This is a genomic window from Pseudomonas sp. F3-2 (assembly GCF_038804275.1).
In the GTDB taxonomy this organism is placed as follows: domain Bacteria; phylum Pseudomonadota; class Gammaproteobacteria; order Pseudomonadales; family Pseudomonadaceae; genus Aquipseudomonas.
Genome location: NZ_CP152388.1, coordinates 5727235 through 5839875 on the forward strand (window position 1 = coordinate 5727235; position 112641 = coordinate 5839875).

Annotated in this window: 110 protein-coding genes and 1 other RNA gene (1 of these 111 only partly in view); 57 read left to right on the forward strand and 54 right to left on the reverse strand. The window is 59.7% G+C overall.

All coding sequences use genetic code 11. The annotated features are described in order from the left end of the window. Positions 1 to 30: 30 nt before the first annotated feature. The 3 genes from fdhD to AAGQ88_RS25530 all read left to right on the forward strand — a co-directional run bounded on the left by fdhD (position 31) and on the right by AAGQ88_RS25530 (position 4154). A complete protein-coding gene (gene fdhD / locus AAGQ88_RS25520; protein ID WP_342653957.1) occupies positions 31 to 870 on the forward strand; it encodes a formate dehydrogenase accessory sulfurtransferase FdhD in 840 nt (279 codons plus the stop codon). 2 nt (positions 871 to 872) lie between these two features. Beyond that, complete coding sequence (locus tag AAGQ88_RS25525; protein WP_342655887.1) at positions 873 to 3203, forward strand: FdhF/YdeP family oxidoreductase; 2331 nt, start codon at positions 873 to 875, stop codon at positions 3201 to 3203. Between the two features lie 477 nt (positions 3204 to 3680). Next, on the forward strand, positions 3681 to 4154 hold the full coding sequence (locus AAGQ88_RS25530; RefSeq protein WP_285425238.1) for a glycine zipper domain-containing protein: 474 nt from the start codon (positions 3681 to 3683) through the stop codon (positions 4152 to 4154). A gap of 57 nt (positions 4155 to 4211) precedes the next feature. Here AAGQ88_RS25530 and AAGQ88_RS25535 read toward each other — a convergent pair whose 3' ends face one another. Next, on the reverse strand, positions 4212 to 4640 hold the full coding sequence (locus AAGQ88_RS25535; protein WP_342653958.1) for a thioesterase family protein: 429 nt from the start codon (positions 4638 to 4640) through the stop codon (positions 4212 to 4214). 64 nt (positions 4641 to 4704) lie between these two features. Next, positions 4705 to 6639 carry a RecQ family ATP-dependent DNA helicase gene (locus tag AAGQ88_RS25540; protein WP_342653959.1) on the reverse strand — a complete coding sequence of 645 codons (1935 nt, stop codon included), beginning with the start codon at positions 6637 to 6639 and terminating at the stop codon, positions 4705 to 4707. Between the two features lie 244 nt (positions 6640 to 6883). On the opposite strand from AAGQ88_RS25540, the gene AAGQ88_RS25545 reads away from it, so the two are divergent. Beyond that, positions 6884 to 7693: a hypothetical protein gene (locus tag AAGQ88_RS25545; RefSeq protein ID WP_342653960.1), complete on the forward strand. Its 810-nt coding sequence runs from the start codon at positions 6884 to 6886 to the stop codon at positions 7691 to 7693. Positions 7694 to 7875: 182 nt separating this feature from the next. Further along, positions 7876 to 8592, forward strand: coding sequence for a hypothetical protein (locus AAGQ88_RS25550; RefSeq protein WP_342653961.1), 717 nt, complete (start codon positions 7876 to 7878; stop codon positions 8590 to 8592). Between the two features lie 202 nt (positions 8593 to 8794). Here the strand turns inward: AAGQ88_RS25550 and AAGQ88_RS25555 are convergent, their stop codons facing one another. Together AAGQ88_RS25555 and hslO are read right to left on the reverse strand one after the other, a co-directional pair. Next, a complete protein-coding gene (locus AAGQ88_RS25555; protein WP_342653962.1) occupies positions 8795 to 10336 on the reverse strand; it encodes a phosphoenolpyruvate carboxykinase in 1542 nt (513 codons plus the stop codon). A 192-nt stretch (positions 10337 to 10528) separates the two neighbouring features. Then, a complete protein-coding gene (gene hslO / locus AAGQ88_RS25560; protein WP_093465882.1) occupies positions 10529 to 11431 on the reverse strand; it encodes an Hsp33 family molecular chaperone HslO in 903 nt (300 codons plus the stop codon). A gap of 98 nt (positions 11432 to 11529) precedes the next feature. Between hslO and AAGQ88_RS25565 the strand changes: the two genes are divergently transcribed. Beyond that, complete coding sequence (locus AAGQ88_RS25565) at positions 11530 to 12339, forward strand: phosphatase PAP2 family protein (RefSeq protein WP_342653963.1); 810 nt, start codon at positions 11530 to 11532, stop codon at positions 12337 to 12339. 100 nt (positions 12340 to 12439) lie between these two features. On the opposite strand, the gene AAGQ88_RS25570 is transcribed toward AAGQ88_RS25565, so the two are convergent. Further along, positions 12440 to 12841 (reverse strand): S4 domain-containing protein, encoded by a 402-nt coding sequence (locus tag AAGQ88_RS25570; protein WP_093465886.1) that lies wholly within the window; start codon positions 12839 to 12841, stop codon positions 12440 to 12442. Between the two features lie 117 nt (positions 12842 to 12958). Here AAGQ88_RS25570 and AAGQ88_RS25575 point away from each other — a divergent pair, with 117 nt between their 5' ends. From AAGQ88_RS25575 to rimK, 3 genes are all read left to right on the forward strand, one after another. Beyond that, a complete protein-coding gene (locus AAGQ88_RS25575; protein WP_342653964.1) occupies positions 12959 to 13729 on the forward strand; it encodes an EAL domain-containing protein in 771 nt (256 codons plus the stop codon). 66 nt (positions 13730 to 13795) lie between these two features. Next, on the forward strand, positions 13796 to 14227 hold the full coding sequence (locus AAGQ88_RS25580; protein WP_342655888.1) for an ATP-dependent zinc protease: 432 nt from the start codon (positions 13796 to 13798) through the stop codon (positions 14225 to 14227). Next, a complete protein-coding gene (gene rimK / locus AAGQ88_RS25585; RefSeq protein WP_093465889.1) occupies positions 14224 to 15129 on the forward strand; it encodes a 30S ribosomal protein S6--L-glutamate ligase in 906 nt (301 codons plus the stop codon). Before AAGQ88_RS25580 ends, rimK begins: the two co-directional genes overlap by 4 nt. Positions 15130 to 15244: 115 nt before the next feature. Here rimK and AAGQ88_RS25590 read toward each other — a convergent pair whose 3' ends face one another. Then, a complete protein-coding gene (locus AAGQ88_RS25590) occupies positions 15245 to 16558 on the reverse strand; it encodes an ATP-binding protein (protein ID WP_285425232.1) in 1314 nt (437 codons plus the stop codon). Between the two features lie 166 nt (positions 16559 to 16724). Then, the gene (gene ompR / locus AAGQ88_RS25595) at positions 16725 to 17465 is read right to left on the reverse strand and encodes a two-component system response regulator OmpR (protein ID WP_093465893.1); all 741 of its coding nucleotides are present in this window, start codon (positions 17463 to 17465) and stop codon (positions 16725 to 16727) included. A 281-nt stretch (positions 17466 to 17746) separates the two neighbouring features. On the opposite strand from ompR, the gene AAGQ88_RS25600 reads away from it, so the two are divergent. From AAGQ88_RS25600 to gshA, 3 genes are all read left to right on the forward strand, one after another. Then, the gene (locus AAGQ88_RS25600; protein ID WP_342653965.1) at positions 17747 to 20071 is read left to right on the forward strand and encodes a Tex family protein; all 2325 of its coding nucleotides are present in this window, start codon (positions 17747 to 17749) and stop codon (positions 20069 to 20071) included. Beyond that, positions 20071 to 20454, forward strand: coding sequence for a PaaI family thioesterase (locus AAGQ88_RS25605; protein WP_093465897.1), 384 nt, complete (start codon positions 20071 to 20073; stop codon positions 20452 to 20454). Before AAGQ88_RS25600 ends, AAGQ88_RS25605 begins: the two co-directional genes overlap by 1 nt. Before the next feature lie 211 nt (positions 20455 to 20665). After that, positions 20666 to 22252, forward strand: coding sequence for a glutamate--cysteine ligase (gshA, locus tag AAGQ88_RS25610; protein WP_342653966.1), 1587 nt, complete (start codon positions 20666 to 20668; stop codon positions 22250 to 22252). A 100-nt stretch (positions 22253 to 22352) separates the two neighbouring features. Here gshA and argA read toward each other — a convergent pair whose 3' ends face one another. Then, positions 22353 to 23651: an amino-acid N-acetyltransferase gene (gene argA, locus AAGQ88_RS25615; protein WP_093465901.1), complete on the reverse strand. Its 1299-nt coding sequence runs from the start codon at positions 23649 to 23651 to the stop codon at positions 22353 to 22355. 142 nt (positions 23652 to 23793) lie between these two features. Continuing rightward, positions 23794 to 24942 (reverse strand): acetylornithine deacetylase, encoded by a 1149-nt coding sequence (gene argE / locus AAGQ88_RS25620; protein WP_342653967.1) that lies wholly within the window; start codon positions 24940 to 24942, stop codon positions 23794 to 23796. A 166-nt stretch (positions 24943 to 25108) separates the two neighbouring features. Between argE and AAGQ88_RS25625 the strand changes: the two genes are divergently transcribed. Next, a complete protein-coding gene (locus tag AAGQ88_RS25625; protein WP_342653968.1) occupies positions 25109 to 26476 on the forward strand; it encodes a CYTH domain-containing protein in 1368 nt (455 codons plus the stop codon). Positions 26477 to 26617: 141 nt separating this feature from the next. Here the strand turns inward: AAGQ88_RS25625 and AAGQ88_RS25630 are convergent, their stop codons facing one another. Then, complete coding sequence (locus AAGQ88_RS25630; protein ID WP_093465910.1) at positions 26618 to 27088, reverse strand: Lrp/AsnC family transcriptional regulator; 471 nt, start codon at positions 27086 to 27088, stop codon at positions 26618 to 26620. Positions 27089 to 27282: 194 nt separating this feature from the next. Between AAGQ88_RS25630 and AAGQ88_RS25635 the strand changes: the two genes are divergently transcribed. Together AAGQ88_RS25635 and AAGQ88_RS25640 are read left to right on the forward strand one after the other, a co-directional pair. Next, positions 27283 to 27597, forward strand: coding sequence for a hypothetical protein (locus tag AAGQ88_RS25635; RefSeq protein ID WP_342655889.1), 315 nt, complete (start codon positions 27283 to 27285; stop codon positions 27595 to 27597). Between the two features lie 109 nt (positions 27598 to 27706). Then, on the forward strand, positions 27707 to 29491 hold the full coding sequence (locus AAGQ88_RS25640; RefSeq protein ID WP_285426575.1) for a GspE/PulE family protein: 1785 nt from the start codon (positions 27707 to 27709) through the stop codon (positions 29489 to 29491). Positions 29492 to 29612: 121 nt separating this feature from the next. On the opposite strand, the gene AAGQ88_RS25645 is transcribed toward AAGQ88_RS25640, so the two are convergent. Continuing rightward, positions 29613 to 30659, reverse strand: a complete 1047-nt coding sequence (locus tag AAGQ88_RS25645; RefSeq protein ID WP_342653969.1) for an L-idonate 5-dehydrogenase — start codon at positions 30657 to 30659, stop codon at positions 29613 to 29615. A gap of 14 nt (positions 30660 to 30673) precedes the next feature. Continuing rightward, positions 30674 to 31444 (reverse strand): glucose 1-dehydrogenase, encoded by a 771-nt coding sequence (locus AAGQ88_RS25650; protein WP_342653970.1) that lies wholly within the window; start codon positions 31442 to 31444, stop codon positions 30674 to 30676. 161 nt (positions 31445 to 31605) lie between these two features. Between AAGQ88_RS25650 and AAGQ88_RS25655 the strand changes: the two genes are divergently transcribed. From AAGQ88_RS25655 to AAGQ88_RS25670, 4 genes are all read left to right on the forward strand, one after another. Continuing rightward, entirely contained in the window at positions 31606 to 32514 is a 909-nt protein-coding gene (locus AAGQ88_RS25655; protein ID WP_342653971.1) for a LysR substrate-binding domain-containing protein, read from the forward strand. A gap of 147 nt (positions 32515 to 32661) precedes the next feature. Next, the gene (locus tag AAGQ88_RS25660) at positions 32662 to 33600 is read left to right on the forward strand and encodes an SPFH domain-containing protein (protein ID WP_285426571.1); all 939 of its coding nucleotides are present in this window, start codon (positions 32662 to 32664) and stop codon (positions 33598 to 33600) included. Positions 33601 to 33602: 2 nt separating this feature from the next. Beyond that, the gene (locus AAGQ88_RS25665; RefSeq protein WP_342653972.1) at positions 33603 to 34049 is read left to right on the forward strand and encodes an NfeD family protein; all 447 of its coding nucleotides are present in this window, start codon (positions 33603 to 33605) and stop codon (positions 34047 to 34049) included. Positions 34050 to 34128: 79 nt separating this feature from the next. Next, positions 34129 to 34446: a DUF2388 domain-containing protein gene (locus tag AAGQ88_RS25670; RefSeq protein ID WP_074754503.1), complete on the forward strand. Its 318-nt coding sequence runs from the start codon at positions 34129 to 34131 to the stop codon at positions 34444 to 34446. A gap of 123 nt (positions 34447 to 34569) precedes the next feature. Here AAGQ88_RS25670 and gcvH read toward each other — a convergent pair whose 3' ends face one another. The 8 genes from gcvH to AAGQ88_RS25710 all read right to left on the reverse strand — a co-directional run bounded on the left by gcvH (position 34570) and on the right by AAGQ88_RS25710 (position 43626). Continuing rightward, positions 34570 to 34953 carry a glycine cleavage system protein GcvH gene (gene gcvH / locus AAGQ88_RS25675; RefSeq protein WP_285426569.1) on the reverse strand — a complete coding sequence of 128 codons (384 nt, stop codon included), beginning with the start codon at positions 34951 to 34953 and terminating at the stop codon, positions 34570 to 34572. A 65-nt stretch (positions 34954 to 35018) separates the two neighbouring features. Further along, the gene (gene gcvT, locus AAGQ88_RS25680) at positions 35019 to 36101 is read right to left on the reverse strand and encodes a glycine cleavage system aminomethyltransferase GcvT (RefSeq protein ID WP_285426568.1); all 1083 of its coding nucleotides are present in this window, start codon (positions 36099 to 36101) and stop codon (positions 35019 to 35021) included. A gap of 155 nt (positions 36102 to 36256) precedes the next feature. Then, positions 36257 to 37873, reverse strand: a complete 1617-nt coding sequence (locus AAGQ88_RS25685) for an iron ABC transporter permease (RefSeq protein ID WP_342653973.1) — start codon at positions 37871 to 37873, stop codon at positions 36257 to 36259. A gap of 141 nt (positions 37874 to 38014) precedes the next feature. After that, entirely contained in the window at positions 38015 to 39016 is a 1002-nt protein-coding gene (locus tag AAGQ88_RS25690) for an extracellular solute-binding protein (RefSeq protein WP_342653974.1), read from the reverse strand. A gap of 190 nt (positions 39017 to 39206) precedes the next feature. Next, positions 39207 to 40427, reverse strand: a complete 1221-nt coding sequence (locus AAGQ88_RS25695) for a 2-octaprenyl-3-methyl-6-methoxy-1,4-benzoquinol hydroxylase (protein ID WP_342653975.1) — start codon at positions 40425 to 40427, stop codon at positions 39207 to 39209. Positions 40428 to 40476: 49 nt separating this feature from the next. Next, a complete protein-coding gene (gene ubiH, locus AAGQ88_RS25700) occupies positions 40477 to 41664 on the reverse strand; it encodes a 2-octaprenyl-6-methoxyphenyl hydroxylase (RefSeq protein WP_342653976.1) in 1188 nt (395 codons plus the stop codon). After that, positions 41661 to 42995, reverse strand: a complete 1335-nt coding sequence (pepP, locus tag AAGQ88_RS25705) for a Xaa-Pro aminopeptidase (RefSeq protein WP_342653977.1) — start codon at positions 42993 to 42995, stop codon at positions 41661 to 41663. The genes ubiH and pepP overlap by 4 nt, the downstream gene beginning before the upstream one ends. 79 nt (positions 42996 to 43074) lie before the next feature. Then, positions 43075 to 43626, reverse strand: coding sequence for a YecA family protein (locus AAGQ88_RS25710; RefSeq protein ID WP_285426563.1), 552 nt, complete (start codon positions 43624 to 43626; stop codon positions 43075 to 43077). Between the two features lie 149 nt (positions 43627 to 43775). Between AAGQ88_RS25710 and AAGQ88_RS25715 the strand changes: the two genes are divergently transcribed. The 4 genes from AAGQ88_RS25715 (at position 43776) to AAGQ88_RS25730 (ending at position 45235) form a co-directional block, all read left to right on the forward strand. Beyond that, complete coding sequence (locus AAGQ88_RS25715) at positions 43776 to 43985, forward strand: TIGR02449 family protein (protein WP_062379587.1); 210 nt, start codon at positions 43776 to 43778, stop codon at positions 43983 to 43985. Further along, a complete protein-coding gene (locus AAGQ88_RS25720) occupies positions 43982 to 44299 on the forward strand; it encodes a cell division protein ZapA (protein WP_093465947.1) in 318 nt (105 codons plus the stop codon). Before AAGQ88_RS25715 ends, AAGQ88_RS25720 begins: the two co-directional genes overlap by 4 nt. A 31-nt stretch (positions 44300 to 44330) precedes the next feature. Further along, positions 44331 to 44509, forward strand: a non-coding RNA gene (gene ssrS / locus AAGQ88_RS25725) — 6S RNA. 99 nt (positions 44510 to 44608) lie between these two features. Continuing rightward, positions 44609 to 45235 carry a 5-formyltetrahydrofolate cyclo-ligase gene (locus tag AAGQ88_RS25730; protein WP_342653978.1) on the forward strand — a complete coding sequence of 209 codons (627 nt, stop codon included), beginning with the start codon at positions 44609 to 44611 and terminating at the stop codon, positions 45233 to 45235. 124 nt (positions 45236 to 45359) lie between these two features. Here AAGQ88_RS25730 and AAGQ88_RS25735 read toward each other — a convergent pair whose 3' ends face one another. Then, positions 45360 to 45509, reverse strand: coding sequence for a hypothetical protein (locus AAGQ88_RS25735; protein ID WP_093465951.1), 150 nt, complete (start codon positions 45507 to 45509; stop codon positions 45360 to 45362). Positions 45510 to 45703: 194 nt separating this feature from the next. On the opposite strand from AAGQ88_RS25735, the gene AAGQ88_RS25740 reads away from it, so the two are divergent. Then, entirely contained in the window at positions 45704 to 46153 is a 450-nt protein-coding gene (locus tag AAGQ88_RS25740; RefSeq protein ID WP_093465953.1) for an EVE domain-containing protein, read from the forward strand. Between the two features lie 84 nt (positions 46154 to 46237). Here AAGQ88_RS25740 and AAGQ88_RS25745 read toward each other — a convergent pair whose 3' ends face one another. Further along, positions 46238 to 46648, reverse strand: a complete 411-nt coding sequence (locus tag AAGQ88_RS25745; protein ID WP_093465955.1) for a flagellar basal body-associated protein FliL — start codon at positions 46646 to 46648, stop codon at positions 46238 to 46240. Between the two features lie 135 nt (positions 46649 to 46783). On the opposite strand from AAGQ88_RS25745, the gene AAGQ88_RS25750 reads away from it, so the two are divergent. The 4 genes from AAGQ88_RS25750 (at position 46784) to AAGQ88_RS25765 (ending at position 50691) form a co-directional block, all read left to right on the forward strand. Next, the gene (locus AAGQ88_RS25750) at positions 46784 to 47761 is read left to right on the forward strand and encodes an NADPH:quinone oxidoreductase family protein (RefSeq protein ID WP_342653979.1); all 978 of its coding nucleotides are present in this window, start codon (positions 46784 to 46786) and stop codon (positions 47759 to 47761) included. A 191-nt stretch (positions 47762 to 47952) separates the two neighbouring features. Next, positions 47953 to 49506, forward strand: coding sequence for an S-type pyocin domain-containing protein (locus AAGQ88_RS25755; protein WP_342653980.1), 1554 nt, complete (start codon positions 47953 to 47955; stop codon positions 49504 to 49506). After that, entirely contained in the window at positions 49493 to 49777 is a 285-nt protein-coding gene (locus AAGQ88_RS25760; protein ID WP_285426558.1) for a bacteriocin immunity protein, read from the forward strand. Before AAGQ88_RS25755 ends, AAGQ88_RS25760 begins: the two co-directional genes overlap by 14 nt. A 44-nt stretch (positions 49778 to 49821) precedes the next feature. After that, positions 49822 to 50691 (forward strand): hypothetical protein, encoded by an 870-nt coding sequence (locus AAGQ88_RS25765; protein WP_342653981.1) that lies wholly within the window; start codon positions 49822 to 49824, stop codon positions 50689 to 50691. 166 nt (positions 50692 to 50857) lie between these two features. Here AAGQ88_RS25765 and AAGQ88_RS25770 read toward each other — a convergent pair whose 3' ends face one another. Next, a complete protein-coding gene (locus AAGQ88_RS25770; RefSeq protein WP_342653982.1) occupies positions 50858 to 51514 on the reverse strand; it encodes an energy transducer TonB in 657 nt (218 codons plus the stop codon). Positions 51515 to 51842: 328 nt separating this feature from the next. Between AAGQ88_RS25770 and glpT the strand changes: the two genes are divergently transcribed. Next, positions 51843 to 53192, forward strand: a complete 1350-nt coding sequence (gene glpT, locus AAGQ88_RS25775) for a glycerol-3-phosphate transporter (protein ID WP_285426555.1) — start codon at positions 51843 to 51845, stop codon at positions 53190 to 53192. Between the two features lie 100 nt (positions 53193 to 53292). Here the strand turns inward: glpT and AAGQ88_RS25780 are convergent, their stop codons facing one another. From AAGQ88_RS25780 to AAGQ88_RS25810, 7 genes are all read right to left on the reverse strand, one after another. Then, positions 53293 to 53967 (reverse strand): gamma-glutamylcyclotransferase, encoded by a 675-nt coding sequence (locus AAGQ88_RS25780; protein ID WP_285426554.1) that lies wholly within the window; start codon positions 53965 to 53967, stop codon positions 53293 to 53295. 186 nt (positions 53968 to 54153) lie between these two features. Continuing rightward, complete coding sequence (locus AAGQ88_RS25785; RefSeq protein ID WP_342653983.1) at positions 54154 to 55122, reverse strand: CDP-6-deoxy-delta-3,4-glucoseen reductase; 969 nt, start codon at positions 55120 to 55122, stop codon at positions 54154 to 54156. Beyond that, positions 55122 to 56588: a 4-hydroxy-3-polyprenylbenzoate decarboxylase gene (gene ubiD / locus AAGQ88_RS25790; RefSeq protein WP_093465973.1), complete on the reverse strand. Its 1467-nt coding sequence runs from the start codon at positions 56586 to 56588 to the stop codon at positions 55122 to 55124. Before ubiD ends, AAGQ88_RS25785 begins: the two co-directional genes overlap by 1 nt. Before the next feature lie 73 nt (positions 56589 to 56661). Then, on the reverse strand, positions 56662 to 58623 hold the full coding sequence (locus tag AAGQ88_RS25795; RefSeq protein ID WP_342653984.1) for an acyltransferase family protein: 1962 nt from the start codon (positions 58621 to 58623) through the stop codon (positions 56662 to 56664). A gap of 91 nt (positions 58624 to 58714) precedes the next feature. Beyond that, the gene (gene rho / locus AAGQ88_RS25800) at positions 58715 to 59974 is read right to left on the reverse strand and encodes a transcription termination factor Rho (RefSeq protein ID WP_027979976.1); all 1260 of its coding nucleotides are present in this window, start codon (positions 59972 to 59974) and stop codon (positions 58715 to 58717) included. Positions 59975 to 60202: 228 nt separating this feature from the next. Continuing rightward, complete coding sequence (gene trxA, locus AAGQ88_RS25805) at positions 60203 to 60532, reverse strand: thioredoxin TrxA (RefSeq protein ID WP_166594126.1); 330 nt, start codon at positions 60530 to 60532, stop codon at positions 60203 to 60205. Positions 60533 to 60700: 168 nt separating this feature from the next. Continuing rightward, positions 60701 to 61405, reverse strand: coding sequence for a FadR/GntR family transcriptional regulator (locus AAGQ88_RS25810; RefSeq protein WP_285426578.1), 705 nt, complete (start codon positions 61403 to 61405; stop codon positions 60701 to 60703). 256 nt (positions 61406 to 61661) lie between these two features. Between AAGQ88_RS25810 and AAGQ88_RS25815 the strand changes: the two genes are divergently transcribed. The 5 genes from AAGQ88_RS25815 (at position 61662) to ppx (ending at position 66311) form a co-directional block, all read left to right on the forward strand. Next, a complete protein-coding gene (locus tag AAGQ88_RS25815) occupies positions 61662 to 62447 on the forward strand; it encodes a transporter substrate-binding domain-containing protein (protein WP_285426550.1) in 786 nt (261 codons plus the stop codon). 41 nt (positions 62448 to 62488) lie between these two features. Then, the gene (locus AAGQ88_RS25820) at positions 62489 to 63154 is read left to right on the forward strand and encodes an amino acid ABC transporter permease (protein WP_285426549.1); all 666 of its coding nucleotides are present in this window, start codon (positions 62489 to 62491) and stop codon (positions 63152 to 63154) included. Continuing rightward, positions 63151 to 63801: an amino acid ABC transporter permease gene (locus AAGQ88_RS25825; protein ID WP_342655890.1), complete on the forward strand. Its 651-nt coding sequence runs from the start codon at positions 63151 to 63153 to the stop codon at positions 63799 to 63801. Before AAGQ88_RS25820 ends, AAGQ88_RS25825 begins: the two co-directional genes overlap by 4 nt. Then, positions 63788 to 64522, forward strand: coding sequence for an amino acid ABC transporter ATP-binding protein (locus AAGQ88_RS25830; protein WP_342653985.1), 735 nt, complete (start codon positions 63788 to 63790; stop codon positions 64520 to 64522). Before AAGQ88_RS25825 ends, AAGQ88_RS25830 begins: the two co-directional genes overlap by 14 nt. A gap of 286 nt (positions 64523 to 64808) precedes the next feature. Further along, complete coding sequence (ppx, locus tag AAGQ88_RS25835; protein WP_285426547.1) at positions 64809 to 66311, forward strand: exopolyphosphatase; 1503 nt, start codon at positions 64809 to 64811, stop codon at positions 66309 to 66311. Here the strand turns inward: ppx and ppk1 are convergent. Beyond that, positions 66298 to 68520 (reverse strand): polyphosphate kinase 1, encoded by a 2223-nt coding sequence (gene ppk1, locus AAGQ88_RS25840; protein ID WP_285426546.1) that lies wholly within the window; start codon positions 68518 to 68520, stop codon positions 66298 to 66300. The two genes, ppx and ppk1, sit on opposite strands and share 14 nt — an antisense overlap. A gap of 651 nt (positions 68521 to 69171) precedes the next feature. On the opposite strand from ppk1, the gene AAGQ88_RS25845 reads away from it, so the two are divergent. Then, complete coding sequence (locus AAGQ88_RS25845) at positions 69172 to 69789, forward strand: DedA family protein (RefSeq protein WP_285426545.1); 618 nt, start codon at positions 69172 to 69174, stop codon at positions 69787 to 69789. On the opposite strand, the gene AAGQ88_RS25850 is transcribed toward AAGQ88_RS25845, so the two are convergent. Next, a complete protein-coding gene (locus AAGQ88_RS25850) occupies positions 69767 to 71005 on the reverse strand; it encodes a sterol desaturase family protein (protein WP_342653986.1) in 1239 nt (412 codons plus the stop codon). The genes AAGQ88_RS25845 and AAGQ88_RS25850 overlap by 23 nt on opposite strands. A 188-nt stretch (positions 71006 to 71193) precedes the next feature. Here AAGQ88_RS25850 and elbB point away from each other — a divergent pair, with 188 nt between their 5' ends. Continuing rightward, positions 71194 to 71874, forward strand: a complete 681-nt coding sequence (gene elbB / locus AAGQ88_RS25855; RefSeq protein WP_342653987.1) for an isoprenoid biosynthesis glyoxalase ElbB — start codon at positions 71194 to 71196, stop codon at positions 71872 to 71874. Positions 71875 to 71954: 80 nt separating this feature from the next. On the opposite strand, the gene AAGQ88_RS25860 is transcribed toward elbB, so the two are convergent. Continuing rightward, a complete protein-coding gene (locus tag AAGQ88_RS25860) occupies positions 71955 to 72407 on the reverse strand; it encodes a YaiI/YqxD family protein (protein ID WP_285426542.1) in 453 nt (150 codons plus the stop codon). Between the two features lie 463 nt (positions 72408 to 72870). Here AAGQ88_RS25860 and AAGQ88_RS25865 point away from each other — a divergent pair, with 463 nt between their 5' ends. The 4 genes from AAGQ88_RS25865 to AAGQ88_RS25880 are packed head-to-tail and all read left to right on the forward strand — an operon-like array spanning position 72871 to position 76035. Further along, positions 72871 to 74277, forward strand: a complete 1407-nt coding sequence (locus tag AAGQ88_RS25865) for a hypothetical protein (RefSeq protein WP_342653988.1) — start codon at positions 72871 to 72873, stop codon at positions 74275 to 74277. A gap of 13 nt (positions 74278 to 74290) precedes the next feature. Further along, positions 74291 to 74662, forward strand: a complete 372-nt coding sequence (locus tag AAGQ88_RS25870; RefSeq protein WP_285426540.1) for a YcfL family protein — start codon at positions 74291 to 74293, stop codon at positions 74660 to 74662. Positions 74663 to 74698: 36 nt separating this feature from the next. Next, the gene (gene lpoB / locus AAGQ88_RS25875; protein WP_342653989.1) at positions 74699 to 75289 is read left to right on the forward strand and encodes a penicillin-binding protein activator LpoB; all 591 of its coding nucleotides are present in this window, start codon (positions 74699 to 74701) and stop codon (positions 75287 to 75289) included. A gap of 2 nt (positions 75290 to 75291) precedes the next feature. Continuing rightward, complete coding sequence (locus AAGQ88_RS25880) at positions 75292 to 76035, forward strand: penicillin-binding protein activator LpoB (protein ID WP_342655891.1); 744 nt, start codon at positions 75292 to 75294, stop codon at positions 76033 to 76035. Positions 76036 to 76110: 75 nt separating this feature from the next. Here AAGQ88_RS25880 and AAGQ88_RS25885 read toward each other — a convergent pair whose 3' ends face one another. From AAGQ88_RS25885 to AAGQ88_RS25895, 3 genes are all read right to left on the reverse strand, one after another. Next, complete coding sequence (locus AAGQ88_RS25885) at positions 76111 to 76737, reverse strand: LysE family transporter (protein WP_285426537.1); 627 nt, start codon at positions 76735 to 76737, stop codon at positions 76111 to 76113. A gap of 105 nt (positions 76738 to 76842) precedes the next feature. Next, complete coding sequence (locus AAGQ88_RS25890; RefSeq protein WP_285426536.1) at positions 76843 to 77445, reverse strand: mechanosensitive ion channel family protein; 603 nt, start codon at positions 77443 to 77445, stop codon at positions 76843 to 76845. Further along, a complete protein-coding gene (locus tag AAGQ88_RS25895; protein ID WP_093466007.1) occupies positions 77445 to 79355 on the reverse strand; it encodes an ATP-binding cassette domain-containing protein in 1911 nt (636 codons plus the stop codon). The genes AAGQ88_RS25890 and AAGQ88_RS25895 overlap by 1 nt, the downstream gene beginning before the upstream one ends. A 46-nt stretch (positions 79356 to 79401) precedes the next feature. On the opposite strand from AAGQ88_RS25895, the gene AAGQ88_RS25900 reads away from it, so the two are divergent. After that, positions 79402 to 79869 carry a TIGR02444 family protein gene (locus AAGQ88_RS25900; protein WP_342653990.1) on the forward strand — a complete coding sequence of 156 codons (468 nt, stop codon included), beginning with the start codon at positions 79402 to 79404 and terminating at the stop codon, positions 79867 to 79869. On the opposite strand, the gene AAGQ88_RS25905 is transcribed toward AAGQ88_RS25900, so the two are convergent. Further along, entirely contained in the window at positions 79866 to 81005 is a 1140-nt protein-coding gene (locus tag AAGQ88_RS25905) for an AlgP family protein (RefSeq protein WP_342653991.1), read from the reverse strand. The two genes, AAGQ88_RS25900 and AAGQ88_RS25905, sit on opposite strands and share 4 nt — an antisense overlap. A gap of 180 nt (positions 81006 to 81185) precedes the next feature. On the opposite strand from AAGQ88_RS25905, the gene AAGQ88_RS25910 reads away from it, so the two are divergent. Then, entirely contained in the window at positions 81186 to 81863 is a 678-nt protein-coding gene (locus tag AAGQ88_RS25910; protein ID WP_285426533.1) for an FKBP-type peptidyl-prolyl cis-trans isomerase, read from the forward strand. A 94-nt stretch (positions 81864 to 81957) separates the two neighbouring features. On the opposite strand, the gene rsd is transcribed toward AAGQ88_RS25910, so the two are convergent. The 8 genes from rsd to AAGQ88_RS25950 all read right to left on the reverse strand — a co-directional run bounded on the left by rsd (position 81958) and on the right by AAGQ88_RS25950 (position 89609). Then, positions 81958 to 82416, reverse strand: a complete 459-nt coding sequence (gene rsd, locus AAGQ88_RS25915) for a sigma D regulator (protein ID WP_093466016.1) — start codon at positions 82414 to 82416, stop codon at positions 81958 to 81960. A 183-nt stretch (positions 82417 to 82599) separates the two neighbouring features. Further along, positions 82600 to 83127 carry a disulfide bond formation protein B gene (locus tag AAGQ88_RS25920; RefSeq protein WP_285426532.1) on the reverse strand — a complete coding sequence of 176 codons (528 nt, stop codon included), beginning with the start codon at positions 83125 to 83127 and terminating at the stop codon, positions 82600 to 82602. 251 nt (positions 83128 to 83378) lie between these two features. Continuing rightward, the gene (locus tag AAGQ88_RS25925) at positions 83379 to 84626 is read right to left on the reverse strand and encodes a heme biosynthesis protein HemY (protein ID WP_342653992.1); all 1248 of its coding nucleotides are present in this window, start codon (positions 84624 to 84626) and stop codon (positions 83379 to 83381) included. Beyond that, positions 84623 to 85765 (reverse strand): uroporphyrinogen-III C-methyltransferase, encoded by a 1143-nt coding sequence (locus tag AAGQ88_RS25930; RefSeq protein WP_342653993.1) that lies wholly within the window; start codon positions 85763 to 85765, stop codon positions 84623 to 84625. Before AAGQ88_RS25930 ends, AAGQ88_RS25925 begins: the two co-directional genes overlap by 4 nt. A gap of 51 nt (positions 85766 to 85816) precedes the next feature. Continuing rightward, positions 85817 to 86590 carry a uroporphyrinogen-III synthase gene (locus tag AAGQ88_RS25935; protein ID WP_342653994.1) on the reverse strand — a complete coding sequence of 258 codons (774 nt, stop codon included), beginning with the start codon at positions 86588 to 86590 and terminating at the stop codon, positions 85817 to 85819. Continuing rightward, a complete protein-coding gene (gene hemC / locus AAGQ88_RS25940) occupies positions 86587 to 87528 on the reverse strand; it encodes a hydroxymethylbilane synthase (protein ID WP_342653995.1) in 942 nt (313 codons plus the stop codon). The genes AAGQ88_RS25935 and hemC overlap by 4 nt, the downstream gene beginning before the upstream one ends. Before the next feature lie 255 nt (positions 87529 to 87783). Beyond that, positions 87784 to 88530 (reverse strand): LytTR family DNA-binding domain-containing protein, encoded by a 747-nt coding sequence (locus tag AAGQ88_RS25945; protein WP_093466028.1) that lies wholly within the window; start codon positions 88528 to 88530, stop codon positions 87784 to 87786. Continuing rightward, positions 88527 to 89609 carry a sensor histidine kinase gene (locus tag AAGQ88_RS25950; RefSeq protein WP_342653996.1) on the reverse strand — a complete coding sequence of 361 codons (1083 nt, stop codon included), beginning with the start codon at positions 89607 to 89609 and terminating at the stop codon, positions 88527 to 88529. Before AAGQ88_RS25950 ends, AAGQ88_RS25945 begins: the two co-directional genes overlap by 4 nt. A 143-nt stretch (positions 89610 to 89752) precedes the next feature. Here AAGQ88_RS25950 and argH point away from each other — a divergent pair, with 143 nt between their 5' ends. From argH to AAGQ88_RS25970, 4 genes are all read left to right on the forward strand, one after another. Continuing rightward, positions 89753 to 91147, forward strand: a complete 1395-nt coding sequence (argH, locus tag AAGQ88_RS25955) for an argininosuccinate lyase (RefSeq protein ID WP_285426526.1) — start codon at positions 89753 to 89755, stop codon at positions 91145 to 91147. A 60-nt stretch (positions 91148 to 91207) separates the two neighbouring features. Beyond that, complete coding sequence (locus tag AAGQ88_RS25960; protein WP_285426525.1) at positions 91208 to 91501, forward strand: hypothetical protein; 294 nt, start codon at positions 91208 to 91210, stop codon at positions 91499 to 91501. 539 nt (positions 91502 to 92040) lie between these two features. Then, positions 92041 to 92289, forward strand: coding sequence for a TIGR02647 family protein (locus AAGQ88_RS25965; protein WP_093466040.1), 249 nt, complete (start codon positions 92041 to 92043; stop codon positions 92287 to 92289). 203 nt (positions 92290 to 92492) lie between these two features. After that, positions 92493 to 95342, forward strand: coding sequence for a class I adenylate cyclase (locus AAGQ88_RS25970; RefSeq protein WP_342653997.1), 2850 nt, complete (start codon positions 92493 to 92495; stop codon positions 95340 to 95342). Positions 95343 to 95493: 151 nt separating this feature from the next. Here the strand turns inward: AAGQ88_RS25970 and AAGQ88_RS25975 are convergent, their stop codons facing one another. Next, complete coding sequence (locus tag AAGQ88_RS25975; protein ID WP_285426523.1) at positions 95494 to 95712, reverse strand: DUF1289 domain-containing protein; 219 nt, start codon at positions 95710 to 95712, stop codon at positions 95494 to 95496. Beyond that, a complete protein-coding gene (cyaY, locus tag AAGQ88_RS25980; protein WP_285426522.1) occupies positions 95712 to 96068 on the reverse strand; it encodes an iron donor protein CyaY in 357 nt (118 codons plus the stop codon). Before cyaY ends, AAGQ88_RS25975 begins: the two co-directional genes overlap by 1 nt. 239 nt (positions 96069 to 96307) lie before the next feature. Between cyaY and AAGQ88_RS25985 the strand changes: the two genes are divergently transcribed. From AAGQ88_RS25985 to AAGQ88_RS26010, 6 genes are read left to right on the forward strand one after another with little or no spacing between them, the layout of a single operon-like run. After that, positions 96308 to 96469, forward strand: a complete 162-nt coding sequence (locus tag AAGQ88_RS25985) for a lipoprotein (protein ID WP_037016591.1) — start codon at positions 96308 to 96310, stop codon at positions 96467 to 96469. Between the two features lie 9 nt (positions 96470 to 96478). Then, positions 96479 to 97726, forward strand: a complete 1248-nt coding sequence (lysA, locus tag AAGQ88_RS25990; protein WP_342653998.1) for a diaminopimelate decarboxylase — start codon at positions 96479 to 96481, stop codon at positions 97724 to 97726. Between the two features lie 4 nt (positions 97727 to 97730). Continuing rightward, positions 97731 to 98561, forward strand: a complete 831-nt coding sequence (dapF, locus tag AAGQ88_RS25995; protein WP_285426519.1) for a diaminopimelate epimerase — start codon at positions 97731 to 97733, stop codon at positions 98559 to 98561. Between the two features lie 13 nt (positions 98562 to 98574). Continuing rightward, complete coding sequence (locus AAGQ88_RS26000) at positions 98575 to 99312, forward strand: DUF484 family protein (protein ID WP_285426518.1); 738 nt, start codon at positions 98575 to 98577, stop codon at positions 99310 to 99312. A gap of 2 nt (positions 99313 to 99314) precedes the next feature. Next, positions 99315 to 100220 carry a tyrosine recombinase XerC gene (gene xerC / locus AAGQ88_RS26005; protein ID WP_285426517.1) on the forward strand — a complete coding sequence of 302 codons (906 nt, stop codon included), beginning with the start codon at positions 99315 to 99317 and terminating at the stop codon, positions 100218 to 100220. Continuing rightward, the gene (locus AAGQ88_RS26010; protein ID WP_342653999.1) at positions 100210 to 100905 is read left to right on the forward strand and encodes an HAD family hydrolase; all 696 of its coding nucleotides are present in this window, start codon (positions 100210 to 100212) and stop codon (positions 100903 to 100905) included. Before xerC ends, AAGQ88_RS26010 begins: the two co-directional genes overlap by 11 nt. 250 nt (positions 100906 to 101155) lie before the next feature. Here AAGQ88_RS26010 and sutA read toward each other — a convergent pair whose 3' ends face one another. The 4 genes from sutA to glnK form a co-directional block, all read right to left on the reverse strand. Next, a complete protein-coding gene (gene sutA / locus AAGQ88_RS26015) occupies positions 101156 to 101485 on the reverse strand; it encodes a transcriptional regulator SutA (protein WP_093466065.1) in 330 nt (109 codons plus the stop codon). Positions 101486 to 101578: 93 nt separating this feature from the next. After that, a complete protein-coding gene (locus tag AAGQ88_RS26020) occupies positions 101579 to 102010 on the reverse strand; it encodes a secondary thiamine-phosphate synthase enzyme YjbQ (RefSeq protein WP_093466068.1) in 432 nt (143 codons plus the stop codon). A 249-nt stretch (positions 102011 to 102259) separates the two neighbouring features. Then, on the reverse strand, positions 102260 to 103597 hold the full coding sequence (locus AAGQ88_RS26025) for an ammonium transporter (protein ID WP_093466071.1): 1338 nt from the start codon (positions 103595 to 103597) through the stop codon (positions 102260 to 102262). 33 nt (positions 103598 to 103630) lie between these two features. Then, on the reverse strand, positions 103631 to 103969 hold the full coding sequence (gene glnK / locus AAGQ88_RS26030; protein ID WP_002555808.1) for a P-II family nitrogen regulator: 339 nt from the start codon (positions 103967 to 103969) through the stop codon (positions 103631 to 103633). 419 nt (positions 103970 to 104388) lie between these two features. Here glnK and AAGQ88_RS26035 point away from each other — a divergent pair, with 419 nt between their 5' ends. Continuing rightward, positions 104389 to 104652, forward strand: a complete 264-nt coding sequence (locus AAGQ88_RS26035) for an accessory factor UbiK family protein (protein ID WP_093466074.1) — start codon at positions 104389 to 104391, stop codon at positions 104650 to 104652. 135 nt (positions 104653 to 104787) lie between these two features. Here the strand turns inward: AAGQ88_RS26035 and AAGQ88_RS26040 are convergent, their stop codons facing one another. After that, the gene (locus AAGQ88_RS26040; RefSeq protein WP_342654000.1) at positions 104788 to 105798 is read right to left on the reverse strand and encodes a heparin lyase I family protein; all 1011 of its coding nucleotides are present in this window, start codon (positions 105796 to 105798) and stop codon (positions 104788 to 104790) included. Positions 105799 to 106085: 287 nt separating this feature from the next. Here AAGQ88_RS26040 and AAGQ88_RS26045 point away from each other — a divergent pair, with 287 nt between their 5' ends. Genes AAGQ88_RS26045 through AAGQ88_RS26055 form a run of 3 tightly spaced genes read left to right on the forward strand, consistent with a single transcriptional unit; the run spans position 106086 to position 108212 of the window. Beyond that, positions 106086 to 107579, forward strand: coding sequence for a YifB family Mg chelatase-like AAA ATPase (locus tag AAGQ88_RS26045; RefSeq protein ID WP_342654001.1), 1494 nt, complete (start codon positions 106086 to 106088; stop codon positions 107577 to 107579). A gap of 59 nt (positions 107580 to 107638) precedes the next feature. Further along, entirely contained in the window at positions 107639 to 107938 is a 300-nt protein-coding gene (locus AAGQ88_RS26050; RefSeq protein WP_285422931.1) for a type II toxin-antitoxin system RelB/DinJ family antitoxin, read from the forward strand. Next, positions 107925 to 108212 (forward strand): type II toxin-antitoxin system RelE/ParE family toxin, encoded by a 288-nt coding sequence (locus AAGQ88_RS26055; RefSeq protein ID WP_342654002.1) that lies wholly within the window; start codon positions 107925 to 107927, stop codon positions 108210 to 108212. The genes AAGQ88_RS26050 and AAGQ88_RS26055 overlap by 14 nt, the downstream gene beginning before the upstream one ends. Positions 108213 to 108257: 45 nt before the next feature. Here the strand turns inward: AAGQ88_RS26055 and AAGQ88_RS26060 are convergent, their stop codons facing one another. Together AAGQ88_RS26060 and AAGQ88_RS26065 are read right to left on the reverse strand one after the other, a co-directional pair. Further along, positions 108258 to 110234: a methyl-accepting chemotaxis protein gene (locus tag AAGQ88_RS26060; protein WP_342654003.1), complete on the reverse strand. Its 1977-nt coding sequence runs from the start codon at positions 110232 to 110234 to the stop codon at positions 108258 to 108260. A 206-nt stretch (positions 110235 to 110440) separates the two neighbouring features. Continuing rightward, positions 110441 to 111361 (reverse strand): LysR substrate-binding domain-containing protein, encoded by a 921-nt coding sequence (locus AAGQ88_RS26065; RefSeq protein ID WP_093466190.1) that lies wholly within the window; start codon positions 111359 to 111361, stop codon positions 110441 to 110443. Between the two features lie 155 nt (positions 111362 to 111516). Here AAGQ88_RS26065 and AAGQ88_RS26070 point away from each other — a divergent pair, with 155 nt between their 5' ends. Continuing rightward, positions 111517 to 112641, forward strand: partial view of a NorM family multidrug efflux MATE transporter gene (locus tag AAGQ88_RS26070; RefSeq protein WP_342654004.1) — the 5' portion only. The gene runs 258 nt beyond the window's last position; the window shows 1125 of its 1383 coding nt (coding positions 1-1125); its start codon is at positions 111517 to 111519; the stop codon falls past the right edge of the window.

The window sequence follows — 112641 nt, forward strand, 5'->3', positions numbered from 1 at the left end:
AGGGCTTGAATAATCTGCCGGTAATTCCTGATGCAAGCCAAGCACACGGAGACCACGGCGCCCGCAAAACAACTGCCCGCGCCCGCCGCAAGCCAGTCTTACAGTTACTCCAATCTTGCCCACGACACCTGCGAGCCGAACGTGCTTGCCGAAGAGGTGGCGCTGGCTATTGCTTACAACGGCATCAGTCAGGCAGTGATGCTGGTGACGCCGACTGATCTGGAAGACTTCATCGTCGGCTTCAGCATTGGCAGCGGCATCATCGAATCCGCAGACGAAATCTACGACATCAAGCTCGGCGGCTGCGGCTCTGCGCAGACAGCAGAAGTCGAGATCGCCAGCCGCGCATTCTGGAACCTGAAAACCCAGCGTCGACAGCTCGCCGGCACCAGCGGCTGTGGGCTGTGTGGCGTGGAAGCGGTGGAACAGGCGCTTCCCGAACTCAACGTGCTGCCCGGCGCGCCTTTGCCTCCGGCCCAGTGGCTGGACGGGCTGCGCGAGCGCATGAGCGAATTTCAGCCACTGGGCGAGCATTGCGGCGCGGTCCATGCGGCCATGTTCATGAACGATCAGGGCCAGCTGTTGCTGGGCCGTGAAGACATCGGCCGCCACAACGCCCTCGATAAACTGATCGGCGCATTGATCCGCCAGAACATCCCGACCACTGGCGGCCTGGCCGTGGTCACCAGCCGTTGCAGCCTGGAACTCATTCAAAAAGTCTTGCGTGCCGGCATTCAGACCCTTGTCAGCCTGTCCTCGCCTACGGGCCTGGCGCTGCAATGGGCACGTCGTCACAACCTCAATCTGATCCATTTGCCTAAACACAGCGCGCCACGGGTTTACAGCCCTGCCTTGGAGAACAAAGCGTGAGCATGCACAAACAAGCCGACAAGACCCCAGTCCCGCGCTACAAGCCTTACAAAGGTCCGGCCGGTGGATGGGGCGCCCTGATCAGCGTGACCCAAGCCTGGCTGACCAGTGACAACGCGCTGAAAAACCTGCGCATGATGCTCAAGACCAACCAGAACGGCGGTTTCGACTGCCCGGGCTGTGCGTGGGGCGACTCGCCGGAAAGCGGCATGGTCAAGTTCTGCGAAAACGGCGCCAAGGCGGTTAACTGGGAGGCCACCAAGCGCCGCGTCGACCCATCCTTCTTCGCGCGTTACAGCGTCAGCTCCCTGCTTGAGCAGAGCGATTACTGGCTGGAGTATCAGGGCCGGCTGACCGAGCCGATGGTCTACGACGCCGAATCCGACCGCTATAAGCCGATTGCCTGGGACGACGCGTTTGCGTTGATCGCCAAGCACCTGAACAACCTGCCGAGCCCGAACATGGCCGAGTTCTATACCTCGGGTCGGGCCAGCAACGAAGCGGCGTATCTGTATCAGCTGTTCGTGCGCGCTTATGGCACCAACAACTTCCCCGATTGCTCGAACATGTGCCACGAAGCCAGTGGCGTGGCGCTGTCGCAAAGCGTGGGCGTCGGCAAAGGCACCGTGACATTCGACGATTTCGAACACGCCGATGCCATTTTCGTCCTCGGCCAGAACCCGGGCACCAACCACCCGCGCATGCTCGAGCCGCTGCGTGAGGCGGTCAAACGTGGTGCTCAGGTGGTCTGCGTAAACCCGCTCAAAGAGCGTGGCCTGGAGCGTTTCCAGCATCCGCAGCACCCGATCGAGATGCTCAGCAACGGCTCCGAACCGACCAACACCGCTTACTTCCGCCCGGCGCTGGGCGGCGACATGGCGCTGCTGCGCGGCATGGCCAAATTCGTGCTGCAATGGCAGCGCGAGGCACAGGCCAACAATCAGCCGGCGATCTTCGACCACGCGTTCCTCAACGAACACACCAACGGTATTTCGGATTATCTGGCCGCTATCGATGACACCACCTGGGAGTTCATCGTCGAGCAGTCGGGCTTGCCGCTGGACGACATCGAGCGTGCAGCGCGCATGTACGTCAAAGGCAAGAACGTGATCATGTGCTGGGCGATGGGCATTACCCAGCATCGTCATTCGGTACCGACGATTCAGGAAGTCGCCAACCTGATGCTGCTGCGCGGCAACATCGGCAAGCCGGGCGCTGGTCTGTGCCCGGTACGCGGCCACAGCAACGTGCAGGGCGACCGCACGATGGGCATCAACGAGCGTCCGCCAGCGTTTTTCCTGGACGCACTGGAAAAACGCTTCGAGTTCAAAGTCCCTCGTGAAAATGGCCACAACGTCGTTGAAGCCATCCACGCCATGCTCGAAGGCCGCTCCAAGGTGTTCATCGGTCTGGGCGGCAACTTCGCTCAAGCGACGCCGGACAGCCCGCGCACGTTCGAAGCGTTGCGTAACTGCGACCTGACCGTGCAGATCAGCACCAAGCTGAACCGCAGCCATCTGATGCATGGCAAAGAGGCGCTGATTCTGCCGTGCTACGGCCGCACCGACATCGACATTCAGGCCGAGGGTCCACAAGCGGTGACCGTCGAGGACTCGTTCAGCATGGTTCATGCCTCGAACGGTCAGCTCAAACCTCTGTCGCCGCACATGCGTTCGGAACCGGCGATTCTGGCGGGCATTGCTAACGCCACGCTGGGCAAACAGCCGGTTGACTGGCTCTGGCTGGTCGCCGATTACAGCCGCATTCGCAACCTGATTGCGGACACGATTCCGTCGTTCCAGGACTTCAACGAGAAGATCAAGAATCCGGGCGGCTTCTATCTGGGGAACGCTGCGGGTGCGCGTCGCTGGAACACGCCTAGTGCGCGTGCCAACTTCAAACCCAACGCGTTGCCGAACGACCTGCTGCACGAAAGCATTCGGGGTACCGGCATCGTGCCTGACCTGATCATGCAATCGATGCGCTCGCACGATCAGTACAACACGACGATTTACGGCCTGGATGACCGCTATCGCGGCGTGAAAGGTCAACGCGACGTGATGTTCCTCAACGAGGCCGACATCATCCGTCTGGGCTTCGTGCCGGGCCAGAAGGCCGATATCGTGTCGATCTGGGGTGATGAGGTGGTGCGTCGGGTCAAGGGTTTCACGCTCTTGCCGTTCGACATTCCGGCGGGTCAGGCTGCTGCGTATTACCCCGAGGTAAACCCGCTGGTGCCACTGGAAAGCGTTGGCGACGGCAGCCATACGCCGACGTCGAAATTCGTGGCGATCAAGCTGGAGCGACACAGCGAAGTGGCCCGGATCATCTGACCGGCCCTCGGAGCGTCAGACACCCACCGCGTGCACCGGCGTCGCTGCCGGTGCCCGGCAGTTCGCGAGCAAGCTCCACGCCTTCGGCAGCAGTGCGATTGCGTGCAGCTTCAGAATCCGTCTGATGCCCGCTAGCATTGCTTTTGACTCTGCCGAAGGCGTAGGAGCGTCGCTTGCCCGCGATCGGCTGCGCAGCAGTCGTAAAACCTGTCACCCCAAAAATTTCAGACACCCCGCGAGCGACGGTCTGCCCCGATCATCCACACACCAGCCGTAAAACCCGGCCACAAAAAAGGCCCGAATCGCATGATTCGGGCCTGTGTGAAGTAGCGTAGGACTGAAATAAATTCAATAAGTTCCCGCTTAAAAACAATAACTTAGAGTTTTGTATACACGTCGTGCTATTCGTCGGAATTCGATTGTGACATTTTCTTCATGATTGCAGGATCGCCTCGTCTTCCCTACGAGCATTCATACATGAAGTATTCCTCGATTCTGTTGTTGTCTCTCTCCCTGGCCACCGGTTTCGCCTGCGCAGGCGACAACGTGACGGCCGGCGTGGGTGGCGCATTGGGTGGGGTACTCGGTTCAGTTGTCGGCCAACAGATTGGTGGCAGCACAGGTTCGGCAATTGGCGCAGGCCTGGGCGGCGCGGCCGGTGGCGCAGTAGGCGCGAACCGCCGCAACCGCACTGAAGCGGCCATCGGCGGCGGTCTTGGCGCTGCAGGCGGTAACGTTATCGGTCGCAGCGTCGGTGGCAGCACTGGCAGCTTGATCGGTGCAGCAGCAGGCGGCGGCGCGGGCGGCGCATTGGGTAACTACATGGGTGACGAAAGCCGTCACGACGATGACCGCCGCCGTGGCTATCGTGGCGACCGCCGCGATTACCATCACGGCCGTGGCCACGCCTATGGTCATCGCAAACATGGTCGCGACTGGCGTCACCGCTGACCTGCGTCGCACCACCTGCTTCACAACCGGCCGCCGAACTCGCGGCCGGTTTTCATTTCAGGCCAGCAATTGCTCCAGCGCCAGGCGCAGGCTCGCCGGAATCGGCACCGGCTGATTCGAAGCACGATCCACGAACACATGCACGAAGCGTCCCGCTGCTCGAGCCTCCTCTTCCCCGGCTTTGAAAACGGCCAGCTCGTATTGCACCGAGCTGTTGCCCAGCTTGCCCACGCGCAGACCTATTTCGATCCTGTCGGGATAGGCGATGGACGCAAAATAGTCGCAGGACGAGCTCACCACGAAACCCACTACCTCGCCCTCATGAATGTCCAGGCCGCCTCGCTCGATGAGATAGCTGTTCACCGCGCTATCGAAAAAGCTGTAGTACGTGACGTTGTTCACGTGGCCGTAGATGTCGTTGTCGTGCCAGCGCGTGGTAATTGGCTGAAAGTGCCGGTAATCGGAGCGTTGCGGGGTATCACTCATAGTGGTCCTCTTCGGCTTTAAGGAGTAGCTGGCAGGATGGCGCCCAGAGCACAGGCTGTGATCATCAAGCCTCGATTCTGGACCTGATCCAGTCGCGTACCGCTGCATAGGGATGATCTTCAAGGACAGCGAACCCTGCGATGTTCCTTGCTTTGAGTCGTGTGAACAACGGCACGCTGATTCCGCACAGGAATCGCGTCAGGCATTCAGCGCTTGGGTCATGGCCTCTCGCTTCGAGATGCCTGGCAACGAACTCGCCACAGACGTCAGCAAAGTCATACTGATCCAGAGGCGTAAGCGGCGGTGGCTCCGGCAGACGTGCGACATGCCCGGCACACACGGAGCAATGCCCGCAACGCGTCGGCGCTCGGTCATCGCCAAAATACTGTGCAAGCCGATGGCTCAGGCAATCCTCGCTGGCAAACAGATCAAGCATGGCGTGAATGCGAGCAATCTCAGTGCTTTCGTGGTGCACGAAATAATCATGCAGCTCTTCGCTCAACGCCCCTGCATCGAAATCCGCTGCAAGCAAGCTATAAACCTCCGTCATCTGCTTGCTTTCCAACTCGATCCAGCCTTTTTCCTGAAAGAAATCCAGCGCGGTCACCACGCGCCCGCGCTCGGCCTGATGCTGCTGGTACATCGCATCGAAATTAACCGTCGCCCAAGTGCGGGCCGGGCTCGACGTTTCGACAATGGCTGCCACGAACTGCTGACGCTCACCCTGAAAACGCTGCACGAGGTCTTGGGGCTCGATCAGGTATTTGAAACGATATTCGGCGAAATATGAGTAACGCGGCGCGATGATGCCGCGCAACTCAAGCTGCACGAGCAACGTCTTCAAAGGTAACTGACGAATGTTGCTCGCGTCCGATAGGGGCGTCAGCAGAAACTCCCATTGGCCATCGTTGCGCGCACTCTGCAAATCCTCGAGCACGTGCCGGATGCCTTCACGCTCTGGCGTATCGCCGTACACAAAGTTTTCCAGCACATTAAGGCTGTCGCGGTTCGCGAGCACCAGACACTGCGACGCCGCGCCATCACGCCCTGCCCGGCCAATCTCCTGGCTGTAATTTTCGATGGATTTGGGCAGGTCGAAATGCACGACGTTACGAATGTCGCTTTTGTCGATGCCCATGCCGAACGCGATGGTCGCAACGATGCAATTGAGCCGTCCTTCCATGAACTGTCGCTGGATCGCCTCGCGTTTATCGTGCGGCAGACCGGCGTGATAGGCCTGCGCCGGAACACCGCTCTCGGCCAGATGCGCGGCCACGAATTCGGCGGTCTTTTGCAGCGTTACATAAACGATGCTCGGCTGCCCCGCTCGCTCTGTGAGCCACTGAACCAGCCGCCGGCGCTTGTCGCGTCCGGCAATCGGCTCGACCCACAGATGAAGATTCGGCCGATAGAAGCCGGTGGTGACGACGTCGTCTGGGGCGATCGCGAATTTGCTTTGCATGTCGGCAATAACATGAGGTGTCGCTGTCGCCGTAAGCAGCAGTGCTTGTGGGATGTTGAACTCGCGCTGGTAGTCCGGAAGTTTCAGATAGTCAGGACGGAAGTTGTGGCCCCACTCGGAAATACAGTGCGCCTCATCCACCACCAGCAACGAGATTGGCACCTGCGCAATGAAATGCCGAAAGCGCTCATTCTTCAGGCGCTCAACCGAGATCATCAGAATCTTCAACTCGCCGGAGCGTGCACGAGCCATGACATCCGCCACCTCGTCCCGACTCTGCGCCGAATCGATACTGGCAGCCGCGATGCCGTGGCGTTGAAGAAAGGCCAACTGATCCTGAATCAGCGCCAGCAAGGGCGATACGACCAGTGTGAGATGCGGCAGCAACAGCGCTGGCAATTGATAGCACAGGGACTTGCCGGAGCCCGTGGGAAAAATCGCTGCCGCCGAACGCCCGGCTAAAACCGCGCTGATGGCGGCCTCTTGTCCGTCACGAAACTGCCGATAACCGAAAACCTGCTCAAGGGTTTGATGCATGTGCTGCCACTCCATTGACCGTCGCAAGGGGATGAACCTTAGCGCGATGGGCCCGGGCGCAATACACCTGAACCGTTACAGAAATGTCGAACAGGATACATCCCTGCTACGACTTCGATACGCAGTGCTGGCAAAACACAATCGCGGCTATTAATCTCGCGGCAATCAACATCCGTACTACCAGTCGTTCGCACGCGCAGGTCCAGTTACCGGCCCACGTCAGACGACTCGCCAAGGAGAGGCAATGCAAGCCAAGCCAAAGCCCGAAGATGACGGGCTCGTCATGCAGCGTCTGAAACCGGACCACTTCGATGTCGTCCTGGGTTCTCACCCAGCAAAACGAAAGGTCGCACCTGCCAGAGGTAATTGGCCGCTCAGCAGTATTCTGATCTGTCTGGCATTGCTGGTGGCAATCATCTTTCTGATCTTTCAGATGTTTCACACATCCAGGCCTGCTGCGGTGGCTGTTGCCGGGCCTCTGAAACCGGAAATAGTCGCCGAGCCAGCCCAGGCGTTGCCAGCGCCGCAAGTGCGCACAGTCGAGCAGGTCGTCTACGTCGCGCCCAAGGAGCAAACGCAAGAAACCCCACCCGCACGCTCGCTGAATAACTGCCTGAAAGACGGCAACGTCATTGACCGCGACGTCATTAACTGTCGATTCGGTGACACGCAGCAAACCACTGATTACAACACGCCGCGCGCCAAAGGCATGGTCTCGGAGCAATACCTGGCGCAGTACAAAGCTGGCGCGACCAAACCCAAATCCGACTCAGGCCGTCGTTACGAAGTCGCAGGCGTCTTCATCCGGGAAATCGATGGTCGCAACCGCTACGAAGCGCGCTACCGCATCTACAACAACCACATCGAAACCAGCAGCGTCTGCATGAATTTCATGTCAGACAGCGCCGAATACCGTGAATGCCGCCGCGCGGCGGTGCCCTACTTCAAGGACATGTGCAGCGACTGGAGCAAACGACTGGCGAAGGACAAAAACGAGAAAAACAAATTGGCGCAAGAGCAATATTGCGAGGCAACCCGCGCGTATCAGCCGTGATCCGGGCGCCGGGCAGCCACCCTTTGCACCGAAGACAGGCAACCCGCGCACCTCTCCCTGCGCGCCGGATCGCCGAATCTGCGAGGAAGATTTTGCGCTCTCGCTTCGACAAAAACCGATTCTGATGGTCATACCTTCCGCCAGGCAGAGGCTTTCAACGCCGCTCACTTCAGGAAACCGTCATGACCCGCACTTGCTACCTGCCGTTAGTCCTCACAGCCCTGATCGCAACGCTTACCGGATGCGGCGATAAAGAAGCTGGAAAAACCACGAGTGCCTCCGGCGCGGCGCGCGGTCTGGAAAAGTCGATGACGGTGGATGTCAGCGGGGCGCTCAATCTGCATTACGAAGCCAAAGGCGACCAGGTCGGCGTAGGATTTTTGCCCGGCAAGCTGCCCGGTTCGAACTGGCTGACCTTGAGTGCAGACCAGGAAGCAGAAGGCGATCGCAATGAGGTCAGCATCGGACCGATTCTCGGGTTCTCCTTCGACAATCCGGATCAGGAGAAGCAAGCGATCATGTTTCAGGGCGGTCGCGTAGAAGTTGCCCACGACGAAAACAGCGCGTCCTACGACACTGGCTCCTACTACCAGTACTTCGATACCGACAAGAGCGGCGTGAACAGCAACGTACGACTGGACTTCAGCAAGATAGAAAAGCTGGAATCCTCAAACACATTGCTGGAGCGCTACCGCCTCGTCGGCACTTTCCAGTTCAACGCCGCGCTTTCACCTGAGCAACCCAGCGACGAATGCACGCGAGAGTCCGCCGCCTACGCCGCCGAGCACGGCGAACGCCACCCGGGCTTCGACGCCAAACTGTGCAACGCCAAAAGCGTTGTGGCCAAGGGCAGCTTTGACATCACCCAGGATTTCCCGGTTACGGCCAAGGCGGGGTGAGGTTTCCACGAACAGTGACTTATGGAGTGAGGACGCGGGCCATGCATCTTCCCGTCCGCAGGCTGTAGGAGCATGGCTTGTCCCGCGATCTGGCGCGCAGCGCCAATCACAATGGCAAGTGAAGACCTTCAAGTATCCGCAGATTAGAGCTCGCATAAAAAAACCGCCCCGAAGGGCGGTTTCTGTTCGGCGTGAACCGATCTTACAGCTTCGGACCCGCTGCCTTGATCGCGTCGCTCACTTCGAACTTCTTGAAGTTCTCGATGAACAGACCGGCCAGTGCTTTGGCCGCTTCGTCGTAGGCCGCTTTGTCAGCCCAGGTGTTGCGTGGGTTGAGCAGTGCGGTGTCGACGCCGGGCACTGATTTCGGCACGTCCAGGTTGACGGTGTCCAGGTGCTCGGTTTCTGCACCGATCAGCGCGCCGCTCTGAATGGCCGCGATGACGCCGCGCGTAGTCGGGATGTTGAAGCGTTTGCCGACGCCGTAGCCGCCGCCGGTCCAGCCGGTGTTGACCAGGTAAACCTTGGAGCCGAAGCCGCGGATGCGCTTGATCAGCAGTTCAGCGTATTCGCCGGCAGGGCGCGGGAAGAACGGTGCGCCGAAGCAGGTGGAGAACGTGGACTTGATGCCAGCGCCGGAACCCATTTCGGTCGAGCCGACCAGTGCGGTGTAACCGGACAGGAAGTGATAAGCCGCCTGTTCTTCGCTGAGGATCGAGACTGGCGGCAGAACGCCGGTCAGGTCGCAGGTCAGGAAAATCACGGCATTCGGCTCGCCGCCCAGGTTCTTCTCGGAACGCTTCTCGACGTGCTCCAGCGGGTAGGCGGCGCGGCTGTTCTGAGTCAGGCTGCTGTCGGCGTAGTCAGCGTGGCCAGCGGCATCCAGAACGACGTTTTCCAGCACTGCGCCATGCTTGATGGCTTTCCAGATGACAGGCTCGTTCTTCTCGGACAGGTCGATGCACTTGGCATAGCAACCGCCTTCGATGTTGAACACAACACCTTCGCCCCAGCCGTGTTCATCGTCACCGATCAGGTAACGGCTCTCGTCTGCGGACAGCGTGGTCTTGCCTGTGCCGGACAGACCGAAGAACAGCGTGACATCGCCCTCTTCGCCGATGTTGGCCGCGCAGTGCATAGGCAATACGTCGGCGGCCGGCAGCAGGAAGTTCTGCACCGAGAACATCGCTTTTTTCATCTCGCCGGCATAACGCATGCCCGCGATCAGAACCTTCTTCTGTGCGAAGTTGATGATGACGCAACCATCAGAGTTGGTGCCGTCACGCTCTGGCACGCATTCGAAGTTGGCAACGTTCAGCACTTGCCACTCTTGACGATCGGCAGGGTTGTACTGAGCCGGGTTGATGAACAGGCAACGGCCAAACAGGTTCTGCCAGGCAGTCTGAGTGGTCATCTTGACCGCCAGGTAGTGGTCGGCCGCCGCGCCTACGTGAACGTGAGAAACGAAGTGTTCCTGAGCATTGTTGAACGCTTCGACACGTGCCCACAGGGCATCGAATTTGTCAGCAGGGAATTTGCGGTTGATCGGGCCCCAGGCGATTGCGGCCGTGGTGCTCGGCTCATCGACGATGAAACGGTCAACTGGCGAACGACCAGTGCGGTGGCCGGTTTCGACGACGAGCGCGCCGGTATCGGACAGTACGCCTTCTTCGCGTTTGAGGGCTTCTTTAACCAGTTCGTCGACACTGAGATCGGTGTAAACGGCGTTGTTGGCTTGCGTCATGAGATTCCCCGTCGGCCCGCTGGCCGAGTGCTCCAAACGTTTTGTAGTAGAAAAACCCAAACTACTACAGCTAAAAAGTGGGCCGGATTATGCCAGAAAAGCCCAGAAAAGGTAGGGCCCTCCTGTCAGAACTACATAATGAAGAACCAAGCCGGCCGGGCGGAAACCATTCAGCCCGACGTCGGCACTACATCAATGACGGGTATCTGAAGGGGTGTCTACTCCGCCCCCTGCAAACAGCTGTGCTACATCGGTTGCATCGAAAAGGTAGCGCTGATTACAGAACTGGCAATCGATCTCAACGGTGCCGTTATGTTCGATTACCAATTGCTGTGCATCTTCCAGACCAAGACTGACCAGCGCATTGGCAGAACGTTCGCGCGAGCAGCTGCAACGGAACACTAAAGGCTGCACATCGAACATGCGCACAGGGTCTTCATGGAACAGCCGATGCAGCACGGTTTCGTTGTTCAGACTCAGCAATTCCTCGGCCGTGAGCGTGTCGACGAGGGTGTTGACGTGCTGCCAGCTGGCTTCGCGCTCCTCGGCATCGGTGAGACGTGCAGGCGGAAGCTGTTGAAGGAGCAGGCCACGTGCACGCTTGCCGTCAGCTTTGATCCAGAAGCGTGTAGGCAATTGCTCGGACATAACGAAGTATTCGGACAGGCAGGCCGACAGGTCGACGCCATCCAGCCCGACGATGCCTTGGTAGCGCTTACCCTGACGCGGATCGATAGTCATCGTGAGGTCGCCGTCGGGCATCAGCTCTTTGAGCGTGGCGTCCGGCGTGATCAGGCTCTCGTCGTAGCGGGCGATGCCACGGATCTCACGCTCGCTGGAGCACTCGACCATCAACAGGGAAACCGGCCCGAGAGAGCGCGCCTGAAGCACCAGCAATCCATCGAATTTCAGCGTACCGACCAACAGGGCCGCGGCGGCGAGCATCTCGCCAAGCAACTGGGCCACCGGCTCAGGGTATGGATGCTTGGCGAGCACCTCGGCGTAGCTGCGCTCGAGCGCGACCAGCTCACCGCGCACGTCGCTCTCGTCGAAGATGAAACGCTGGGTGTAATCGATATCCGGGAAATCATGCATAGAAATAGGTATCTGAAGTGATGACAAGTTGATGACAAACGCCTATAAAACGCGGTTTAGCACCGCTTGGTGCGTTGTCATGCCGATGGGGGCATTTTATGGACTATCCCGCGCTGTTCCAACCCAAGTGGAACGCCAAAAAATTCCTGCTGTGCAACCTGGTGGCCTTGGCGCTACTGCTGGTCTGGGTCTGGCCGACCGGGCATGCCGCTTTTACTCAATTCGATGAGTGGCTGTTTCATCTGCTTAACCGTCCGCTCGAGCAAAACGAAGTGTGGCTGTGGATGTGGACGATTGCCAGCATGCGCCCCTTCGATATCGTCGTCGGCCTGATCCTTCTGGCCTTGCTGATCAAAGGTGATTGGGTCTTCAAAGCCGTGCAGACCCGCGCCGCGCTGATTGGCTTTGTCTTGACGCTGATTCTGTTACTGGTCATCCGGACGGTGTTCTCCAAAATCATCGATCACACCTCGCTTCAACATGACAGCGCCTCGATGGTGATACCCGACGCGATCAAACTCAGCGATATATTCCCCACGCTGGAAGACAAATGGGAGCTCAAAGACCGCTCCAGCCAGAGCTTTCCCGGCGACCACGCTTCGGTTTTGCTGATCTGGGCGATGTTCATGACTGCGTTCAGCCGCACTGTCGGTCAACGGGTGATCATCTGGGTTCTGGCGTTTCTGTTCATGATGCCGCGCCTCGTCGCTGGCGCACATTGGGGCCAGGATGACTACATCGGCGGCGTGATGATCGCGTTGCTCGCCCTGGCATGGAGCTGCTACACACCGTTCGTGGCCGTGGTCACCCGTTTCCTGTTGCAGGTGACGGCACCCATCTTTAACGTCTTCGCCAAGGTGCCGCTGCTCAACTGCCTGAGCATCATGAAGCCTGGCGCGCGGGGATAAGCGCCTGCAGGAGCGCGCTTGCAGGACATTGCGTTCAAGCAGTTGCAGATATCACGCGACTCGCTGCAATTCTGGACAACCGCGCTCCGGGCAGAAACCTTCAGTCATCTCCGGATCGAAAGTGAAACAACTGACGGCGCTGCTTCTTGGTCGGTTTGCCGTCAGTGGTCACGCCCAGGCTGCCAGCCTTGCGCATCTGCGCCGCCTGCTCCCTTTTTGCGAGACTCTCAGGCGTTTCGCTGTATAGCAATTGAGCTTCGGGAGCGCCGCGCCGCACGATGGACAAGGCTTGAACCACGACGGTGCGCTCATCAAAGCCTGCGCGAATCTGCAGCTCGTCGCCGACGCGCGGCTCCTTGCCTGGCTTGCAGCGCTCGCCTCTACAGTGCACTTTGCCACTCTCGATTGCGGCTTTCGCCAGCGCACGGGTCTTGAAAAAACGGGCTGCCCAGAGCCACTTGTCCAGACGAACTTTGTCGTCCTCGTCTGACTTTTGCGTCATCTGAATTCCTCAATCTGGTAATAGTCAGAACTGTACTACGTCACGCGGGGCACGCAGTTATTCGAGCCCTCGTTTAAACTGCCTGCCAAGATAAATGGCGCCGACTTGGAGTACGCCGTGACAGATTTCCCAACGTCGCTGACCGGTGGCTGCAAGGGCTGCAAAGAAAGCCCTGAGCTGGCCTTCGATTTCGATTTCGCTTATCAGCCGATCGTCGATCTGCGCGACCAGTCGATCTTCGCGTACGAGGCGCTCGTGCGCGGAATTGCCGGTGAGGGTGCGCACTCGGTCTTGAGCCAGGTCGACGACAGCAACCGCTATCGATTCGATCAATTGTGCCGGACCAGGGCAATTTCAACTGCCGCCAGGCTGGGCATGACCGAGCACTTGTCCATCAACTTCCTGCCCAATGCCGTCTATCGTCCGGAGCTGTGCATCCGCAGCACGCTGGAAGCCGCTCGCTCGCACAACTTCCCGCTTGATCGACTGATTTTCGAGACGGTCGAAAGCGAGCACATGGACAGTCGTCATCTGACTCACATTCTGCGTGAATACCGCGAGTTCGGTTTCAAGACGGCGATCGACGACTTCGGTGCCGGGCATTCGGGGCTGACGTTGCTGGCGGACTTTCAACCCGATCTCATCAAACTGGACATGGCGCTGGTGCGCGACATCCATCGAGATCGCGTGCGTCAGGCTATCGTTCGCGGGGTTGTCACAATGTGTACGGAGTTGGGCGTTACAGTCGTCGCCGAAGGCATCGAGGAAGCCGGAGAACGAGACTTTCTGGCTGACTCCGGAATATATCTGATGCAGGGCTACTGGTTCGCCAAACCTGCATTCAAGGCACTGGCGCAGATCGACCCTGGCGTCTGGCAGAACGCGTAAACGTACGGAACCGCTTTGAAGACATTCGACCATCTCACAGTCATCGGCCTTCGCGAATGGGTGGCGCTGCCCAATTTAGGGGTAGCGGGCCTGCGCGCGAAAATCGACACCGGGGCGAGCACCTCCAGCCTGCACGCCACGGAAATCGAACCCTTCGAACGCGGCGGCGAGAAATGGGTGCGTTTCAATGCGCATCTGGGCACCGTGGTGCAATTGCGCCATCGACGCTGCGAAGCGCAACTGGTGGCGATGAAAACCATCAAAAGCTCCAACGGGCATGCTCAGGTGCGCTACGTGATCCGCACCACGCTGGCGCTGGGTGATCGGGTCTGGCCCGTGGAATTCACCCTGGCTTGTCGCAAAGCCATGCGCTATCGGTTGCTGCTGGGTTCCAAAGCCTTGATCGACGGCCAGTTGGTGGTCAATCCAGGTATTACATATGTTCAGGACAAGCCGGTCTTCCCGGCTTCAAATTCCTCTGCCACAGGTGCTGCATGAAGATCGCTGTGCTTTCGCGAAACCCGCGTCTGTATTCAACCCGCCGACTGGTCGAAGCTGGCATCCAGCGCGGTCACGAGGTGGTGGTGATCGATACCCTGCGCGCCTATATGAACATCGCCAGTCATAAGCCGCAGATTCACTATCGAGGAAAACCACTGGAAGGCTTCGACGCGGTCATCCCGCGGATCGGCGCGTCCGTCACGTTCTATGGCTGCGCGGTGTTGCGCCAGTTCGAAATGATGGGCGTTTTCCCGCTCAACGAATCAGTCGCCATTGCCCGCTCCCGCGACAAGCTGCGCTCGCTGCAGTTGCTGTCACGTCGGGGGATCGGCCTGCCGGTGACCGGCTTCGCCCACTCGCCTGACGACATCCCGGACCTCATTCAGATGGTCAATGGCGCCCCGCTGGTCATCAAGGTGCTCGAAGGCACTCAGGGCATTGGCGTGGTGCTGTGTGAAACGGCGACGGCAGCGGAATCGGTGATCGAGGCCTTCATGGGCCTCAAGCAGGACATCATGGTTCAGGAATACATCAAGGAAGCAGGCGGTGCCGACATCCGCTGTTTCGTGGTGGGTGACAAGGTCATCGCCTCAATGATGCGCCAGGCCAAGCCAGGCGAATTCCGCTCCAACCTGCACCGCGGCGGGACCGCCAGCCTCATCAAAATCACGCCCGAAGAACGAATGACGGCCATCCGGGCCGCCAAAGTCATGGGGCTCAGCGTTGCCGGCGTGGACATCCTGCGCTCCAACCACGGCCCATTGGTGATGGAGGTGAACTCTTCGCCGGGACTGGAAGGTATTGAAGCGACAACCGGCAAGGACGTCGCAGGGATGATCATTCAGTACATCGAAAAGAACGGCGGGCCTCATATGACCCGAACCAAGGGCAAAGGCTGACGGAAAGCCTGCCTACGACACCGCCGCGTGCTCGCGCTCGCGGCGTGTCGGCATTCACGCACTTCGGGCAGGCTCGCCGCTTCGAAGCACGTGCACTCACCGCGACGGCATCAGATCAGTCTGCGTCCCTGGGCAACATCAAGCCCAACGGCAATCGAACGCGCGCTTCCAGCCCGCCACCGGAGCGATTGCGCAGTTCGACATTGCCACCGTGCATCGCTGCGATACGCTTGACGATCGCAAGCCCCAGTCCTGTGCCCTTGCCGCTTCGGGCGCGATCGCCCCGGATGAACGGGTTGAAAATTCCCTCAAGCTCCGAAGGATCGATGCCCATGCCGCGATCCAGTACGCTCAGCACCACGTAGGGCGCCCCGCTGTCCCCTGACACATACGCTGCGACCTCAACACCATCACCCGCATGATGCATGGCGTTACCGATGAGGTTATTGAGCAAACGCTTCATCGAGACCCGCCGCAGCGGAAACGGAGGGATGGACTCCAGACACAGTCGCACCTGCTCCACGGGGCTGTTGTAGGGCGCAACGACTTCATGCACGAGCTCGACCAGATCGACCTCTTCGACCTCCTCGTCGCGTCCGTCCCGGATGAAAGCCAGAAACTGATCGAGAATGGCATCCATGTCCTCGATGTCGCGAACCATGCCTTCCATGAATTCATTGTTGGCCGGCATCAGCTCCAGCGACAAACGCAGCCGTGTCAGCGGCGTACGCAGATCATGGGACACGCCCGCAAGCATCAGTTCCCGCTCCTGACCGGCCTGTTCGACGTCTTCGGCCATCTGGTTGAACGCCCGATAGACCTCGGTCATTTCGCTGGGCGTATCGCCGACAGGCAACCGGACGCTGCGCCCCTGGCCCAATTGACGCGCCGCAAAGACAAGACGTTTGAGAGGCTGATTGAGCTGGCTGACGAAGATCCAGGCCGATGCCGTGGACAGCAGACCGATCGCCAGGAACCAGCCGAGCACGCTCCATATTTTCTGGCCGCGCAGCGGGTGCGGATACAGCGGCACCTTCAGCCAGCCATCGCCCAGACTCGGTGCGCGTACCCACAGCGCGGGCGGAGCATGCACGCGCAACCGTACTTCCGTGTCAGCGCCCAGCTCGGCCTGCATCTGACGCTGATAGATTTCCGAATAAGGCCAGTGCTGCTCGCCTTCCGGGACGCCACCGCCGACCACGCGGATCAGGCCCGCTGCATCTGCGATGGTCTGCCGATCGCTTTCATCGGCCGCCCAGTAAGCCCGCAAAGTCAGCGCAACACCGTGGCTGTATTGGCGATCCACCAGAACGTCTTCGTTCATCAGCAGATAAACCAGCGTCAGCGCCTTGGAAAACAGCACGACGATGAGCACCAGCCAGAGCGTGCGGGAGAAAAAACTTTGCGGGAACCAGAGCGGTGTCTTCATAACAGCAGCTACACACTTTGCAGGAGCGAGCTCAGGCTCGCGAAATTCGCGGAACACAAGAGACAGCAAAAACCAGTCACGACGATGTTCGCTGATGGCGAACACCGAGGTGACTGGCTAACGTTGCGGGCGTCGAACACCCGGCAAATGACTGTCGAACTTGCTGTTACTGCTTGTTGGCACCGTCTGGAACGAACACATAACCGACGCCCCATACAGTCTGGATATAGCGCGGCTTGGCGGCATCCACTTCGATCAGGCGGCGCAGACGAGAAATCTGTACGTCGATGGAGCGCTCCAGAGCATCCCACTCGCGCCCTCGTGCCAGATTCATCAGCTTGTCGCGGGTCAGCGGCTCGCGCGCATGCATGACCAGCGCCTTGAGCACCGCGAATTCGCCGGTGGTGAGCATGTGTACTTCGTCGCCACGCTTAAGCTCACGAGTGGCCAGAGACAATTCGTAATCGCCAAAGGTGACTGTTTCTTCTTCGCTGGCCGGTGCGCCAGGCACCGGGGCGGCCTGACGACGAAGCACGGCACGCACGCGGGCCATCAGTTCATCGGGGTTGAAAGGTTTGGCCAGGTAATCATCGGCGCCCAGCTCCAGACCCTTGATCCGGCTCAGCTCATCGCCCTTGGCGGTCAACATGATGATGGGCACCTGATTGTTCGCGGCACGCAGACGGCGGCAAGCGGACAAGCCGTCTTCGCCTGGCAGCATCAGATCCAGCACCACGAGATGAAACACTTCGCGCGCCAGCAGACGGTCCATTTGCTCCACGTTGGGCACAGCGCGGGCGCGGTAGCCTTTGCTGTTGAAAAAGCGTTCTAACAGGCTGCTCAAGCCCGGGTCATCATCAACGATGAGGATTTTCTCGCCTTCAGCCGTTTGTGCAGTGCTGCTCATTGGAAGCTCCTTTGATCTCGGCGCGCATTATGGCGTAGCTGCTGCGATGCGCACCGTGTGCATTGTTAGCAGATTTTTCCTGAGTACACACTGGCGCTCTCCCTCGCGGCCGAGGGAGGTGATCGCCACCGTGCGACGCACCGATTCTGGCCATCTGATCGGCTGATCCCCTAATCAGGGTTCGCTGGGTATAATGCGCCGCCCTCAAGGTCAGGCAGCACCCGCTCAAGGCGGTTCGCCAGCAGCTGGATTTTTTGCACACACATTTGCCAGGTGGTTTTATGGACAGTATCAACAGCCGCATCGCCGAAGAACTCGGCGTCCGCCCGCAACAGGTCGAAGCGGCCGTCGCGCTACTGGATGAAGGCTCTACCGTGCCTTTCATCGCTCGCTACCGTAAAGAAGTGACAGGCAGCCTCGATGACACGCAACTGCGTCATCTGGAAGAGCGCCTGCGTTATCTGCGCGAGCTCGATGAGCGCCGCATCAGCATCCTTGCCAGCATCGAAGAGCAAGGCAAGCTGACCCCCGAACTGGCTCGCGACATCAAGCTGGCCGACACCAAGACCCGCCTTGAAGACTTGTATCTGCCGTTCAAGCAGAAACGCCGCACCAAAGGCCAGATCGCGCTGGAAGCCGGCCTTGGCGAACTCGCCGACGGTCTGTTCAACGATCCGAACCTGAGCCCGGAAACCGAGGCCGCGCGTTTCGTCGACGCCGAAAAAGGTTTTGCCGACGTCAAGGCTGTGCTCGAAGGCGCCAAATACATCCTCATGGAGCGCTTCGCCGAAGACGCCACCCTTCTGGAGAAACTGCGCAGTTTCCTCAAGCAGGAGGCTGTGATCAGTGCCCGGGTGGTGGCTGGCAAGGAAGAGGAAGGCGCCAAGTTCCGTGACTATTTCGAACACGACGAGCCGCTGAAAAGCATGCCGTCGCACCGCGCGCTGGCGATCTTCCGCGGCCGCAATGAAGGCATTTTGAGCTCGGCGCTGAAAGTCGGCGAAGAGCTGCCGGGGACGCTTCACCCCTGCGAGATGATGATCAGCGAGCGTTTTGGGCTGCAGAATCAGAACCGTCCTGCAGACAAGTGGCTTGCCGAAGTCGTGCGCTGGACCTGGAAGGTCAAGCTGTACTCGCATCTGGAAACCGACCTGCTGGGCGAACTGCGCGACGGCGCCGAGACCGAAGCGATCAACGTGTTCGCTCATAACCTGCACGATCTGCTTCTGGCCGCGCCTGCCGGACCTCGCGCCACACTGGGCCTGGACCCGGGCCTGCGCACCGGTTGCAAGGTCGCGGTGGTCGATGCGACAGGCAAATTGCTGGATCACGCCACGGTCTATCCGCACGTGCCGAAGAATCAGTGGGATCAGACCATCGCGGTACTGGCCGCGCTGTGCGCCAAACATTCGGTGGACCTGATCGCGATCGGCAACGGCACCGCCAGCCGCGAAACCGACAAACTGGCGGCGGAACTGATCAAAAAATACCCAGGCCTGAAAATGACCAAGGTCATGGTCTCCGAAGCCGGCGCGTCGGTGTATTCGGCGTCGGAACTGGCGGCCAAAGAATTCCCGGATCTGGACGTTTCGATCCGTGGCGCGGTGTCCATCGCTCGCCGCTTGCAGGATCCGCTCGCGGAGCTGGTGAAGATCGATCCGAAATCCATCGGTGTCGGCCAGTATCAGCACGACGTGTCGCAACTCAAGCTGGCGCGCGGCCTGGATGCAGTCGTAGAGGATTGCGTGAACGCCGTCGGCGTCGATGTGAATACTGCCTCTGTCGCCTTGCTGGCGCGGATTTCCGGCCTGAACACCACGCTGGCGCAAAACATCGTTTCGCACCGCGACGAGAACGGCGCGTTCAAAACCCGCGCCGCGCTGAAGAAAGTGGCGCGTCTGGGGGAAAAAACCTTCGAACAGGCCGCAGGATTCCTGCGGGTCATGAACGGCGACAACCCGCTGGACTCTTCCGCGGTTCACCCGGAAGCTTATCCGCTGGTGCAGCGCATCGCGGCTGAAACCGACCGCGACATTCGTTCGCTGATCGGCGATGCAAGCTTCCTCAAGCGTCTTGATCCGAAGAAGTTCACCGACGAGACCTTTGGCCTGCCGACGGTGACCGACATTCTCCAGGAGCTCGAGAAGCCTGGCCGCGACCCGCGCCCCGAGTTCAAGACTGCCGAGTTCCAGGATGGCGTCGAAGATCTCAAGGACCTGCAACCGGGCATGATTCTGGAAGGTGTCGTGACTAACGTCACCAATTTCGGTGCATTTGTCGACATCGGCGTGCATCAGGACGGTCTGGTGCATATCTCCGCGCTTTCCGAGAAGTTCATCAAAGACCCACGTGAAGCCGTGAAGGCGGGTGATGTGGTGAAGGTCAAGGTGATGGAAGTCGACATTGCGCGTAAGCGTGTAGGACTGTCGATGCGCATGAGCGACACGCCGGGTGAGAAAGTCGACGGCGCTCGGGGTGCTCGCCCTGGCGCGGCACCTCGTCAGCAGCAGAGCAGCGCCCCGCGCAAAGAAACCGCGACAGCCGCCCCGGCCAACAACGCCATGGCTTCCCTGTTCGCCAACGCCAAGCAACTGAAGAAACGCTGATGGATATTCCAGACGAGTTGACCCAAAGCGCTTACTTCAAGACCCTCGGCTGCCGAGTGGTACGACTGGACGAGGGCGTCGCGCAAGTCGCCCTGCCGCTGGAAGCTCACCTGCGTAATCGCGGCAACGTGATGCACGGTGGCGCGCTGTTCAGCCTGGTGGACATCACAATGGGACTGGCCTGCTCCAGTTCCCATGGCTTCGATCAGCGCAGCGTGACCGTGGAATGCAAGATCAACTACGTTCGCGCCGTGTCCGAAGGCGAGGTCCTGTGCACCAGCACCGTGCTGCATGCCGGACGCCGCACGCTGGTGGTCGAGGCCGAGGTTCGCCAGGACGACAAGCTGGTCGCTAAAGCACAAGGCACGTTCGCGATCGTCTAGCTGTCCGATACCGATATGGGTTAATTTCGGCACTGTTCGACAGTGTCGAAATCAACTGCCTGTCTGACTGATGGCAGCCTATTGAATGACCAGGCGACAGGCGTCGGCGTTAGGGCTAAAAACGAGGCGAAAACGCCAGTTCCTTTCTTCACCCTTGTAGACCGCCATATCGCCCCCATATAGGGCCGACTGACGCGTGAAGGAATCCAACTTGAGCGAACTTCTCAACCGCCGCCTGGCTCTGCTTGGCGAGCACTCCAACCTCTCCCTTCTGGAGAAGTGCTTGCACGGTATCGAGCGCGAATGCCTGCGCGTTACAGGCGAAGGTCGTCTGGCCCAGACCCCGCACCCCGAAGCGCTCGGGTCTGCACTGACCAACGAACAGATCACCACGGATTATTCCGAGTCGCTGCTGGAGTTCATCACGCCGGCACTGACCAATCCTGCCGACACGCTGGACAGTCTCGAAAAAATCCATCGCTTTGCCTACAGCAAGCTGGGCAGCGAATACATCTGGAGCCCTTCGATGCCGTGCCCGCTGCCGGCCGAGGAAGACATCCCGATCGCCTATTACGGCACGTCCAATATCGGCAAGCTTAAGTACGTGTATCGCCAGGGCCTGGCGCTGCGCTACGGCAAGACGATGCAATGCATTGCCGGAATTCACTACAATTTTTCGTTGCCTGAAGCGGTCTGGCCGCTGCTCAAGCAGACCGATAATTTCGAAGGCAGCGACCGGGATTTCCAGTCCGAAAGCTACATTGGTCTGATCCGCAATTTCCGTCGCTACAGCTGGCTGCTGATGTACCTGTTCGGCGCCTCGCCAGCGCTGGACGCCAGCTTCCTGCGCGGCCGCTCTCATCAGCTCGATCAATTCGACGCCGACACGCTGTATCTGCCTTACGCTACCAGTCTGCGCATGAGCGATCTGGGTTATCAGAGCAGCGCTCAAGCCGACCTGACGCCTTGCTACAACGATCTGCTGACCTACACCGACAGCCTGCGTCGCGCGGTGGCCACGCCTTATGCGCCCTATGTCGAGATCGGCACGCACAAGGACGGCGAGTGGATTCAGCTCAACACCAACGTGCTGCAGATCGAAAACGAGTACTACTCGACCATTCGTCCCAAGCGCGTCACCTACTCCGGTGAGCGTCCGATTCAGGCGCTGATGGCGCGCGGCGTTCAATACGTTGAAGTTCGCTGCCTGGACATCAACCCGTTCCTGCCAGTCGGCATCGATCTGCAACAGTCGCGCTTCATCGACGCGTTCATCCTGTTTTGCGCGCTGCAGGAAAGCTCGCAACTGGCCGACTGCGAGTGCGGCAACGCCAGCACCAACTTCCTGACGGTGGTCAAGGAGGGTCGGCGGCCAGGGCTGAAGCTGAGCCGCAATACCGAGACCATTGACCTGAAGGAATGGGCCAACGAGTTGCTCGACAAGATTGCGCCGATCAGCCAATTACTGGACAAGAGCCAAGGTATCGATGAACACACCCGGTCACTGGACGCTCAGCGTGCCAAGGTCGCTGACCCGGCGCTGACGCCATCGGCGCAGGTGCTGGCCAGCATGACGGAGCACAAGGAAGGCTTTACGGCGTTCTCTCTGCGTCAGGCGCAGGCTCACGCCGAGTATTTCCGTAGCCGCCCTTTGAGCGCAGAGGAGCAAACCGGCTTTGAGACCAAGGCGCGGGAATCCCTGGCGCAACAGTCCGAGCTGGAACAGACCGAAGAACCGGTGGATTTCGACACCTTCGTCGGTGCCTATCAGGCGAGCATTCTGGCGATCAGTAACTGATCAGCGCATGAATGAAAACGGCGCGCCTGGGGCGCGCCGTTTTTGTTTCTGAAGCATTTGATCGACTGTAGTAGCGCAGGCCACACGATCTGCGGGGAGCTTAAATCGCCTTCTCGAAGATCTTCGAATTGCGCTGGTAGTTGTACAGCGAAGCCCGCGCGCTCGGCAGGCGATCAACGCTGCTCGGCTCGAAGCCGCGCTCGCGGAACCAGTGAGCAGTGCGTGTGGTGAGGACAAACAGGGTCTTCAGGCCCTGAGCGCGCGCGCGCTCCTCAATGCGCTCAAGCAGCTCATCGCCACGCCCGCCGTGGCGGTATTCAGGGTTCACTGCCAGGCACGCCAGTTCGCCCGCTTCAGAATCGGCAATCGGATACAGCGCTGCGCAGGCGATGATCAGCCCTTCCCGCTCGACCACACTGAATTGCTCGATCTCGCGCTCAAGCACCTCACGGGAACGACGCACCAGGATGCCCTGCTCCTCAAGCGGCGTGATCAGATCGATCAGGCCGCCGACATCACCAATCGACGCCTCGCGGACCAGTTCGAACTGCTCCTGCGCCACCAGCGTACCGCCGCCAGCGCGTGTGAACAGCTCGGACAGCAGCGCGCCGTCTTCGGCATAACTGACAATGTGGCTGCGCGCCACGCCGCCGCGACAGGCCTGGGCGGCGGCGTCCAGCAGTTCGGCCTGATAATTGTTGCCCAGCCGCTGCAGATGCGCCGGGACTTGCTGCGGACGAAGCTCGCGCACCAGACGTCCCTGCTCGTCCAGCAAGCCTGACTCGGCGCCGAACAGCAGCAGCTTCTCCGCGCCAAGGTCCACGGCCGCGCGCGTGGCGACATCTTCGCAGGCGAGGTTAAAGATTTCACCGGTGGGCGAGTAACCCAGCGGTGACAGCAGCACGATGGAGCGCTCATCGAGCAGGCGGTTGATGCCCTTGCGGTCGATCCGGCGTACTTCGCCAGTGTGTTGGTAATCGACGCCTTCCAGCACGCCGATGGGCCGGGCCGTGACGAAGTTGCCGCCGGTCACGCGCAGACGCGAGCCTTGCATCGGCGAGGCCGCCATGTCCATCGACAGGCGCGCTTCGATGGCCACGCGTAACGCGCCGACCGCATCGATCACGCACTCCAATGTTGCCGCGTCGGTGACGCGCATGTCGCGATGAAAATGCGGCGTCAGCCCGCGTGCAGCCAGGCGGCTTTCAATCTGTGGGCGAGAGCCATGAACCAGCACCAGGCGAACGCCCAGGCTGTGCAGCAACACGAGGTCGTGAACGATATTGCCGAAGTTGGGGTGTTCGACGCCATCGCCCGGAAGCATGACGATGAAGGTGCAGTCCCGGTGGGCATTGATGTAAGGAGACGCGTGGCGGAGCCAATTAACGTAATCGGGCATATCCGAAAAAGCCTGTAAGAAGATGGACGAAGGGTGAAACGCTCAAAACGGCGTGAGCTTTATCGTCGGAACAGGCATCGCAACACGCGTACTCTCCTTCTGGTGTGATTCTGACAAATAGCGCCGTCTGACTCGGCGGCACTCAATGGGTATTCAGGCAGTAATGTTCGATCAATTGACGTAGCAGACGCACTGTAGGCTGCAAACGTGACATTTCCAGATACTCGCCGGGCTGGTGCGCACAGGCGATATCTCCCGGCCCCAACACGATGGTTTCGCAACCAAGGCGCTGAAGATAAGGCGCTTCGGTGCCAAATGCCACTGCTTCGGCCGTATGACCCGTGAGACGCTCGGCAACCCGCACCAGTTCCGCGTCAGCGTTTTGCTCGAACGGCGCGACTTCTGAAAACAGCGGCGCGTAGTCGATCTGCACTTGATGCAGCTCGGCCAGCGGCTGAAGCTTCAGGCGAATGGCGGCGCGGAGCATCTCCGGATCCATGCCCGGCAGCGGCCGCAGATCGAACTCCAGCGAGCACTGGCCGCAGATTCTGTTCGGGTTGTCGCCTCCGTGGATGCAACCGAAGTTCATGGTCGGTTGGGGCACGCTGAATTGCGGATTTCGGAATGTTTCCTGCCATTCGCGGCGCAACCCTTTGAGCTCGCCGATCGCGTCGTACATCGCTTCGAGCGCGCTATGGCCCAGGCTCGGATCCGACGAGTGGCCGCTGCGCCCGAGGATGTCGATGCGCTCCATCATCACGCCTTTGTGCAAGCGAATCGGCTTGAGCCCGGTTGGCTCGCCAATCACCGCTGCCCGCCCCAACGGAGCGCCCGCTGCGGCAAGCGCCTTGGCGCCCGACATCGAGCTCTCCTCATCGCAGGTCGCCAGAATGATCAGCGGCTGCTTGAAAGACTGATCGAGCAATGGCTGCAGCGCCTCGATCGCCAGCGCGAAAAACCCCTTCATGTCGCAACTGCCCAGCCCTACCCAACTGCCGTCCACTTCCGTCAGCTTCAGAGGATCGGTTTTCCACAAGGCGTCGTCATACGGAACAGTGTCGCTGTGACCGGACAGCACAAGACCGCCAGGGCCTGTGCCGTAGGTCGCCACCAGGTTGAACTTGCCGGGGCTGACTTGCTGGATGTCACAAGCGAAACCCAGATCGCCGAGCCAGCCGGCAAGCAGGTCGATGACCGGGCGATTGGATTGATCCAGCGAGGGTTGCGTGCAACTCACCGACGGCGCAGCAATCAATGCTGCGAACTGCTCTTTCATGGACGGTAACGGCATAAGCGACTCCTCGGTGCGGATACGACACGCGGACCATCATAGGGTCATTGGCTTGCAGGAATAAACTGTCACGGTTGATGTCCTGTACACTGCACGACCCACGCAGCTGTGTCGATTCCGGCTGCGCCCAACGTTTATCAGCGATAGAGCGCCTGGATTCCCGGCCATGCAGAAAGAAACCGAAATCAAACTCCGCGTCAGCCGCGAAACCCTCATTGCCCTGCGCGAGCACCCGTTGCTGAAGAAGCGCAATAAAAGTGGCTGGGAGCGGCTTGAGCTGTTCAACCAGTATTTCGACACGCCCGAGCGTGAACTGGCTCAGGCCAAAGTCGCGCTGCGCCTGCGTCGTGACGGCGACGCCATCATCCAGACGCTGAAGACGCGTGGCCAAAGCGTTGCCGGGTTGTCCGAGCGTAACGAATACAACTGGGACGTCCCCAAGGCCAAACTGGACCTGAAGAAACTCGATGGCGATTGCTGGCCCGAACAACTCGCCGATCTGGACAAGAAGACCATCAAACCCCTGTTCACGACGGACTTTGTCCGCGAAAAGGCTGAGATCGCATGGGGCCGTGGCAAGACCAAGGTCGTGATAGAGGCAGCGCTGGACCTGGGTCACGTCGTCGTCGGCAAGCAGAAAGAAGAAATCTGTGAGCTGGAGCTCGAGCTTCGCGAAGGTGAACCCGCTGCCTTGCTCGAACTGGCCGCCGAGCTTGCCGAGAAACTGGCGTTGATGCCGTGTGACATCAGCAAGGCAGAACGCGGGTATCGCCTGTTCGACGCCAGCAGTTATTCGATCAAACTGCCGACGCCGGAGCTGCACGCCGAGATGTCGGTGGACGATGCCTACAGTGCCTTGGCCTGGTTCCTCTTGGGCAGCAGCCAGCGTCTGGCGGAACAATACCGCTTCAATGGTCATTGGAGCCTGCTGCAGGAATGGGTCGAGGTGCTCGCCGAGTTGCGCGCACTGACCGGCAGCCTCGGTCAGGCCGCGCCTCGCGCGACGACTCACGACCTGCGCGCAGCCCTCGATGCGCTGCTGGAAGACTGGCGCACGCTGGTTCAGGCCGGTCAGGAAGACAGCGATGTTCGAGCTGCGGCTCATGAGCAGTTCATTGAAGAACTGGAAGACCCACGCTGGGGCCTGTTTTCGTTGACGACATCGCGCTGGTTGATGGAGCGCAGCTGGACGGTGGAGCGCAACAACCGGGGTAACCGCCAAGGCCACGCGATGCTGAGCAGTTGGGTTCCGCGCTTTCTGGGTGACGAGGCGACCGCGTTGAATCTGGCGCGCTACCAGCAGCAGCCTGAAGACCTCGCCGAACAACTGCCGCGCATCGAACGCATCCAGGTCTGGCTGCACTACGCTCGTCAGGCACTGGATCTGCCCGAGTTGGACCGCCTGTATGGCGAGCTGAACAAGCTGGAGCAACTGGCGCACCTGGACATCAGCGACGAGATCCTCGAAGCCCGCGTTCAGCAGACCATCACCGTGCTGCAAAGCCGCGCGTGGAAGACACTGCTGAAGTTGTAAGGCCCCGTCAGCAGGACCGGCCAGCTATTTCAGTAGGACCGGCTTCAGCCAGGAAAAGGCCAGTTTGACCACCGCTAGCTTTATGGTGGGCCAACCGACGCCTTCCCGGCTAAAGCCGGTCCTACTCGATGTGCGCAGCTTCTACCTCACGATCGGCAAGCTCGTTGTCGATTTGATCTCCGACAGCGCCACTGTGGAGTTCACCTCCTGTATCCCCGGCACCAGCGACAGCTTTTCGAAGAAGAATCGCTCATACGCCTCGATGTCCGGCGTGACGATGCGCAGCAGAAAGTCGACTGAACCCATCAACACGTAACATTCCAGAACCTCCGGAAATCCGCGAATCGCCTCGGTGAACTCGGTGAAGTTCGAGCGGCCGTGAGCGTTGAGTTTGACCTCCGCGAAAATCTGCGTGTTGAGCCCGATCTTCTTGCGATCCAGCAGCGTAACCTGGCGCCGGATCACCCCCTCATCCTTGAGCCGCTGAATCCTGCGCCAGCACGGCGACTGGGACAGCCCGACCTGCTCGGCAATCTGCGCACTGGAAAGCGACGCGTCTTCCTGCAGCAGAGCAAGAATCTTCCGATCGTATGCGTCCAGCTCGATTTGCATAATTTATTCCCGTTACTTAACTACGGCGCATCAACAAGTCTTATCAAGCGTAATACAGCCGAAGTTGGATCAGAAATTTCTTTTCTGTCATGTAAAGATTTCTCCCACACCATTCGCTCGCCGCTGCTTCTGCGCAGCCGTCTTGAACCGGAGAGTCCAGCAAGCCGCACCTTGAAGCCGTCAACTGCACCCCGCTGCGCCACGACGCCTGGTCCGTCGATAATGCCCTGTGCCTGTCGCGCTATCAGATCCTTGCAGAAGCCGAGCCCGACCTGATCTGCCGCGTGCTGAACCTGTTCGCGATGCAATACCTGATCCCTCAGCAAGTCAGCGTGCTGCAACAGGAGGACATGCTAATGATTCAGGTGGAGGTTGGCGGGATGACGTGGCATCGCGCTCAGGTAATTGGCGAAAAAATGCGCAACCTGATCAACGTATGCTCAGTGGATCTGGAACCGATGGGCGATTTCCACGTCCTAACCGAGCCCGTCTCACTCGCTGTCGGTTGAGCGCGCCGAAAATATTGGCAACGCTTCGCTACCTGCAGGACGCAACAACTGGCACGCTTGGGACTACTCTTGCTTACCGAAGTAAGCCGTATCGTCCAAAGGAGCCCGCATGTCCGTCCTCGCCCCATCCTCCCAGGACCGCTGGCTGGATCTGAACGAACTGCTGCGCGACCTAGTCGCTCAAGGTTATCTGGACCAGGATAACGCCGACTATGCGTTGAATCTGCGCCGAACTGCTCAGAACGTGCATACCCACCCGCTTGAATTCATTGGCGTCCAGCAGTTCGACAATCTCAAGCGACCCGGCAAGAAGCTCGATCTGGAAACCCTCACCGCCTGGCTCGCCGAACAGGCCGGCCAGCCTTACATGCGCATCGACCCGCTGAAGATCAATGTCGCCGCCGTGACGCCATTGATGTCTTATGCCTTCGCGCAGCGGCACAAGATTCTGGCCGTCGCCGTTGATCGCGACGCCGTCACCATCGCCAGTGCGCAGCCTTACGTAAACGCGTGGGAAGCAGACCTGACGCACGTGCTGAAAATGCCGATCAAGCGTGTGGTCGCCAACCCGGTGGACGTGCAGAAACTGGCCGTAGAATTCTATCGACTGGCGAAATCGGTGAGCGGTGCCAGCGCAAGTGATCAAAAAGTGAGCAATCTGGGCAACTTCGAGCAATTGCTCAAGCTCGGTGCCAGCGATCAGGAACCTGATGCGAACGACGCGCATATCGTCAATATCGTGGACTGGCTGTTCCAGTACGCCTACCAGCAGCGCGCCAGCGATATCCACATCGAGCCTCGTCGCGAGGCCGGCACTGTGCGGTTTCGCATCGACGGCGTGCTGCATAATGTTTATCAATTTCCGCCACAGGTGACGATGGCCGTTACCAGTCGCCTGAAAAGCCTTGGCCGGATGAACGTCGCCGAGAAGCGCAAGCCGCAGGATGGCAGGGTCAAGACCAAGACGCCCGATGGCGGTGAGGTTGAGCTGCGCCTGTCGACGCTGCCGACCGCGTTCGGCGAGAAGATGGTGATGCGGATCTTCGACCCCGAGGTGCTGCTCAAGGACTTCGATCAGTTGGGCTTTTCCGGCGACGACTTGCGACGCTGGGAGGGCATGACGCATCAGCCAAACGGCATCATTCTGGTGACCGGCCCCACCGGATCCGGCAAGACCACGACGTTGTACACCACGCTGAAAAAGCTGGCGACGTCGGAGGTGAACCTGTGCACCATCGAAGACCCGATAGAAATGGTCGAACCCGCGTTCAATCAGATGCAGGTGCAGCACAACATCGACCTCAACTTCGCCAGCGGCGTGCGCGCGTTAATGCGGCAAGATCCGGATATCATCATGATCGGTGAGATTCGCGACCTGGAGACAGCCGAAATGGCAATTCAGGCCGCACTCACCGGTCACCTCGTGCTGTCGACATTGCACACCAACGATGCCCCCAGCGCGATCAGTCGTCTGCTGGAACTGGGCGTGCCGCACTATCTGCTCAAAGCGACGATTCTGGGCGTGATGGCGCAGCGTCTGGTGCGCACGCTGTGCCCGCACTGCAAAGCCCCGGTGGAGATCAACGAGGCCGACTGGCAGACACTGACGCGCCCTTGGCAGGCGCCGGTCCCCAGCGGAGCGCATCGTGCCGTGGGTTGTGCGGAATGTCGGGACACCGGTTATCGAGGGCGCGCCGGCGTTTATGAAATCATGCTGATGTCTGACGCCGTCAAGTCGCTGATCGCGGCCGATCTGGACCTGACGGCCCTGCGCCGACAAGGTTTCAAGGACGGGATGCGCAGTTTGCGGTTATCGGGTGCGCAGAAGGTGGCGGTCGGGCTCACGACCGTCGAGGAAGTCTTGCGCGTCACGCCGCAAAGCGAACAACGCTGATCCAAGGTCGATCACCAGCCAGCACGCAAAGTCCGCCATCGCATTGTCAGGCACGATTCGTCGCCTGACACCTCGCCATCGCGGACAGGCGCGCTCAAAGCTTACGAGCACAGTCCGCCGATTAATCGCGCACTCCGAAATCCAGCACGACCTTCATGGCCTGCTGCTTGTCGCCCGCCAGCTCAAAAGCCTGCACGGCTTCGCCAAACGCAAGGGTGTGGGAAATCACCGGGGTCACGTCGATCAGTTTGCGGTTGAGCAGATCGACCGCCTGAGCGAACTCGGCATGAAAGCGAAAAGTGCCCCGCACATCAATCTCTTTTCCAACGACCAGATTCAATGGAATGGAAACATCGCCTCCCAGACCCACTGTGACGATAACGCCTCGCGGACGAACGCAGGTCAGGCCGTCGCGCAACGCCTGGGCGCTGCCGGACGCTTCGAACATCACATCGAAATGGCCTTTCTCGGCGGTGTAGCGCGCCAGCGCCTGGGGCTCATCGCGCAGATTATGCGTCTCGCTGGCGCCCATCCGCCGGGCGCACTCCAGCGCACTGTCGCTCAGATCCGCCGCGACGATCTGCGCCGCGCCCGCTGCCCGCAAGCTGCCAATCAGCAGATTGCCAATCGGACCGCATCCGGTCACCAGCACCCGCATGCCGAACACGCCGCCCGCTCGCTGAATCGCGTGCAGACCGACCGACAACGGCTCAGCCAGCGCGCCTTCGGCCAGGGTCGTCGTCGGCGCGAGCAGGTGAGCCTGACTGGCTTCGATCACGAGGCTCTCGCGAAAAGCGCCCTGAACGTGTGGAAACGGCATGGCGCTGCCGTAGAACCGCATGTTGAGGCAATGATTCGGCATCCCTTCGTGACAGTACTTGCAGCCCCCGCAAGGTCGCGAAGGCGAAACGGAAATCCGCTGCCCTGCCGTGAAGCACTCCTGTGCGCTGCCGACTTCTTCGATGACCGCCGAGATTTCATGGCCGAGCACCATTGGCTCCTTCAGGCGTACCGCACCGAAACCGCCATGCTGATAGTAATGGAGATCAGAACCGCAGATCCCGCCTCGGGCCACGCGTACGCGCAACTGACCGGGAGCGAGCGGCAACGCGTCACCCGCGTCTTCAATGCGAAGGTCCTTGGGGGCGTGGCAAACAATGGCTTGCATGAAGTATCTCCGGTTTACAGCGACGCCGTGATGGCGCCGTCGACGTAAAGAATGTGGCCGTTGACGAAGCTCGACGCATCGGACGCCAGGAAAACCGCTGCTCCCGCCAGTTCGGACACCTCGCCCCAGCGGCGACTCGGCGTGCGCTGGACGAGCCAGTCGCTGAATTCAGGGTTGGCAACCAGCGCCGCGTTCAGTTCGGTCTTGAAATAGCCCGGGCCGATTCCGTTGACGTTCAAGCCAGCCGGGCCCCAATCGATGGCCATGCCCTTGGTCAGCATCTTCAACGCGCCCTTGCTCGCAGCGTAAGGCGCAATGCCGGGCCGACCCAGTTCGCTCTGCACCGAACAGATATTGATGATGCGCCCGCGGCCTCTTGGAATCATGCAGCGTGCGACGGCCTGCCCCACAAGAAATGCGCTGTCCAGATTGGTCCGCATCAACTCGCGCCAGTCGGTTTCTGCGTACTGCTCCAGCGGGCCGCGCCGCTGCATGCCGGCGTTGTTCACCAAAATATCCAGCGGCCCGACGCGACTCTCGATGTCCTGTATCGCAGCGCCGACGGCTGCACTGTCGGTGACATCGAAGCATTGCGAGTGGACGTCGTGGCCTTCGCCGGCCAGTGCGGCTGCCGCTGATTGCAACGTGTCGGCATTGCGCCCGTTGAGCACCACGGTTGCGCCCGCCTCAGCCAGTCCGCGCGCGATAGCGAAACCGATTCCGGCACTTGAGCCAGTGATCAGCGCAACCCTTGCGTCCAGTCGAAAACTCTCCAGAACAGCCATGTTGTCACCCCTTTTATGCGGCTATGAGTGGGATCATCTGTTGTGATGAGGCGGATGACGACGCATCATCCGACTGCCTAACTTCAGCTCAGGCAGCCGACAGCGTCCAATGCTCATTGCTGATGGGCTGATCATTGATTTTGATGACCAAACGAGCGGATATGGAACTCAAGCATTTACGGGCATTTGTCACGCTGGCTGAAGAGCTGCATTTCGGACGGGCTGCACAGCGGCTGGCCATCGTCCAACCGGCATTGAGCATGCAAATCAAAGCGCTTGAAACATGGCTCGGCGTGCGACTGCTGGATCGCAATCGTCACTCGGTGACGCTGACGCAAGTGGGTCAGCTGTTTCTTGACGAGGCGCGGGTGACGCTGCATCAGGCACAGCATTGCGCTGACGTGGCGCGAGGGCTTGGCCGAGGAGAATCGGGGCGGATCCGCCTGGGTTTTGTTTCGTCGGTCCTGCCACAGCTGCTGCCCACACTGATCCGCGCGGCGCATCAGCGGTTTCCCGGTATCGCGCTGGAGCTCAAGGACATGCCCGGCCCGGATCAGATTCATGCCCTGAAAAACGGCCAGCTGGACTTTGGCCTCTTGCGCCTCCCCGCGCCACACGCTGGAGTCCAGACGCGCGTGGTGCTGCAAGAATCGATCGTCGTGGCACTGCCCTGCGATCACCCACTGGTTGAGCATGCGGTCATCGACGTCGACGCGCTCGCGCAATGGCCGGTGCTAGTGTTGGCGCGTCGCTACGCGGCGGGCTTTCACGATGGCGTGATGCGGGCGATCGCCGAACAGGGCAGTCGGCTGGAAGTTGCTGACGAACTGGGCGAATTCACCACCATGCTGGCGCTGGTCTCGGCGGGACTGGGGATTGGCTTGCTGCCTCACCTCGCCGCCAGCGCCCTGCCACCGAATGTCGTATCGCGCCCACTGCGATTGGGGGACTATCGGGCAGCGACAGGCCTGGCGTGGACGTCTCTCGACACCGCCGTGAAGACCACGGTCTTCGAGCTCATGCGCGAGCTATTCTTCACCCATAGCCAGGCGGATTCCGGCATCGTCTGACCGTGCGCCGCTAAAAGCGGCTCATGGGTCGGCTGCGCTGGTGGCGCCAGTGTTGCGGTTTGATACACGAAACATTCGCGCGGCGAATTCCGGGCGGCTTATGGTGCAGCACACCATTCACGCAGCAGCAATCAACAGGGACAGGTCATGCAAATCGGTATTGTGGTTTTTCTGTTCGTGGGGCTGGCTCTCGCCATCGTCTACATGGGCGTCAAGGTCGTGCCGCAAGGGTATCAATGGACGGTCGAACGGTTCGGACGGTACACCAACACGCTCAAGCCTGGTCTGAACATCATCGTGCCGGTCGTGGACCGCATCGGGCGCAAGATCAACATGATGGAGACCGTGCTGGACATCCCGCCGCAGGAAGTCATCACCTCGGATAACGCCACGGTGCAGATCGACGCCGTGTGCTTCTATCAAGTGGTCAACTGCGCGCAAGCGGCTTATGAGGTGAACAACCTGCAGCATGCGATTCGCAACCTGCTTCAAACCAACATCCGCACAGTGCTGGGCTCGATGGAGCTGGACGCCATGCTCAGTCAGCGCGACGGGATCAACGAACGCCTGTTGCGTATCGTCGATGAAGCGACGGCGCCCTGGGGCATCAAAATTACCCGCATCGAGATCAAGGACATCAGCCCGCCTGCCGATCTGATGGCGGCAATGTCGGGCCAGATGAAAGCCGAGCGCATCAAGCGCGCGCAGATTCTTGAAGCAGAAGGCCTGCGGGCATCGGCCATTCTGACTGCCGAAGGCAAGAAGCAGGCACAGATCCTGGAAGCCGAAGGCGAACGGCAGGCGGCGTTCCTCGAGTCAGAGGCACGGGAACGGCAGGCCGAAGCCGAGGCTCGGGCGACGCAAGTAGTTTCCGAAGCGATTGCCGCCGGCGACGTACAGGCCATCAATTATTTCGTCGCGCAGAAGTACATCGATGCGCTGGGCAAACTGTCTTCAGCCAATAACAGCAAGGTAATCCTCATGCCGCTGGAAGCCAGCCAGATGATCGGCGCGATTGGCGGGATCGGCGAAATCGTCAAGGCCACCTTCGACACGCCCAGGCCTGAAGCCGGAAAGCGAGTCTGACCATGTGGGAATATCTTAACGATCTGTCGTTTTGGGACTGGCTGGCGCTGGGCACCGTGCTGTTGATTCTGGAAGTGTTCGGCGCAGGCGGTTATCTGCTGTGGATCGGCGTGGCCGCCGCCGGCGTCGGCATTCTCACGTACGTGTTTCAGGACATGGGTTGGGAGCTGCAGTTTCTGCTGTTCGCCGTGCTGTCGGTGCTGACCGCGCTGTACTGGTGGCGGCGTCAGCGCAACGTTCTGCGCCAGTCGGATCAGCCGGGACTGAACCTGCGTGGTACGGAACTGATCGGCCGGACCTTCGTAGTGCACGACGCGATTGTCAGCGGACGCGGCAAAATCAAGGTCGGCGATGGTGTCTGGATGGTCGTCGGGCCTGATGCACCGGCAGGCGCGCAAGTGCGCGTGGTCGCGCAGGACGGCGTTATTTTGAAAGTCGAAGCGGCTTGAGTTTTCGGGCCACGGAACTACCTCGCAGGCGGACGTATCAAATCGTGTCAGAACAACCCAAAAGTCGGAGTACCCCGTCATGCGTCTAAAACTTGCTGTAGCCACGTTAGCTCTGCTTTCCCTGCCTGTCGGTTCAGCAATGGCTGACGGCTTCCTGCGCGACGTCATCTCTTCCGGTGCAACCACCGGCTCTACCTACCTCACCTTTCGGCATCACAAACTGATCGTTGCCGCTCAGGATGACGCAGGCAGCTTCGTCGCCAGCAACGGCGCCATCCGTGGCCCGTACCTGGAAGCAGCCATGGATCAAGTACGCAAAGACAACCCAGGCCTGAATGCTTCGGACATGGATCTGGCAAACGCGATTCTGGCGAAGAACCTCGTCGCCGAGCAGTGATCCCGTTGAGCGCGAGCTCGTTTGCTCGCAACATCAGGATCATCGTGTCATAAAAAATGCCGCCCTCAGGGGCGGCATTTTCGTATCAGCGATCATCGCCTGTCGGCACGCTTGCGCATTGGCTTACTCGCCGATGGCGGCCTTGTAACCGGCAGCGTCCAGCAGCTTGGCCAGGTCGGCGTCAGCATTGCTTGGCTTGACCTTGAAAATCCACGACTGGTAAGGCGTGTTGTTCAGCTCTTCCGGCGCGTCGCCCAAGCTTTCGTTGACTTCAACCACTTCGCCGGCAACTGGAGAATAGATGTCGGAGGCGGCTTTTACGGATTCCACAACGCCAGCAGCATCGCCAGCCGCGAAGACCTTACCGATCTCTGGCAGCTCTACGAATACCACGTCGCCCAGCGCTTCCTGCGCATGATCGGAAATACCGACAACGATCAGGTCGCCTTCTTTTTTTGCCCACTCATGGCTTTCGGCAAAACGCAGTTCGGCGGGAATATCACTCATGTTTTTATCCTCTCTACATCATCAGGTCAGCGGAGAAACCCGCCAGGGGTTGCTTTGAACGGTTATTAAATCAGGGCCTTGCCATGGCGCACGAACGTTGGCTGAACCACACGAACCGGGTACCACTTGCCGCGAATCTCCACCTCGGCACGGTCGGCAGTCGCCATCGGGACACGCGCCAAGGCAATCGACTTGCTTAGCGTAGGAGAGAAACTACCACTGGTGATCTCTCCTTCGCCAACTTCCGCTATTCGGACAACCTGATGCGCCCGCAGAACACCTCGTTCTTCGAGCACCAAACCCACGAGCCTTGAGGCAACGCCGCTGGCTTTTTCCGACTCGAGCGCGGTACGGCCGATGAAGTCACGGTCTTCGGGCTGCCAGGCGATGGTCCAGGCCATGTTGGAAATCAGGGGCGACACCTGTTCGTCGATTTCCTGACCGTACAGATTCATACCGGCTTCCAGACGCAGCGTGTCACGCGCGCCCAGGCCTATCGGCGAGATACCGGCGCCGACCATGTCGTTGAAAAAACTGCAGGCTTGCTCGGCAGGCAGGATGATTTCCAGGCCGTCTTCGCCGGTGTACCCCGTGCGCGCGATGAACCAGTCGCCTTCTTGCTGACCTTCGAACGGTCGCAGGGTGTGGATCAGTTCAGCGCGGGACTGGGTGACCAGTTCGGCGATCTTCTGCCGGGCATTGGGCCCCTGAATCGCCAGCATCGCCAGTTCGGAGCGGTGCGTCAGATGCACGTCGAAACCGTCGAGATGAGCGTTCATCCACGCCAAGTCCTTAGCGCCGGTGGCGGCATTGACCACCAGCCGATAACCCGCGTCGGTCAGGTAGACGATCATGTCGTCGACGATACCGCCCCGGGTGTCGAGCATCGCGCTGTAAAGCGCGCGCCCTGTGTGCTGCAGTCTGCCGACGTCATTAGCCAGCAAGTGCTGCAACCAGGCTTTGGCCTGGCTGCCGGATACGTCGATGACGTGCATGTGCGACACGTCGAAAATCCCACAGTCGCGGCGCACCTGATGGTGCTCCTCGACCTGTGAGCCGTAGTGCAACGGCATATCCCAACCACCAAAATCGACCAGCTTCGCGCCCAGCGCGAGGTGCAGGTCAAAGAGGGGCGTACGCTGTCCCATGGGTTTCTCCTTCCGGGCTTGGCGAAGACGCAGTCAGACACGACATCGGCAAATCCCCCGTGACTTGGGGTCTCATACCTCTGCTAATTTGCGGAATTGTCTGACAGACCACGTCGATTGCGGCGCATTGTAGCCGCAAGGTAGTGACCCCGCACCTAGCCGATCGGTCTTGCCGAACGTCTGATCAAGCCAATCACCGGGAGTAAACCGACAAGCACCAGCGTCAGGGCCGGCAATGCGGCGCGGGCCCACTCGCCTTCACTGGTCATTTCAAAAATGCGCACCGCCAACGTGTCCCAGCCAAACGGGCGCATCAGCAGGGTGGCAGGCATTTCCTTGAGCACATCGACGAACACCAGAAGCGCCGCACTCAGCGTGCCTGGAACCAGCAGCGGCAGATAAATCCTGAAAAACAATCGCGGGCCACTGACGCCCATGCTGCGTGCCGCCTCGGGTAACGATGGCCGGATGCGGGAGAGGCTGCTTTCGAGCGGGCCATACGCGACTGCAATGAAGCGCACCAGATAGGCCAGCACCAGCGCCGCCAGGCTGCCGAGCAATAACGGTCTGCCTGCTCCGCCCATCCACTGGGACAGCGGGACGACCAGTTCGCGGTCGAGATAACTGAACGCCAGCATGATGGACACAGCGAGTACCGATCCCGGGAGCGCGTAACCGATATTGGCCAGACTCACCCCCGAGCGTATGGCCCGAGTGGGCGCCAGACGTCGGGCGAATACCAGCATCATGGCGACGCAGACGGTCACCAGCGCCGCGATACCGCCCAGATAAACCGTATGCAGAATGAGGCCGCTATAACGCTCATCCAGATCGAAGCGGCCACGCTGCCAGACCCAGACGATCAGTTGCAGCAAAGGCACCACAAATGCGCAGGCGAACACCAGACCACACCATGTGCTCGCCGCGATCGCCTTGATGCCGTGCAGGTGATACAGCGCCTTGACGCGCGGCCGCTCGTTGACTGGCCGGCTTGCACCTCGCGCCCGATGTTCGCCATACAGCACGACCATCACCGCCAGCAGCAGCAAGCTTGCGAGTTGAGCCGCGCTCGACAGGCTGAAGAAGCCGTACCAGGTCTTGTAGATCGCCGTGGTGAAGGTATCGAAATTGAACACCGACACGGCGCCGAAATCCGCCAGGGTTTCCATCAGCGCCAGCGCAACCCCGGCGCCGATCGCGGGCCTCGCCATTGGCAACGCGACACGCCAAAACGCCTGCCACGGCGATTGTCCCAGTACGCGCGCGGCTTCCATCAGGCCTTTGCCTTGTGCCAGAAACGCCGTGCGCGCCAACAGGTAAACGTAAGGATAAAAGACCAGCACCAGCACGATGATCACGCCGCCGGTGGAGCGCACGCGCGGCAGGCGAACTCCGCTGCCAAACCATTCACGCATCAGGGTCTGCACGGGGCCGGCAAAGTCGAGCAGCCCGACGAAAACGAACGCCAGCACGTAGGCCGGAATCGCGAACGGCAGCATCAGCGCCCAGTCCAGCCAGCGCCGCCCCGGGAACTCACACAACGCAGTCAGCCAAGCCAGGCTCACACCCAGCAGCGTCACGCCAAGCCCGACCCCGACGACCAGTGCCAGCGTGTTGCCCAACAACCGCGGCATCTGGGTTTCCCACAGATGCGACCAGATTTCGTGGTCGATGGTCTGCCAGGAGAACAGCAGCACGCTCAGGGGCAGCAGCACCAGTGCAGCGACGGTGAAAACCAGGGGATACCAGCGACGCTGGGCGGGATGGGCCAAGGGGGAGAATCTCGATTTGGCTTGGTTACGAACCTGTAGGAGTGCGCTTGCTCGCGATTGGGTCATGTCAATCAATGCAGTTGGCACTGAACACAAGCAATCGCGAGCAAGCTCACTCCTACAGTTAGGTGGCGTACGGAGTTAATTCCAGCCCACACGATCCATCATTCGAATCGCTTCGGCCTGACGCCGTCCGGCGACTTCCACCGGAATGGTGTCGGCTTTGAACGCGCCCCAACTGGCCACCTCCTCGGAAGGCGCCACTTTAGGATTGGCCGGGAATTCCTGGTTGGTGCCCGCGAAAATCGCCTGTGCTTCCGGCCCTGTCATCCACTCGACGAGCGCTTTGGCCGCCTCTGCATGCGGCGCGTATTTGGTGAGGCCGATGCCCGACAGATTGACGTGCACGCCACGATCCGACTGATTCGGCCAGAACAGACGCACAGCCAGATCCGGGTTCTGTTTGTGCAGCCGGCCGTAGTAATACGTGTTGACGATACCGACGTCGCACTGACCGGCGTTGATCGCTTCAAGCACTGCTATGTCGTCAGAGAACACATCGGTGGAAAGGTTATTGACCCAACCTTTGAGGATCTTTTCCGATGCCTCGGCGCCGTGGGTTTCGATCAGCGTCGCGGTCAGCGACTGGTTGTAGACCTTCTTCGCGGTGCGCAGGCACAAACGCCCTTCCCACTGCTTGTCCGCCAGCGCTTCATAAGTCGTCAGCTCTTCAGGCTTCACGCGGTCGGTCGAGTACGCAATGGTGCGAGCGCGCAGGCTCAGGCCAGTCCAGCTGTGGGTGGAAGATCGGTACTGCGGCGGGATATTCGCGTCGATGACAGGTGAGGTGAAGGGCTGCAGGATGCCCATTTGTTCCGCTTGCCAGAGGTTGCCCGCGTCGACGGTCAGCAGCAGATCGGCCGTCGCGTTCTGCCCCTCGGCCTTGATGCGCTGCATCAGCGGCGCTTCCTTGTCGGTGATGAACTTCACTTTGACGCCGGTTTTGGCGGTGTAAGCATCGAACACCGGTTTGATCAGCTCGTCGATGCGAGAGGAATACACCACGATGTCGTCCGCGGCCTGAGCGGTTCCGCCGAGCACGGTCAGTATCAGGGCAGCCAGAATACGCTTGCTCGCCAGCATGCGGGGGCCTCGTTTTTGAGAAATGAGGCGAAATGGTAGTGAATCGCATCAACGAAGTCCGGACCCAGCCGTTACCAGATGTTACGGACCACGCTTTTTTTTGCCAGATGCCCTGCAATGCATCGTTCAGGGAAGCGAGCTTGCTTTCGGAGCCTTCAATGCATCCGCCATCGCCGGTGTCGGAATCTGTTCAGATCCTGGCCAACGCTGGCAAGTCCCCGCTCAATCCCAACGCCTGGCGCACGAACATCGCCTTGGCTTCTGCAGACTGATCGACGAGTTTCAGGCCCGTATTGCGCAGCCAGCGCACAGGCAAGGCGTCGGCCTGGAACAGCCGCTCGAAGCCCTCCATCGCCGCCATCAACGCCAGGTTGTGCGGCATGCGTCGACGTTCATAGCGACTCAGCACTCGCTCATCTGCCAGCCGCTCACCCCGCGCGGCTGCGGCATGCAGCACTTCGGCGAGCACTGTGGCGTCGAGGAAACCCAGGTTGACGCCCTGTCCCGCCAGTGGGTGAATGGTGTGCGCCGCATCGCCAATCAGCGCCAGGCCCTCAGCGACATAGCGCTTGGCGTGCCGCTGACGCAGGGGCACACACAGGCGCGGGTCGGCTGAAATGACGTGCCCAAGGCATCCCTCGAACGCCTGCTCCAGCTCACGACAAAAAGCCTCGTCGTCCAGCTTCATCAAGCGCTCTGACTCGGCGGGCGTCACCGACCAGACAATCGAACACCAATGCTCGCCCTCGCGCTCGAGTGGCAAAAAGGCCAGCGGGCCGTCATCGGTGAAGCGTTGCCACGCGGTTTTTCGGTGGGAATCAGCCGTGCGTACGCTGGTGACAATAGCGTGATGCATGTAGTCCCATTCGCGCGTTGCGGTACCGGTCATGCGTCGTACCGTCGAATTCGCACCATCGGCAGCGATCACCAGGGGCGCGCGCAAGGTGCGGCCCTCCGCCAGTGTCAGCAGCCAGTCGTCGCCGGAACGACGCATCTGCTCCAGCCGCGCATTCGCCAGCAGGCCGATGTCGCTGTCATGCAAGCGCTCGATCAGGGCGTCCTGCACGACACGGTTTTCGACAATGTGCCCCAGCACATCGGCGTGCACGCTGGAGGCGGAGAAGTGCACATTGCCTGTGCCGCTTCCGTCCCAGACGTGCATGTCGGCATAAGGGCTGACGCGGCGCGAGACAACGCCTTCCCACACGTTCAATCGCTCGAGAATCCGCTGACTGGCAGCCGACAACGCACTGACACGCGGTTCGAAAGCGGCGTTGTCATCGAAGGGCTTCACGGTCAGGGGGCCGCCGTCCACGACGAGGATGTTCAATCCGCTGTTTTGCAGCGCCAGCGCAAGAGCGCTACCGACCATTCCGGCCCCGACAATCAGCAGATCTGCGCGCGTTTCCATGCTTTAAATCGTTCTCGCGTTGGGCAAGTGCCACGTATGGATGAAGGGCTCAGACATCGGCTCGTGTTCCCAGGCCCATGGCTTGGCGAGCAAACCAGCTCTTGGCCGAAGGCAACAGGTCCAGACCGAGAAGCCCCAGATTGCGACCCGCCGTGATCACGGGCTGCTGGCTGCCGAACAGGCGCGTGACCTGGTCGGAGAAGCCGACAGTCAGCTTTTGATCCAGACGCTGGCGGTCGCGGTAGTTCTGCAAAGTCGCCAGATCACCCGGCGTCGCATCGCTGGCCAGCAGCGCCTCGGCGAGGGAAGCAGCGTCGCGCAGGGAAAGATTGAAGCCCTGTCCGGCAATCGGATGAAGGCTGTGTGCGGCGTTGCCCAGAACCACCAGATGCGAGCGCACCTGCTCCTCAGCCTCGATCAGCGAGAGCGGATAAGCATGGCGCACGCCCACTTGTTTCAGCGCGCCCAACCGGTAGCCGAACACGCCCTGCAATTCGTTGAGAAAACTGCGATCATCCAGCGCCATCAGCCGCTGCACGTCGTTACCCGTGCGGGTCCAGACCAGCGCGCAACGGTTTTCCGGCAGCGGCAGCAACGCCATCGGGCCGTCTTCGGTGAAGCGTTCGAACGCCTGACCACAGTGCGCCTCGCCCGGCGTGATATTGGCAATCAACGCGCTCTGGTCATAAGGCGTGGTCCGAACGCCGATACCCAGCTGCTCGCGCAGGCTGGAACGACCGCCGTCGGCGAGCACCGCCAGGTCGCAGTCCACTTGGGTTTCATCGCTGAGCGTGAGGCGATAACCGTCGGCCAGCGCCTGCATCTGTTTCACCTCGGCCGGCACGCGCCAACTGATCACATCGCTGTCCAGGCCCTGCCAGAGGCACTGGCCCAGCCAGGCGTTCTCGACGACGTAACCCAGCGCCGGCACGCCTTCCTGCATTGAGGACAAACGAGCCGCCCCAAATCGACCCTTGTCGGACACCTGGATCTGCAGAATAGGCTCGGCCCGGCGGCTGATCTGCTGCCACAAGCCGAGGCGCTCGTAAATCTGCCTAGCCCCGAACGACAGCGCCGAAGAACGGGCGTCGTAGCTGGGCTGGTACGTGTCGCCGGGAGCGAACGGTTCGATCATCACGATCTTCCAGCCTCGCTCTTTCGCCCCGGCCTGCAGGGCCAGAGCGAGACTGGCGCCAACCAGGCCGCCGCCGACAATTGCCAGATTAAAACGGCTCATGCGGCTTGAGTTCGGGCTGCGGCCATGAGGGCCTCGATTTCGGCGACGGTCTTGGGTACGTCGCCTGTCAGGATTTCACAACCTTTTTTGGTCACCACGACATCGTCCTCGATTCGTACGCCGATTCCACGCCATTTCCTGGCGACGCTTTGATTGTCCGGCGACACATAAATCCCGGGCTCGACCGTCAGCGCCATGCCAACCTCAAGCACTCGCCATTCGCCGCCGACCTTGTACTCGCCGACATCATGCACATCCATGCCCAGCCAGTGCCCGGCCCTGTGCATGTAAAAAGCTTTGTACGCTTCGGCGGCGATCAGTTCATCGACCTCGCCCTGCAGCAACCCCAATTCCACCAGCCCGGCGGTGATCACCTGCACCGTCGCCTCATGCGCCTGGTTCCAGTGATTACCGGGCCTGATCGCTGCAAACGCAGCTTCCTGCGACTTGAGAACAAGCTCGTAGATCGCTTTCTGTTCAGCGGAAAACTTGCCGTTCACCGGGAAAGTCCGCGTGATGTCGCTGGCGTAACAGTCGATTTCACAGCCGGCGTCGATCAACACCAGATCACCGTCCTTGAGTGCTGCGTCATTCTCCTGGTAATGCAGGATGCAGGCGTTCTTGCCTGAGGCGACGATGGAGCCGTAGGCTGGCATCTTCGCCCCGCCCTTGCGGAATTCGTAATCCAGTTCGGCTTCCAGGCTGAACTCATACGAACCGGCCCGGCTCGCCTGCATGGCGCGCACATGCGCTCGCGCCGATATCTGCGCCGCCTCGCGCATGACCTTCACTTCCGCTGCCGATTTATACAGGCGCATGTCATGCAGCAGGTGATCCAGCGCAACGAACTCCTTCGGCGGCTGAGCGCCCAGGTGCGCCTTGGAGCGGATGACGTTGATCCACTCCATCACATGGCGGTCGAATTCGGGGTTGCTGCCCATGGATGAATACACGCGGTCGCGGCCCTCGATCAGGCCCGGCAGGATGTCGTCGATGTCCGTGATCGGAAAGGCATCGTCGGCGCCGAAGTCACGGATCGCGCCGTCCTGGCCGGCTCGCAGGCCATCCCACAACTCACGCTCGGGATTGCGTTCGCGGCAAAACAACACGTACTCGCCATATTCCCGGCCCGGAATCAGCACGATCACGGCCTCAGGTTCGGGAAAGCCGCTCAGGTACTGGAAGTCGCTGTCCTGGCGGTACACATGTTCGACATCACGATTACGAATAGCCACCGCAGCTGCTGGCAGAATAGCAATGCTGTTGGGCTCCATCTGTTCCATCAGCGCCTTGCGACGACGGGCATATTCGGCTTTCGGGATGCGGATCATGGGCAAGTGCGGTCCTCCGGGTGGGCAAACTGGCCGGAGGCGCTGGCGAGCGACGCCGACCGGCTGGTAACGGGTGCGATCAATGCAAAGAAGGCTTCGCTTCAGGGGCCGCTTTCTTGTTGAACTCGGTGAACAGCAACAAGGGGGCAACGCGCAGGTATTCCATGACTTCCATGTAGTCGCTTTCGCCGTCTTCGGACTCTTCCAGCGCGTCCTGGATCTGGGCGATGGCCGCCAGATCCTGCAACACATCCCTGGCGTCTTCGCTCAGTGACTGGCCGCCAACCCGGGCGAAGCCGTTGAGGAAACCCTGGCACCACTGGCCTATCGCTGCGGTACGGGCCGCCAGCGACTCATCGTCACCGGGCAGCAAAAGCACGACCGCCATGTCGTCGCCGGTCAGTTCGTTTTTTACCATTTCCTGCAGGCCAATCAGGGCCTGACGCACGTTGGCCTCAGGTTCTGTTTCAAGGAGCAGGAGCGCGTCGGCAATCCAGTCATCGGCGTCAAAACCGGCACCGGCGCAACTGCGGCCCAGCAACAGGCCCTGCAATTCGGCAGGTGACACGGGATGGCCACTGCCGTTGAGCAGAGTGGCGAATGCGTTATACGGGGAATTCTGATTAGGCATGGGCAACTAGGCGCCAAGCGGCGCAATGTCTAGAATGAAGGCCTTGTATCGTAGCACCGGCAGATGCGCCCAAGCTATCCGGCGATATTCCAAGGCGGTCCAGACGCCAGCTCCTGCACCACTCATCTGAAAGTAATCAGTGGAAAACAATGGAAGACAACGACCTGCAAGCGCTGATGGCTCGACTGGAGTTATTGATCAATCGTGTCGAGCAACTAAAAAGTCAAAACGGACTCCTATTAGCTCAGGAAAAAACCTGGCGCGAGGAACGCGCTCACCTCATTGAAAAGAACGAAATCGCCCGGCAGAAGGTCGAGTCCATGATTTCGCGCCTCAAGGCCCTGGAGCAAGACTCATGAGTAATGGCAACAGCATCACCGTGCAGATCCTCGACAAAGAATATTCGATCATCTGCCCACAAGAGGAGCGCACCAATCTGGTCAGCGCTGCGCGTTACCTGGACGGCAAGATGCGCGAAATCCGCAGCAGCGGCAAAGTCATCGGTGCCGACCGAATTGCAGTGATGGCTGCACTGAACATCACCCACGATCTTCTGCACAAGCAGGAATTGCCTGAAGCGCAGACCAGCGGCTCGACCCGCGAGCAGGTGCGCGACCTTCTGGACCGTGTGGATCTGGTCCTTGCCACGGATGAGCCAAAAGCACAAGGCTGATTGTTCCGACATGATTCGGTATACTTGCGACCGCTCCCTGGAGTGCTTGCCAGTCGGTCATGTCCCTGAGCCGATACGCACAACCACGGGGGTTGCACGTTGGGGTTGGTGTGCATGTCCGCTCGACGGAAAGCCTTAAAGCCTCCTGCAATCTCCACCTTGAACTTTCGGGTTCAAGGGCTACACCGACAGCGGTTCGTCGGGGAGTCTCGAATCTTCTACCCAACGCCAGACGCCATGTCTGGCGGTGGGATCGTGAATCGGACCTGATTCACCCATCGCCCTCAAATGTCTCACGGACCCGCCTGCATGACTTCTTCTGGCGCCGACTCCCTGACCGATGTTTCCAGCCTTACCCGCCCTCAACTGCGACGCCAGTTACGCAAGGCTCGTCGTGCATTGACGCGCTCACAACAGCGACAGGCGGCTGAAGGTTTGTATCGTCAGCTTGCGCAAAACCCGCTTTTTCGTCGCGCACGGCACGTTTCTCTTTATCTCCCGATGGACGGTGAAATTGACCCGCAGTTGCTGCTGCGTGAAGCTCAACGCCGTGGCAAAGCGACTTATCTGCCGGTGCTCAGCGCATGGCCGCGGACCAAGATGGTCTTTCAGCGCGTGCGTCGTGGCGAGAAGCTGCGACCCAATCGCTTCCGGATTCCGGAGCCGCACATCAATCCCCGACAGCAGCGCAAGATCTGGGCGCTGGATCTGATTCTGATGCCGCTGGTGGGGTTCGATGATCAGGGCGGCAGACTGGGAATGGGTGGCGGCTTCTACGATCGCAGCCTGGCCTATCAGGGTCGACGCAAGGCCTGGCAGAAACCGGTGTTACTCGGTCTGGCTCATGAATGTCAGAAGGTCGCAAGACTGGCCGTCGCCAGTTGGGATGTGCCGCTGCAGGGAACGGTGTCGGACAAGCGCTGGTACATAGCCTGATCCAGTTTTGACTTTGCAGGCGCGCGCCAGCCCTCGAAAATCACTCAGGCAGCACACGCGCAGCAAACGCGCAGGCCCCATCGCGGGAAAGCGCGCTCCTACAAAAAAGGAATGCCTGAGAGAACTAGCGGCGGGACTGTTGCTGCTGTTGCTGAGTGACTTCAACCGGCGCATCCGCCTTCGCGGCCCACAGACTCTGCGCGTAACCGGTGGTGACAATACCCAAGCCGAACAAAATAGCCAAAATCCATAGTAAATCCGGCTTGCGTTGCATTGATTGCTCCCCTTTAGCGAATCAAAAACTCGACGTTCGCGACGTTTTGAGTGGGCCGCGTAACGGTGTAGCCCTTAAAATCCCGGCATTCTCCGACAACGTGACGCAACACGCAAATACTGGCGTCAACCGACCGTCGGGTTGTCATAAAAGCGTAGGACAAACTGTCCAGACCCCATTCAGGAGCCACAAAAATGGCCTATTGGCTGATGAAATCCGAGCCCGATGAGCTCTCGATTACCGGTTTGCAAAAACTTGGCCAGACCCGCTGGGACGGCGTCCGCAACTATCAGGCACGTAATTTTCTGCGCGCGATGGCAGTGGGTGATGAGTTCTTTTTCTATCACTCAAGCTGCCCGGAGCCAGGCATCGCCGGCATCGGCAAAATCATCCAGGCCGCGTATCCGGATCCCACCGCACTTGATGACAAGAGCCACTACTTCGACGCCAAAGCATCTCAGGAAAAGAATCCCTGGAGCGCCATCGACGTGGCTTTCGTCGAAACCTTTCCACGCGTTCTCAGCCTCGGTTTTCTGAAACAACAGACCGCGCTCGAACAGCTGCCGCTGGTGCAAAAAGGCAGTCGGCTATCGGTCATGCCAGTGACGGCCGATCAATGGGCCGCAGTGCTGGCATTGCGCTGAGGCGCCTGAACGCTCGATGCCAGCAGCAACACGCCGACCGCCTCGTTGCTTATCCCATCAGGGGCGCTTACACAACTGAATGCGTCATTGCGCAATAAAGTTGTTGAACAGCAGATCGTCAACGACAGGCTTGCCGGTCTCTTGGGTCAGTACTTCCTGCGTCTGCTTGAGGGCTTCCTGACGCAGCTTTTCCTTGGCTTCGACATTGCTCATGCTGTCGACCGTCTGCTGTGTGAACAGCGCGACCAGTTGATTGCGGATCAGCGGCTCGTTCTGTTTCACCAGTTTCTGCGCCTCGGCGCCCGTCACGCGCAAGGCGACGTCAGCTTTGTAAACATGCAGCTTCGGACTGCCATCCAGCGCGTAGTTGCCCACGAACGGTGGCGTCAGCGCCACGTAAGAGACCTTGTTCGGGTCATCCTTCTCACCGCCCTCTTCGGCCATTGCCACCACAGGCATCGACAACGCCAACAACATCAGAATCCACGCTTTCACAGTCCACTCCTCAATCCGGTTCGACGCATAGCTTACTGCAGCTTATGCACACCTATCAGGCCGGGGCATGCTCATTGACCCGACAACCCCGCTACCTACACTTATCGGCCATCACCGGAAAAGGAATAGCCCTCGATGAAAGCCGTGCTCTGCAAAGCCTTCGGTCCTGCCAGAAATCTGGTGCTGGAAGACATTCCGGCGCCTGAACCGAAGAAAAACGAAATCCTTCTGGACGTGCACGCTGCCGGGGTCAACTTCCCGGACACCCTGATCATCGAAGGCAAATACCAGTTCAAACCGCCCTTCCCCTTCTCACCTGGCGGAGAAGCTTCCGGCGTCGTGGCCGCCGTCGGAGAGAAGGTGAGTCATCTGAAAGTCGGCGACAGAGTCATGGCCCTCACGGGCTGGGGCAGTTTCGCAGAGCAGATCGCCGTCGCCGGGTACAACGTACTGCCTATTCCGCAGGCGATGGACTTCACCACAGCTGCCGCTTTCAGCATGACTTACGGCACGTCGATGCACGCACTCAAACAGCGCGCCAACCTGCAGCCAGGCGAAACCCTCCTCGTGCTCGGCGCGTCAGGCGGAGTCGGCCTGGCCGCAGTGGAAATTGGCAAAGCCATGGGCGCCCGCGTCATTGCCGCCGCCAGCAGCGCCGACAAACTCGAAGTCGCCCGAAACGCAGGCGCAGACGAGCTGATCAATTACAGCGAATCCAGCCTCAAAGACGAACTCAAGCGCCTGACCAACGGAAACGGTGTCGATGTCATCTACGACCCCGTTGGCGGCGACCTTTTCGACCAGGCCATCCGCGCCATCGCCTGGAATGGCCGCCTCCTCGTCGTCGGCTTCGCCAGCGGGCGAATCCCCGACCTCCCCGCGAACCTCGCCTTGCTGAAAGGCGCCTCAGTAGTCGGCGTGTTCTGGGGCTCATTCGCCCAGCGCCAGCCCCAGGACAACGCGGCTAATTTTCAACAACTGTTCAAGTGGTATAGCGAAGGGAAGTTGAAGCCGCTGGTCTCGAAGGTTTATCCGCTGGAAGAGGCAGGGGAAGCGATTGATTCGTTGGGTCAGAGGAAGGCGGTTGGGAAGGTAGTGATTGGGGTGAGGTAAATTCACCATTCGAAAGCGAATCTACCGCTGCTATTTCTTCTGTAGATTTTAGATTTAACAACATTGGGGGTCAGCAAGGAAGCCACTAACCCCTACCACGAAAGCAGATAGATCCTAACATAAATATATATGTAAATATTTTATAAAAATCAGGTTACGTATCCCCCATACAGCTAACAGGAGAAAACTGTATGGGCGAGAAAAACATAGTTGTAAATTGGGGCCAGCCTCAAGCCTCACGTTCTGATCCTAACAGTGGTTCGCACAGAAATTTGCCTGCTGGATATGGACTGAGCAGCAGGGGAGATTTCCTGAGTCAAGATTTTGATAACAGCGACTTTATTTCATTCTGGCTTCATGAGATTTGGGTAAGAGAGGCCGAAGCTGCGAGGGAAAAAAAAGCAGCGGCTATCATGGCTGCCGAAGTCACGAAGAGAGACGCAGAAGCCGCTGCGCGGGCAATAGAGCATCAGACGAACGAACTCGCTAGACTTCAGGTTGAAAAGGCCGCTGCCGAGCTAGCAGAACAGCAAGCCCGAAAGGCGGCGCAGGAAAGTTTAAAGCGTGATGCTGAAGACTCCGCACGTATAAAAGCGGAGAAATTAGCTGATGAGGCGAATTCAGCTGCCAAATTCGCAAAAGCCGAAAAGCTAAGAACTGATGCAGCAGAACATGTAAAGCGTACTTCCGATGCAAAGCGATTTTGGTCAGCGATCGCAAGCCCTAACGCACCGACAATAGAGGCTCCAGGTGTGCTGGAAAGGGCAACCGATTTGACAAAAAAGTTTTTTATCAACAACGCTATAAATACATTAGGCAGGCAATTACCACTCCTCGCCGCTCTTTACCCGTCGGGTCTTGACCCCGCCGAGAGGTTCCCGCAAGTATTCACAACTCCCGCCTCTGAGTTGGGAGCATTGAATGCTGACCTCCTGTTTATTGCAGGCAAAAAGGGAACAGTCGATGTAACTCACCGACTAATGCCTGACGCTCAGGGCACTCGACTAGAATGGCACAAGGCTGATGGAGTTCTTGTTGGATCGAAGGTGCGTGTTCGGCCAGCCGTTTACGATCCACATACGAACACTTACAACTTCACACGAGATGGCGAGACCATTCCTTCGCTCACTTGGACCCCGCAGATCCGGCCAACGAGTAGCTCGACGACCTTACCAGCAACCTACCAAGACACGCCTGCATACCCGGGCGCCGAAAGCACTCCTGCAGTTCCTCAGCTTAATTTACATCCCGAGCAAACTGCGGAGCCGGACGATTATATAATCGACCTACCGGCTGAGTTAGGACTCGAAAACCCATATGTTTATTTCAAGAATCCTCGGCAAATTCCGGGGATTGCAAGTGGCTATGGCCAGCCAGTTACAGGAATATGGCTAGGTGACTGCACAAATACACAAGGAGCTCCTATCCCTTCAAAAATTGCAGACAGACTGAGAGGTCAACGTTTTTCAGACTTTAATAAAATGCGAGAAGCCATTTGGGCAGAAGTTGCCACTGATACGATCCTTAGCGGGGATTTTTCTAAACAAAATCTCAGCCTAATGTTGAACGGGGACGCGCCATTTGCTAAGGAAGCAGATCAGCGCGGCGGGCGCAAAAAATTTGAGATACATCATATTGAAGAAGTAGCAAAAGGTGGCGAAGTGTACGACTTTTCCAATATGGTTATAATGACCCCTAGCGCTCACATCACTTACCATGGAAAAACCCAGCATGAATCTCTTTAAAGACACGATAGAAGAGTATACTGAAAGCGAATTCTTGGCCTTTTTGGAAGCGATGATGGCTAACCCTGATAATTTAAAGGGTCGCGATTTCGGTAAGCGAGTAGAAAAATTTGTCGAACATTTCAAAAAGGTTACAGAACATCCGGAAGGATCGGACGTTATCTTCTATCCCAAGGAGGGCCAAGAGGACAGCCCGAAAGGTATACTGAAAGAGGTGAAACAATGGCGAGCGGCGAATGGCAAGCCTGGATTCAAGCGTGAAGATGATTAACCCGACACGTCAAATATAACCATACAAACAAGGAAGTCTTATACATGTACGAAGTCACTCATCAACTTAATCTGTTGCCTAATGCCGTTCGCTCAGAGCTGATTGCCCGCGCCGGGCATACCGCTGGTATGGCGCCTCTCCTGCTCGTCACACATCACCGAGCAATCGCGCATGACCTGATCGCGCAGAAGCGAGCACGGTTTGAGCCTTTGCCGCCACATGGCGAAATGGCCAGCTTGATTTCCGACATGCTGCAATCTAACGACCTCTCACTTCTCAGCGGTCCTGCTCATCAACCATTTTCGCGCTGGGTTACTCACGAGATCGTCAAATCTTTGCAGATTTTCATGGATAACCTTGCGCCCTTGCAGGCAAACCTTGAGCAGGAGGCGCATGAAAGAGCAGTGCATGCAGCTCGAATTGCCCAACGCCAAGCAGAAGAAACAGCCCGGAAGCTAGCCCAACGTCAGGCTGAAGAGGCAGCACGTATGCATGCTCAACGTATGGCAGATGAAGCTGCCCGTCAATTGGCTCAACATCAAGCCGAAGAGGCGGCGAAATCAGCCGCCCGACAGCTTGCGGAGCAACAGGCGTATGCTGCGGCGCAAGCGTTAGCAGAACAGAAGGCACAGGAAGCTGCACTACAGGAAGCCCGATTTACGCTGGAATTAGTCCCTGTGATAACGGAGCAACCTCTTGAAGCAGCGTTCACCATTGAGCCTTCTTTTAGCGAGACCGCTATAAACACCTCAGTGGTTGAAATCGCATTCATGCCAGGTCCTGCAGCGATGGCGGAGATTGACCGCGCAACATTGGTACTTAAACAGAGCATCGATGCTGCGGTGATTGAGTATGCCTCTGCAATCAGCCCTTATCTGAAGACTCCTGAGGATACCGTCCAGATGGCCCGATAAAGGCTTGCCTAGTAACACTTGCCATTAGCGAAACGTAGATCTGATCTCCGTTTCGCCTGCCCCAACAGGGGAGATGAGCAAAACATGAAATAAGCGCCTTCGTTGGCAACACCTGCGTATACCGTACGTTGAGCGCTTATTTATTTATCAACGCCAGCGCCTGAACCTAGGCATGGATATTTCCAATCAAAACATCCTCAGTCAACCTCATACTTCCTACTTCTGACCGGGCGTTCTCATCTGTTGCCAGGTTCAGCATCAACCTGCGAATGGCCTCGGGCAAATGATCGGCATAGCGGCTGTTCGGCTTGCGCCGACAGAGGGTGGCGACTTGTGGAATCGAGTTCTTGAATTGCACGAGTAACGCATTGCGCTGGTTTTCATCAGGCACTCTCGACGCCACGTAGTCGCTGGCAAGAAATTCAGCCATGTACCAGAAGACGTCAACGTCGCTCAGCGGCGCCTCGGGAAAGTCTCGTTTGCTGGCCTTGATCTCATGGTTCAGGTACGCGCAGAGCGTCTGGTTCAGGCCGACCGTGATCTCGCGCGAGAAAGGTTCGATGCCGCGAGCGCCGAACAGGACCAGTACCATGAATTCCTCTTTATTGGGTCCGCTGCCCTGTGCATTCCAGGATTTGAAGCGCCATTGCACTACCGCCCGCTGAACGGCGAGGGCCAGCTCGGGATGCCCGCTCTCGACGACACGTGTGGCCTGCACGGTGCCGCTCGGCCCCACGGTGAGCCTGACCCGGACCTTGCCGGCGTACCGAGCTTCTGCCAAATCGGGAGGAAACTCGGGCTTGGGGGCAAATACGGCAGTCAATGGCTCCCGTGCATGAACTTCCAAGGCGCAAAGCAACAACAGAATGAACGCAAATAACCGCACAGCTTCCTCGACATCCAGACACCTTTCGGCAGACGGCGGCGATGGTAGGCGCTCCCTGACGCCCGGTTAAGGTTATCGCTTCCTGTACGCAAGTAGGACCGATCCTAAACGCCGAACACCCAGTTACACATCCGCGCCATGTTCGTAATCCAACACGCCAACGCGCCTGAAATCGGGATATTTCCCGATGAGAAGCCTTCCTATTTTCTGTAATGAAAATGTAATATTCACTTTCGCATAACAATACAAAAACTGGAGTGTCTCGATGTTTGCCTTCTTCCGCCCAGCCGCGCATCAGGCTCCGCTGCCTGCCGAGCGCGTCGATAAAACCTACCGTCGCCTGCGCTGGCAGATCTTCGCCGGTATCTTCTTCGGCTACGCGGGCTATTACTTGCTGCGCAAAAACTTCTCGCTGGCAATGCCTTATCTGATCGATCAGGGCTATACGCGTGGTGAGCTGGGTGTGGCGATTTCGGCCATTGCCATCGCATACGGCCTGTCGAAGTTTCTGATGGGGCTGGTGTCCGACCGCTCCAATCCGCGCTATTTCCTGCCGTTCGGCTTGCTGATTTCCGCGCTGGTCATGTTCGTCTTCGGCTTCGCGCCTTGGGCGACGTCGAGCGTGACCATTATGTTCATTCTGCTGTTCATCAACGGCTGGGCTCAGGGCATGGGTTGGCCGCCGAGTGGCCGGACCATGGTGCACTGGTGGTCGCAGAAAGAGCGCGGCGGCGTGGTGTCGGTATGGAACGTGGCCCACAACGTGGGCGGCGGTCTGATCGGTCCGCTGTTCCTGCTGGGCCTGGGCTGGACCAACGACTGGCATGCGGCGTTCTACGTCCCTGCAGCAGTGGCCTTGTTCGTCGCACTGTTTGCCTTCATCACCATGCGCGACACCCCGCAATCGGTTGGCTTGCCGCCGGTTGAGGAGTACAAGAACGACTACCCGGAAGGCTACGATGCGAGCCACGAGGAAGAATTCAGCGCCAAGGAAATCTTCGTTAAATACGTGCTGCGCAACAAGATGCTCTGGTATATCGCACTGGCTAACGTGTTCGTTTACCTGCTGCGCTATGGCGTGCTGGACTGGGCACCGACCTACCTCAAGGAAGCCAAGCACTTCACGGTAGACACGACGTCCTGGGCGTACTTTTTCTATGAGTGGGCAGGCATCCCCGGCACGCTGTTGTGCGGCTGGATGTCGGACAAAATATTCCGGGGCAATCGCGGCCTGACCGGCATTGTGTTCATGCTGCTGGTGACTGTCGCCACTCTGGTTTACTGGCTCAACCCGCCGGGTAACCCGACCATCGACATGGTTGCATTGATCTCTATCGGCTTTCTCATTTATGGACCGGTCATGCTGGTCGGCCTGCAAGCGTTGGAGCTCGCTCCTAAAAAGGCGGCAGGCACTGCGGCGGGCTTCACAGGGCTGTTCGGTTATCTGGGTGGTTCGGTGGCTGCGAGTGCTTTGATGGGTTACACCGTGGACCACTTCGGCTGGGACGGCGGCTTCATCATGCTGGTGGCTGCGTGCGTGCTGTCGATCGTGTTCCTGGCGCCGACACTCAAGCACACACGCGTGGCGAGTCAGTCGCGTGAGGCTGCGGCGTAAAACGGCCGGAAGAACGGCTTGATAGGCTTCAACGCTTATCAAGCCGACGGGCGAAACTCCCGCACCGCCTTGGCATGAAAACAGCGTTCGCGACCAGCTGTTAAACCGCCAGCAAAATCGGTTTGCACCGTTTGAACCGCTCTTCCAGGCTCAAGTCCGGCATTGCGTGGCTGCGCAAGGCGTGGATGGTCTGTTCTACGTACTCCCACGTCGTGCCATAGCGGCCGCTGGCGCTTGCCAGCACTTGGGTCAGCACGCTGTCCGGCAGATTTCCTGCGTAGCTGGGCAGGTGACGCTCCAGCACGAATCCGAGCGCTTGCACCTTGGTGCCATCCTCCAGGCGGCAACTGAGCCAATGAGGACGATAGGACGGGAACGGCATTTCTCGCTGCCACAAAGCCAGCAACGATTCCTCGATGTTCTCTTCCGGCAAGCGATAGGCGAAGCCGCTGCACGAACCGCCGCGATCAAGACCGAAGACCAGACCGGGCTGCTCCGGGGTGCCACGATGCTCGTGGGACCAGAGGTAGAGGCCGCGGTGATAACCATGCACGCGGCCGCGCTGACGCTCCACGGCGGAGCATTCCGGACGCCAGATCAACGAGCCGTAAGCGAACAGCCAGACCGGCCCGCCCTTATGGCGGCTCATGGTGGCATGCATGGAGGCGAGAAGTTGTTCGCGGGTCAGTTTAGGCCCAAGGTCGATAACGGGTGGATACGACAACCCGAGGCCGTCGTGTACAGCTTCCACCAAGCTATTGATTTGATTCCCCATCTGGCTCCCCCGCTGGCCAATTTGACGCCAGCGTAGTGCTAAGTACTGCTTAAAGCGGCTCACGCAGCAGCGAATCAACAATCAGACACTGTTGCGAGCAACGTGCGGGCCGTGACGCCGAAAAACCGACCCCGCACCTATTCTGATGCAATTAACTCTCCACGGCTGCCGCCATCGGGCGGACGGTCAGGCGCGCGGCGCGTAGGCGAACACGTCAGCACGCATCTGATGTGCATCCATCCCGGCCAGCACCAGCGCATCGAGCGTGGAATAGACCATCGCTGGCGAACCGCTGGCGTAGACGTAGATCGACTTGAGGTTCTTGAAATCCTCGCACACGGCTTCGTGCAGCATCCCGCAGCGTCCTTCCCAGCCACACAGATCACTGACGATCTTGTGCAGGTGCAGGTTGGGCAGCGTCTTCCACTCATCCCAGTGCTTGAGCTCGTAAAAGTCTTCCGGACGGCGAACGCCCCAATAAACATGCACCGGATACGGAAAACCTTTGGCCCGGCAGTGCTCGATCAAACTGTGCATCTGCCCCATGCCGGTGCCGGCGGCGATCAGTACCAGTGGACCGTCCGGGAGCTCGCCCAGGTGCGTATCGCCAAAGGGCAGCTCGACGCGCGCCATGCCCTCGCGTTGCAACTGCTTGATCAGATTCTGAGCGCTGGCTTCTCTCGCCAGCACGTGAAACTCAAGATCGCGACCGCTCTCAGGCGCCGATGCCATGGAAAACGCCGACTTCTCGCCGTCGTCCCGCTCGATCATCAAATATTGACCTGCGTGATAGCGCGGCGGCTTGCCTGCCGGGGCACGCAGCATGACACGCCAGACATCGCCGCCCACCTCGACACACTCGCTGACCTGACAGGCGAACGTGCGCACCGGCAATTCACCAAGGGCCAGAACGCTGTCCCAGAGGACCACGCAGTCCGCCTGCGGCACCGCCAGGCAGGTGTAGATTTCGCCGTGCTCAAGGACTTCGCCCGCCTGCAGCACGCGGCCTTCGACCAGCAGTGCCGAGCAGATATGGCAGTTGCCGTTGCGACAGCTTTGCGGGCATTCGTAGCCCAGGCGCTGAGCGGCGTCGAGGATCCGCTCGCCAGGCAACGTTTCAATTACTGCGCCCGACGGCTGCAAGGTTACGCGCATCAATCTATTCCCAGCTGATTCCAGATGTCATCGATCCGGCGAGTGACGGCGTCGTCTTTGACGATGGCGCGCCCCCATTCCCGGGTGGTCTCGCCTGGCCATTTATGGGTGGCATCGAGTCCCATTTTCGAACCCAGGCCGGAGACCGGCGAGGCGAAGTCGAGGTAATCGATAGGCGTGTTGTCGATCATCACCGTATCGCGCTTGGGGTCCATGCGCGTGGTAATCGCCCAGATGACGTCGTTCCAGTCACGAGCATTGATGTCGTCATCGGTGACGATAACGAACTTGGTGTACATGAACTGTCGCAAAAACGACCAGACACCCAACATCACGCGCTTGGCATGGCCGGGATACTGTTTCTTCATGGTCACGACCGCCATGCGATACGAGCAACCCTCTGGCGGCAGATAGAAATCTGTGATTTCCGGAAACTGCTTTTGGAGGATAGGCACGAACACTTCGTTCAGCGCCACACCCAGAATCGCGGGCTCATCCGGTGGACGGCCGGTGTAAGTGCTGTGGTAAATCGGCTTGATGCGGTGAGTGATGCGCTCGACGGTGAACACCGGGAAGCTGTCGACCTCGTTGTAATAGCCGGTATGGTCGCCATAAGGACCCTCGTCAGCCATTTCGCCGGGGTGAATCACGCCCTCGAGGACGATCTCGGCGCTGGACGGCACTTGAAGATCGTTGCCACGGCATTTGATCAGTTCGGTCCGATTGCCGCGCAGCAAACCGGCGAACGCGTACTCGGACAGGCTGTCAGGCACTGGCGTGACGGCGCCGAGAATGGTCGCAGGGTCTGCGCCCAAGGCCACGGAGACAGGGAATGGCTGACCCGGATGCTTATCGCACCACTCTTTGAAGTCCAGCGCGCCGCCACGATGGCTCAGCCAGCGCATGATCACTTTGTTGCGGCCGATGACCTGCTGACGGTAGATACCCAGATTCTGGCGTTCTTTGTTCGGGCCTTTGGTGACGGTCAGCCCCCAGGTGATCAAGGGACCGACATCTCCCGGCCAGCACGTCTGGACGGGAAGCATGCCCAGGTCGACGTCATCGCCTTCGATGACCACTTCCTGACACGGCGCGTCCTTGACGACCTTCGGCGCCATGGAGATGACTTTCTTGAAGATCGGCAACTTCGACCAGGCGTCTTTCAGGCCTTTCGGAGGCTCGGGCTCTTTGAGGAAGGCCAGCAACTTGCCGATTTCCCGCAGCTCTTCGGTGGATTCTGCGCCCATTCCCATCGCGACACGCTCGGGCGTGCCGAAGAGGTTGCCAAGTACCGGAATGTCATAACCGGTCGGGTTCTCGAACAGCAGTGCCGGGCCCTTGTTACGCAAGGTCCGGTCGCAGACTTCGGTCATCTCCAGCACAGGGGAAATGGGTACCTGAATGCGTTTCAACTCTCCGCGCTGCTCAAGCTGCTGCACGAAATCCCGTAGATCCTTGAATTTCATTAACCCGGCCACTTAACAAATAGATGCACATCCTACCTGCTCTGGCGGCCGACAGCAGCTGTCGAACACGCAATCAGCCGCCCCGAAGCGTGTTTTCACCAAGGAAAACCGGCGCCAGCAGCGGCTTCATGCGTTCCCCGCCGTGGTCGGACAGGTGATCTTCGTCCTTATATTGGGAAACCCCATTAAGTGCAGCCCGACAGATGCCGTCCGGGCACAGGATGGGTGCAGGGTCCAGCACATGCACGTCAGGATCGGCCGCGCTGAGGCTGGCGAACAACTCACTGATGAAGCGCTGTCGAGCCAGGTGATCGGTGATAGGTCGACCCACGTCTGCCGCCGATCGCCCTACCATCGCCAGGCTGCTCAGCCGCGCGATCGTCCCTTGACGCTGCAAAGGCACTTCCTTGACCAGCCATACCTGGGCGCCGGTCTGACGAATGCTGGCGACGGTCTCGCGAATCTGCGCTGACACTCGCTGCTCGGCAACCTCGCGGCTCTCGCGCTTATAGATGGCGTTGCGCATGTCGCCGTCCTCGGCACCGTAGAGGTACAGACTCCAGCGCGCGGCAAGGACCACGTCGTGGATGCGCTTTTCCTGAATCAGGCTCGCCACCCGCTTGTTGAAGTCCGCGCATTGTTTCCGAGAAACCTTGCCCGGAATCGGCGGGCACCCGGACAGCGATATGAGCCAGACCGGCTGGTTGTACAGTTCTGCGTCCGACTTGATCGCAGGAAGCAGGTGCGCCGCATGGCTGTCGCCCCACACCAGCTGTTCAGGGGTATCGTGCGACTCGGGACCAAAACGGCACACTTTCATCGGCTCTTTGCTGTCGCTGTCCATCAGGCACTGCAACTGACCTGCCTGCCACTCGCGGGAATCGGCATACGCCTTGGCAAGCCCGGACAGCCTGCCGGGTACGCCATCGGCCGAGCGGATGACCTGCCCGGCCGTGCCTAACACGACAATCGCCGCCAGCCCGCCGACCAATATCGATTTACGAGTGGCCAGCACACGCCTGTCGCGGAACGGCAGCTCGACAAATTTCCAGCTCAGGAGGGCGAGCACCACGCTTAATGCAATCCAGAGCACCGACTCACTCCAGACCATGGCGTCTACCGATATCGCATTCGCATAAACGAAAACCGGCCAGTGCCACAGATACAGCGAGTAGGAAATCAGCCCGACACTCACCAGCGCCGGATGGCTGAGCACGCGGCCCACTAACGTGCTGCGATGACCGTTGGCCCAGATCATTGCTGCTGCGCCCAGTACCGGCAGCAGCGCAGCCTTGCCGGGAAACGGCGTGAACTTGTCCAGAGCGAACATCGCATACAGCACCAACAACAGCCCCAGACCGCTGACCGCCTCATAGACCCAAGGTCGCAATCTAGTGGAGGTTGCCGGGACGACCGCGAGCATCGCGCCACACAGCAGCTCCCAGGCGCGCATCGGCAGCAGGAAAAACGCAGCGTCGGGGTTGCGATTGATAATCCAGACATTCAGGCCGAAGGACAGCAGCAAAAGGCCGCCGAGGACCATGCGCCAATGCTTGAGGAAGCGGGTGAGCAGGACCATGAGCATCGGGAAGAACACGTAGTACTGCTCTTCGACCGACAGCGACCAGGTATGCAGCAGCGGCTTGAAATCCGAAGCCGGATTGAAATAACCGTCCTGCCTCATGAACAGGATGTTGGACATGAAGGTGGCCTGATAACGAACCGCCCTTCCCAACTGCGAGAGATCCTTCGGGGTCAGTAACAGCCAGCCCACGACAAGGCAGGCCAGCAACACCACGCTGAGCGCCGGCAGGATACGACGCGCACGTCTTGCCCAGAAATCGACGAAGCTGAAACGCCCCGCGCTGATCTCACGAAAAATGATGGAGGTGATCAGATAGCCGGAGATGACGAAGAATACGTCTACACCGACGAAACCTCCGCTGAAGCCAAGGCCGAAATGAAAGAGCACGACCGGTATTACGGCCAGAGCCCTCAGCCCGTCGATGTCACGACGGTTGCCAAACGTATGCATGACGCTCCCTGTCTCCTGATGTGCGAATGAAAACTAAAAAAATGGTGCCCCAAGGGACACCATTTTTTTACAGCCGGTTCGGTGAAGCGCTTTACTTGCGCTTCATCGACAGGAAGAACTCATCGTTGGTCTTGGTCTGTTTCAGCTTGTCGACCAGGAATTCGATGGCGGCCACTTCATCCATCGGATGCAGCAGCTTGCGCAGAATCCACATGCGCTGCAGCTCGTCATCGGCGGTCAGCAACTCTTCACGGCGCGTGCCGGAACGGTTGATGTTGATGGCCGGGAAGACGCGCTTCTCAGCGATCTTGCGATCCAGAGGCAGCTCCATGTTGCCGGTGCCTTTGAATTCTTCGTAGATCACTTCGTCCATCTTCGAGCCGGTTTCAACCAGCGCGGTAGCAATGATGGTCAGCGAGCCGCCTTCTTCGATGTTACGAGCCGCACCGAAGAAACGCTTTGGTTTTTCCAGTGCATGGGCGTCGACACCACCGGTCAGTACCTTGCCGGAGCTCGGGATGACGGTGTTGTAAGCGCGCGCCAGACGGGTGATGGAGTCGAGCAGGATGACCACGTCCTTCTTGTGCTCGACAAGACGCTTGGCCTTCTCGATCACCATTTCGGCGACTTGCACGTGACGGGTAGGTGGCTCGTCGAACGTGGAGGCGACCACTTCGCCGCGCACGGTGCGCTGCATTTCGGTCACTTCTTCCGGACGCTCATCGATCAGCAGAACGATCAGATGGACTTCAGGGTTGTTACGGGTGATGTTCGACGCGATGTTCTGCAGCATGATGGTCTTGCCCGCCTTTGGCGGAGCAACGATCAGACCACGCTGACCCTTACCGATCGGGGCGCAGAGGTCGATCACGCGACCGGTGAGGTCTTCGGTGGAACCGTTACCGGCTTCCATCTTCATGCGCACGGTCGGGAACAGCGGCGTCAGGTTTTCAAACAGAATCTTGTTCTTCGCGTTTTCTGGACGGTCGAAGTTGATGGTGTCGACCTTGAGCAGTGCGAAGTAACGCTCGCCTTCTTTCGGCGGGCGGATCTTGCCGACGATGGTGTCGCCCGTGCGAAGGTTGAAGCGGCGGATCTGGCTCGGCGAGACGTAGATGTCGTCTGGGCCGGCGAGGTAGGAGGCGTCTGCAGAGCGGAGGAAGCCGAAGCCATCCTGGAGGATCTCCAGCACGCCATCACCCGAGATTTCCTCGCCGCTTTTAGCGTGCTTTTTCAGCAGGGAGAAGATCACATCCTGCTTGCGCGAACGGGCCATATTTTCTATGCCCATCTGTTCGGCCATTTCGAGCAGATCGGTAATAGGCTTTTGCTTGAGTTCAGTCAGGTTCATATAGGAATGACGTAATCATGTATGGAGGGGGAAATTAAGCTTTTGGCTTAATGAGGCCGCGCCGCAGAGAAGGCGACAGGATCGCGTACAAATCGAAAGGAGAGCGTCGGCGACGGCTAGCAGGGGGCAACGGAGAAGCCGTTGCGGGGCCGAATGTACCACTTGATTTTCCAAGCGTCTAGTGCAACGCCAGAAAAAAGCCCCGCTGTTTGCGGGGCTTTAGCGCCATCAGATGTTGGCGTCCAGAAACGCTTGCAACTGAGACTTGGACAGAGCGCCGACCTTGGTGGCAGCCACTTCACCGTCCTTGAACAGCATCAGGGTCGGAATGCCACGAACGCCGTGCTTGGCCGGAGTTTCCTGGTTTTCGTCAATGTTCAGCTTGGCAATGGTCAGCTTGCCTTCGTAGGTGCCGGCGATGTCGTCCAGAACCGGAGCGATCATTTTGCACGGGCCACACCACTCAGCCCAGTAATCAACCAGCACAGGGCCTTGTGCCTTCAGGACATCGGCTTCGAAGCTCGCGTCGCTGACGTGTTTGATAAGGTCGCTACTCATGAGATTTCTCCGAGGTCATAGGCAAAAAAACGTGGACCATCATAACTGTGTCACGCCGTGACAGGAAGGCGCGGGCGATTGTCTCTTGCTATGAACATCGATGACTAGCTTTATTGAAGTGACGGGCGCGCCATTACACGGCTCGCCCGCCCTAGGGGCATGGATCCTTCATGCAGAAGGCGCGACGAATACGATTCCGGTACGAAGCGCCGCACCTCTTATGTGCTCCTGCATCGCTTTCTGCGCCGGACCTGAGGCGTTTCGGGCCAGCGCGCGGAGGATTTTGCGATGCTCCTGCCAGGTTTCCATGGCCCTGCCCGCGCGAATGAAGGGCAGTTTCTGGCTCTCGAGAAAAATGTCTGCGCTCGCAGTAATGATGCTGAGAATCGCCTGGTTGCCGCTGGCGATCAGAATGCGTCGGTGAAAATCGAAATCGAGCCGGGCGGCGCAATCGAAGTCGCCCGCTTTCAGCTCCAGACGCATGGCCTCCACATTGTCTTCAAGCACATCGCGCTCATCGGCCGTCAATGTCACCGCGGCAAGGCCCGCGGCGAAGCCTTCGAGCGCGTAGCGCAACTGAAAGGTTTCTGAAGGCGACGCATGGGCGGCATACGGCCATGAAAAACCGCTCGTGCGCTGTTCTGGTTCAGAAACCGCCTGCACGAATACGCCTTTTCCGGGCTGCACACTGACAACGCCCAACGCGCTCAAAGACGACAAGGCCTCTCGCAACGAGGCACGACTCACGCCGAGGCGAACCGCCAGATCCCGCTGCGATGGCAGGCTGTCGCCGGGCGCGTAGCCCTGCTCGGCGATCAATTTGCGGATCGCCTGAAAGGCTGCTTCGGGTACTGCAATGGGACTCGGATGCATGGCTGTCCGGAGGCGATAACCGTTGGAAATTCCTCTTTTATAGTCATCCGCCGGATTCGGCAAGTCACGCCCAAGCAAGGGGCGCCGGGGCTTTGCGGCGCGCCAAAGGAGGGCGAACCATTGACCGACTGTTCAGACCAGTTAGACCAATTTGGCGCCACAGCCCGCATTCTGTGGTCGCGTCCGTGTGGGTGGCATGGGCTGTGCAAATGACGTTCGGCATCCGCTAACCATACGATCGATCCGGAGACGTCACATGACCAAGCGTTACAACGCTCTGCTTGCTGCCCTGTTTGCCAGCCTGATGCTCGGCCAGGCCCCCGCTCAGGCCAATGGCCTGGACGATGTGACTGCGCGCGGCACACTCAAGGTCGCCGTTCCTCAGGATTTCCCGCCGTTTGGTTCGGTCGGCCCTGACATGAAGCCACGCGGGCTGGACATCGACACCGCACAGCTGATCGCCGATCAATTGAAGGTCAAGCTTGAGCTGACGCCAGTCAACAGCACTAACCGCATTCCGTTCCTGACCACCGGCAAGGTCGATCTGGTGATCTCCAGCCTCGGCAAGAACCCGGATCGTGAAAAAGTCATCGATTTTTCCCGTGCCTACGCGCCCTTCTACCTGGCGGTCTTCGGTCCGCCTGACGCTTCCATCAACGGCGTGGACGACTTGAAAGGCAAGACCATCAGCGTGACCCGCGGCGCCATCGAAGACATCGAGCTGACCGCCGTTGCGCCCAAGGAAGCCACGATCAAGCGCTTCGAAGACAACAACTCCACCATTGCAGCTTATCTGGCCAACCAGACCGACCTGATCGCCAGCGGCAACGTGGTGATGGTTGCCATCAGCGAGAAGAATCCGAAGCGTATCCCTGCCCTGAAGGTCAAGCTCAAGGATTCGCCGGTGTATGTCGGTGTCAACAAAGGTCAGCCGGAACTGCTGGCCAAGGTCAACGAAATCCTTGAAGCGGCGAAGAAAGACGGCGCGCTGGAAAAGAACTCGCAGACCTGGCTCAAGCAGCCGCTGCCTGCTGATCTCTGATCGCCGTTCTCCAGCCACCCCACCTGATTCGAGGCATTTAGATGGCTTATCAGTTCGACTTCGTTCCGGTCCTGCAAAACGCCGATCTTCTGTTGCGCGGGGCGCTGTTCACACTGGAATTGACGGCCATCGGAACGCTGTTGGGCGTAAGCGTCGGCGTCGTCGGCGCGATCGTCAGGGCCTGGAAGATTCAGCCGTTCTCGGCGCTTTTCGGGGTTTACGTCGAGCTGATACGCAACACGCCGTTTTTGGTGCAGCTGTTCTTCATCTTCTTCGGCCTGCCCTCGCTCGGGCTGCAGATTTCCGAGTGGCAGGCCGCGGTGCTTGCGATGGTGATCAACCTGGGCGCGTATTCGACGGAAATCATCCGCGCCGGCATTCAGGCGATATCACGCGGTCAGCTCGAAGCATCGGCTGCGCTGGCGATGACCCGTTACGAAACCTTCCGTCACGTGGTGCTGATCCCCGCCCTTGGCAAGGTCTGGCCCGCACTGAGCAGCCAGATCATCATCGTCATGCTGGGTTCGGCGGTCTGCTCGCAAATCGCGACGGAGGAGCTCAGCTTCGCTGCCAACTTCATCCAGTCGCGTAATTTCCGCGCCTTCGAGACCTACATCGTCACCACTCTGATTTATCTGGCCATGGCGCTGCTCATCCGCCAGTTGCTGGCGTGGGTCGGCCGACGTTACATCGCGAGGAGTCGCTGATGGATTTCACTTTATGGGACATCGTGCGCAATCTGCTCACGGGCCTGCAATGGACGCTGGCCCTGTCGCTGGTGGCGTTCATCGGCGGCGGCGTGATTGGTCTGCTGGTCATGACGATGCGCATTTCCAGCACCTCGTTCTGGCGCAGCGTCGCGCGTGGCTATATAGAACTGTTTCAAGGCACGCCGCTGCTGATGCAGCTGTTTCTGGTGTTCTTCGGTGTTGCGCTGATGGGCGTCGATATTTCACCGTGGTTCGCCGCAGCGCTTGCACTGACGCTGTTCACCAGTGCCTATCTGGCGGAGATCTGGCGTGGCTGCGTCGAGTCAATCTCCAACGGTCAGTGGGAAGCGTCCGCGAGCCTCGCGCTGACGCCTCTGGAGCAACTGCGCTACGTGATCCTACCGCAAGCGCTGCGCATTGCGGTCGCGCCAACGGTCGGCTTCTCGGTGCAGGTCGTCAAGGCCACCGCCGTGACCTCGATCATCGGCTTTACCGAGCTGACCAAAACCGGCGGCATGCTGGCCAACGCCACGTTCCAGCCTTTCATGGTCTACGGCTTCGTTGCCTTGGGCTACTTCCTGCTTTGCTACCCGTTGTCACTCAGCGCGCGCTACCTGGAAAGGAGACTTCATGCCTCTGCTTAGAATTTCCGCCCTGCACAAATATTATGGCGACCACCACGTCCTCAAAGGGATCGACCTGAGCGTCGAGGAAGGTCAGGTCGTGGCGATCATCGGTCGCAGCGGCTCGGGCAAGAGCACGCTGCTGCGCACGCTCAATGGGCTGGAGTCGATCAACGACGGCGTGATCGAGGTCGACGGCGAGTACCTCGACGCAGCCCGTGCCGACCTGCGCACCCTGCGGCAGAAGGTCGGGATGGTCTTTCAGCAGTTCAACCTGTTTCCTCACCTGACAGTGGGCGAAAACGTCATGCTGGCGCCGCAAGTCGTGAAGAAGGCGTCCAAGGCTGAAGCTGCCCGGCTGGCCAGGGAAATGCTCGATCGCGTTGGGCTGGGCGAGAAATTCGACGCGTTCCCTGACCGTCTGTCAGGCGGGCAGCAGCAACGCGTGGCGATCGCTCGCGCGCTGGCCATGTCGCCGAAGGTGTTGCTGTGCGACGAGATCACCTCGGCTCTGGACCCGGAGTTGGTCAACGAGGTGCTCAGCGTCGTGCGTCAGCTGGCCAAAGATGGCATGACCCTGATCATGGTGACCCACGAAATGCGCTTCGCCCGCGAGGTCGGCGACAAGCTGGTGTTCATGCACCAAGGCAAGGTGCACGAGGTGGGCGACCCGCGGGAATTGATGGCCAACCCGAAGACGCCTGAGCTGGCGAATTTCATTGGGTCGGTTGAGCAGGCGTGACTTCGGGCGGCTGATGTTTGCAGCCAGCCGATAACTGACGGCGTACATACCGGCCTCTTCCCGGCTGAAGCCGGTCCTACATATCGACCTACGCGCGCGCTTTGTAGGACTGGCTTTAGCCGGGAAGGCGTCAGTCGCCCCACCGCAAATCGATGGCGCACACGGCCTCTTCCCGGCTGATGCCGGTCGTACATGCCGTGCAACAGTGTCGGCGAGGTGTTGTCGGTTTGGCGGCAGTGATGGATCGTGGCACGATGTCGGGGTTATCGACCGAGATCTTTTGACCATGCCGCACTCAACAGCCAAAAACCTCTCGCTGATCGCCGCGATCGACCTGGGCTCCAACAGCTTTCATATGGTCGTCGCCAAAGCCCACCAAGGTGAGATACGCATCCTTGAGCGGCTGGGCGAAAAAGTGCAGCTGGCCGCCGGGATCGACGATGAGCGCCGCCTCAACGAAGAATCCATGCAGCGCGGGCTCGATTGCCTCAAGCGTTTTGCCCAACTGATCAACGGTATGCCGCCCGGCGCCGTACGGATCGTCGGCACCAACGCCCTGCGCGAGGCTCGTAACCGCAACGAATTCATTCATCGCGCCGAAGAAATCCTCGGGCATCCGGTTGAAGTCATTTCTGGCCGCGAAGAAGCACGCCTCATCTATCTGGGCGTGTCTCACACCTTGGCGGACACGCCGGGCAAACGGCTGGTGGCCGACATCGGTGGCGGCAGTACCGAATTCATCATCGGGCAGCGCTTCGAACCGCTGCTGCGCGAGAGTCTGCAGATGGGTTGCGTAAGCTTTACCCAGCGTTACTTCAAAGACGGCAAGATCACTCCGGCTCGGTACGCCCAGGCGTACACGGCAGCGCGGCTGGAGATCATGAGCATCGAGCACGCCCTGCACCGCCTGACCTGGGATGAAGCCATCGGTTCGTCGGGCACCATTCGGGCCATCGGCCTGGCGCTCAAGGCCGGCGGACATGGCAACGGCGAAGTCAACGCGGACGGCCTTGCCTGGCTCAAACGCAAGCTGATGAAGCTTGGCGAGGTCGACAAAATCGACTTCGACGGCATCAAGCCGGACCGTCGCGCAATCTTCCCGGCGGGTCTGGCGATTCTGGAAGCGATTTTCGACGCGCTTGAACTCAACCGCATGGATCATTGTGAAGGCGCGCTGCGTGAAGGCGTATTGTATGACCTGCTCGGGCGTCATCACCATGAAGACGTCCGCGAGCGCACGCTCAGCTCCCTCATGGATCGCTACCACGTCGACCTGAAACAGGCCGAACGCGTCGAGCGCAAGGCGCTGTCCGCGCTGGAGCAGGTGGCCAAGGCCTGGGAGCTGGAAGACGATCTGTATCGCGAACTGCTGCGATGGGCCGCCAAGGTGCATGAAGTCGGGCTGGACATCGCCCACTATCACTACCACAAGCACGGCGCTTACTTGATCGAGCATTCGGATCTGGCGGGATTTTCGCGCGAAGACCAGCAGATGCTGGCGCTACTGGTGCGCGGACACCGTCGCAATATCCCCAAGGACAAGTTTGCCGAGTTCGGCGGTGAAGGCGTGAAGCTGATTCGCCTGTGCGTGCTGCTGCGCTTCGCGATTCTGTTCCATCACATTCGCGGCACCCAAGAGATGCCGCAACCTGTGCTGACTGCCAACGGTAACCATCTGGACATCCTGTTTCCCGATGGCTGGCTGGAAAACAACCAACTGACTCAGGCCGACTTCGCCCTGGAAGCGGAGTGGCTGACCCGAGTCGGTATCGTCCTCAGCGTACGCTGAGGACCGGGTTGCTCAACTTCTCGAGCAGCATCGCCTGCACGTTGCGGGCGTTCTGGTTGCCGGTCGGCGTGCTGCGGATGTAGCGCCCGTCCGGTTGCAGCAGCCAGGCGTGGGTGTTATCGGTCAGATAGCCTTCCAGTTCCTTCTTGACCCGCAGGATCAGCTTCTTGCCCTCGACCGGGAAGCAAGTCTCCACACGCTTGTCGAGGTTGCGCTCCATCCAGTCGGCACTGGACAGGAACATCTGCTCGTCGCCGCCATTGAGGAAATAAAACACCCGCGTGTGCTCAAGGAAGCGGCCGACGATCGAGCGCACCTGAATGTTATGGGAAACGCCCGGCACGCCAGGACGCAGACAGCACATGCCGCGCACGACCAGATCAATTTTCACACCGGTCTGACTGGCCTTGTACAGCGCGCGAATGATCTTGGGATCGGTCAGCGAGTTGAACTTGGCGATGATGTGCGCAGGTTTGCCCTCGGCCGCGAACTGCGTCTCGCGGGCGATCATGTCGAGCATGCCTTTCTTGAGCGTGAACGGGGCGTGCAGCAGTTTTTTCATGCGCAGCGTCTTGCCCATGCCGATCAGCTGACTGAACAGCTTGCCGACGTCCTCACACAACGCATCATCGGAGGTCAGAAGGCTGTAGTCGGTGTACAGGCGCGCGTTGCCCGCGTGGTAGTTGCCCGTACCCAGATGCGCATAACGCACGATCTCGCCGGCCTCACGACGCAGGATCAGCATCATCTTCGCGTGGGTCTTGAAGCCGACGACGCCGTAAATCACCACCGCGCCAGCTGCTTGCAGACGACTGGCGAGCTGCAGGTTGGACTCTTCATCGAAACGCGCGCGCAGCTCGATGACGGCAGTGACTTCCTTGCCGTTTCGCGCAGCGTCCACCAGCGCGTCGACGATCTCCGAGTTGGCGCCGCTGCGGTAGAGCGTCTGGCGCACGGCCAGAACGTGAGGGTCCTTCGCGGCCTGACGCAGCAGGTCGACCACCGGCGTGAACGACTCGAACGGGTGCAGCAGCAAAATATCCTGCTTGCTGATGACGTTGAAGATGTTCTCGCTGTTCTGCAAAAGCTTGGGAATCGCCGGCGTGAATGGCGCGTTCTGCAGCTCCGGATGGCTGTCCAGACCGGTGATGCTGAACAGCCGGGTCAGGTTCACCGGACCATTGACCTGATACAACTCGGTTTCACTGAGGTTGAATTGCTTGAGCAGATAGTCCGAGAGGTGCTTGGGACAGGTATCGGCCACTTCCAGGCGCACGGCGTCGCCATAACGCCGGGAAAACAACTCGCCACGCAGCGCGCGGGCCAGGTCTTCGACGTCTTCGGAGTCCAGCGCCAGATCGGCGTTGCGGGTCAGGCGGAACTGATAGCAGCCCTTGACCTTCATGCCCTGGAACAAGTCATCGGCGTGAGCGTGGATCATCGACGACAGGAACACGTAGTTGTCGCCAGGACCACCGACGTCTTCCGGCACCTTGATGATGCGCGGCAGCAAGCGGGGCGCCGGAATGATTGCAAGGCCCGAGTCGCGACCGAACGCGTCGATACCTTCCAGCTCGACGATGAAGTTCAGCGACTTGTTGACCAGCAACGGGAACGGGTGCGTCGGATCCAGGCCGATGGGCGTAATGATCGGCGCAATCTCATCGCGGAAATAGCGCCGCACCCAGGTTTTCAGCTTGGTCGTCCAGGCCCGGCGACGAATGAAGCGCACCTGATGTTTTTCCAGCTCAGGCAGCAGGATGTCATTGAGGATCGCGTACTGGCGATCGACATGCCCGTGCACCAGCTCGCTGATACGCGCCAGCGCCTGATGCGGCTGCAAACCATCGGCCCCCGCCTGCTCGCGGGCGAATGTAATCTGCTTCTTCAGGCCCGCTACACGGATTTCGAAGAACTCATCCAGATTGCTGGAAAAGATCAGCAGGAACTTGAGCCGCTCGAGCAACGGATAGGACTCGTCCAGCGCCTGCTCCAGCACACGAATGTTGAACTGCAGCTGCGACAGCTCGCGATGAATGTAGAGGCTGCTGTCATCCAGATTGGGAATCACCACGGCTGGCGCGGCGGGAGGATGCGGCTCGATGGCAGGCAGCACTTCGATGCTCGGTTCGACCACGGCAGTGATTTCCTGCGTCATGGCCTGGGGGTCAAGTTCAACTGCTGCTTCGGTAGATCCTTCGGTGCTCATGAATAATCCTGTAAGGCAATTGGCCTTGTAACAGTTGGGCCGCGCAAACGGCGAATCCGATCGACGTGCCGTGTGCGCCACAACGATGGTGACGTCCAGCGTCCCGGTCCGGTCACGCCATCAGCAGGGTGACGCCAGGATCGGGCAGTCAGCGGCACGAACGGAAAAACGGGGTGGGCCTGCCCAAGGGACGAAGTACGCGCGATGACTCCCCACGCTACGCATTTCTGCGCGGCCTGCAACCCCAAACGGGCCATCGGCAGTGCGACGAGTGGTTGCTCGGCCGAATCCTTGAGGTGAGCCGATGATCGGAGGAAACAAGGCGTTTGCGCCGAAAGCAGGTTCCTTCGAACCGTTCGGCAGAACAGATCGGCGTGGCCTGACGATTCGAAAGGCGGTGATCGGGGGATTAGGGCAACGCGCACGGAATGCTCCCGGGCCCATGCATACGGGCAAGCGTGACATTTATAAGCTGGGAGTATGACGCTTGTGTGACAGCTATGATTCCGACTTATCTTGCAGGACTCAAACCTGCTTTCCAGACGATCATTCCCTCAAGCCTGTAGGAAACTTTAACGAGGAGACACATTTCCACACTTTCCTGAATGTCTTCGGCGAGTTAGGCTGCGCGTTCATTTCGCCAGCACCTACATGATGCTCCAGCATTTTTTACAAGAATTTGGCTACTTCGCCCTTTTCCTCGGGACCTTTTTCGAAGGTGAGACCATTCTGGTTCTCGCCGGATTTCTTGCGTTCCGTGGATACATGGACATCAACCTGGTGGTCGTCGTCGCCTTTTTTGGCAGTTACGCAGGCGACCAGCTCTGGTACTTCATGGGACGCAAGCATGGCCGCAAGCTTCTGGCACGCAAGCCACGCTGGCAATTGCTGGGCGATCGGGCGCTGGAACATATCCGCCGTCACCCCGACATCTGGGTGCTGAGTTTCCGTTTTGTGTACGGCCTGCGCACGGTCATGCCCGTCGCCATTGGCCTTTCAGGCTATCCGCCAGGCCGTTATCTGCTTCTCAATGGTATCGGCGCGGCGGTCTGGGCAGCGGCACTGGGCGCGGCCGCCTACAAATTCGGCGCCGTGCTTGAAGGCCTGTTGGGCAACGTCAAGAAATACGAGCTGTGGGTGCTGGGCCTGTTGTTGGTCATTGGCGTGCTGCTCTGGATTCGGCGCCGCATCAAGAACGCGCGAATCGCCAAAGAAGCCAGGCTCGCCGTTGCGGCGAATGCCGACGTCAAGAACCCTCCAGACGAGTGATGCGCACTCGGGCGCCATGCAGCGCGGCCGCGCTCAGCGCCGTGTAAGCCAGCGTCATCCCCCAGCCGAGCGCACTGACTTGCCAAAGGCCCACCACGGGCGCCACAGCCATCAGTGGCAGATTCGCTGCCAGCCTCAACCCTTCCAGCTTCATCGCAGACGGCCTGTCCTCCAGCGCAGCGCCGAAAACAAACAAACCGAATGCCACCCAGCCCCAACCGAGCACCAACGCAGGTGATGGCAGCGTTTCGCCATTGGACAGCAGATAGCTGCCGAGCAACGTGTACAGCGAAAACTGCACGCCCACATACAGCTGTCGGGCGAGGCTTATCGGCACCTCGTATTTGCAGAACTGACCGAGGTCGGGCTTTTCGATCGGATGCATTTGCGCCACATCCGCTGGCCGCCAACCGGTGCGCATGAACCAGATCCTCAGCTTGTCTTTCCACGATGCGGTGTGGCGCGCGTCCGAAGCCAGCCGAGCATAGAACTGCAGGTTTGCCCATATCGGATTCCAGCTGCGCAACGGCGTGGTCACGCCGAAAACCGGAGGATCACTGTCCAGTTCCTCCTGGAATGTGCCGAACAGCCGGTCCCAAACAATGAACACCCCGCCATAGTTGCGATCCATGTAGATAAGGTTCTGCGCATGGTGGGCTCGATGATTGGACGGCGTGACGAAAACCTGCTCGAACCAGCCAAGCTTGGGAATGTGCCGGGTATGCACCCAGAATTGATACAGCAAGTTGAGCGATGCCACCGCGACGAACACCACCAGCGGCACACCGATCACGGCCAGCGGCAGGTAGAAGATCCAACTCAGCAGGAAACCCGTGCTGGTCTGCCGCAAGGCAGTGGAGAGGTTGTAGTCCTCGCTCTGGTGATGCACCGAGTGAGCGGCCCAGAGGATATTCCGCTCGTGCCCCATTCGATGCAGCCAGTAGTAACAGAGGTCATAAGCCACGAACGCAAAAACCCAGACCCACACGCTTTGCGCCGGCAACTGCCACAACGCCAGATGCTCCAGGGCGAAGGCGTAGGAAACAAGCCCGACGCCCTTGGTCAGCAGCCCGGTCGTGGTCGACAGGACACCGGTACTGAGGCTGTTGATTGCGTCTGCGACTCGGTAATTGCTGACCTTTCGCCAACGGTCCGCAAGCAGCTCAACTGCGATCAGTACGAAGAAAAAGGGCACCGCGTACAGAATGAAATTCATCAACGTCACCTGGCGACGAAACATCGAAGACTAGGCGTGCTCCGGGCAAAACCCTATGGCACCGAATTACAAATTAGTAGACATTTGTCGACATCGTTGGCGACGCGGCTGGCTTGCGCAGCGCCATGGAAAACGACAGAACCGGCGCCCTGATACGCACCGGATCGCCCAAGAGAGGGAGCACACGCATGAGCAAAAAAGTTGCCGTTATTCTTTCCGGCTGCGGCGTCTACGACGGCGCGGAAATTCATGAAAGCGTGCTCACCCTGCTGCGCCTGGACCAACGCGGCGCTCAAGTGAAGTGCTTTGCACCCGACATCGCACAGCATCACGTCATCAATCATCTGACGGGTGAGGAAATGCCGGAAACGCGCAATGTGCTGGTTGAGTCGGCGCGCATCGCTCGCGGCGCCATCGAAGACATTCGCGAAGCCGACATCACCGAGTTCGACGCGCTGATCATCCCTGGCGGCTTCGGCGCTGTGAAAAACCTGTCGGACTTCGCCGCACAAGGCGCTGGCTGCAAGGTACAGGCGCAGGTGCTGGCCATGGCGGAGGCCTTCGCCGAAGCGGGCAAACCTGTGGGTCTGATCTGCGTATCACCGGCACTGGCCGCGAAAATCTATGGCCCGGGCGTCACCTGCACCATCGGCAACGACGCCGACACCGCTGCGGCGATCACCCAAATGGGCGGCGCCCATCAGGAATGCGACGTCAGCGACATCGTCGAAGACAAAGACCGCAAGCTGGTGAGTACGCCCGCGTACATGGTCGCCAAGTCGATCGGCGAAGCGGCGTCCGGCATCAACAAGCTGGTGGACCGCGTACTGGAGTTGGTTCAGGAAAACGAAGAACAGGTCACCGCCTGATTCGCGCATCGCCTGATCGCTGACCGCTGCAGTTCAGCACTCAGGGCAAGCCGCGCTGCGGCGATCAGCGAGCAAGCCGCTCAGCCGCGGGCGAGTCGGGTCAGAATCCTGTCCAGTGAATTGGCGAACGCCTGTTTTTCCCGGTCGCCGTAAGCGCCCTGCCCGCCGCTCGCTTGCCCTTGCTCGCGCAGATCAGTGAACAGGTTGCGCACGGCAAGCCGCTCGCCCATGTTCTGTGCGTCGAACTCCTTGCCTCGGGGGTCCAGAGCCGACACGCCCTTTTTCACCAGGCGGTCAGCCAGCGGCACGTCGCTGCAGATCACCAGCTCGCCTGGCACGGCATGTTCCACCAGATAGTCATCGGCAGCATCAGGCCCGCTGGGCACGACGATCAGCCTGACCAGGGTGAAGCTCGGCTTGATCTGACTTTGACCCGCCACCAGCACGACCTCGAACTGCCGCTTGAGGGCGAATTTGATGACCTGGTCCTTGGCCGCCTTCGGGCAGGCGTCGGCATCGATCCAGACGCGCATGACTCATACTCCACGATCACATTTGAAAACATCCCGCAGCCATCTTGCAGAGGGATCACTCGGTATTACGTTGCCCCCAACTCGGCCCTGACAACGTCAGCAAGCGCTGTCGGAAAGCGGCCTGGCTCGACTTACGGCGCTGGAAGCGGCCATTGTTCCTGCCGCAGCGTCGGCACTCAAGCTTTGCTTCACCTCATGCAGAAACAATGGATTCTCTGGCGGGCAGGCTGATTCCTGAGCCTTTGAGACGGCCGTGCGAAGAACTCAGATCAGCGGGTCGGACGTTTCCGAAACAGTCGTGAGATATCAAATAGCCATTGTTTTAGCTGGCACGCTCTCTATAATCCCCGCCCCACGACGAGGCCCTCCAGCGGCGCTCGTGTTTGTTTGAAGGTGCCCGCCTTCTGAAACGGATTGTAGCGCCGCCCCTTCAACCGGGCCGGCCTTTTCAAGGATCGATTTGATGCTTCGCCGCGCCCTCACCTTATTCAGCCTGATCGTGATCCTGAACCTGACCGGCTGTGCGGCGTTTCGCAGCTATGACACCGAGTTGCAGCAGACCAACCAGCAACTGAGCAGCGGCAACGTGGACGGCGCGCTCGCCTTGCTGGAAAAGAACAACACCGGCGACGAAAAAGACCTGCTCTATTACTTCGAAAAAGGCGAGCTGCTGCGTTTCAGGGGCGATCTGATCGGCAGCCAGACAGCCTGGGGCCGAGCGGACCAGACCGTCATCGCATGGGAAGACGCGGTCAGGCTCGACAGCAGCAAATACCTGGCCGGTTTCGGCAGTCTTCTGATCAACGACAAGGTTCGCCGCTACGAAGGCTACGACTATGAAAAGGTCATGCTGACGACGCAGATGGCCCTGAACAGGCTGGCCCAGAACGACTTCGATGGCGCCCGTACCGAAATAAAAAAAACCCACGAGCGCGAGGCGCTCATCGCTGAACTGCACGACAAGGCCTACCTCAAGCGTGAGGATGAAGCGCAAAACCACGGCGTGACGACGCAACTCAAGGACTTGAAGGGCTATCCGGTAGAGTCTCTGGATGCACCGGAAGTGGTAAGCCTGAAGAACAGCTATCAGAGTGCGTTCAGCCATTACCTTGCCGGCTTTGTCTACGAAGCGCTGGGTGAAAAAGACCTCGCTGCGCCCGGCTATCGTCAAGCTGCGGAACTGCGGCCGGGCACTCCACTGCTGGAACAGGCGCTGCTGAATCTCGACGCGGCCGGCAGCAAGCACGGCAACGCCGACGCAAACAGCGAAGTACTGATTGTCGTGCAGAGTGGGTTTGCCCCTGCCCGGGACTCGATCCGCATACCGCTTCCCCTGCCGATCGACAATAACGTTGTGATCACTGCGCTCTCATTCCCGGTGATCAGAGCTGACACCTCGACGCCGTTCTTCAATCAGATCGGTCTGGACGGACAGCAAATCAACCTGACCGCACTCAACAGCACCACCGCCATGTCCCGCCGTGCGTTACGCGACGACATGCCCGGCATCATCGTGCGCACGACGGTACGCGCGGTCAGTCGCGGTGTCGCGCAGAAGAAACTGAATGAGGTGAACCCGCTGGCTGGCCTCGCCGTGGGGATCGCATCGGCGATCACCGAGGGCGCAGACACCCGCACATGGCGCACGCTGCCGGACCAGACGCTGGTCGCACGCCTGCGCCTGAAGCTCGGTGAACATAACCTCGTACTGCCGTCGTCAGTCGGTGACACGCACGTGCGCCTCGACATTGATCGCCCATACCAGGTCATCACACTTCGCGCCATCGGCAATCAGGTCTACGCCAGCGGTCTGGCTGCTCGGGTAATGCCCACAGACCTGCCGCAGGCCGTGGCCATTAACAAACCCTGAACGGAGAATCTCCATGCGTTGCAAATCGTTCGGCCTGATGGTGCTGGCCTTGCTCGCCGGCTGCGCCACACCGCCGCCTCCGGCCCCCGGCAGTGCGGCCAGCAAGGTCGTTGCCATGGGCAGCCTTAAAAACATCGAAATAGGCGCGATGCGCGTCGCACGTGAAAACGGCTACCTGACCGTCAACGTGTCACTCCAGAACACCAGCCGTTACAACAAGACGATGTATTACCGATTTGCCTGGCTGGGTAATGACGGTTTCCCGGTCGCCGAGCCGGATGTCTGGAAGAGCGTCGTGCTGTACGGCTCTCAGAGCAGTTTCCTGCCCGCTGTCGCCCCCTTGCCGAAGGCCACGGACTTCCGGCTTGAAGTCAAAACCCCTTGATCGATACCGCTTCGTTCAGTTCACGAGATTCCCTGCATGCTGACATTCCGCTTTTCGCTCCTCGCCGCGCTGGCCGTGCTCACCGCCGGTTGCGCCAACAATTCACCCGTACTCGGCAGCAAGAACATCAGCTACGGTGACACCAAGGCCATCGAAACCGTGACCAATGAGTTCGGCTCGACCGATCTGCAAATGATCGCCGAAAGCATGACCCGCTCTCTCGCCCAGTCCGGCACCCTCCAGGGTCGCCCGGTGGTGCAGGTCTACGACGTGAAGAACAAGACCAGCGAATACATCGACACCCGTGAGATCACCACCTCAATCAAGACTCAGCTGATGAAGTCTGGTGCTGCCCGTTTTGCCAGCGATAACACCGACATGCAAAGCCAGATCGATCAGTTGAAGCTGCAAAACCAGAGCGGCTTGTACAAGCAGTCGACAGTCAGTAAAACCGGCAACATGGTCGCCGCCAGATATCGTCTTGAAGGCTCGATCAGCTCGATCGTCAAGCGCAGCAGCGACTACAAGGACGTCTTCTACAAATTCAGCCTGCAGTTGGTCGACGTCGAGTCCGGGCTGGCTGAATGGATGGACGAAAAAGAGATCCGCAAGACCACGGAGCGATGATGATGCGTGCATGGATCGGCGTTCTCGCGCTGCTGTGCGCGATGGAGGCACAAGGAGCGCCCAGATTGGCAGTCACTGACCTGGCCTTCGAACAGCGTGTGGAGGAATACATCCACACTGTTTCGGCGCAAACCGGGTTCCAGGCCAACGCCTACAGCGCGAACGGCTCGGCGGACTTCAGCGAGTACGAATCGCGCAATACGTACATCGAACAGGGTGAGCTGCGACAATTCAGCGGCGACATCAAGGGCCAGATTCTCAAGTCCGGTCTGTTCCAGCTGGTGCAGGGCGCGCCCTACACGGCGAGCGCCAGAGAGGATGTTCACGACATCATCAAACGTATCAAGAACGGCAACTTCAAAGGGGCCGACTACGTTCTGTTCGGAACCGTATCGGACATCGACTTTCGACAGAACATCAACGAAATCGCCAGCACCAACAGCCACTCGGCGGTGTTGGGACTGACATTGGTGGGTAATTTCAGCCTGATCAATACCCGGACCTACGAAATCACCTCGGCATTTACCGCGATGGGCGAGGCGCAGGACACCAGGTTGGTCAACGGCAACGACGTACGCGTCTCGCCCAATCGTGGCCGTGTGGTCCGTGAAGTGTCGAAGTCGATCGGCATGGACGTCGCGCGCCAGCTCAGCGAGCAATTGCGCGGCGAAGTGGAGTACTCGCAAGACCAACCTGCACCGCGCAGCAGCCTGCCCCGCGATGAGGCACCGAAGATTCTGCGTTAAATCGTGAGGAATATGCCGAAGCGCTGTGGGAGCGAGCTGGCTCACTCCCACTCAGTCAGACCACCGAGCGATCAGTCACGCGCGGTGCAATGTCGCGAGGAACGCCGCGGCGCTGACGAACAATCCGGCAAACGTGCGGTTCATGCGCCGTTGCTGCTTGGGGGTTTTCAACAGGCGCAGGACCTTCGAGGCAAGCCCCGTGTAGCCGGCCATCACGATCAGATCAACGCTGACCATTGTCGCCATGATGGTCAGGTATTGGGGCATCAGTGACAGGTGGGTATCAATGAATTGAGGCAGGATCGCGAGCATGAACACCAGCGCCTTAGGGTTGCTGATGTTGACCAGAAAACCTCGCGCCACCAACGCCAGAGGCTTGCCGATCGGGCGAACCGCCGAGTCGTCTGACAGGTCGCCCGGCAGCGCGCGCCATTGCTTCACGCCCAGATAGACCAGGTAGGCCACACCGAACCATTTGATCAGCGTGAACGCCAGCGCGGAGGTCGCCAACACCGCGCCCAGGCCAGCGGCGATGACTGCGATCTGAACGATGAGCGCCAGTTGAAGACCCAGCGCGTTCCAGTAGCCGCGCCAGAATCCGTATTGCAGACCACTGGACATCGATGCAATGGCACCGGCACCCGGCGAAAGGCTGATGACCCAGCAAGCTGCAAAGAAAGCCAGCCATGTTTCAAGCGACATATGCACCTCGGCGACGAAAATCTTCGCTTAACCTAAGGTTTATGCGATTCAAAAACCAATTATTTCTAACTGTTGCTGTGACTTCGCAGGCAGCTGTGCAGGTCGTTAGCGCTGCGCGTGTTCGCCCGCGCGCTTTTCACCGGAGATGATCGGAGTGCCGTCATTGCCGCGCCAGCGGCGGATCGATTTCTGAAAAAACTGACTGTTGGGCACCTGCACCAATGTGCCGCCCAATTCAGCGGGCTCGACCAATGTGGTGAACATCAGGTTGATCGCGGTGACGCGCCCTTTGATGCCGGGTTTGTCCGTGGTGTCGACCAACTCGACCATATCCCCGATCCTGAACGGCCCCATCGTAAAGATGAACACCGCACAGAGCAGATTGGACAACACACTCCACATCGCAAAAAACGCGACGGCGGCGACCGCGACGAAGCCGGACAGCGCCGCCCACAACACCGAGGCCGAAACCCCCAGCCGGCCCAGCACCGCAACAAACGCAGTGCCCATGATCAACCAGCGAAGGCCGCCGCGCAGCATCACCAACAGCTCTGGCGGTAACAGCGGATAGCGCTCGGCCAACCCCGTCAGAAAACGGGCGACGATGCGCTGCAGCGTGTAGCCGACGAGCAGAATCAACAGAATCTGCAGGCCGACCAGAATCGGCTCGATCCAATAAGCAGGAACAGGCAGTGCCAGCGATTCCATCAGGACAACGCTTCCAGCTCGGCCTGCATCGATTCGAGCAACTCCAGGGCTTCCATCCAGGCTTCTTCAAGCTCGGACTCACGGACCTTGAGCTTCGCCTGATCCGCAAGCAGATCGCGTAGCTTGTCCTTGTTGGCCGCTTCATAAATGGCGCTGTCGCCCAACGCGGACTCAATCTTCGCCAGCTTTTCGTGAAGCGTCCCCAGCTCTTTCTCCAGCTTCTCGGCTTCGCGCTTGTGCGGCGCCAGTTGCTGGCGCAGGGCAGCCGCCTGCTGACGCTGGGCCTTCTTGTCGGTCTTGTCGGCATTGACCGGCGATGTGCTTACCGGCGCGTTGCGCAAGCGATAATCCACCAGCCAGCGGGCGTAATCATCCAGGTCACCGTCGAATTCCTGTACGACGCCATCGGCGACCAGCAGGAAATTGTCGGTTGTACTCTTGAGCAGGTGGCGATCGTGAGAGACCACCAGCACCGCGCCGCTGAACTCTTGCAGCGCCATGGTCAGCGCCAGGCGCATCTCCAGATCGAGGTGGTTGGTGGGCTCGTCGAGCAGCAACAGGTTCGGCTTGTCCCAAGCGATGAGCGCCAACGCCAGCCGGGCCTTTTCGCCACCCGAGAAATTCAGGACCGGCTCATCCAGCCGAGCGCCACGAAAATCGAAGCCACCCAGGAAATCACGCAGCGTCTGCTCCCGCTCGGTCGGCGCAATACGCTGCAGGTGCAGCAGCGGGCTGGCCTTGGCATCAAGTGAATCCAGTTGATGCTGGGCGAAATAACCGACGACTGTGTTCTCACCACGAACCAGGCGGCCGCTCAACGGCTCAAGCTCGCCAGCAAGGTTCTTGATCAACGTGGATTTACCGGCGCCGTTCGGGCCCAGCAAACCAATGCGAGCGCCCGGCGTGAGCTGCAGCTTGACCTTCTGCAGGATGGCTTTTTCGCCGTAGCCCAGACGCGCGTCAGACAAATCCAGCAACGGGCTGGAAATCTTGTCGGACTCGCGGAAGGTGAAATCGAATGGCGAATCGACATGCGCCGCCGACAGCTCTTCCATGCGTTCCAGCGCCTTGATACGGCTCTGCGCCTGACGAGCCTTGGTGGCTTGGGCCTTGAAGCGTGCAATGAATTTCTCCATGTGCGCGCGCTGCGCCTGCTGCTTCTCATACGCCTGTTGCTGCTGCGCCAGACGCTCGGCACGGGCGCGCTCGAAGGCACTGTAACCGCCGCGATAAAGCGTGATTTTCTTTTGCTCGACATGGGCGACGTGATCGACCACAGCGTCGAGAAAATCCCGGTCGTGGGAGATCAGCAAGAGTGTTCCGGGATAGCTCTTGAGCCAGTCCTCAAGCCACAGAATGGCGTCGAGATCCAGGTGGTTGGTTGGCTCATCGAGCAGCAGCAGGTCCGATGGGCACATCAAGGCTTGCGCCAGGTTCAGACGCATCCGCCAGCCGCCGGAGAAGTCTCCTACCTGCCGTTCCATCTGCTCATTGGTAAAGCCCAGACCGGCCAGCAACTTGCGGGCCCTTGCGTCAGCGGTGTAGCCGTCCGCGCTGTCGAGCTCCGAATGCAATCGCGCCTGAGCCGCGCCGTCGTGCGCGGCCTCGGCGGCCGCAAGATCACGCTGCACCTGACGCAAACGCAGATCGCCGTCGAGCACATAGTCCACAGCCAGACGGTCAAGGGTGTCGACCTCCTGACGCATGTGCGCGATGCGCCAGTCTGCAGGCAGCGAACAATCACCGTTGTCGGGAGACAGCTCACCCCGCAAAAGTGCGAACAGGCTGGATTTACCGGCGCCATTCGCGCCGATCAAGCCGGCTTTCTGGCCGGCGTGCAGCGTCAGCTCGGCGTCTTCTAGCAGACGTTGCGGACCACGCTGTAAGGTAAGGCTTTGAAGTCTGATCATAATGGCGGCGGAGTCTACCAGCTTCGTCCAGAACAGGTAGATGACTATGCCTTGCGACCTTTGGAGTTTCACCCTGGATTTCTATGCCCGAGCGGGTGTCGAGCAAGCCTGCCTGACGCTGCAGGCCAGCGGCGCCAACGTTTGTGCGCTGCTGTGTGGCGTCTGGATGGATCAACGTGGCGTTCCGTTCGATCAGCGACGCGCCGAGGAAATCGGACAATTGGCGACCCCGTGGCACGATCAGGTGGTGGGGCCATTGCGGGCGGTTCGTACACGCTGGAAGGCCGACTCAGCGAACGATGAGGAACTCAAGGCACTGCGCGAAAGGGTTAAAACGCTTGAGCTGGATGCCGAGCGCGAGCTGCTGGTGAGGCTCGAACGTTTGACCAAAGACTGGCCGGAAGACGGACCGAGCCAGACAGGCGCCTGGCTGGCGGCTCTCGCAGAGCGAGCGGCGAACGAAAATCCCGACGCGCTTCATGTTTTGCTGCGCGCCGGGACGGAGATTGCTTAAGAAGCGCTGTTCGAGGTCGAACCCGTCGACGGCGTCGCTGCAGGAGTGGCAGGTGCCGCTGGGGCGGTAGTCGATGCGGGCGCTACCGGTGCTGGAGCAGCGGGCTTGGCGGAAGCCGGCGTCGCAGGCTTGGCCGCAGGTTTCGCTGCAGGCTTGGCAGCGGCAGGCTTTGCCGCTGTCGGCTTGGCTGTTGCAGGCTTGCTGGCGGCTTTGGTGGCGGCAGGTTTTGCAGCAGCAGGTTTGGCGGCCGCTGGCTTGGCAGCCGGAGTCGCTTTGGCAGCAGGCTTGGCAGTGGCAGGTTTGGCAGGCGCTTTGGTAGCCGCAGGTTTTGCAGCAGGTGCTTTCGCCGCAGGCTTGGCAGCAGCGGTTTTCGCAGCAGGTTTAACGGCTGGCTTGGCAGTCGCGGCGGGCTTGGCGGCCGCGGTCTTGACTGGAGTTTTCGCCGCGACCGGCGCCTTCACAGCGGGTTTCGCAGCTGGCTTGCTTGCAGCTTTGACGGCTGGTTTTGCGGCAACCGGCGCCTTGCTTGCGGCAGGTTTGGCGGCAGCGGTTTTCACCGGCGCCTTGGCGGCAGGTTTCACAACAGCCTTGGCAGAGGCTTTTACCGGGGCTTTGGCAGCAGGCTTGGCAGCTGCAGTTTTGACAGCGGGTTTGGCGACCGTTGTTTTGCCGGCCGGCTTGCTGGATGCTTTGACAGCAGCCTTGGCGGCAGTCTTCTCGGTGGCAGCTTTGGCCGCGCGATCACTCAGCGCTTTGCCAACGGCTTCTTTCACGCGACCCACGCCCTGCGCGAGCTTCAGGCTTTCCTGCGCGTCACGCTTGAGGTTGAGGATGTAGGCGCGGGTTTCGGTCTGACGATCTTTCAATGCATCGAGCAGGGTCTCAAGCTCAGCAACGCTGCTCTTGGCTTTGGTCTGTGCCTTGGCTTTACCGGCGTTGGCAGAGTCTTGCAATTTGATGCGGGATTTATGCAGTTTTTCCTGGGCTTTGCCGCGTTGCTTTTCCAGCTTGGCGAGCAATTTTTCAGCGTCTGCGAGCGCTTGAGAACAGGCATTTTCAAGATGCTCAAGCAGACTGCCCGAAAGTTGTTGGAGCAAATGCAACGGAGTGTTTACTGGCTTCTTAGTGGCCGACATGACTTACCTCCTGGCTGATTTGAATGCGGCTCATACTAGACCTCTGCCCGCACCGCCGCTAGGGCATCTTGACACTGCAATTTCCGGTCTGTTGCAGTTCGGGCAAAATCGCTGCATTCCCCATCACATTCGGCGCGCGGCGCTGGCATAATCGCTCACTTCCCAGGCCGGAGAGCATTCATGTCGCGCTACCTGTTTATGTCGTTGTTCCTCTTGGTACCCTTTGCTCACGCGACCGATGCCCCGCCGTCCGATAACGCACACGACCTGGCGTACAGCCTGGGCGCCAGTCTTGGCGAACGTCTGCGTCAGGAAGCGCCGGATCTGCAATTGCCTGCGCTGATCGAAGGTCTGCAGCAGGCCTATCAGAACAAGCCTTTGGCGATCAAGCCGGAACGCATGGAACAGATCCTCAGTGACCACGATGCCGCGCTCGCTCAGGCTGAAAATTCCGGGCAATCCGAGCCACAGACCGAGGCGGCGCTGAAGGAAGAACGTCGATTCATGGAGGCCGAAAAAGCCAAGCCAGGCGTTCGTCAGCTGGCCGACGGAATCCTGATGACCGAGCTGGCGCCCGGTAACGGTCCGAAGCCTGACATCAATGGTCGTGTTCAGGTCAAGTACGTCGGCAAGCTGCCTGACGGCACCATCTTCGACCAGAGCCAGCAGCCTCAATGGTTTCGACTGGACAGCGTAATCGCCGGCTGGACCACCGCGCTGGTGGACATGCCCGTAGGCGCCAAGTGGCGTCTGGTGATTCCTTCGGCCCAAGCCTATGGCGCTGAAGGCGCAGGCGACCTGATTGATCCCTACACGCCGCTGGTGTTCGAGATCGAGCTGATCGCAGTGTCCCAATAACGTCGGATTCGGGCACGCATCAGTGGAGAGCCGCTGTGCGCAAGGCCATAAAAAAGGGTGCCCCGAGGCACCCTTTTTTGCGACCTGAACGGGGTCAGGCCTGAACAGCCAGCTTGTCTTTGTGTGCGGTATGCAACACTTCGATCAGGCAGTCTTCCAGCTCGAAGCGCTCATGCAGCAAGCCGCCCAATTCTTTGAATTTCTCTGCCACGCATTTCCCTTCATCGCACAGATCATTGAACGCCAGCAGCTTTTCAGTGATGACGTCGATTCGGGGATAGAGGGTGTCTGCGAGTTCGAGACCGCGCTGATCGTTGAAAGCCTTGGCTTCGCCCGTCAACTGCTCGTAGATTTCGAAATGACCGGCCGATACGTAATCGACCAATGTGCCGCAGAACTCCTGCAGCTGCTTGCGAGTTTCAGACAACGCTTCTGGCTCTGCACCAAGCACATCGTAGGCTTTGATCAGCTCGTTGCGTTCTTGCAGCCAGCGATCGATCAGCTTGTGAACTCCGCCCCAGCGTTCCTGAGCATTCTGACAACTTTCCAGCATGATGTTCTCTCTTCCCTTCAGGGGCATGCTGCCTTGAATCGCTTGGCGATCCGGCCGATGCGTATGAAAACCGGCTCAGAAAAACCGTCGATGGCAGCATTATTCCGATGATGCGTGCGGCCCAGATTATGCCCGCATGACTAGGCCTTCAAGGTACGCAGGAGAGAAAGTTCATACAAGTGTTTAATCAGAGCTGCCCGATTCCATTGGTCCGAATCGACGAAACTTGATGAAAAGGCAGTACAGCGCGAACAGGCTCATGCCCGCAAACGCCAGCAGACTCCACTCCGGCAGGCTGATGCCAAACAACGACCAGGTGATTTCAGAACACCCTGCATTGCCAGCCAGCACCAGGGAAAGAACCTTCGCGTACGGTTGCGTATCCAGCAAGTAGCGAAGGTTCTCCAGACACGCCGACATGTTTTCCGGAGGCGATGCTTGTAACCAGACTTGCCGGGCGGCAACTGATGCACCGATCAGTGAAAGCAGCAGGAGCGTGGCGGAATAGATTCGCAAACCAGTGCGAGCTGGCGCATGACAGGCGGCGATCAGGCAAACGCCCGCGAAGGTCATCAGCAGCGCGCGTTGCAGAGCGCACAGCGGACAAGGCGCGAAGGTCAATGTGGAGCCGAGATAGACAACCGCTCCTGTAATCGATGCACAGGCCAGAAACGCCAGAAAGAACAGGGAGCGCGTGCGAGCCAGATGCATGGAAAATCCGTAACAAAAGACGAAGGCGGCTACGGTAGAGGAAAGCGAGAGTCGCTTTCAAGGCAACCAGCGGAGGATATTTCTTAGTTCGTGTAGGGAAATCCCGACGCTTGCCCTAAGACGTTATACCGGCATCGCGCAACGCATTCTAAAGCCCTACATAACATTAAGAAACTTCCCACATCTCCAACAAAGCAAAACAGAAAAGGCCCCTGATGGGGCCTTAAGTTCTGTGAAGGCGACCCGCTCGATCAGACGCTGGTCAATGCCGGCAACGGTCTTGCCAGTAAACGCTCATCCAGTAATCCGAGGCCTTCCTGAAACAACTGATTGCTGCGATCCGTTTCACCCAGCTGCCCAAGAAGGCGCGCCAGTTCGGCACACGCTTCAGGATTGCGCTGCAACCTCAGGCTGCTCTCGAGATAGTCCCGCGCCTTGCCCCACAGACTGCTTTGCAGGCACAGCCTTCCAAGGGTCAGTAACAGTCCTGGATCGTCGGAATGGTTCTTCAGCCAACCTTCTGCGGTCTGCAATTGCTTGCCGGGATCACTGCCGCGGACCAGCCCATAGAGACGCGCCAGATGGCTGCTGTACTCACGTTTGAGCGAGTTGCGCAGCACTTCTTCGGCCTGAACCTCGGCCCCATGGCGACGCAGTTGTTCGGCGTAGGCCAGAACCAACGCAGGCTCCTGACGCTGGGCGGACGACAGTTGCTGCCAGGCCCTCTCCAACGCGGGCAATCCGGTAGCGCCCGCCTCGCCTTCCGCCCCGCGATAGGCCGCCAGCGAAAGGTTCTCACCCCAGGCACGCTTCTCGAGTTCGGCCAGCTCCTGGGCGGGCAGCACTTTGTCTTTGCGCAGCTCCGGCATCAGGCGGATCAGCTCGGACCACTCGCCGCGCTGACGATAAAGCCGCTGCAACTGACGCAACACTTGCGGGTTGTGCGGGTGACGTTCCTGCATGGCCTGCAAGGTCGCCAGAGCACCCTCACTGTCGCCGCGATCAAGTTGCAGTTGTGCATGATTCAACGCGATTGCCAGCTCGGCTTGCGGCTGACGTTCGAGCGCGCGTTCCAGCAGGTTGTCACTCTCCTCATAACGGCCCTGTTCGTTTGCCGCGCGGGCAGCGCCGAGGTAATACAAGAGCGGCTGGCTGTCAGCTTCGGCAGCACGATGCAGGTGCCGTTGCGCACTGGCCCAGCGACCTTCGGCAAGATCCATCTGGCCCTGCTCGATCGCGATCTGCACACGGCGGCTGCGGTTACGACGGGACCATGGATTGACTACGCCACCGGAGGTCGTCAGCAGCCGGATCAGGCCGCGAACGAACCAGATAATGAAGCCGATCGCGACGAGCAAGGCGAGCGCAGCCCAGAGGCTGGATTCGTAGCGGAACGTGTCGTAAGCAATCAGCACGTACCCGGCATGATGCGAAATGGCGAGACCGATCAGCGCCGCGACCACGATCAGTACGAAGACGATCACATAGGCGCGCTTCATGGGCGACTCCCCGGCTGCGCCCCGTCAGCCTGGTTGTCCAGCGCACCACCGACCGGCGAGTGGCGCTGCTGCAGATAGGCCTGAACCGCACTGAGACTTTGACTCAGGTCGGGCGTGACGACAGACACGGGTTTGCCGGCCAACTCGTCGAGGCGCTGGCCAATGACCTTGCTTTGCGGGTTGTCGCGGTTGAAGTTGGTATCCAGCACGCTCCGCGCTTCGGCAATCGCTTTACTGTAAACCGGCGCTTCTCCGTTCAAGGCTGCCCACTGCGCCTGCTCCAGCGCAAGGCTCAGCGCCAGTCGCACCTGGGTCAGGCTCTGGCCCGCCAACAGAGGGCGAATGTTGCGATCGGCATGAAAATCAATGCGCACGTACTGAGAGATCTTGTCCCACCACTTCGCCCAGTAGCTGTCTTCGCTGCCGTCAGTGAGGCCGAACAGGGAGTCGCCTTTGTCTTTGTATTCAGGAGCCAGGGCGTTCAACTCGCCAACCTGATCGCGCAAGGCAGCCAGCTGCAGGAACAACCCCGTGCGGTCCGGTTGATCGACGCTGCGCAGCGCCGCGAGGCTCTTGGCCAACTGCTCGCGGGCGGCAAATGCGCCTGGATCGTCTTGTTCGCGCAGGATCTCGTCGGCGCCCTGAACCAGCGCCTGCGCGCTGTTGATGTCTTGCAACGCAGACAGGCGCAGCGTCGCCAGACGCAGTAAATGCTCGGCTTCGGCCAGACGCCAGTCCTTGCGGCTCGCGCCCAGCACTGTTTCCAGACGCTGGCTCAGACGCTGCTGATCACCCTGCAACTGCGTGACCAGTCGGCGCCGGTCTTCCAGCTCTTCAGCTGGCGGCAGTTGCGCCAGTCGTGCCGACAGTTGCTGTTCGCTCTGCCTGAGTATCTGGGTTTGCGACCCGATGTCCTGCAACTGGCCAGACTGCTGCTGGCTGCCGGCCTGAATCGCGCGCAACTGCCAGACGCTCCAGCCTCCAACGGCGACGCCTGCTGCGCCGAGCAAGAGGGCCAGGATTGCCAGACCATTACTGCTGCGGCGGCTGGACGGTTGTTTGTGCGCTGGATCGGGCACCGGCTCAGAGTGGGCCAGTACCGGTTCAACGTCATCTTTTGGCAAGACTGTTTCGCTCACGTATCCATCCTTTGCATTTGGGCGTAATCGCGTAATCCGACTCGTCGATCATTACGCCTGTGAGGCAGGCGCGGGCGTTTCCCGCAATGCTGCCAGCAAGGCCGAAGCGCTGGCGCCACGGCAGTCCACTACGGTCGAAGCGCCAGCAGCACGTGCCAGTTCAGCGACCCGGGGGCTCGGTACGAATAACGGCAACTGCGAAAGCACAGGCCAGGCGTCGCCCGCCATTTCACGCAGATGCTCAAAACCCTGTCCACTGCTGACCACCAGCCCGTTCAAGCGTTCCGCCGCAACTCTGTGCACCAGCGTCGAAGCCGGGTAAAGCGGCAGGTTTCGGCGATACAGTGGCAGATAATCGACAGTAGCACCTCGCTCGCGCAAGCGCTCAGCCAACAGCTCTCGGCCATCTTCGCCGCGCATGATCAGCACTTTAGGGTCGTAGCCGGAAATGGCCTGTTCCAGTTGCGCCAGCTCAAGCAGCGCTTCGCTGTCGTCGCCGTGCTCGGGGAAGAACACTTGCAAGCCGTAGTCGTCGAGGATCTGCGCCGTGGCCGCACCGACGGTGAACCACTTTTGCATGGGTGGCTGCGGCCAGACTTCATCGACCCTCTCAAGCCCCAGCCGGGCAGCGGGTTTACTGACGACAATCACTGCACAGTAAGTGGCAAGGTTGTAGATGATCGAGCGACTTTCTTCAGACACCGGCAGTGGTTCGATCTCAAGCAGCGGCAGGCTGGAGCTGAAAACACCCTGCTCGGCCAGCACGTCGGCGACGGCTTTTGATTCTTCTGCCGGCCGGGTCAGCAGCAGGCGCCAACCCTTCACTCTTCGTCCGCCTCGCCGTAGACCGCCTTGAGGATTTTCGCGGCGCCCTGCGCCAGCAACTCCTCGGCAACCTGAACACCCAACGCCTGAGCGTCGACGTGAGGAGCGCGGGCTTCAGCGCGCAGCAACACGCTGCCGCTCGGGTCGCCAACCAGTCCGCGCAGCCATAGCTGATCGTTCTCCAACACGGCGTAGCAGGCGATCGGCACCTGGCATCCGCCGTTGAGGTGTTTGTTCAGCGCACGCTCGGCGGTCACTCGCATGGCGGTGTCGGCATGATGCAGCGGAGCGAGCAACGCGTGCAGCTCGACATCAACGCTGCGGCACTCGATGCCGACGGCGCCTTGCCCGCCGGCGGGAAGGCTGTGTTCGATGCTGATGGGGGCGGTGATCCGGTCTTCGAATCCCAGACGGATCAGGCCGGCAGCCGCGAGAATGATTGCGTCGTACTCGCCGGCATCCAGCTTGGCCAGACGCGTGTTGACGTTGCCGCGAAGGAAATGGATCTTCAAATCCGGGCGCCGGGCCAACAACTGGGCCTGACGGCGCAAGCTCGATGTACCCACCACACTGCCGGCGGGCAGCTCATCGAGGCTGGCAAAGGTATTGGAAACGAAGGCATCGCGCGGGTCTTCGCGTTCGCAGATGCAGAAAAGACCCAGCCCCTGCGGAAAATCCATCGGCACGTCTTTCATCGAATGCACGGCGATATCGGCTTCGTGCTCGATCAGCGCGGTTTCCAGCTCCTTGACGAACAGACCCTTGCCGCCGATTTTCGACAACGGCGAGTCGAGCAGTTTATCGCCACGGCTGACCATCGGCACCAGCGTGACGGCAAGCCCAGGATGAGCCTGCTCCAGCCGGGCCTTGACGTACTCGGCCTGCCAGAGGGCAAGCGCGCTTTTGCGGGTGGCGATGCGGATCTCGCGAGAAGACATGAATCAATCCGTACTGAGTGAATGCGGCGGATAATAACAGCTCGGCCTCACAGGGCCGAATGACTGTATTCAATCTGCACGCATCATGATCTCAATCACGGGATGGACGCCATGCGGCGGCGTGTCGCTCGCCGGGCCTGTCGGATTTCCCTGCAGGGGCGCGCTTGCCCGCGAGCGCATCGTCTCAGTCGAGAGTCTTGTCTGAGATACTTCGCAATTCCAGGCAAGCGCGCTCCTACAATGGTAAGCGATCGGTCAAAGTTGCTGCATCATTTTGCGCACGCCCGCCACGTGCCTGCGACTGACGATCAGCGCGTCACCGTTCAAACCTTTGAGGAACAGCTGGAAATGCCCAAGCGGCGTGCGCTGCAAACGTTCGATACGGTCACGGGCCACCAGCGCATTGCGGTGAATTCGCACGAAACGGTCACCGAATTCATCTTCCAGCGCTTTGAGCGGCTCATCGAGCAACACTTCGCCGTCCTCATGACGCAGGGTCACGTACTTGTGATCGGCAATGAAATAGATCACATGATCCAGCGGGATCAGCTCGATGCCTTTGCGGGTCCGGGCACTGATGTGGCTGCGCGGACCATTACCGCTTTCGGCAGCCGGACGGGTCATCGCTGCAAGCTGCACACGATTGGGCCGTTCGGCCTTGCGGAGGGCTTCGAGAAGGTTTTCCGGACGCACCGGTTTGACCAGATAGCCCACTGCACTGACCTGAAAGGCCTCCAAAGCAAACTCGTCATGCGCGGTGCAGAACACCACGGCAGGCGGCGTATCACGCTCGCACAATTTGGCTGCGACTTGCAGCCCATCCAGCCCCGGCATGCGGATATCGAGTAACACCACATCGGGCTTCAGACTATCGATCAGCGTCAAGGCTTCTTCGCCATTGGTGGCGCTGGGTTCAAGGACCCGATAACCCTCAAGATCTCCAACCATACGGCTCAGGCGATCGCGGGCTAGGGGTTCGTCATCAACGATCAGGACATTCATATTGCTCTGGCTTCCTGCGTGAGTCTCGCACAAGGATAGCGTAGACAGGTGAAGTGACGACCGTCACGGCGCTCCACGCTCAGACTCGCGTGAGGTCCAAAAAGTGCCGTGATCCGGGCGCCGATATTTGCCAATGCCTGCTGGGTGCCGTTTGAAGTCTGTCGCAGAGCGACCTCGTCGTAGGGATTACTGACACGCAATATGAATACTCCCCGTTCGTAGTCCGCCTCGACTCTGACCACGCCTCCTTCGACACGGGGCGCGATACCGTAAATCAACGCGTTTTCAAGTAATGGCTGCAAGGTTAGCTGGGGAATCGGCAAATCGTCGGGAATTGCACTGACGTCCCAGTCCAACTGTAGACGCTCGCCAAGTCGATATTGCTCAATCGATAGATATCGTTTGGCCAACTCAAGTTCTTCGCCCCACGTCGTCAGGCTTCCGGGCTTGCCCAGACTGGCGCGAAACAGGTCGGAAAGGTCCAGCACCGCCTGCTCGGCCTTCGCCGGATCGCTGGTGACCAGACTGGCGATGCTATTGAGCGTATTGAACAGAAAGTGAGGCCGGATCCGCGCCTGCAACGACTCGATCCGCGCCCGCAACTCTGCCTGTTGCTGCTTGCGCCACTGACTCTGCAGATAAAAGTAGCGCAACATCAGCGCAGACATGATCAGCGCAATCAATGAATAGCGAATATAGCGCTCGATCACGCCATCCAGAGACGTGGCTGGCGACACCTGACAGTAATCGGTGACCGCCGTGCAGGCCAGCGTCACCGCGACCACCAGCAGACAGCCGATAGCGCCTGCAACGCCGGCCCTCAGACGCGCCAGCCAGGGCCGCAATCCGCAGAGCAAGGCGGCGGAGAGCAGCACGATCCACTGCACGAATATCGAGATCAACGCCAGTCGCACCCAATTGAAGTCGGGACGCATGGGCTCGATGAGCACCAGAACCAGCACCAGCAGTTCGGCCAGCACGACCAGCACCAGCAGCGCCTGCGGCAGGCACAGTTCCGGCAGGAAGAACTCTTTGCCGGGCGAGGCGCTCTGGCCCGGTGTATTGCGCTCGATTTGCATGATTCAGAGTCTCCGCGCTCGTCCCCGTTCGGGCAAGCAGCCCGGAATAAAAAACCGGCAATGCTGTTATCATCGCCCGCGCCTTTTAAATCGGCCACGCCACTTTCATCAGCACAGTAACCAGTAGAGCAGCGAGCGAATCCATGAGCACCGACAAGACCAACCAGTCCTGGGGCGGCCGCTTCAGTGAACCCGTCGACGCCTTCGTCGCACGCTTCACCGCCTCCGTCACTTTCGATCAGCGCCTTTATCGCCACGACATCATGGGCTCCGTTGCCCACGCTACGATGCTGGCGAAAGTCGGCGTGCTGACCGATGCCGAACGCGACACCATCATCGACGGCCTGAAGACTATTCAGAGCGAAATCGAAGCCGGTACGTTCGACTGGCGTGTGGATCTGGAAGATGTGCACATGAACATCGAGGCGCGTCTGACCGACCGCATCGGCATCACCGGCAAAAAACTGCACACCGGCCGTAGCCGCAACGATCAGGTCGCAACCGACATTCGTCTGTGGCTGCGCGATGAAATCGATCTGATCCTGGCCGAGATCACCCGCCTTCAAGAAGGTCTGCTGGGCCTGGCCGAGCGCGAAGCCGAAACCATCATGCCGGGCTTCACGCACCTGCAGACCGCGCAACCGGTAACCTTCGGCCATCACATGCTCGCCTGGTTCGAAATGCTCAGCCGTGATTACGAGCGTCTGGTCGACTGCCGCAAGCGCACCAACCGCATGCCACTGGGCAGCGCTGCGCTGGCAGGCACCACCTACCCGATCGATCGTGAGCTGACGTGTCAGTTGCTGGGCTTCGAAGCGGTTGGCGGCAACTCGCTGGACAGCGTGTCCGATCGCGACTTCGCCATCGAATTCTGCTCCGCCGCCAGCGTCGCGATGATGCACCTGTCGCGTTTTTCCGAAGAGCTGGTGCTGTGGACCAGCGCGCAATTTCAGTTCATTGATCTGCCGGATCGCTTCTGCACCGGCAGCTCGATCATGCCGCAAAAGAAAAACCCGGACGTTCCGGAGCTGGTGCGCGGCAAGAGCGGCCGCGTATTCGGCGCGCTGATGGGCCTGCTGACCCTGATGAAAGGCCAGCCTCTGGCCTACAACAAGGACAATCAGGAAGACAAGGAACCGTTGTTCGACGCCGCCGACACGCTGCGCGATTCGTTGCGCGCGTTTGCAGACATGATCCCGGCGATCAAGCCCAAGCACGCGATCATGCGCGAAGCTGCGCTGCGCGGCTTCTCCACCGCCACCGACCTGGCGGATTACCTGGTTCGCCGCGGCCTGCCATTCCGCGATTGCCACGAGATCGTTGGCCATGCCGTGAAATACGGCGTGCAGACCGGTAAGGATCTGGCCGAGATGACGCTGGACGAGCTGCGCCAATTCAGCGATCAAATCGAACAGGATGTGTTCGCCGTTCTGACCCTCGAAGGCTCGGTCAACGCGCGGAACCACATCGGCGGCACGGCGCCGGCCCAGGTCAAGGCTGCCGTGGGCCGCGGCCAGCAGTTGCTCGCCAGCCGCTAAGCCCCATCAAACGGGCCGCTCTCATCGAGCGGCCCTCATTGTCAGGACATCGAGAACATCATGAGCGACAAGATCGAAAACGACGAAGAAGAGTTCGCTGAGTCGACCCTGATCCAGGCCATCGAAAACCAGATCGAAAGCGATAACCCGCCAGCGGCCAAGGCCACGTTCAATAAGCTGACACTGGTCGGCTACCCGCGCGAGGAAATCCTGGTGATGATGGCTCACGTGCTGGCGGTGGAAATCGACGGCATCCTGGAAGAGGACCGTCCGTTCAACACCGAGTGGTACGAACAAGCCCTGCGCGCGCTGCCAGAACTGCCGCCAGGCGTGAAGCTGGAAGAAGACGAGTAACGCCCCGCCGCTTTATATGGCTTGCCCGATCCCCTGTGCTCGCAAAGTCTGGTGCACAGATGCTGCAGAGGCTGTGGATGTACCGGCCTCGTCGTGAGCAAGCTCACTCCACCGGGATTTGTAGCGCTGCAGGTTTCGGTGCCACCCCCAAAACCTGTGGGGCAAGCTCGCTCGCGAAGACTGAATTCCAGACGTTACCTCTCCACCGCCTGCACCGGCCTCTTCCCAGCTGAAGCCGGTCCTACAGCCGCCGCGAGTTTTTCGTAGGACCGGTTTTAGCCGGGAAGGCATTGGGTGTTACGCCGTAGATCGAAGGGGGCGCTAGAGACAGTTGGCTCACTCCCAACGATCCGCATCAACCCATTATTCCGAGCTGCGGCGATCATCTTTCGGCGTGATCTGACGACCGGCCAGATACTTTCTGCAAAACCTCCAGACGCTTACTACACTCCAGATGCCTCGCTGCCGCTTGACCACGGGGCCGTCATGTCTGCGATTCCTTCGCCGCGTCATTCAATTAGAAAAAGTCTGGAGCACCTATGTCGTTTACCCCGGAATTGGTTGCTGAACTGGAAATCCTGTCACTGTTCAATCTGAGCAATACCCAGGAGGGTTTGAAGGTCCACCACGTCGCTGCGCCCTCGGCCATCGCGGCCGCCAAAAGACTTTTTGAAAAAGGCCTGACCACTCAGGTCGACGGAGGCTATCTGACCAGTCTCGGACTGGACGCCGCTGAGCACGCACAATCACTGTTGACCATTCTCGCCGTGAGTCAGGAAGCGGCTTGATATCGCCGCTCGCGAGACCTTCGCCAGGAAGCGTGAAATAAAGGTTTCGCGAACCCTTCTTTTGTAAGATGCTGCGCCGATAAAATTATGGCGCCAGAAAAAAGACACGCAGCCACCTGAGCCTCGAAGCCCGATGCTGCCCCTTCTTTACTGTCGTCCTATTCGCCACCCCAAGTAGTGCCGCTCGCCGGCTTCGAGTCGCGATGACGCGTAGTTTCGAAATTCGCCCTGACCTGGATGAGGGCATTGACCGCAAGGTTCTCAGCCAGCTGCGCAACCGCTTTCTGACCCTTAACGAAGGGCGACTGAGTCGCGCCAACGACGGACTGTCCACGCGCCAGCAAAGCGTGCTGACGCTGCTGCCGCTGTTTTTTCACGTCAATCACCCGCTGCTGCCCGGCTATGTGTCGAGCGCCACGCCGGCGGGCGTTTCTCACTATGAACCCGACGCCCACGCCTTGGCAGAAGCCCAGCGGCTGACCCGGTCTTTTTCCTACAAGCCGCGTCGAGGCAATCCGCCCCAGCCGATCCACGGCATTTTTCTGATGGGCAGCCTTGGCACGCTGGCGCAGGCCGATCAGAGCGATATGGACGTATGGATCTGCCACGACTCGGCGTTGTCGGCCGAAAACGTCCAGGAGCTGCGCAAAAAATGCCAGGCGCTGGAAACCTGGGCCGCCACGCAAGGCGCCGAAGCGCATTTTTTCCTGATCGACCCCCAGCGATTCGTCCTCGGCGAGCGCGACGCGCAGCTCAGCGGTGAAGACTGCGGAACGACTCAGCACTATCTGCTGCTCGACGAGTTTTATCGAACCGCGATCTGGCTCGCCGGGCGCACGCCCATGTGGTGGCTGGTGCCGGTGTATGAAGAAGCCCGCTACGCCGAATACACCCATACGCTGCTGTCCAAGCGTTTCATCCGGGCCGATGAAGTCCTCGACCTGGGAAACATGTCGCATATCCCGCCGGGAGAATTCATCGGCGCGGGACTCTGGCAGCTGTTCAAAGGCATCGAATCGCCCTACAAGTCAGTGCTCAAACTCCTGCTGACCGAGGTCTATGCCAGCGAGCACCCACAGGTGCAGTGTCTGAGCATGCGGCTGAAGAAGCAGGTATTCGCCAACCGGGTCGACCTCGACGAGCTCGACCCCTACATGATGGTGTATCGGCGGATCGAGGAATACCTCATCGCCCGGGGCGAGCCGGAACGACTTGAGCTGGTGCGTCGCAGCCTGTACCTGAAGGTGAACAAAAAGCTCACTGGCGCCTCGCGGTTGCGCAACGCCAGTTGGCAACGCTCGTTGCTGGAGCGCCTGGTGAAGGAGTGGCAATGGGACGAGCGTCAGCTCGCCCTGCTCGACAGCCGCAGCCAGTGGAAAGTGCGCCAGGTCTCCAGCGAGCGTCGGGCCCTGGTGGGCGAGCTCAACTACAGCTATCGGTTCCTGACTCAATTTGCCCGCACGCAGAATGCCGCCAGCTCGATCAACAAGCGTGACCTGAATGTGCTGGGACGTCGCCTGTACGCTGCGTTCGAGCGCAAGGCGGGCAAGGTCGAGTTCGTCAATCCGGGCATCGCACCCGACCTTGCCGAGGACACGTTGACGCTGGTGCAATCGCCGAACAAGCGCGAACCCGGCAAATATCAGTGGGGCTTGTACAACGGCAACCTCGGCGTGCACGAGTGGGAGGCTTTCGCGCCGATCAAGCGCAGCCGCGAATTGCTTGAATTACTGACCTGGTGTCATCGCAACAACATCATCGACAGCAGTACGCGACTGGCGCTGCATCCCGGCGCCAGCGACCTGAGCGAGTTCGAACTGTTCAACCTGCAGGGTGCGCTGCAGCAGTCAATCGCCCTGCCATTGGGCATGGTCGACGAAGTTGCGCTGCTCAAGCCCAGCGTGCCGAGTGAGATTCTGTTGCTGGTCAATGTCGGCGTCGATCCGCTCAAGCACCACAAAGACCTGAACATCCTGATGACCACCGAACGCACTGATTCACTCAGTTACGCCGGTGTGCGGGAAAATCTGGTGCTGACCTTCGACCAGATCACGCTCAACAGCTGGAATGAAGTGCTGGTCAACCGTTTCGACGGCCCGCACGCGCTGCTCGACTGCCTGACCGAACTGCTCAACAGCCTGCCGGCAACTGGCAACAAACCGGTCATCCGCGTGCGCTGTTTCTGTCACAACCGGGCACAGGCGATTGCCCAGCGGGTCGAAGAACTGGTCAGCACCGCGCAACTGTTGCTCGAGCGTCGCCTGAATCACCGATATCTCATTCAAGTCCAGCAGCACTATCACGTGCTGGAGATGGTTCCAGGCCAGATCAGCCACGTTGCACTCGACAGCCTGACTGCTCTTTACGACTATCTGGGCGAGGAACTGCCCGCGTACAGCCCGATTCATCTCGATCCGCAGGCTCTGGATGACTCGGATCTGTCGCTGATCATTCCCCATGGCCAGCCGGAGTGCATCCAGGTGTTCTTCCGGATCAACGAGCCGCACGCCGACTTGTATGTGCTCGATGAACACAACGCGCTGTGGCATCAACGCTTGCCTTACCACGACGAACCCAGCCTGCTGATGCCGCTGCAGCGCTTTCTGCAGTCATTGATGTATCGGCGCGGCGCCCTGCTGCCGCTGGACAACCCGCTGGAACCTCAATCACTGGAGACGCTGTATTACCGGATTTCTCCTGATGGCGGCGCAAGGGCGCGGCGCATCGAGCAGCGACTGACGCCGGTGACGCCTACCGACAAACCGTTTTATGACGTTCAGGCAATCATCGAGGAAGCATCGCCCGGTCAGGTCAGCGTGACGCTGTACTGCGATGGAATGGAATATTCCGAGCTCGAGTTCGGCGAGCAGTTGTTCAGCGTCGTGGCACGACAAATCCTCGAGCAGCGCCGCGAGCCGCAACGTTATCGCTGCTACATCACGGACCTGGATCTTTCAGGAATACTGGGCGATACGCGCGGGCAGACGATTCTGTTCCTGCGTTACAAGGCGGAGCTGGAAAAATCGCTGAACGAAGCGATGGATGAGGCTTGAGGGGCGCTCGATTCGGTATCAGGTCTGACAAGACCTTGTAGGAGCGAGCTTGCTCGCGAGAGGCCGGCGCATCCAATAGATGTTCAGAGGCCAAAGTCAGTCTTCGCGAGCAAGCTCACTGCTACAGGGGGGGGGAATTCATCCGAAAGATTCAGCGTTGCGCCCGACGCTGATCGGCCAGCTGCACAATCTCTCGTCTGCGCTCGTCCGTGGCCGCGCGCCATTCTCGGATGTCCTCGACGTGACGCAAACAGCCTGTGCACACCTTCTGTTCATCCAGCCGGCAGACGCTGATGCAGGGCGACGGCACCGCCGGGCTGACGTTGCTGTACAAAGGCTTGGGCGCTTTGACAGGGGCAGTACCGCTCACTATCGGTTTCCGTCGGAGTGACCGTCGACAGCGTCGAACTCGATTTCGACCCCGGCCTGCTTCAAGGCCAGGCGATGCAGCATCTCGCCGAGCAACTCCTCGCTCTTGTCGCACACCCAGCGTTTCTCTTCTTCGTCGTAATCGAAATGGAAACCGCCGGCCACGGCCGCCAGCCACAGCTGACGCAGAGGCTCCTGACGACTGAAGATGAACTGAGTGCCGTTCTCGAATTTCACGGTCAGCACACCGGCCGAACTCTCAAGGTCCAGATCCAGATCGCTCTCGTCGAAGATGTCCTCGAGCTTTTCTTGGGTGGCATCTACCAGGTCGTGAAAGCGGGCTTCGGTCAAACTCATTGCAGGAACCTCGAAAGTGTCTACGGATGGCGCAGCGACGCAAGATACGGTCGCTTCCCGGCAATTGCAAAGCATACCCGCCCAACTGCCGTGCCCTGCGCCAAAAATCCGCTCGCTGGCAGCACGCATATACAGCAGTTGCGTCAAAGCCCCGCCGGACGGGAACTGTGGCGCATAGGCAATCTCACGGGTGGCCGGTATACTCGGGCGCAATTAATGCTTATACAAAGGATTTCGCCATGAAGCGCCTGATTTCCTCCCTGGCCGCGCTCCTCGCTGTCGCGTGCCTGGTCTCTGCCTGCGGTCAAAAAGGTCCGCTGTACCTGCCCGACGATGATTCGTCCGATGGCAGCAGCCAGACCAAATCGCACTCGCACAAGCACCAGACCTCGACTTACTAGGAATCAGCCATGGACGCCTTCAACTACCGCGACGGTGAGCTGTTCGCGGAGGGAGTTGCATTGTCTGCCATTGCCGAGCGCTTCGGTACGCCGACCTATGTCTACTCCCGCGCCCATATCGAGGCGCAATACCGCGCTTATGCGGATGCTCTGAGTGGCATGCCGCACCTGGTCTGCTTCGCAGTCAAAGCCAACTCCAATCTGGGCGTTCTCAACGTGCTGGCGCGTCTGGGCGCCGGGTTCGACATTGTTTCCCGTGGCGAGCTGGAGCGCGTGCTGGCCGCAGGGGGTCAGGCAGACAAGATCGTGTTCTCCGGCGTCGGCAAGACCCGCGATGACATGCGCCGCGCCCTTGAAGTCGGCGTGCACTGCTTTAACGTTGAATCCACCGACGAGCTGGAACGCCTGCAAGTGGTTGCTGCCGAAATGGGCGTCCGCGCGCCGATTTCCCTTCGCGTCAACCCGGACGTCGACGCCGGTACGCATCCTTACATTTCCACCGGCCTCAAAGAAAACAAGTTCGGTATCGCCATTGCCGACGCCGAAGACGTGTACATCCGCGCCGCTCAGCTGCCGAACCTGGAAGTCATCGGCGTCGATTGCCACATCGGCTCTCAGCTCACCACGCTGTCGCCATTCGTTGACGCGCTGGATCGCCTGCTCGACCTGGTCGATCGCCTGAGCGAATGCGGCATCCAGCTGCGCCACCTCGATCTGGGCGGTGGTCTGGGCGTACGTTATCGCGATGAAGAGCCGCCGCTGGCCGGCGATTACATCAAGGCCGTGCGCGAGCGTCTGGAAGGCCGCGATCTGGCGCTGATGTTCGAGCCAGGCCGCTTCATCGTCGCCAATGCCGGCGTGCTGCTAACCCGCATCGAATACCTCAAGCACACAGAGCACAAGGATTTCGCCATTGTCGACGCGGCCATGAACGACCTGATCCGGCCCGCGCTGTATCAGGCGTGGATGGATGTGAAAGCCGTCAAGCCGCGCGATGGTGCAGCTCGTGCCTACGACATCGTCGGCCCGATCTGCGAAACCGGCGACTTTCTGGCCAAGGAACGCGAACTGGCGCTGGCCGAAGGCGATCTTCTGACCGTGCACTCCGCTGGCGCCTATGGCTTCGTCATGAGCTCCAACTACAACACCCGCGGCCGTACCGCTGAGGTGTTGGTCGATGGCGATCAAGCCTTTGAAGTGCGTCGTCGCGAAACCGTGACTGAGCTGTTTGCCGGCGAAAGCCTGCTGCCGGAGTAATCCCATGCTGCTGCGTTTTACCAAGATGCATGGGCTGGGCAACGACTTCATGGTGCTGGACCTTGTGAGCCAGCACGCGCACATCCTGCCCAAGCATGCCAAGCAATGGGGCGATCGCCACACCGGGATCGGCTTCGATCAGCTTTTGCTGGTTGAGGCGCCGAGCAACCCGGACGTCGATTTCCGTTACAGAATCTTCAATTCCGACGGCTCCGAAGTCGAGCAGTGCGGCAACGGCGCGCGCTGCTTTGCCCGGTTCGTGCTAGACAAACGCCTGACCGCCAAGAAGCAGATTCGCGTCGAGACCAAAAGCGGCATCATCGAGCTGGACGTCCGCAACGACGGCCAGATCAGCGTCGACATGGGTGCGCCACGTCTGGTCCCTGCCGACATCCCATTCGATGCACCGCAACAGGCGACCAGCTACACGCTGGACGTCGAGGGCGAACGCATCGAGCTAGCGGCCGTATCGATGGGCAATCCCCATGCGGTCCTGCGCGTTTACGACATCAACAATGCGCCGGTACACGCCCTGGGCCCCAAGATCGAAAACCATCCACGTTTTCCCGCACGGGTGAACGTCGGCTTCCTTCATGTCGTCGATCGTCAGCGCGCGCAGTTGCGCGTCTGGGAGCGCGGCGCCGGGGAAACCCAGGCCTGCGGCACTGGCGCCTGCGCTGCCGCGGTCGCCGCGATCAGTCAGGGCTGGATGGATTCACCCCTGTTGATCGACCTGCCCGGCGGGCGCCTGTCCATCGAGTGGGCCGGCCCCGGTCATCCGGTGGTGATGACAGGCCCGGCCGTTCGGGTTTACGAAGGCCAAGTACGTCTATGAGTGAGCATATCCAATGACCGACCAGCCTCAGACTTCAACCGACACGCCCGGCGTTCCCGACGCTGACAAAGCAGTGCCTGCCCTTGAAGCCGAGGCAGTCGCGGCCTGGCTGCAGCAACACCCGGACTTTTTCGCCGAGCACGACGAGCTGCTCACCAGCATGCGCATCCCGCATCAGCGTGGGGACACGGTTTCGCTGGTTGAGCGGCAGCTGAAACTGCTGCGCGAGCGCAACATCGAGATGCGCCATCGGCTGTCGCAATTGATGGACGTGGCGAGGGACAACGATCGCCTGTTCGAGAAAACCCGCCGCCTGATCCTCGACCTGATGGACGCCACCAGCCTGGAAGAAATCGTCATCGCTGTAGAAGACAGCCTTCGCCAGGAGTTTCAGGTGCCCTTCGTCAGCCTGATTCTGTTCAGCGACAACCCGATGACGGTAGGCCGCTGGGTAACCGGCGCCGATGCCCAGAAAGCCATCGGCGGATTGATCTCCGGCGGCAAAACCGTCAGCGGCGCACTGCGCGAGCATGAGCTGGAATTCCTGTTCGGCAGCGAACAGAGCAAGGAAGTCGGCTCGACTGCGATCGCAGCCCTCAGCCATCAAGGTCTGCACGGCGTGCTCGCCATCGGCAGCCGCGATCCGCAGCACTATAAAAGCTCGGTGGGCACGCTGTTCCTCAGCTACATCGCTGACGTGTTGAGCCGTCTGCTGCCGCGCTTCACAAATTCGCTGCGCTCGGTTCGCTAGTCATGGAACGGCAGCTGGATGCTTACTGCACGCACTTGCGCAGTGAGCGCCAAGTGTCGGGACATACGCTTGAGGCTTATCGCCGGGACCTGAACAAGGTTCTGGCGTTTTGCGAAAAACATCACATCGACAGCTGGAAGGCGCTGGATATTCAGGCCATGCGCAGCCTGGTTGCGCGCCTGCATCAGCAAGGCCAGTCTTCGCGCAGTCTGGCGCGCCTGCTGTCTGCGGTGCGGGGCTTTTATCACTATCTGAACCGCGAAGGCATTTGCGATCACGATCCGGCCAACGGCCTGTCGCCGCCCAAAGGCGAACGCAGGCTGCCCAAGACACTCGACGCCGACCGCACGCTTCAGTTGCTGGAAGGTGGCGTGGAAGATGATTTCCTTGCGCGGCGCGATCAGGCGATTCTCGAACTGTTTTACTCCTCCGGGCTGCGCCTGTCCGAGCTGACAGGACTGAACTGCGAGCAGCTCGATCTGGCCGACGGCCTCGTTCAGGTGCTCGGCAAAGGCAGCAAGACGCGAGTGCTGCCGGTCGGCAGCAAGGCCCGGGAAGCATTGGAAGAATGGCTGAAGCTGCGAGCGCTGGCCAATCCTCAGGACGATGCGGTATTCATCAGTCAGCAAGGCCGGCGCCTGGGGCCGCGCTCGATTCAACTGCGTGTCAAGGCGGCAGGCGAGCGCGAGCTTGGGCAAAACCTGCACCCGCATATGCTGCGTCATTCTTTTGCCAGCCACCTGCTGGAGTCCTCGCAGGACCTGCGTGCCGTGCAGGAACTGCTCGGGCACGCCGACATCGCAACGACCCAGATCTACACCCACTTGGACTTCCAGCACCTGGCCACGGTGTATGACAGCGCCCACCCAAGGGCCAAACGCAAAGGTTCTTCTGACAATGAGCATTAAGCTGATCACGTTCGATCTGGACGACACGCTGTGGGAAACCGCACCAGCGATCGTCGGCGCCGAGACCATGCTGCGTGAGTGGCTGGCCGAAAACGCGCCGAAACTGGGACCGGTGCCGGTTGAGCACTTGTGGGAAATCCGTTCTCGGCTGGTGGAGGCTGACCCAGGCTTCAGGCATCGCATCAGCGCACTGCGACGCCGCGTGCTGTTCCACGCGCTGGAAGACGCCGGATATGCCCCCGCAGAGGCCCAGGACCTGGCGGATCGGGGTTTCGAAGTGTTTCTGCAGGGGCGTCACCAGCTGGATATCTTCCCGGAAGTCGTGCCGACGCTGGAGATCCTCGCCAAGTCCTACACCTTGGGCGTTGTAACCAATGGCAACGCCGACGTGCGCCGATTGGGTCTGGCCGATTATTTCGCCTTCGCGCTCTGTGCGGAGGATCTGGGCATCGGCAAACCGGACCCGGCGCCGTTTCTCGAAGCGCTCAAGCGCGGCAATGCCGACCCGCGCCATGCCGTGCATGTAGGCGATCACCCTGGTGATGACATCGCCGGGGCGCAACAAGCGGGCTTGCGCGCGATCTGGTACAACCCGGGCGGCAAGGCGTGGGAGGCGGACGTATTGCCTGACGCGCAGATCAGCAGTTTGACGCAACTGCCCGAGGTTCTGGCGCGCTGGGGGTGATGGGTAGGGGTTCTTTTCGGGGCGACATACCAATCAAGTCATTGTGCAAGAGCTGGCAACCCGGTGCATCAGGCCATGGCACGGTGAAAAAAATGTGGGCACGAGCTTGCTCGCGAATGGCCCGCAGGGCATCAAAGTAAGCATTCCAACCGGAAAGGCAAAGGGCAAAAGGCAAACGCAGCCCCCAAACACCCAGCCAAAAAAAAGCCCGCAGCGACAGCGGGCTTCTTTCAGCAGGCATCCGACACCCTCAAATAGGGCGGCTACCGTACTTGTTGTCAGGCTTCTTGGGCGGATCGGCGACCACATTGGCCTCCACTTCCTGAATCTTGCCGCCACGCGCGAGGAATTCCTCCATTGCGCGAGCCAGAGCATCACGCTCTTTGTTCTTGGCTTCAACGCTAGGCAACTCATCGACCGAGACAGCGGCCTTGGCCTTGCCTTTGGCTGGCGTAGCCGCAGCTTCGGGGCTGTCTTCTATGTCCGCGACGTCGTCATCGGGCGCAGCAGCAAGCTCCTCACCGTCCTCTTCGTCTTCCAGACCGTCTTCAACCAGATCGTCGTTGTCATCGTCGCTCATGTTCTACCTCATGACTTGCGAAAGCAGATTAGTTATAGCCCAGCTGCGCTTAATTTCTAAGACAGCCGGAAAAAATTCAACCACCGCCGACAATCAGCGGTCTTGCCCCTCTCCCTGAAGGGTGGCGAGGACTTTACGCGCACCGCCTGCATCGCGATGCTCTCCTAAATAAACACCTTGCCAGGTTCCCATCGCCAGGCGCCCGTCCGTTACCGGTACAAGCAGCTGACAACCCAGCAGGCTGGCTTTGAAGTGCGCTGGCAGGTCGTCCGGACCTTCGTCATCGTGTTCATAACCGCCATTGCCCTGAGGCACCAACCGATTGAAGAAACGCTCGAAGTCGCGACGCACTGCCGGGTCGGCATTCTCGTTGATCGTCAACGAGGCCGAAGTATGTTGCAGCCACAGGTGCAACAACCCAACCCGACAATCCCTCAGACCCGGAAGGCCTGCAATGATCTCGTCGGTTACCAGATGAAATCCGCGAGGCCTTGCCCGCAGCGTGATTCTGGTCTGTTGCCACATACGCTTCTCCGCCCTTCGGCGCGCATTCTAACGCGCTGAAAAAAAAAACAAAGCGTGCAATGAATGACGTTTTCAACAAGCCCGGAACAGGGGCAGCAATCGCAGCGCAAGACCCTGAATACGGCCGCGATGACCCGAAAACGAGCACGCTTGCCGAAGGCTTGAACGCCTCTGGCTGACCAACCTCCCTATCGACAAACGCCAGACAAAAAAATGCCCGGAGAACCGGGCATTTTTTTACAGCCGTGATTACAAGTTGTAGCCACGCTCGTTGTGTTGCGCAAGGTCCAGACCGACCGCTTCTTCTTCCTCGGTGACACGCAGGCCCATGACCGCGTCCAGCACCTTAAGGATGATGAAGGTCACGATCGCGGTGTAGATGATCGTGAAGCCTACGCCTTTGCACTGAATCCAGACTTGAGCGGCGATGTCGGTCACAGTACCGAAACCACCCAGCGACGGTGCTGCGAAGACACCGGTCAGGATCGCGCCGAGGATACCGCCGATACCGTGGACGCCGAAGGCATCCAGGGAGTCGTCGTAGCCCAGCTTGCGTTTCAGGCTGGTGGCGCAGAAGAAGCAGACCACGCCTGCAGCCAGGCCGATGATCAGACCGCCCATCGGGCCGACAGTACCGGCGGCTGGCGTAATGGCAACCAGACCGGCAACCACACCCGAGGCGATACCCAGAGCGCTTGGCTTACCGTGAGTCAGCCATTCAGCGAACATCCAGCCCAGTGCAGCGGCGGCGGTGGCGATCTGGGTGACCAGCATTGCCATACCGGCAGTGCCGTTGGCCGCAGCGGCGGAACCGGCGTTGAAACCGAACCAGCCTACCCACAGCATCGCTGCGCCGACCAGGGTGTAACCCAGGTTGTGCGGAGCCATCGGAGTGGTTGGGAAACCTTTACGCTTGCCCAGCACCAGGCACGCTACCAGACCGGCCACACCGGCGTTGATGTGAACAACGGTGCCGCCCGCGAAGTCGAGCACGCCCCAGTCCCACAACAGACCGCCCACGCCGCTCCAGACCATGTGCGCGATTGGCGCGTAGACCAGAGTGAACCAGATGGCCATGAAGATCAGCATCGCGGAGAACTTCATGCGTTCTGCGAATGCACCGACGATCAGGGCCGGAGTGATGATTGCGAAGGTCATCTGGAAGGTGACGAACACAGCTTCCGGGAACAGAGCTGCAGCGCCAGTGATGCTTGAAGGGGTGACGCCTGCAAGGAACGCCTTCGACAGACCGCCCACGAAGGAGTTGAAGTTAACGACGTTGGCTTCCATACCGGTGGTGTCGAACGCCATGCTGTAGCCGTAAACGACCCACAGGATGCTGATCAGGCCGGTGATGGCGAAGCACTGCATCATTACCGAAAGAACGTTTTTCGAGCGGACCATGCCGCCGTAGAACAGCGCCAGGCCTGGAACGGTCATGAACAGAACCAGAGCTGTGGAAGTCAGCATCCAGGCGGTGTCGCCTGAGTTGAGTACAGGGGCTGCCACTTCGTCTGCCGCCATGGCCAGGCCAGGGGTTACGAGGGACAACAGGGCTCCTAGCCCTGCGAGTTGACGCAGAGTCATATTGTTTTCTCCTGGGGCGTTGTGTTGGGCGGCTTAGATTGCGTCGGTATCGGTTTCGCCGGTACGGATGCGAATAGCCTGTTCCAGATTGACCACGAAGATCTTTCCGTCACCGATCTTGCCGGTGTTGGCCGCTTTGGTTATCGCTTCGATAACGCGGTCCAGATCCTTGTCATCAATCGCAACATCGATCTTCACCTTGGGAAGGAAGTCGACTACATATTCCGCACCGCGATACAGCTCGGTGTGGCCTTTCTGACGTCCGAAGCCTTTGACTTCAGTTACCGTGATGCCCTGCACGCCGATTTCGGACAACGACTCGCGTACGTCGTCCAGCTTGAACGGCTTGATGATGGCAGTGACTAGCTTCATGAAACTTTCTCCCGAATTGGTGGACTTGCCCCAGGAAAACAAACCCGACTCAAGTCTAAGCGCAGTGTCTGGCTTTGTAACGCGTCGATGGCCCGAAACAGACCTGACCAACTCCAGAAAACCGCTTCTGACGAAACACTTCCCCGCTCCGCCTGCCGCACTGCATTCGTCACAGCGACTGCATCAGTGCATGGGTCATATGCCACTAAGCAGAAAGCTTGCCATTTCGTGAAATCCCGCGAATTACGGCGCGTTGATCGCAATCACGCGCTTGTAGATCGCCACCATGCACGGCGCCCGCACAACAACAGTGCGCACGTGCACGACGCGATGCGCGAAAACCGTGCAACATTCATCGGGCAAAAAGACGGTAGACGCTGCGTGCTACACTGCCGCCCATCTGATTCTGGAATATGACCATGCTCGCGCCCAAAGCTTTTCTCGATGCCCTGAGCGGCCACGCCTCGCGTCTGTTCAACGGCGAAACCCCGGTCCCACGCAATGAGTTCGAAACCCAGTTCAAGGCACTGCTGCAAAGTGGCTTCAGCAAGCTCGATCTGGTCAGCCGGGAAGAGTTCGACAGCCAGATGATCGTCCTTGCCCGCACCCGTGCCCGACTTGAGGCACTGGAAGCAAAGATGGCTGAACTGGAAGCGCAACTGGCGGCGCAACCGAAGGAGTGAGGCAAAGACATGCACCGGCGCGGGCCGGGCATGTCGGTGTGTTCAAGCGCAGTGCGCCGCGCGTCGGGCCTGCGCCGTTATGGTCGCTCCCGCGTAGCTCATGCATCGCTCAAGCCGCCAATGGCGGGGCTCGCCTCAACCTTTCGCCACACTGAACCCTGAAAACAGACTCGTTGCCGGATTGTGATCGCCTTCATTGCGGTACTGCCCGAATTTGGCGTACGAATCGCTGCTGTGGGTATCGAACATGGTGGAGATGCCTTTCTTGTCGAAGACGTTCTCGCCGTTCTTGCTTACCGAGATTTCACCGTTGCCGACGCCGCGTTTGAAATCGATCTGAAAGTCCGCCCACTTGCCCACGTCCTTTGCGGCATCCCCAGGCTTGCCGATGTTGAACACCTTGGACGGCGCATTGCTGTCTTCGCTGGTCTTGAGGTGCAACTGATACTGCCCGTCCTTGGATGCCAGCCACGCGCGCGGACTGGGCTTGGCATTGTTGTGGTCAAGCACCTGGAAGAAGGTGCCGTCGTTGTTGGATTCGCGCTTCATCCCGAACTTGAAGCTGTACGGCTGCCCTTCCTGAAGCTTGGTGCCGTCCTTGATCTCGGCGCGCGGACTGGTTGAGTGTTCGGTGTAATGGCCTTTATTGAAATCGACCTTGATCACATCGCCGCGCTCAGGGTCTTTGGCCATCCCAATGTGGTCCTCGGGAGACTTCTGAACGCTGAGCTGGTTGCCCAGCGAATGCTCGGAGAAATTACCGCTTGCCGGGCTGGCGCCGCTGCTCTTGCCCGTCGGCGACGCGCCTTCCGGGGCGGCTGTTTTACTGGCGAAATGGCTCCCTGAGCCACCGCCGATCTGGCCCGCGCCACCTCCGCCACTGCCACCCCCACCATTGCCACCGACGCCTTTGACGCCCGAGCCCTGATCGTCGGCAGGACTCGTCCCTCCCTGCATCAGCGCCTGCAGACGTTGAATCATTTCTTGAATCAGCGAGACCAACTGCGTCAGCGGATCGGTCGGAGCGCCGCTTGCCAGTGCATTGCTGCTCTGAGGCTGTTGCAGCGCGTTGGCCGGTCCGAAATTGATCTGTGAGTTCTGAGGCTGGGACGTAAAGGAAACCGCATTGCCTGTCCCTCCAGCCAACCTGCTTCCAGGCTGCTGGTCAGCCGCCGGTCGTGGCTGAGTACTCGACAGATCGAGCGGCGTTGTGCGAATCGATGGGGTTATTGAATTCATGATCTAGTCCTGTCGCAGGGATCGGAAGCTGCCTACGTCTGAGCAGACAACGCGCTGTGGGAATTGAGTGGTTGTTCCGCTGCTCTGGTTCCCGATTCGGACACACGCCGTAGGATGCGCCTCGCAGCCCGGCCCGCTGGTCATGGTTATCCTTCAACACGCCGCAGGACGCGGTGCCGTTATCAAGGAAAGTCATGTCGCTCGCTATCGTTCTGAGCCGCGCCCAAGTCGGCGTCGAGGCTCCCGCCGTCACAGTCGAGACGCACCTGGCCAACGGTTTGCCGACCCTGACGCTGGTGGGCTTACCCGAGGGCGCAGTGAAGGAGAGCAAGGATCGGGTGCGCAGCGCCATCGTCAACTGTCGACTGGAATTCCCGGCGCGGCGCATCACCTTGAATCTGGCGCCCGCCGATCTGCCCAAGGACGGCGGGCGTTTCGACCTGGCCATTGCTCTCGGACTTCTTGCCGCCAGCGCGCAGGTGCCGACCCTCGCCCTGGACGGCGTCGAATGCCTGGGTGAGCTTGCACTGTCTGGTGCCATACGCCCCGTTCAAGGCGTTTTACCCGCCGCGCTGGCTGCAAGGGCCGCCGGGCACACGTTGATCGTGCCAGCCGTCAATGCCGAAGAAGCGTGCCTGGCGTCCGGCCTCAAAGTGATCGCAGTCAGTCATCTGCTCGAGCTGGTGGCCCATCTGAATGGCCACACCGTCATCCCGCCGTACAAATCCAACGGTTTGATTCTCAAGACGCAACCCTATCCCGACCTGAGCGAGGTACAAGGGCAGACCGCCGCCAAACGCGCTCTGCTGATCGCGGCAGCGGGCGCCCACAATCTGCTGTTCAGCGGCCCTCCCGGCACGGGTAAAACGCTGCTCGCCAGTCGCTTGCCGGGGTTGCTGCCCCCGCTCGACGAGTTCGAGGCACTGGAGGTCGCGGCGATTCAATCGGTCGCCAGCCATGAGCCGCTGACGAGCTGGCCACAGCGACCTTTCCGTCAGCCTCATCACTCGGCATCCGGCCCTGCCCTAGTGGGAGGAGGCAGCCGGCCGCAACCCGGCGAAATCACCCTGGCTCATCACGGCGTGCTGTTTCTCGATGAGCTCCCGGAGTTCGACCGCCGCGTGCTGGAGGTTTTGCGAGAGCCCCTGGAATCGGGTCATATCGTCATTTCCCGCGCGCGCGATCGCGTGCGGTTTCCGGCGCGGTTTCAACTGGTCGCCGCGATGAATCCCTGCCCATGCGGCTATCACGGCGAGCCGACCGGCCGCTGCCGCTGCTCGACCGACCAGATCCAGCGTTATCGCAACAAGTTGTCTGGCCCGCTGCTTGACCGGATCGATCTGCACCTGACCGTCGCACGGGAAACCACGTCGCTTGCAGCCACTACGCACGCTGAAGAAACCAGCGCCAGCGCCGCGCAGACGGTGTCCGGCGCGCGCGAACGACAACACAAGCGTCAAGGCTGCGCCAATGCTTTTCTCGATCTTCCGGCCCTGCGCCAGCATTGCGCACTGCTGCCTGAGGACGAGACCTGGCTTGAAAATGCCTGCGAACGCTTGAACCTCTCCCTGCGTGCGGCCCACCGGCTGCTGAAGGTCGCGCGCACGCTCGCCGATCTGGAGCACGTGGATGCCATTTCCCGAAGTCACATCGCCGAAGCTTTGCAGTACAGGCCAACCACTGGGTGAAAGCGCTCATTGCCCGTATCTCAAATGAGATACATAGTGAGACTTTTGGAGGAAAAATAATGGCCACCCAGACTTCGATGCTGCACGTCCGAATTGACGAAGAGATCAAGGCACAGGCAGCAGACACGCTGGCTAAATTTGGGCTCACCGTGTCTGACGCAGTGCGCATCCTGCTTACCCGCGTTGCCAGAGAGGGCGCGCTTCCCCCCGGATTTACAAGCGACGCGGATGCCTACGACCGATGGTTCAAGGCAAAGGTGCGCGAAGCGATCGAAGACTCCAGCCCCAGGCTTTCCCATGAAAGCGTGATGGAGGAAGCAACGACACTACTCAAAAGGAAGCGTGGTGCTGACAGTTGAATGGAGCAAGCAGGCCAAGGCTGATCTGCTGGCGATTCTGGACCATATTTCTGATGACAACCCTGCGGCGGCCTGGCGCTTCAGAGATGAAATAGACATGCGAATAAGCCATTTGCCTGCTCATCCCCGACTGTACAAAGTAGGGCGAGAGCAAGGGACGAGGGAAATGGTTGTATTGCCTAATTATCTGGTGGTGTACGCAGAATGCGCGAACTGCATCAGTGTTCTGCGCATTCTTCATACCGCTCGACAGTGGCCACCTGCATCAGGTTGAGCAGCGCCACTGTATGAGCATTGATGCATCAATCGGTGGGCTGCATCACCTGAACCGATCCACTTCCTTACGCAAGTCTGCCGCCAGCGCATTGAGTTCCTGAGCCGTGACGGCGAGGTTCGACACCACTTCGCGCTGCTCGCTGTTCGCCAGTGCGATGCTTTGCAGATTTGCGCTGAGCAAGGTCGCAGTGTTGCTTTGTTCCTGGGTCGCCGTGGTGATCGACGCAAACTGCTCGCCTGCCGAGCGGCTCTGCTCATCGATCTGTGCCAGCGCTGCAGCCACCTTGGCGTTACGCGTCAGGCCTTCCTGCATCAGCGCATTGCCCTGCTCCATGGTATTGATGGCGTTGCTGGTCTCTTGCTGAATGCTGGAGATCATCCCGGAGATTTCGTCAGTCGCCTGTCGTGTGCGCGAAGCGAGGCTGCGCACTTCGTCGGCAACCACGGCAAAACCGCGCCCTTGCTCGCCCGCGCGCGCTGCCTCAATGGCTGCGTTGAGCGCCAGCAGGTTCGTCTGCTCGGCAATGGAGGTAATCACGCTGACGATGCCGCCGATTTCCTGCGAGCGCTGACCCAGCGTGTCGATGACGGCAGCCGTGCTGCCCAGCGACCCTGCAATCTGCTCCAGTGACGCGGACGCCTCTTCCATGGACGCACGACCGATACGGGTTTGCTGCGCATTGCCTTGGGCCATGCGCTCGGTGCTGCCCATGTTGTCGGCGATGGTCAGCGCCGTGGCACTGAATTCCTCGACGGCACCCGCCATGCTGGTGATCTCGCCCGACTGCTGCTCCATGCCTTCATACGCACCGCCGGACAGTCCGGACAACGCATGCGCACGACCACTGACTTCCTGCGCAGCGGTGCGAATGTGCGAAACCATGGTCTCCAGCGCCTGCCCCATTTTGTTGAAGCTGTTCGCCAATTGCCCGATCTCGTCATGGCTGGAGACGTTCAGGCGCACGCTGAGATTACCCGCGCCCAGCGCTTCGGCCTGATTCACCAGCTCCGACAGCGGACGCAGCTTGCTGCGCAGCAACCAGATCGCAGCGCTGACGGCGATCAACATCGCCAGCAGGCTGCCAATCCCCAGTTGAGTCCCGACACTCCACGTGACCGCGCTGATTTCAGCCTTCGGCATGATCGCCAGGATCGACCATGGCCCACCGGAGAAGGGCTCGGCGACGGTGTAGAACTGCTCGCCGCCGTCTTCCCAGAACTGGCCTTTACCGGGCGTTTTGACGAGGTCAGCCAAGGTATTGCTTGCCCGGTCCAGATCCTTCACGCCTGCAGGCGGCACGAGCCATTTGTTCTGCTCGTCCAGCAACGCCAACGAGCCAGTCGAACCGATGCGGAAGCTTTTAAGATTGTCGAACTGGGCTTTCTGGGCATCGGTGTAATCGAAGCCTACGAACAGCACCGCGATGACCTTGCCGCTCGCGTCACGCACCGGGCTGTATTGAGTCATGTACAAACGGTCGAACAGCGACGCACGCCCCACATAGCCCTGCCCCGCCAGCAAGCGTTCGTAGGCCGGATGTTTGTGATCGAGCACGGTGCCGATGGCACGGGAGCCGTCCTGTTTGCTCAGGGAGGTGCTGATCCGGACAAAGTCATCGCCACTGCGCACGAAGACCGTCGCGACACCCGCGGTCATCTTGCGGAAATCGTCAACCTCGGCGAAATCGTTGTTCAGCGCATTGCCATTAAGGAGCAATGCAGGCGTCTGCAGGCCCGCGACGGCTATCTGTTGATCGTTCTGAACGGTCAGTCCGCTGCCAAAGCGCTTTTCGAACAGCCCGCTCAGGCGCTGAGTACTGTCGCGCAGCGTGCTGTGGAACGTGTTCAGTTGATCCGCCAGCAACCGGGCTTCGCTGCCCATGTGCTCTTCACGAATGGTGAGGTTCGCCGAATCCAGTGAGCGCAAGGCAAACAATGTGCTGCCGCTGATGACGACGGCGAGGATTACGGCCAGGGCGATACCCAGTTGCGAGGCAATTCGGGCGCGAGGCTGTGGCATGGAAGCTCCTTTCCGAAGGACCGGATCATCCTGATCTCAGGAACACCATTCGGATCTTTTCTGATAGATGGAATCGATGAACCGATCAGAACAATCGGGTCTGCAATTACACATTCGGCTGACGAAAGAAATACTTGAGTCCTACGTGTGGTCTTAGGATAAAAGGTGTAACCGTATTTTGCAGCGCTTTAGCCATCTATTGGCCATCACTGCAGAATCGTGACCTGCGGCAGCTCCATCGCCTGCACTTCGCCCTGCAAAAAGTCGCTCAACCGACGCAGACGCTCGCCGCCGGGCCGGGTTTTTGGCCAGACGAGGTAGTAATTCTCGCCGCTGACAACCGCCGTTCGCCAAGGCAGGCTGAGGCGACCCTGTAGCACGTCCTCTGCGACCATCAACAGATCGCCCATGGACACGCCGTAGCCTCGCGCCGCAGCGATCATGCCCAGCTCCAGCGTGTCGAAAACCTGACCGCCCTTGAGCGAGATCTGATCGGACAATCCCATGCGCTCAAGCCAGCTGCGCCAGTCGCGACGGTCTGGCGTGGGATGCAGCAGCTCGGCGCTCGCCAGACGCTGGACATCCCACGGGCTGTCATCCAGCAAATTGGGCGCCCCCACAGGGATCAGCAATTCCGGGAACAGATAGGTCGCCTCCCAGTCCGGCGGAAAATGCCCTCGGCTGAGCAGCACGGCACAGTCAAACGGCTCCTGTGTGAAATCGACATTGTCGATGTCCATCCAGGCGCTGGTCAGCTGCACTTCGTTGCCGACCTGAAGATGACGAAAGCGACTCAGGCGCGCCAACAGCCAGCGCATGGTCAGTGTCGACGGCGCCTTCATGCGCAGAATGCCTTCCTCGGCCATCAAGGCGCTGCAGGCCCGCTCCAGCGCAGAGAAACCTTCGCGTATCCCCGGCAGCAACTCCCGCGCGGCCTCCGTCAATTGCAGGTTGCGCCCGTTGCGACGAAACAAACGGCAGGCAAAGTGTTCTTCCAGCGTGCGGATATGCCGACTGACCGCGCTCTGCGTGATCGACAGCTCTTCAGCGGCGCGAGTGAAGGATGCATGTCGCGCGGCCGCTTCAAAGGCCCGCAGCGCATAGAGCGGCGGAAGACTGCGGGACATGTGGCTCTCCTTCTGATTGGACAGGCGAAGACTTTATCGCAAATCCCAGGATGAGTTTTACTCATGCCAATGATCGTATTTATCCCTTTGTGCATTGGCGCCCGAATCACCAGAATGGGCTGCTCTAAAACGCCTTTTCCCTGAGCGCCACAAACATGCATCAGCACGCTTTCAAAGAACTGTGGATCATCCTGCGTCTGGCCGGGCCGCTGATTGCATCGCAGATGGCGCACATGCTGATGGTCTTCACTGACACGGTGATGATGGGCAAGCTTGGCCCGGACTCGCTCGCCGGCGGCGGCCTGGGCGCAGCCAGCTACAACTTTGTCTCGTTCTTTTGCGTAGGCGTGATGGCAGCCGTCGGCACGCTCGTGGCCATTCGTCACGGCGCCAACGATGCCGCCGGGGCAACCCGCCTGACGCAAGCCGGGCTGTGGCTGGCGTGGGGGATGGCACTGATCGCGGCACTTATTCTCTGGAATCTGGAGCCGATCCTGCTCAACTTCGGTCAGGACGAAGCGAACGTTCACATGGCCAGCCAGTTCCTGATCACGTTGCCGCTGGCGCTCCCGGGCCTGCTGAGCTTCATGGCGCTGCGGGGTTTCACCAGCGCTCTGGGGCGCGCCACGCCAGTCATGGTCATCAGTCTGGTGGGCGTCGCCGTCAACTTCGGCCTGAACTACGCCTTCATTCATGGCCTGTTCGGTCTGCCGCACTGGGGTCTGATGGGCATTGGTCTGGTCACGGCCATTGTCACCAACAGTATGGCGTTGGCGCTCGCCCTGCATATCCGCTACCACCACGCTTACGCCGCGTACCCGATCCACAATGGGCTGATGAATCTCTCGCGCACTTGCCTCAAAGAGCTTTGGCGGCTGGGTCTGCCGATTGGCGGCACCTACGCGGTAGAAGTCGGGCTTTTCACCTTCGCCGCGTTTTGCATGGGCGCCATGGGCAGCACGCAGATGGCCGCCCACCAGATCGCGCTGCAATCGGTGTCGATGGCATTCATGGTGCCCGTGGGTATCTCTTACGCGGTCACCATGCGCATCGGACTGCATTATGGCGCGGGCAATCTGCTGCTCGCGCGCACGGCGGGACGCATGGGGATCGGCTTCGGCGGATTGCTGATGCTGCTGTTCGGCCTGCTCTTCTGGGTAGCGCCCCATGCGGTCATCGGCCTGTTCGTGGACATCAACGACCCGACCTATCAAGGCGTGGTGGAATTGGCGGTCAAGCTGCTGGCGATTGCCGCCTGGTTCGAGATTCTGGACGGCACA

Excerpts from the sequence above, each read along its gene's own strand:
- AAGQ88_RS26020 (WP_093466068.1), bottom strand. The coding sequence starts at position 102,010 with ATGTGGCAACAGACCAGAATCACGCTGCGGGCAAGGCCTCGCGGATTT.
- AAGQ88_RS25865 (WP_342653988.1), top strand. The coding sequence starts at position 72,871 with ATGCTTCGCCGCGCCCTCACCTTATTCAGCCTGATCGTGATCCTGAAC.
- AAGQ88_RS25530 (WP_285425238.1), top strand. The coding sequence starts at position 3,681 with ATGAAGTATTCCTCGATTCTGTTGTTGTCTCTCTCCCTGGCCACCGGT.
- AAGQ88_RS25710 (WP_285426563.1), bottom strand. The coding sequence starts at position 43,626 with ATGCCTAATCAGAATTCCCCGTATAACGCATTCGCCACTCTGCTCAAC.
- AAGQ88_RS25555 (WP_342653962.1), bottom strand. The coding sequence starts at position 10,336 with ATGACGCAAGCCAACAACGCCGTTTACACCGATCTCAGTGTCGACGAA.
- AAGQ88_RS26060 (WP_342654003.1), bottom strand. The coding sequence starts at position 110,234 with ATGCCACAGCCTCGCGCCCGAATTGCCTCGCAACTGGGTATCGCCCTG.
- AAGQ88_RS25970 (WP_342653997.1), top strand. The coding sequence starts at position 92,493 with ATGACGCGTAGTTTCGAAATTCGCCCTGACCTGGATGAGGGCATTGAC.
- rimK (WP_093465889.1), top strand. The coding sequence starts at position 14,224 with ATGAAGATCGCTGTGCTTTCGCGAAACCCGCGTCTGTATTCAACCCGC.
- ppk1 (WP_285426546.1), bottom strand. The coding sequence starts at position 68,520 with ATGAGCACCGAAGGATCTACCGAAGCAGCAGTTGAACTTGACCCCCAG.
- ubiH (WP_342653976.1), bottom strand. The coding sequence starts at position 41,664 with ATGAGCCGTTTTAATCTGGCAATTGTCGGCGGCGGCCTGGTTGGCGCC.
- AAGQ88_RS25600 (WP_342653965.1), top strand. The coding sequence starts at position 17,747 with ATGGACAGTATCAACAGCCGCATCGCCGAAGAACTCGGCGTCCGCCCG.
- AAGQ88_RS25640 (WP_285426575.1), top strand. The coding sequence starts at position 27,707 with ATGTCCGTCCTCGCCCCATCCTCCCAGGACCGCTGGCTGGATCTGAAC.
- cyaY (WP_285426522.1), bottom strand. The coding sequence starts at position 96,068 with ATGAGTTTGACCGAAGCCCGCTTTCACGACCTGGTAGATGCCACCCAA.
- AAGQ88_RS25540 (WP_342653959.1), bottom strand. The coding sequence starts at position 6,639 with ATGCATCAAACCCTTGAGCAGGTTTTCGGTTATCGGCAGTTTCGTGAC.
- AAGQ88_RS26010 (WP_342653999.1), top strand. The coding sequence starts at position 100,210 with ATGAGCATTAAGCTGATCACGTTCGATCTGGACGACACGCTGTGGGAA.
- hslO (WP_093465882.1), bottom strand. The coding sequence starts at position 11,431 with ATGCATGATTTCCCGGATATCGATTACACCCAGCGTTTCATCTTCGAC.
- AAGQ88_RS26025 (WP_093466071.1), bottom strand. The coding sequence starts at position 103,597 with ATGACTCTGCGTCAACTCGCAGGGCTAGGAGCCCTGTTGTCCCTCGTA.
- AAGQ88_RS25830 (WP_342653985.1), top strand. The coding sequence starts at position 63,788 with ATGCCTCTGCTTAGAATTTCCGCCCTGCACAAATATTATGGCGACCAC.
- AAGQ88_RS25660 (WP_285426571.1), top strand. The coding sequence starts at position 32,662 with ATGCAAATCGGTATTGTGGTTTTTCTGTTCGTGGGGCTGGCTCTCGCC.
- AAGQ88_RS25900 (WP_342653990.1), top strand. The coding sequence starts at position 79,402 with ATGCCTTGCGACCTTTGGAGTTTCACCCTGGATTTCTATGCCCGAGCG.
- fdhD (WP_342653957.1), top strand. The coding sequence starts at position 31 with ATGCAAGCCAAGCACACGGAGACCACGGCGCCCGCAAAACAACTGCCC.
- AAGQ88_RS25645 (WP_342653969.1), bottom strand. The coding sequence starts at position 30,659 with ATGCAAGCCATTGTTTGCCACGCCCCCAAGGACCTTCGCATTGAAGAC.
- AAGQ88_RS25570 (WP_093465886.1), bottom strand. The coding sequence starts at position 12,841 with ATGACGCAAAAGTCAGACGAGGACGACAAAGTTCGTCTGGACAAGTGG.
- AAGQ88_RS25565 (WP_342653963.1), top strand. The coding sequence starts at position 11,530 with ATGGACTATCCCGCGCTGTTCCAACCCAAGTGGAACGCCAAAAAATTC.
- AAGQ88_RS25690 (WP_342653974.1), bottom strand. The coding sequence starts at position 39,016 with ATGCTGGCGAGCAAGCGTATTCTGGCTGCCCTGATACTGACCGTGCTC.
- AAGQ88_RS25780 (WP_285426554.1), bottom strand. The coding sequence starts at position 53,967 with ATGGGGAATCAAATCAATAGCTTGGTGGAAGCTGTACACGACGGCCTC.
- AAGQ88_RS25755 (WP_342653980.1), top strand. The coding sequence starts at position 47,953 with ATGGGCGAGAAAAACATAGTTGTAAATTGGGGCCAGCCTCAAGCCTCA.
- AAGQ88_RS25985 (WP_037016591.1), top strand. The coding sequence starts at position 96,308 with ATGAAGCGCCTGATTTCCTCCCTGGCCGCGCTCCTCGCTGTCGCGTGC.
- ubiD (WP_093465973.1), bottom strand. The coding sequence starts at position 56,588 with ATGAAATTCAAGGATCTACGGGATTTCGTGCAGCAGCTTGAGCAGCGC.
- AAGQ88_RS25910 (WP_285426533.1), top strand. The coding sequence starts at position 81,186 with ATGTCGCGCTACCTGTTTATGTCGTTGTTCCTCTTGGTACCCTTTGCT.
- AAGQ88_RS25665 (WP_342653972.1), top strand. The coding sequence starts at position 33,603 with ATGTGGGAATATCTTAACGATCTGTCGTTTTGGGACTGGCTGGCGCTG.
- AAGQ88_RS25870 (WP_285426540.1), top strand. The coding sequence starts at position 74,291 with ATGCGTTGCAAATCGTTCGGCCTGATGGTGCTGGCCTTGCTCGCCGGC.
- trxA (WP_166594126.1), bottom strand. The coding sequence starts at position 60,532 with ATGAGTAGCGACCTTATCAAACACGTCAGCGACGCGAGCTTCGAAGCC.
- AAGQ88_RS25655 (WP_342653971.1), top strand. The coding sequence starts at position 31,606 with ATGGAACTCAAGCATTTACGGGCATTTGTCACGCTGGCTGAAGAGCTG.
- argE (WP_342653967.1), bottom strand. The coding sequence starts at position 24,942 with ATGCCGTTACCGTCCATGAAAGAGCAGTTCGCAGCATTGATTGCTGCG.
- AAGQ88_RS25715 (WP_062379587.1), top strand. The coding sequence starts at position 43,776 with ATGGAAGACAACGACCTGCAAGCGCTGATGGCTCGACTGGAGTTATTG.
- AAGQ88_RS25820 (WP_285426549.1), top strand. The coding sequence starts at position 62,489 with ATGGCTTATCAGTTCGACTTCGTTCCGGTCCTGCAAAACGCCGATCTT.
- AAGQ88_RS25810 (WP_285426578.1), bottom strand. The coding sequence starts at position 61,405 with ATGCATCCGAGTCCCATTGCAGTACCCGAAGCAGCCTTTCAGGCGATC.
- gcvH (WP_285426569.1), bottom strand. The coding sequence starts at position 34,953 with ATGAGTGATATTCCCGCCGAACTGCGTTTTGCCGAAAGCCATGAGTGG.
- AAGQ88_RS26035 (WP_093466074.1), top strand. The coding sequence starts at position 104,389 with ATGCTCGCGCCCAAAGCTTTTCTCGATGCCCTGAGCGGCCACGCCTCG.
- AAGQ88_RS25735 (WP_093465951.1), bottom strand. The coding sequence starts at position 45,509 with ATGCAACGCAAGCCGGATTTACTATGGATTTTGGCTATTTTGTTCGGC.
- dapF (WP_285426519.1), top strand. The coding sequence starts at position 97,731 with ATGCTGCTGCGTTTTACCAAGATGCATGGGCTGGGCAACGACTTCATG.
- argH (WP_285426526.1), top strand. The coding sequence starts at position 89,753 with ATGAGCACCGACAAGACCAACCAGTCCTGGGGCGGCCGCTTCAGTGAA.
- AAGQ88_RS25720 (WP_093465947.1), top strand. The coding sequence starts at position 43,982 with ATGAGTAATGGCAACAGCATCACCGTGCAGATCCTCGACAAAGAATAT.
- AAGQ88_RS25605 (WP_093465897.1), top strand. The coding sequence starts at position 20,071 with ATGGATATTCCAGACGAGTTGACCCAAAGCGCTTACTTCAAGACCCTC.
- AAGQ88_RS25885 (WP_285426537.1), bottom strand. The coding sequence starts at position 76,737 with ATGTCGCTTGAAACATGGCTGGCTTTCTTTGCAGCTTGCTGGGTCATC.
- AAGQ88_RS25880 (WP_342655891.1), top strand. The coding sequence starts at position 75,292 with ATGCGTGCATGGATCGGCGTTCTCGCGCTGCTGTGCGCGATGGAGGCA.
- AAGQ88_RS25730 (WP_342653978.1), top strand. The coding sequence starts at position 44,609 with ATGACTTCTTCTGGCGCCGACTCCCTGACCGATGTTTCCAGCCTTACC.
- xerC (WP_285426517.1), top strand. The coding sequence starts at position 99,315 with ATGGAACGGCAGCTGGATGCTTACTGCACGCACTTGCGCAGTGAGCGC.
- AAGQ88_RS25920 (WP_285426532.1), bottom strand. The coding sequence starts at position 83,127 with ATGCATCTGGCTCGCACGCGCTCCCTGTTCTTTCTGGCGTTTCTGGCC.
- AAGQ88_RS25670 (WP_074754503.1), top strand. The coding sequence starts at position 34,129 with ATGCGTCTAAAACTTGCTGTAGCCACGTTAGCTCTGCTTTCCCTGCCT.
- AAGQ88_RS25785 (WP_342653983.1), bottom strand. The coding sequence starts at position 55,122 with ATGCGCGTAACCTTGCAGCCGTCGGGCGCAGTAATTGAAACGTTGCCT.
- AAGQ88_RS25795 (WP_342653984.1), bottom strand. The coding sequence starts at position 58,623 with ATGCATACGTTTGGCAACCGTCGTGACATCGACGGGCTGAGGGCTCTG.
- AAGQ88_RS25550 (WP_342653961.1), top strand. The coding sequence starts at position 7,876 with ATGACCCGCACTTGCTACCTGCCGTTAGTCCTCACAGCCCTGATCGCA.
- AAGQ88_RS25750 (WP_342653979.1), top strand. The coding sequence starts at position 46,784 with ATGAAAGCCGTGCTCTGCAAAGCCTTCGGTCCTGCCAGAAATCTGGTG.
- AAGQ88_RS26065 (WP_093466190.1), bottom strand. The coding sequence starts at position 111,361 with ATGTCCCGCAGTCTTCCGCCGCTCTATGCGCTGCGGGCCTTTGAAGCG.
- AAGQ88_RS25960 (WP_285426525.1), top strand. The coding sequence starts at position 91,208 with ATGAGCGACAAGATCGAAAACGACGAAGAAGAGTTCGCTGAGTCGACC.
- glpT (WP_285426555.1), top strand. The coding sequence starts at position 51,843 with ATGTTTGCCTTCTTCCGCCCAGCCGCGCATCAGGCTCCGCTGCCTGCC.
- elbB (WP_342653987.1), top strand. The coding sequence starts at position 71,194 with ATGAGCAAAAAAGTTGCCGTTATTCTTTCCGGCTGCGGCGTCTACGAC.
- AAGQ88_RS25850 (WP_342653986.1), bottom strand. The coding sequence starts at position 71,005 with ATGAATTTCATTCTGTACGCGGTGCCCTTTTTCTTCGTACTGATCGCA.
- glnK (WP_002555808.1), bottom strand. The coding sequence starts at position 103,969 with ATGAAGCTAGTCACTGCCATCATCAAGCCGTTCAAGCTGGACGACGTA.
- hemC (WP_342653995.1), bottom strand. The coding sequence starts at position 87,528 with ATGTCTTCTCGCGAGATCCGCATCGCCACCCGCAAAAGCGCGCTTGCC.
- rho (WP_027979976.1), bottom strand. The coding sequence starts at position 59,974 with ATGAACCTGACTGAACTCAAGCAAAAGCCTATTACCGATCTGCTCGAA.
- AAGQ88_RS25525 (WP_342655887.1), top strand. The coding sequence starts at position 873 with ATGCACAAACAAGCCGACAAGACCCCAGTCCCGCGCTACAAGCCTTAC.
- lysA (WP_342653998.1), top strand. The coding sequence starts at position 96,479 with ATGGACGCCTTCAACTACCGCGACGGTGAGCTGTTCGCGGAGGGAGTT.
- sutA (WP_093466065.1), bottom strand. The coding sequence starts at position 101,485 with ATGAGCGACGATGACAACGACGATCTGGTTGAAGACGGTCTGGAAGAC.
- argA (WP_093465901.1), bottom strand. The coding sequence starts at position 23,651 with ATGCCCGATTACGTTAATTGGCTCCGCCACGCGTCTCCTTACATCAAT.
- AAGQ88_RS25965 (WP_093466040.1), top strand. The coding sequence starts at position 92,041 with ATGTCGTTTACCCCGGAATTGGTTGCTGAACTGGAAATCCTGTCACTG.
- ompR (WP_093465893.1), bottom strand. The coding sequence starts at position 17,465 with ATGAGCAGCACTGCACAAACGGCTGAAGGCGAGAAAATCCTCATCGTT.
- AAGQ88_RS25925 (WP_342653992.1), bottom strand. The coding sequence starts at position 84,626 with ATGAAGCGCGCCTATGTGATCGTCTTCGTACTGATCGTGGTCGCGGCG.
- AAGQ88_RS25695 (WP_342653975.1), bottom strand. The coding sequence starts at position 40,427 with ATGGAAACGCGCGCAGATCTGCTGATTGTCGGGGCCGGAATGGTCGGT.
- AAGQ88_RS25890 (WP_285426536.1), bottom strand. The coding sequence starts at position 77,445 with ATGGAATCGCTGGCACTGCCTGTTCCTGCTTATTGGATCGAGCCGATT.
- ppx (WP_285426547.1), top strand. The coding sequence starts at position 64,809 with ATGCCGCACTCAACAGCCAAAAACCTCTCGCTGATCGCCGCGATCGAC.
- AAGQ88_RS25535 (WP_342653958.1), bottom strand. The coding sequence starts at position 4,640 with ATGAGTGATACCCCGCAACGCTCCGATTACCGGCACTTTCAGCCAATT.
- AAGQ88_RS25760 (WP_285426558.1), top strand. The coding sequence starts at position 49,493 with ATGAATCTCTTTAAAGACACGATAGAAGAGTATACTGAAAGCGAATTC.
- AAGQ88_RS26050 (WP_285422931.1), top strand. The coding sequence starts at position 107,639 with ATGGCCACCCAGACTTCGATGCTGCACGTCCGAATTGACGAAGAGATC.
- AAGQ88_RS25740 (WP_093465953.1), top strand. The coding sequence starts at position 45,704 with ATGGCCTATTGGCTGATGAAATCCGAGCCCGATGAGCTCTCGATTACC.
- AAGQ88_RS25905 (WP_342653991.1), bottom strand. The coding sequence starts at position 81,005 with ATGTCGGCCACTAAGAAGCCAGTAAACACTCCGTTGCATTTGCTCCAA.
- AAGQ88_RS25545 (WP_342653960.1), top strand. The coding sequence starts at position 6,884 with ATGCAAGCCAAGCCAAAGCCCGAAGATGACGGGCTCGTCATGCAGCGT.
- lpoB (WP_342653989.1), top strand. The coding sequence starts at position 74,699 with ATGCTGACATTCCGCTTTTCGCTCCTCGCCGCGCTGGCCGTGCTCACC.
- AAGQ88_RS26045 (WP_342654001.1), top strand. The coding sequence starts at position 106,086 with ATGTCGCTCGCTATCGTTCTGAGCCGCGCCCAAGTCGGCGTCGAGGCT.
- pepP (WP_342653977.1), bottom strand. The coding sequence starts at position 42,995 with ATGATCCGCATCCCGAAAGCCGAATATGCCCGTCGTCGCAAGGCGCTG.
- AAGQ88_RS26000 (WP_285426518.1), top strand. The coding sequence starts at position 98,575 with ATGACCGACCAGCCTCAGACTTCAACCGACACGCCCGGCGTTCCCGAC.
- AAGQ88_RS25845 (WP_285426545.1), top strand. The coding sequence starts at position 69,172 with ATGATGCTCCAGCATTTTTTACAAGAATTTGGCTACTTCGCCCTTTTC.
- AAGQ88_RS25950 (WP_342653996.1), bottom strand. The coding sequence starts at position 89,609 with ATGCAAATCGAGCGCAATACACCGGGCCAGAGCGCCTCGCCCGGCAAA.
- rsd (WP_093466016.1), bottom strand. The coding sequence starts at position 82,416 with ATGCTGGAAAGTTGTCAGAATGCTCAGGAACGCTGGGGCGGAGTTCAC.
- AAGQ88_RS25590 (WP_285425232.1), bottom strand. The coding sequence starts at position 16,558 with ATGAAGACACCGCTCTGGTTCCCGCAAAGTTTTTTCTCCCGCACGCTC.
- gcvT (WP_285426568.1), bottom strand. The coding sequence starts at position 36,101 with ATGGGACAGCGTACGCCCCTCTTTGACCTGCACCTCGCGCTGGGCGCG.
- AAGQ88_RS25630 (WP_093465910.1), bottom strand. The coding sequence starts at position 27,088 with ATGCAAATCGAGCTGGACGCATACGATCGGAAGATTCTTGCTCTGCTG.
- AAGQ88_RS25765 (WP_342653981.1), top strand. The coding sequence starts at position 49,822 with ATGTACGAAGTCACTCATCAACTTAATCTGTTGCCTAATGCCGTTCGC.
- AAGQ88_RS25860 (WP_285426542.1), bottom strand. The coding sequence starts at position 72,407 with ATGCGCGTCTGGATCGATGCCGACGCCTGCCCGAAGGCGGCCAAGGAC.
- AAGQ88_RS25650 (WP_342653970.1), bottom strand. The coding sequence starts at position 31,444 with ATGGCTGTTCTGGAGAGTTTTCGACTGGACGCAAGGGTTGCGCTGATC.
- AAGQ88_RS25625 (WP_342653968.1), top strand. The coding sequence starts at position 25,109 with ATGCAGAAAGAAACCGAAATCAAACTCCGCGTCAGCCGCGAAACCCTC.
- AAGQ88_RS25945 (WP_093466028.1), bottom strand. The coding sequence starts at position 88,530 with ATGAATGTCCTGATCGTTGATGACGAACCCCTAGCCCGCGATCGCCTG.
- AAGQ88_RS25895 (WP_093466007.1), bottom strand. The coding sequence starts at position 79,355 with ATGATCAGACTTCAAAGCCTTACCTTACAGCGTGGTCCGCAACGTCTG.
- AAGQ88_RS25815 (WP_285426550.1), top strand. The coding sequence starts at position 61,662 with ATGACCAAGCGTTACAACGCTCTGCTTGCTGCCCTGTTTGCCAGCCTG.